This window comes from Chitinophagales bacterium (assembly GCA_017303835.1).
Lineage (GTDB): Bacteria > Bacteroidota > Bacteroidia > Chitinophagales > Chitinophagaceae > JAFLBI01.
Window position 1 is genome coordinate 517,804 of sequence record JAFLBI010000001.1, and the last position, 115,343, is coordinate 633,146.

The following is a 115,343-nucleotide window of genomic DNA, read 5'->3' on the forward strand; positions in this document are numbered from 1 at the left end:
CGCATGCATACAAATATTCTATCATCTATTCTATCATTCTATCATCCACTCATTCAATCATTGAACCATGCCTCATTATTATAGTTTGGGCAATCTGCCTCACAAACGTCATACGCAATTCAGAAAACCAGACGGACAATTATACAGTGAACAATTGTTCTCTACCGAAGGATTCAGCAATGATTATTCTATTCTCTATCATTGCCATCCGCCAACACAAATCATTCATACAGATGAACCATATAGTGTAGCGCCTCAGGTAGCTGAAGAAAAAATGCTCAAGCACAGAAGCTTTGAAGGGTTTAATATCAAACCCGCAAAAGATTTTTTAACTAGTCGTATTCCTGTTCTTGTGAATAATGATTGTCATATTGTATTGGCAGCCCCTCAGCAAAGCATGCAGCATTATTTCTACAAGAATGCTGATGCAGATGAAATGATTTTTGTGCATGAGGGTAGTGGTGTGCTGCATACACAGTATGGGGAATTAGCTTTTGGTTACGGCGATTATCTGGTGATTCCTCGTGGTACTATTTATCAGATCAGTTTTGCCGATGAGCATAACCGTTTGTTTATTGTAGAAAGCTTCAGCCCGATTCGTTATCCTAAGCGCTACATGAGTAAGTACGGTCAGTTGCTGGAACATTCACCTTTCTGTGAAAGGGATATTCGGGCTCCAAAGGATTTGAAAACATTTGATGAAAACGGTGATTTTGTCATCAAAACAAAGAAGAAAGGTGTAATGTATGGCCTGCATTATGCGCATCATCCATTCGATGTAGTGGGCTGGGATGGGTGCTGTTATCCTTTTGCTTTCAGTATTCATGATTTTGAACCCATTACCGGTCGCGTTCACCAACCACCTCCCGTGCATCAGACATTTGAAGCACACAACTTCGTTGTCTGCAGCTTTGTGCCCAGATTGTATGATTATCATCCTCAGGCCATTCCTGCACCATATAACCATAGCAATATCGACAGCGATGAAGTGCTTTACTATGTGGATGGTGATTTTATGAGCCGTAAGAATGTAACAAGAGGAATGATTACCCTGCATCCGGCTGGCATCCCACATGGTCCACATCCTGGAGCAGTAGAAAAAAGTATAGGAAAAAAGGAAACTCAGGAATTGGCAGTGATGGTGGATACTTTCCATCCATTGATGCTGACCAAGCAGGCTTTGGAAATTGAAAATCCGGGATATACCATGAGCTGGGCAGAATAAAGCCTTGGTCTTTCCATAGTTTTTCCTAAATTATACCATCAAAACCCAAAGCCATATGATCAAATTCAACAACATTCAAGTGGGCGATTACCTGATGGGTGAGTACGAAGGAAAAATGTGGAGGGGAGAGGTGGTTCGTCTAAACGGAGATGAAAAGCAGGTTTGCCTGCAAACCGATGTACAGGAATTCTGGTTCGAAACAGATTACTTACATCCTATTCCTATCAACGATGCAGAACTCACTGCCATGCATTTCGACAAAGAAGTGTTTGATGATGGGGCTGTGAAATACAAAAAAGGAGCATTTCGTATTGTGATCAATAAGGCGGATGATTTCAGCGGCATGGATATCTGGTACCGGGAAGACAGGAGACATCATCCTGCAATTCAGTATATCCACGAATTGCAGAATCATTACCATGATATGACCAAGGTGCACCTTACTGCAGAACCAGTTCATTAGATTGATAAGTAATGCTTTAAAAAAATATCAGGCCATGCCTGATATTTTTTTTGGCCATATCGGAATCGTTTTGCAAACTTTGTTAACCAAATGGTTAAATCAAGTGGTTAAAATAGAAAAAGATTCCAGTACAGAGCAAAGGATATTAGATGCAGCGAAAAGGGTGTTCTTTCAGAAGGGCATGGCCGGTGCGCGCATGCAGGATATTGCGGATGAAGCAGGTATCAACAAAGCTTTGTTACATTATTATTTCCGAAGCAAAGAGAACTTGCATGAAGTGATCTTTCAGCAGGCATTCGGGCAGATGATGCCCAGGGTTGCTGGTATTTTTGGCGCTGATACTGTTTTCGAAGAAAAATTGCGTGCTTTTATTGATGTCTATATCAGTATGGCTTTAGCCAATCCCTTCCTGCCCATGTTTGTGTTAGGTGAGATGCATAGTGGGGCAGATTCTATTGTGAAAAAGCACTTTTTAGCCAATATGCAACAGCTCCCTTTCGATAAAGTGCGTCAGGATATTAAGGATGCGGCTAAACGTGGGGAGATTATACCTATTGAGCCCTTGCAATTGATGTTAAATGTGATGGCATTGTGCTTGTTTCCTTTTATTGCGCGGCCGCTGTTTCAAACCATTAACCAGATTCCCGATGTGCAATATGAAAAGCTGCTGAAGGCTAGGAAAAAAGAAGTTGCAGATTTTATACTCAGATCAATTCGTCCCTGATATGTATCAAAAACAATTTACTTGGATATTGTTTGGCGTGCTGATAGCTTGTAGTATAGAAGCGCAGTCCATATTAAAACTGGAAGAAGCGCAAGCTAGAGCTGCAGCCAATTATCCCTTACTCAGACAAAAAGCATTGGCGCAGCAACAGGCACAGTTAAATGTGTCTAACCTGCAAAAAAATTTATTGCCGCAAGTATCGCTTGGCGCGCAGGCAACCTATCAGTCAGAAGTAACACAGTTGCCGATTAAACTGCCCAATATTACTGTGGATCCTTTGAGTAAGGATCAGTACCGTGCTTTGCTGGATGTAAATCAGTTGATTTATGATGGTGGTGTTATCAGACAGCAGCAATCCTTGCAGCATTTGGGTGAAAAAATCGCTAGCCAGCAAGTAGCAATAGAATTGCAAAAACTGCGCGAACGGATTAATCAGATTTACCTGGGGGCTTTGTTGCTGGAATATCAGTTGGGACAAACGGCAATTGTGGAGAAAGATCTACAGGCGGGGCTTAGTCGAATCAAAGCGCAAGTAAGTAATGGTACAGCAGTAAAAGCGGCTCAGGCAAGTATTGAAGCAGAGTTAATTCGCAATCAGCAAAGAGCAATTGAAATCAGTTTTAGTAAGCAGGGTTTGCTGGATGTGTTGGCTGTATGGATGGGAGATACTACAAGTGTGCAGTATCAATTGCTAAAGCCAGAAGAACAGATTGCTGCAGCTGACATCAGCAGACCTGAATTAACTTATTTCATGCTGCAGGATAGTGTGTACCAATTACAAAACAAGTTGGTGGATCAAAAAGCGGCGCCAAAACTGAGTGCTTTTGCACAAGGTGGTTATGGCAGACCGGGTTTAAACATGCTCAAAAATGAGTTTGCTTTTTTCTATACCACTGGTTTGCGCTTGCAGTGGTCTATCTCCAGCTTGTACACCAATAAACAGGAGAAGGAGTTGACCCGCATCAGCAGCAGAATGAATGAAGTGCAGAAAGATCAGTTCATGTTACAAACCAATGCTGCTTTACGTCAGCAGTTGGCAGAAATAAATAAATACAAGCAGTTATTGTCAACCGATCAACAGCTGATTGGGTTGCGCGTCAAAGTAAAAGAAACAGCTGCTGCACAATTAGAGAATGGTTTGATCACGCCGGCTGACTATGTGCGTGAAGTGCAGGCAGAAGATCAGGCCAGGCAGAACGCCTTGATTCATGAAATGCAATTATTGCAAGCAATTATTCAATACAATACTATTTCAGGAAAATAATGATATCAACTATGAAGCGTTATCTATCAGCTATTGTTGTACTACTCATCTTTGGCCTCGCAGCCTGTAAATCTGGTAAAGATCAGTTTGATGCTACAGGTGTGTTTGAGGCAGATGAAGTGATTGTTGCGGCAGAAAATGCCGGTCGCATTGTTCAGTTTGACGCCAACGAGGGGGATAGTTTGGTCAAAGACCAGGTGACGGTCTTTATTGACCCTGTTGGATTAGCGTTACAGAAAGCACAGGTAGAGGCGAGTATGCAAGCTTTGCAGGAAAAGACGATGGATGTTAGGCCGCAGATTAAATTGTTGGAAGAACAATTGGCGGTACAACAGGCGCAACTGAATACTTTGGAAAAAGAAAAGCAGCGCTTTAGTAAACTGGTACAAGCCGATGCCGCACCAAAAAAACAGCTGGATGATTTGTTGGCGCAAATAGATGTATTGAAGCAGCAACAGGCCGTAACCAAACAACAAATTGCAGTACAGCAGCAGATTACCGGTACGCAGAACCGTTCTATTTTAAGCGAGCAAAAGCCCTTAGAAAAAAGAGCAGCCCAATTGCAAGATCAGTTAGCAAGAACTCAAGTAAAAAATCCTTTAGCAGGTGTATTACTTACGAAGTATGCTTTAGCAGGTGAAATGACTGCTCCGGGTAAAGCATTATATAAAGTTGCTAATCTTAGTACGTTAACCTTACGCGCTTATGTTAGTGGTGCGCAATTGCCAACAATTCGCTTGAAACAAGCTGTGCAAGTGATGACTGATAATGGCAAAGGTGGTTATGATACCCACCAAGGTGTGATTACTTGGATTAGTGATAAAGCAGAGTTTACGCCTAAGACGATTCAAACAAAAGATGAGCGTGCCAATCTGGTGTATGCCATTAAAGTACAGGTTAAAAATAATGGGTTTTTAAAAATTGGTATGTACGGTGAATGTAAGTTCTAATGCAAGCAATTAACGCAATACAAATTCATAAGACGTATCGAAACGGGAAGAAACACGTAACTGCTTTGCAGGGGGTTGACCTACAAGTAAAGCGTGGCGAATTATTCGGTTTGATTGGTCCGGATGGTGCAGGCAAAACCTCGCTCATCAGAATTATTGCTACCCTCTTACTGGCAGATAAAGGTGAAGCCAAGTTAGATGGATTGGATGTAGTAAAAGAGTACAAGTCTATCAGAAAGCGCATTGGCTATATGCCGGGTAAATTTTCTTTGTATCCTGATTTAACGGTGGAAGAAAACCTATCTTTTTTTGCTACGATTTTTGGAACCACGATTGAAGCCAATTATGCATTGATTAAAGATATCTACCAGCAGATTGCGCCTTTTAAAACAAGAAGGGCTGGGAATCTTTCCGGTGGTATGAAGCAAAAACTGGCACTGAGTTGCGCCTTGATACACCGTCCCTCCGTTTTGTTATTGGATGAGCCCACTACTGGAGTGGATGCAGTATCCAGAAAAGAGTTTTGGCAAATGCTGAAGCAATTGCAACAAGAAGGAATTACGATTCTGGTCTCAACACCTTATATGGATGAAGCAGCCATGTGTGATCGTGTGGCTTTGATCCAAAACGGTAAAATCATGCGTACAGATACACCTGAAAACATTGTTGCAGGTTTTGGTGAATCCTTGTGGGCAATTGGTGGTGCGCCCATGCATCAACTCCTGCAGGTGTTGCGGAGTTATCCTGAAACTAAAACAGTATTTCCTTTCGGTGAAGTTTGTCACTGGACAAGTAAAGAAGCAGATATAGATCTAGATAATTTGCGCATATACTTATCAAAGCAGGAATTAGGTGAGATAGAAATAGCGTCTGTGTCACCGGGTATAGAAGATGTATTCATGAAATTAATGCTGGAACATGGGGTATAAGTATGCAATAACGGCTGATCAACTAACCAAACAGTTTGGTGATTTCATTGCGGTGGATCATATCAGCTTTGCTGTGCAACAAGGTGAAATATTTGGTTTTCTTGGTGCCAACGGTGCAGGTAAAACTACCGCCATGCGCATGCTCTGCGGATTAAGTTTACCCAGTTCTGGTAAAGCTACTGTGGCTGGCTATGATGTATTCACAGAAACAGAGCAGATTAAACAAAGTATTGGCTATATGAGTCAGAAGTTTTCGTTGTATGAAGACCTGACTGTTGTAGAGAATATGCGGTTTTATGGGGGTATTTATGGTATGCGTGTAGCTGCTATAAAAGACAGAGCAAAGGAAATCTTGGCACAACTGCATTTGGAAGGAGAGAAAGATACACTGGTTAAATCATTGCCACTTGGTTGGAAGCAGAAGTTGGCATTTTCTGTAGCCATGTTTCACCGTCCGGGTATTGTTTTTCTGGATGAGCCTACCGGTGGAGTAGACCCAATCACCCGGAGGGAATTCTGGAAAATGATCTATGCGGCTGCTGATGCAGGCACCACCATTTTTGTGACAACACATTATATGGATGAAGCTGAGTATTGTAATCGGGTGTCTATCATGGTAGACGGACAAATTGCAGCGATGGATACTCCCGCAGGGTTAAAAAAACAGTTCACTACAGATAGCATGGAAACCGTATTTCTTCAATTAGCCAGAAAAGCCGTGAGGACAGAATAGTATGCAACAGTTTCTATCATTTGTACGAAAAGAATTTTACCATATCCTGCGCGACAGGCGAACACTGTTCATTTTATTTGGTATGCCCATCGCACAAATCATGTTGTTTGGTTTTGCCCTAACCAATGAGGTAAAGAATTCAAAGATTGCCATACTCGATCCATCGCGTGATAACTTATCAATGCGCATTACGGAACGCTTAGAAGCTAGCCGTTACTTTGATCTGGCTACTTCGCCGCGAACCATGCAGGAAGTTGATGCTGCTTTTAAAAAAGGACAAATTAGATTGGCTGTCATATTTCCGCAGAACTTTCAACAACAGGTGTTGCATGGCAATACAGCAACTATACAGCTGATTGCAGATGCGTCGGATCCTAACACGGCAACTACCTTGGTGAATTATGCCAACGCCATTATACAAGATGAGCAATTTGCATTGAATGGGTTGCAAAAAGTTCCATACCGAATTGAGCCCCAGATGCGCATGCTGTATAATCCTCAATTGAAAGGAGCGTACAATTTTGTACCCGGTGTTATGGCAATGATTTTATTGCTGGTGTGTACGATGATGACTTCGATTGCCATCGTTAAAGAGAAAGAAACAGGTACAATGGAGATTCTGTTGGCTTCACCTTTGAAACCCATACTGGTAATTATTGCTAAAGCAGTACCTTATCTGGCAGTTAGCGCAGTTAATGTAGCGAGTATCTTACTGTTGAGTGTATTTGTACTCGACTTGCCTGTGCAGGGTAGTCTGGCTTTGTTGATAGGCGAGAGTCTTTTATTCACAGTTACATCACTAACACTTGGTTTGCTGATTTCATCTGTGACCAATTCTCAGCAAGTGGCTATGCTGATTTCGCTCATGGGCATGTTCTTGCCAACACTTATGTTCAGCGGATTTATGTTTCCGATTGAGAACATGCCTTTACCCATGCAGATTATCTCCAATATTGTTCCTGCTAAATGGTTTTTCTATATCGTGAAAGCGGTCATGATTAAAGGATTGGGCTTGCATGCAATCTGGAAAGAGACTTTGATATTGGCAGGTATGACTACTTTCTTACTATTGATTAGTATTCGTAAATACAAAATTCGTCTTGCCTGATGCGCACTATCCGATTCATACTTGAAAAAGAATTCAGGCAGGTGTTTCGTGATCCGGCTATCCTGCGGATGATGTTTATTATGCCGGTGATTCAGTTGGTGATTTTGCCTTTGACGGCAAATTATGAAGTGAAGAATGTGCAACTGGCAATCGTGGACCATGATAAATCAACCTATACCAGACAGCTGATTCAAAAAGCTTCAGCATCTGGCTATTTCATTATCCCAGGAAGCTTTGATAATTATGCAGATGCCATGGAATTGGTTGAACATGATAAGGCAGATATCATTTTGGAAATTCCAGCTGGCTTTGAACGTAGTCTGGTGAAAGAAGACCAGGCGCAGATCTTTATGGCCGTTAATGCCATCAATGGCGCTAAAGCCAATATTGGTGCAGCTTATTTGAATCAGTTGATTCGTGAGTTTAATCAGGATATTCGCTTACGCTGGATACAAATTCCCCGTTCAGGGATGTTGCCAACGATACAAACAGAACAACGCTTTTGGTTCAATATTCATATGAATTATCAACAGTTCATGGTGCCGGGGATTCTGGTGATATTACTGACCATGGTTGGGGCATTCTTGTCTGCTTTGAATATCGTAAAAGAAAAAGAAGTGGGTACAATCGAGCAGATCAATGTTACGCCGATTAAAAAACATCACTTCATTCTGGGTAAACTGATTCCTTTCTGGATCATGGGTTTGATCGTTTTAACATTAGGTCTAACTATCGCACGTGTTGTTTATGGCATAGTGCCTGTAGGTAATCTTGCACTCATTTATCTTTTTTCTGCTGTGTATTTATTGGCGGTTTTAGGTCTTGGCTTATTGGTATCCACTTTCGCACAAACCCAGCAGCAGGCTATGCTAATCTCCTTTTTCCTGATGATGGTCTTTATTCTTTTAGGTGGTTTATATACTTCCATTGATAGTATGCCCGATTGGGCGCAATGGTTAACCAAGTTTAATCCGGTTACCTACTTTATTGAAGTGATGCGGATGGTGGTACTTAAAGGAAGCACTATCGGTGATATTTTACCGCAGTTGGGTAAAGTGGCTGTTTTCGCGGTTGTGCTGAATGTTTGGGCTATATTGAGTTACCGGAAAAGGGCATAATCTTTTTGCCTTAACGCATTGATGATTTCAAGATCAGCCTGTTTATATTCGCAAAAACATGGCTGCATGAAAAAGTTGGTAATGTTTTTGCTGCTGTTTGTTGCCTGCAAAGTTTTTGCACAAGAGTTTGGTGGCAATCCTGCTTCTGTTAAGTGGAAACAAATTAATACAGATTCATTCCGAATCATATTCCCAGCTGCAATTCAAGGTCAGGCGCAACGCATTGCTAGTTTGTTAGACCAGATGCGGGTAGCACACACGCAAGGCATCGGAAAAAAGCTGGACAAAGTCAGTATTGTTTTACAGCCCTATACAACGGTGTCTAATGCCTATGTTGGCTTGGCGCCTTACAGAAGTGAGTTCTTCATGACGCCTCCGCAAAATGTATTTGAATTAGGCTCCAATAACTGGGCCAATATGCTCGCCTTACATGAGTTTAGACATGTGCAGCAATATTCCAATTTCAATAGAGGTGGTTCTGCTTTTATAGGTGCTTTGTTTGGTCAGGCAGGCAGGGCAGTAGCGAATGCCTTGGCAGTACCTGATTGGTTTTTTGAAGGTGACGCCGTAGTGAATGAAACCATCTTGTCTGCACAGGGTCGTGGACGAACACCGCTGTTCATGAACAGTTTTCGCGTACTACATGATGCCGGCCGAAAAGATGGTTATCAGCAATGGCGCAATGGTTCTTTTAGAAAATATTACCCCAATCATTATGAGTTGGGTTATTTATTGGTGCAGTCAGGAAGAAAAAAATATGGCCCTGATATCTGGGCGAAAATTACTAGTGATGCGGCAGCTTATCGTTCACTGATTTATCCATTTCAATCAGCATTTAAAAAACATACAGGTTCAGCTTATCGAGATTTTGTTCAAAACACGATGGGCTTGCTGCAAACCGAATGGGCAAATCAACCCAAGACTGCGATGAACTGGTTGAGCCAGCCTTTGAAAGGTGATGTGGTAGATCAGCAGTATGTGTACCCAGCTGAAGAAGGGGTAGTGTATCTACAAAAAAGCAGGAGTCGTGTTCCCGCATTTTATCTGAACGATCTGAAAGGTAATATACAGCGTATCGCTACCAGATCTATTGCGGTGGATGATTATTTCTCTTACAGAAATGGTAGATTGGTATTCGCTGCATTTCATGCGGATGCCCGTTGGGGTAATAGAGACTTTACAGATATCCGCATCCTGAGTTTGTTAGACAGACAGGAAAAAGTGATTCGTTCAAAAGTGAAACTGTTTTCACCTGATATCAGTGTTGATGGAGAAAAGATTGTAGCAGTACACAGCAGTGATGCAGATAGTGCTGCTTTGGTGTTAATGGATAAGACGGGTAAAGTAATCTATGAAATGGGTTTTCCAGGACATATTATTACGCATCCTAAGTTTGATAAGAGTGACCATACAGTATTTGCTGCAGCACGAAATCTTTCAGGGGCTATGGGCTTATTGCAATGGCAGCCTGCAGCGCAAAAGCTGGATACTTTGTTATCCTTTGCCAACAGACCTTTAGGTTTCTTGCAAGTACAGGGAGATACGTTGTTCTTCACTGCAACACAGGACGGGCGTGATGCACAGTATGCCATGTCTTTGTCGAGCAGACAGGTATGGTTGATGGCTACACATCCTACCGGCTGGTACCAATCTGCAATGGTGCATGGTCAAATAATCGGCTCTGTGTTTACGGCAGATGGCTTTAGGCTGGCAGCCATGCAACCTCTTTGGCAAAAGGTGAATCTTGATCAGCCTGTGCAGGCTTTGTATACGGGCTATAATGGGCAGGATACACCCAATAGTACATTTCGTACACAAAATAGCTACGCAATTACCCCTTATCGAAAGACAAGAGGCTTTGTCAATATTCATAGCTGGATACCCAATTATACTGATCCCGAATGGAGCTTTACTGCTTATGGTGAAAATGTGTTGAGTACGCTTCAAACAGAGTTTGGTTATACCTATAATGAAAACGAGGGTAGCAGCAAGTTGGCCTTTGGTGGGGTTTATGGCGGTAGTTATGTACAGCCCGTAGCTGGAGTGGCCAAAACATGGAACAGAAGTTTTCGATACAGACCCGATACTACTTTACACTGGAATGAAACAGAATGGTATGCCGGCTTGCAATTGCCTTTGAATTTTACCGCAGGCAGATTGTATAAAAGGCTGCTCTTGCGTTCAACCTATCATCAGGAGGGGGTGGCTTGGACAGGTATTGCACAGCGACTTGCGCGAAACAGAACGGTTGGCTACGCACAGGCAGAGCTGCAATACACCATGCAGATGCAAAAAGCCATGCAGCAGATATTCCCGCATTTTGCACTGAGTGTCTTAACAAGGTATCGTTCAGCAACGGGAAACACCACTGCCAATCAACTGCTGTTTAGTGGGTCTTTGTACTTACCCGGATTGCATCGCAATCATAGTGTGGTGCTTAGTCTTGCAGCGCATGCGCGTGATACCATGAATCAATATGTATTTAGTAATAGTTTTCCTTTTTCAAGAGGGTACACTTCAGTTGACTATCCGCGGATGTGGAAATATGGAGTAAACTATCATTTGTCTCTACTTTATCCGGATGCTGGTGTGGCCAATTTTGTTTACCTGCTTCGGGTAAGGGCCAATGCATTTTTTGATCATACTATTGCCAAGAGCTTGCGTACGGGCAGAACTTTCTGGTTTAGATCGGCAGGAGCAGAGCTCACTTTTGATACGCGTTGGTTTAACCAGCAGCCATTATCAATAGGGATACGTTATAGCAGGTTGTTGGATCAACCTTTTGTGGCAAGTGATCCGCTCAATGCCTGGGAAATCATCCTGCCCATGAATCTCTGGCGTTAACGCTTATCCTTGGGTATGTACTGATTGGCCCGAATATTTTTTCGGCCAGGCTGGCGGTTTCTATCAATCTCTTGGTGCGTGTTGCTGGTGTTTTTGCATTGCCAATCCATTCCAGAATCCCTCTTTTGGTGGAAGGGGGAAATGCGTCAAAGTTTTTAGCCGCTCCGGGGTATGCTTTAAAAGTATCTTTCAGGTCTTTGGGAATGATGAGTTGATCCACTTCATTCAAGGCATCCCATTTGCCATTCTTTTTGGCAATATCGATCATGGCCTGACCAGCAGGCATCATCAACCCGGCTTTCTGCAATTTGGCAACCCGGGTTTTATTGAGGGCACTCCAATTACTTGAGGGCTTTCTTTTAGCAAAGAATAGATAATAGCTTTCTTCATCCCGCTTATTGGGCTTGCTGTCAACCCAGCCAAAGCAAAGGGCTTCTTCCACCGCTGCATCGTAACCAATAGCGTGTGTGCCGCTTTCTTTTTTATACAGAATCAGCCAGATACTGTCTTTTTTCTGGTGATACTTGTCCAGCCAGTTCCGCCAGGCAGCCCGGTCTTTGGGGTAGAAAGCATCCTTTTCTTCGTTCATTTTCAATGTGTTTGCGCTAGTTTTGCCCGGCAAAAAGGCAAATCGGGCTGTGGATATGTGGGTTTTCCCACAAATTCGGGAATTTTTTCCACTAAATTTTCATATTTCAGCCGATGTCTACTATCTTTGCAGCCCCAAATTTTGTATGTCGAAACAACCGTTGATTAAACAAGATGGCGTTATTCTGGAAGCTTTGAGTAATGCTATGTTCAGGGTGAAGCTGGAAAATGGCCATGAAATATTGGCTACGATCTCAGGAAAAATGAGGATGCACTATATCCGCATTTTGCCAGGCGACAAAGTAGGGGTGGAGATGAGTCCGTATGATTTGAGCAGAGGTAGAATCATCTTCCGATATAAATAAGTAGAATCAGCTTTAAGCCCGTGCTTAAGCTTAATAAACAGGTAAAACTGAATAACAATGAAAGTAAGAGCTTCTGTAAAAAAGCGTAGCGCCGACTGCAAGATTGTACGCAGAAAGGGCAAGCTGTACATCATTAACAAAAAGAATCCTCGCTTTAAGCAGCGTCAGGGATAATCCGTTATTAAACCAAGAAAATAAGCAATCATTATGGCCCGTATTGCCGGTGTTGATTTACCCAAGAATAAAAGAGGAGAAATAGGTCTTACCTATATCTTCGGTATCGGTCGTTCTACTGCCCGTCAGATTCTGGACAGTGCGAACATCAGTTACGATAAGAAAGTAAACGAGTGGAATGACGACGAACTGTCTGCCATCCGTAATTTCATTACCAACGAACTGAAAGTAGAAGGTGCGTTGCGTTCTGAAGTGCAGATGAACATCAAGCGTTTGCTGGATATCGCCTGCTACCGTGGTCTCCGTCATCGTAAAGGTCTGCCTGTTCGTGGTCAGCGTACCAAGACAAACAGCCGTACGAGAAAAGGTAAGCGTAAGACAGTTGCCGGTAAGAAGAAGGCACCTAAGAAATAAGCTTAATCGCCTGAAAGCGCTCCCAGAAAATGGTTGCGCTTTCGGTCTTTTATACAACTGCTGGATCACTCTGTCAAAAACAGGGTAGGAGGCAGAAATTTTAGAAGAATACCTCAAACAAAAAGTAAATGGCAAAACCAGCAAAAGCACAAAACAGTGCAAAAGCAGCCGCCAAAAAGCGGAACGTAAAAGTGGATGCTGCAGGTGATGTACACATCAACGCAACATTCAACAACATCATTATCAGCTTTACCAACAAGCAGGGTCAGGTAATTTCTTGGTCTTCTGCAGGTAAAATGGGTTTCAAAGGTTCTAAGAAGAACACACCGTATGCAGCACAGATGGCTGCCGCAGATGCTGCGAAAGTAGCTTCTGAAGCAGGTCTGAAGCGTGTAGACGTTTTCGTGAAAGGTCCTGGTGCCGGTCGTGAAAGCTCTATCCGCATGATTGCAAACTCTGGTATTGAAGTTACTTCTATCAAGGATATCACACCGCTACCACACAACGGTTGTCGTCCTCCGAAGCAGAGAAGAGTTTAACAGCGCGTCCCGTGAAAGCGGGACAGCTTAACATACTGAGTCCAGTAGCGATTCATTTTAAAAAAGGTTGCCCGATTAATTTTTTACGATTTTTTACCGATCGGCGCAACGAAATCTAAAAAAATCGAAATGAATAAACACTATGGCACGTTACACAGGTCCAAAGACCAAAATTTCCCGCATTTTCGGAGAGCCCATCCTCGGCAACTCCAAGTCACTGTCTAAGAACAGCAACCCTCCAGGTCAGCATGGTGCTGCACGTAAGCGTAAGAGCTTAGGTGAATATGCCCTGCAGCTGCGCGAAAAGCAGAAGGCCAAGTACACTTACGGTGTATTGGAGCGTCAGTTCCGCAAAACATTTGAAGAAGCAGCCCGTCTGAAGGGTGTAACCGGTGAAAACCTGATCAAGCTGTTAGAAGCTCGTTTGGATAACACGGTTTACCGTATGGGTCTTACTGCCAGCCGTCCTGAAGCTCGTCAGCTGGTTAGCCACAAGCACATCACTGTAAATGGTGAAGTGGTAAACGTACCTTCTTTCCAACTGAAGCCAGGCGATATCGTTGCTTATGCTCCTAAGAGCGTAAACAGCTCATCTGTACTGAGCAAAGTACGTGGTAAGAATCCTAAGTTCAACTGGGTTGACTGGAACGAAACCGAAAAGAAAGGTACTTTCATCAGCTACCCTGAGAGAGAGAGCGTTCCTGAGAACATCAAAGAACAACTGATCGTTGAATTGTACTCTAAGTAATAGGTACAATTGATTGATTCTGTTCGTTTTCGAAACTGACATCTAATTCAAACAAGCCTGGCAACAGGCAATAAAACCGGAGTGTAAAATGGCTATTTTAAACTTCCAGAAGCCCGACAAAATCGTTCTGCAGAAAGCTACAGATTTTGAAGGTCAATTCGAGTTCCGTCCGCTTGAACCCGGCTACGGTCTCACTATCGGTAATGCCCTCAGAAGAGTATTGCTGAATTCTTTAGAAGGTTATGCAATCAACGGTATCAAGATTGACGGTGTAGACCATGAGTTTGCCACCATCAAGGGTGTTACTGAAGACGTAACTGAAATTATCCTGAACCTGAAGCAGGTACGTTTCAAGAAAACTGTTGACCACGATGTGGCACAGGAGAAAGTAACCCTGTCTATCAAAGGTCGTACTGAATTTACTGCAGCTATGATTGGTGAAGTATCTCAGCAGTTTCAGGTAATGAACCCTGAACTGGTGATTTGCACCATGGATACTACTGCAAAAATTGATATCGAACTGACTATCGCACGTGGTCGTGGTTATATCCCAGCTGAAGAGAATCGTCTGAAAGATGGTCCTTTCGGGTATATCGCTATCGACTCTATCCACACACCGATCAAAAATGTGAAATACAGCATTGAGAACTATCGTGTGGAGCAGCGTACAGACTATGAGAAACTGATCCTTGAAGTTTCTACAGATGGTACTATCCATCCTGAAGAAGCTGTGAAGCAGGCTTCTCGTATCCTGATCCAGCACCTGATGATCATCACTGATGAAAACATCACTTTCGATTCGAAAGAAGATAAGAAAGAAGATGTGGTAGATGAGCAGGTACTGCAATTGCGTAAAGTATTGAAAACACCACTGGAAGATCTGGATCTGAGCGTACGTGCTTTCAACTGTTTGAAAGCTGCTAAGATCAACAGCCTGAGCGAACTGGTTCAGTACGAGCAGGAAGACCTGATGAAGTTCCGCAACTTCGGTCAGAAGTCACTGAGCGAGATCGAACAGGTACTGACTGAAAGAGGTCTGAGCTTCGGCATGGATCTGGGTAAGTTGGGTGTAGACGATCTGTCCTAATCACAATCGCCGAAAGGCAATTTATCATCAGTAGTCTGCATGCCTTGACACGGTGCAGATGAAATAAAACTAAACGTCATGCGTCACGGAGACAAAATCAACAACCTCGGCCGTAAGAAGGCCCACAGAGAAGCATTGCTGAGCAACTTAGCAAGCCAGCTGATCACACACAAGCGTATTGTTACTACTTTGGCTAAAGCCAAGGCACTGCGTGCTTATATCGAGCCACTGATTACCAAGACTAAGAAGACTGGTTCTCAGGAGCAAGTAATGCACCAACACCGCGTAGTGTTCAGCCATTTGCAGGATAAAGCTGCTGTGAAAGAACTGTTCACTGTAGTTGGTCCAAAAGTAGCTGCTCGCCCAGGTGGTTATACCCGCATTCTGAAGCTCGGTATCCGCGTAGGTGATAACGCTGAGCAAGCAATGATTGAACTGGTTGACTTCAACGAAATCTACGGTAAAGGTGTTGCTAAGCAGGAAACTGCCAAGAAAACCCGTCGTAGCCGTGCTACTACTAAGAAAGCGAAAACTGAAGAAGCTGCACCAGCAGCTGAAGCAGCCGCTCCTGCAGCAGAAGCACCAGCATCAACAGAAGAAAAAGCAGCTGAATAATGTTTCAGCGCTTTCCATATCAAAGGCAAAACCATTTCGGTTTTGCCTTTTTTCATGTTAGCAACTTTTCACGCATAATCTGCGTAGTTTATCATTTTTTTGCAACCGAAAAACCCTTCTCATGCCTCACCAACAAGCTCCCGCAATTCTGCTATTAGCCGATGGTCATGTGTTTTATGGCAAAGCATTCGGCATGCCTGGCACCACCACGGGAGAGATTTGTTTCAATACCGGTATGACCGGCTATCAGGAAGTATTTACCGATCCAAGCTATACCGGACAGGTATTGATCATGAACAGTGTACACATCGGTAACTATGGAGTGAAAGATTCTGATGTAGAAAGCAGCTCAGTAAAAATTCGCGGATTGATATGCCGTAACCTCGAAGATCAATACAGCCGTATGATGGCCAAGGGGTCATTAGGTGAATACCTTGTTGCCAATAAGATTGTAGCGATCGAAGGTGTGGATACCAGAGCACTGGTAGCCCATATTCGCACCAAGGGTGCCATGAACTGTATCATCTCTACTGAGATTACTGATCTTGACGCCCTGAAGCGTGAATTGGATGCCTGCCCCAATATGGATGGTCTGGAATTAGCCAGTACAGTAAGTACTACAGAAGAGTATGAGTTGGGTAATCCAAACAGCGATGTAAAAGTGGCTGTACTGGATTTTGGTGTGAAGCAGCATATTCTGCAGTGTTTGGTAGATCGTGGCGCCCATGTGCGTGTGCATCCTGCCAAGACGCCATTTAGTCGTTTACAAGAATTCCAGCCTAAAGGATATTTCATTTCTAACGGTCCCGGTGATCCTGCCGCCATGCCTTATGCTATTGAAACAGTGAAAGCCATTTTGGATGAAGCTAAACCAACATTTGGCATTTGTCTGGGGCATCAGCTACTAGCTTTGGCAAATGATATTCCTACTTTCAAAATGCACCATGGTCACCGCGGATTGAACCATCCGGTGAAAAATATCATTACCGGACAATGTGAGATTACCACACAGAACCACGGATTTGGTGTTGATCCGGAAGCGGTACGAAAGCATCCCAATGTGGAGATTACCCACGTGAACCTGAATGATGACAGCATTGAAGGTATCCGCCTCAAGCATAAGCCCGCATTCAGCGTACAATACCATCCGGAAAGCACACCTGGTCCACATGATAGCCGCTATCTGTTTGATCAGTTTGTACAGATGATGCAGTAATTGTAAGCAGAAATTAAAAAATAATGAAAAAGCACCTATAGGGTGCTTTTTTACTTTTGTATGCAAATGATTTGTAAATTGTTAGCATCACTTTATTAATCATAGCTCATGAGAAAAATGCTGATGCCGCTCCTGTTGATTGCGGCTTTCCAGGCCTGTACATCTGACAAAAAAGATCCCAAAGCTGTTCCATCTTTTGATGTGAATGTGGTGCCTGTTGGTACTAAGACAGTTCCTGTTTTTAAAGAGTATGTAGGTCAGACTTATGGTAAGTCAGATGTGTCTATTCAATCCCGTGTTGACGGCTGGATCACAGGTATCCATTTCAAGGAGGGTGATTATGTGAAGCAAGGTCAATTGTTGTACACCATCGATGATCAGCCCATTCAAAATAAAATTGAAGCAGCTTCTGCTAGATTGGCGCAAGCAAATACACAGTTGGTGCGCACGAAAGCTGATTTAGATAGGGTACAACCACTTGCAGATATGAATGCGTTGAGTAAGCGTGATCTGGATGCTGCAAAAGCCGCATACAATGCTGCAAAAGAAGAAGTAAATATTGCACAAGCTGGTTTGCAGAATAGCAAGCTGGAACTGAGTTATACAAGAATAACCGCACCCATCAGCGGTATCATTGGATTGAGCAAAATGCAGGTTGGTGATTATGTGGGTAAGCTGGGTTCTGCTCCATTGAATACTGTTTCATCTACAGATCGTGTGCGTGTTCGTTTTTCCGTTTCTGAAACAGAATTTCTGACCTATCTCAAAGCAGTATCTGAAAAGAAAAGTGGAGAGTTGTCGCCCAATATGCCGGTGTCTTTATTGTTGAGTGATGGTACAGTGTATGATGAACCCGGTAGTATTGATTTGGCCAACAGAGAGATTGATCCACAAACTGGTTCTATTATTGTGCAAGCTTTATTCTCGAATACCAAAGCTATTCTTCGCCCAGGGCAATATGTAAAGTTGAAAGTGAAGACGGGAGAATATGCTGATGCATTGTTGGTTCCTCAACAAGCAGTCAATCAATTACAAAATATTTATCAGGTATTTGTGTTGAACGACAGCAGTAAGTTAACACCTACCATTATACAAGTTGGTGAAAGAGTAGGTAGCAACTGGATTATTAAGTCGGGCATTACAGCACAAACAAAAGTGGCTGTTATCGGCAGCGCTGTTATCAAACCGAATACGCCGGTTAAACCTGTGATGATGCGCTGGAGTTATGATTCCACTTCCAATTAATCAATCCTGTATTCCGCTAAAGCCAAATCTAATTTATGAGTGAATTTTTTATACGCAGGCCCATATTCGCGATGGTGATTTCTATCCTCATTGTGATTCTGGGTTTATTGACCCTGCAAAGTATTCCGGTATCCAAGTATCCGGAGATTACACCACCCATGGTACAGGTAACTGCAGCTTATACAGGTGCCAATGCTGTGGACATGGAGAAAACTGTAGCAACGCCTATTGAACAGCAAGTGAATGGTGTGGAGAACATGCTCTACATGAAATCGGTGAACTACAATGGTACCATGGTATTGCAGGTATCTTTTGATGTAGGCACCAACCTGGATAATGCGAATATGCTGACGCAGAATAAAGTGTCCAGCGCCAATCCATTTCTGCCTCCGGAAGTAATCAGTCTTGGTGTAAACGTAAAGAAATCATTGACCTTTCCACTCTTGCTCTTTTCAGTGTATTCACCTGATAAAACCTTTGATGGAAATTTCATCAACAACTATGCATTCATCAACTGTATTGATGAATTGAAAAGAATCAAAGGGGTAGGTGATGTAAGTGTGATGGGTGGCTCTGAATATGCGATGCGTGTTTGGGTTAAGCCTGATAGGCTGGCTAACTTAAATCTTACACCACAGGATGTGATCAATGCCATCAAAGCGCAGAATAATATTGTACCGGGTGGAGCTTTTGGTGCAGAGCCTGCAAAATCAGGGGTACAGAATACCTACACCGCAATTTTGCAACAGCGTCTTACATCTGAAGATGAGTTTGGTAATATTATCCTCAAGGCTAATAATAATGGCGCTATTGTAAGACTCAAAGATGTGGCAAGAGTTGAGTTAGGTTTACAGTCGTACAACCTGAGTAGTAATCTGGATGGCAGCCCTTGTGCAGCAATTGCTGTGTATCAGGTGCCTGGAGCCAATGGTTTGGATGTGGCCAATCAAGTGAAGAAAGCCATGGATCAACTGGCAGAACGTTTTCCTGCCGGAATGCGCTACGCAGTGAGTATGGATACCACAGCCGCAATTACGGTTGGTATTGAAGAAGTAATCCATACTTTATTTGAAGCTGTTGTGTTGGTAATTCTTGTGGTATTTCTTTTCCTGCAAGACTGGCGCGCTACTTTGATTCCCTTATTGACTGTACCCGTTTCACTCATTGGTACATTCATTGTTTTCCCAATGCTTGGCTTTTCGGTAAACCAGTTGTCTTTGTTGGGTATGGTGTTAGCCATTGGTCTGGTAGTAGATGATGCGATTGTTGTAGTGGAAGCAGTGATACATGAAATGGAGCATGGGCTTTCACCTAAAGAAGCCACACGAAAAGCGATGAAGGATGTGAGTGGTCCGGTAGTAGCCATTGCGGTTATTCTTTGTGCTGTATTCATTCCTGTGGCTTTATCGGGTGGTATTACCGGCAGGTTGTATCAGCAGTTCGCCATTACAATTGCCATCTCTGTTGCTTTCTCGGCATTCAATGCCCTTACATTGAGTCCGGCCCTTTCAGCTATTTTGTTGAAACCCAAAAAAGTGGGTGGTAAGAAAAGCTTACTCACCAAATTCTTTGATGGCTTCAACCATTATTTTGATCGCTTTACCGGTCAGTATACAAGAGTTGCAGGTTTTGCTGCAAGAAAACTCGTGTTAACCATCATGATACTGATTGGTATTGTGATAGCAACAGTTTTCCTGGGTAAAGCAGTGCCCGGTGGTTTTGTACCTGAAGAAGATGAAGGCTATTGCATGGTGGGTATTCAATTACCCGATGCTGCATCTCAATCACGTACTGAAACGGTCGTAAAGAAAATAGAACTCATCTGTAGTAAGATTGAGGAGATAGAACATTATACTTCCATCACCGGATTTAACTTGATGTCTGGTACTTCCAGTTCCAATGCAGGTATGCTCTTTGTTACACTCAAACCATGGGATGAGCGAAAAGCAACTGCTGCAGAAGTGATTGATAAACTCAATAAAGCTTTGGCATTAAAAATAACCGAAGCAACAGCTATTGCTTTTGGTCCGCCACCTATTCAGGGTTTGGGTTCTGGTGCCGGCTTTACCATGATGATTCAGGATAAATCTGGTAATACACCACAGTATCTGGCACAAGAAACACAGAAGTTTATTGCTGCTGCATCACAAAGACCAGAGATTGCAAAGATCTATACCATGTATCGTGCCAATGTGCCTCAGAAAATGGTGATGGTGGATAAAGAGAAAGTGCAAAAGATGGGTATTCCTCTCACGGAGGTAAACAATGTGATTGCTGCTTATATGGGCGGTGTGTTTGTCAATAATTTCAATGCGTATGGCAGGCAGTATCGAACCTATGTACAAGCAGATGCAGAATATAGAATGAAGCCGGATGATATCAACCAGTTTCAGGTAAGGCATCCATCAGGTAGCATGGTGCCGCTTGGTACCATTGTGCGTGTAGTGGATACAACAGGTGCTTCGTATACGAACCATTTCAATATTTATCGCGCAGCAGAAGTTACTGGTGTACCTGCGCCGGGATATAGTTCCGCTCAGGCATTGGATGCTTTGGAGGAAGTGGCTGCTCAGGTATTACCCAAAGATCTCGGTTATCAGTGGAGCAATACTTCTTATCAGGAGAAAGCAGCAGCAGGTAAGGGTGGTGTAGTATTTGTGATGGCATTAGTATTTGTGTTCCTGATTCTTGCAGCACAATATGAAAGTTGGAAACTACCCTTCAGTGTGTTATTGGGTACGCCTTGGGCCGTGATGGGTGCGCTGCTTGGATTGTTTATTGGTGGCATGTTTGCAGCTACTTATGTCAACAACGTGTTTGCACAAATTGGTTTGGTGATGCTGATTGGCTTGAATGCCAAAAACGCGATTCTGATTGTTGAGTTTGCCAAAATGAAAATGGAGCAAGAGGGGATGCCAGCTTTACAGGCAGCCATTGAAGCAGCTCGCTTGCGTTTCAGACCAATCCTGATGACATCTTTTGCATTCATCCTTGGTGTTGTACCCTTGATGCGTGCAAGTGGTGCGGGTGCAGAAGCAAGAAAAGTCATGGGTACTGCTGTATTCAGCGGAATGGTGGTTGCTACCATTATAGGTGTGATATTGATTCCCGCATTCTTTGTTTTGATAGAAGGCGGTAAGAAGCCTAAGCAGCAACCAGTAACAGATCATAATCCTTCAACTTCAGCTCATTGATTATGCGTATTAGCATTCAACCATATCAGTATGTGTTTATTGGCCTGATGGCTTTACAATCTTGTATCATCAGCGCCAAAGACCAGCGTACACCACAAGCAGTGCCGCAGTCTTTTAAAACAGCAAATCTTCAGGGTAATCAGGTAACAGATACAGCACAACTAGTGAAGTGGTGGGATTTGTATCAGGATCCTGTATTGCAACAATTGATCAGAACAGCACTTGATAGCAATAGAAATCTCTTGATTGCGGCAACAAGGGTAGAGCAGGCAAGACTGGCTGCTGCTAATGCACAAGTGGCTTTGTATCCACAATTCGGATATAATACGCAAGCAGGTGCGGCCAGCGTTGGCAGAGATGCACAAAGAACAGGCACGGCTTTGGATGGCGGTGTGTTTCGTGCATTGGGTGCCATAAACTGGGAGATAGATATCTGGGGCAGACTAAAACAATTGTCCACTGCTGCAGCACAGGAGCTGCTTGCTTCAGAAGCTAATAGAAAAGCTTTACAGGTAAGCCTGATCGCAGAAGTGGCTACCAATTATTTTCTCTTGCGTGATTTGGATAACCGTTTGGCTATTGCACAAAGCACTTTGGCCGGACGAAAAGAAAGTACCCGCATCATCGCAGAAAGATTCAGTAAAGGATATGTAGCTGAACTGGATAAGCTACAAGCCGAGCAGCAAGAGGCATTGGCCGCTGCAACTATTCCTGCTTTTCAAAGAGCGATTATACAAACTGAAAATGCTTTGGGATTACTACTGGGTAATTTCAATGATACAGTGGTGAGAGGTCGTGCCAATGCTGAGCAAACTTTGGTGCCATCTATTCCTTCGGGCTTATCTTCAACCTTATTGCTCAGGAGACCGGATATTCAACGTGCAGAAGCCGCTTTTCAAGCACAACTTGCTAGAGTAGGTGTGGCCAAAACCAGTTTGTATCCAAGCTTGAGTTTAACAGGTTTGTTGGGTTTTGCCAGTCCGCAGTTGAGTTCTCTACTTGGTAGCAATGGGTTTGTAGCTTCCGGATTGGCAGGGTTAACAGGGCCTATTTTTCAATTTGGTCAGAATAAGCGCAGAATCGCGATTCAGGAGCAAGCTTTGAAGGAAGCAGGTTTTGCTTATGAACAAACAGTAATAACTGCTTTCAGGGATGTTAATATTGCTTTAACTGCATACAGAACATTTGATGAGGAATACCAAATTCGCTTTAAGCAGGCAGCTGCTGCGCGAAAAGCATTGGTATTGTCCAAAGCTCGTTACGATTTTGGTTATACTTCTTACTTAGAAGTGCTGATACAGGAAACCAATTTGTTTGAGGCAGAACTACAGGCGTCTCAGGCATTACAGCAGAAGCTTAGTTCTGTAGCCGGGCTCTATCGTGCATTGGGTGGAGGTTGGTAGCATTATCGCCTTACCTTTACGCCTTTAAGTTATTTGCATGAAGATCGCCATTATTAACGGACCCAACCTGAACCTACTCGGCACACGTGAGCCGGAAGTGTATGGTGCTGAAAGTTTTGAGCAATATTTTGCCCAATTGCATAAAGCTTATCCTAATCTGAGCTTTAGTTATTTTCAGAGCAATGTGGAGGGAGAGTTGATTAACGAATTACAGCGCGTGGGTTTTGATTATAATGGTATCATCTTTAATCCAGGTGGATATACCCATACTTCCGTAGCCATTGGCGATGCCATTGCAGCAATTACAGCACCAGTTGTTGAAGTGCATATCAGTAATATCGCTGCGCGTGAAGATTTTCGAAAAATTTCACATGTGTCTGCTAAGTGTAAAGGCACAATAAGCGGTTTGGGTTTAAAGGGATATGAACTGGCTCTGCAATACCTGATTCAGGGTAAATAGAAAATACATGCGTGTTTATCAGCGGCGATTAATTTGGCTGATTGGTTTTGTCAGCATAATTAAACTTCTTGTTGCAGGTTCTATGGAACTGGGCAATGATGAAGTGTATTACTGGACTTATGCATTACAGCCAGATTGGAATCATTTCGATCATCCACCAATGGTGGGCTTGCTGATACGACTCAGTACGTTTAACCTGCTCTTGGTGAATGATCTTACGATGCGTTTAGGTGCAATAGCTTGCAGCGGCCTTGCTGCTTGGTTATTGTATCGTACAGGTGATAGCATTGCGCATGAAAGAACAGGATGGTATGCAGCACTCATTTATTTGGCAGCCGTTTACAGCAGTATCATTGCAGGTTTATTCATTATGCCAGATTCACCGCAGGTATTGTTCTGGGTATGGGCTTTATACCTGATGGCGCGATTGTTAGAGCAGGATGGAAGGGGTAGCCATTATTGGCTATTACTGGGTCTGGCAATTGGGTTGGCTACCTTAAGTAAAGTACATGGTTTATATCTCTGGGCTGGTTTTGGATTGTTCATACTGATAAGCAGAAGAAATTGGTTGAAGCATTGGGCTTTGTACGTCGGTGTTGTAATTACCTTGATGTGCATTGTACCCATTGTGTACTGGAATTATGCGAATGATTTTATCACCTACAAATTTCATTCGGAGCGGGTAACCAATACTTCTTTGCAATGGGATATGCTGTTGCGCGAAATCTTGGGCGAATTAGCTTATCAAAACCCTTTTGTGTTTGTTGCCATTGTCTTGGCTTTATTGCGTATCAAACAGTTGAAATATCGGTTTCTTTTCAATGATGTTTGGGTTTGGATACTTTGTATGAGCGTGCCAATGATTGTCTTGTTCTGGGGTGTATCCTTATTTAATCCTACTTTACCGCATTGGGCAGGTCCGGGATATATACCACTATACCTTCTTGCCGCATTGTATCTGGATAGTATCAGTACCTATGTGTATCCTTTGTTGATCCGATTGGCAGGGGGCTTAATCGTATTTCTGCTGGCAGTAGCTTTATTGCTGGTGAATTTTGCGCCCATGAATTTTGGTAGTCAGGATTCTGAGAAATATGGAGAGTATTGTCCCACGCTGGATGTATCGGGTTGGAAGGATTTGGGTAAGCAAGTAAAGCAATTAATGAAGCAGGATATTGATGATGGAAGAATGCCTCCCGATGCTGCTTTCTTATCGCATAAATGGTTCCCTGCTGGGCATTTAGAATTTTATGTGTCTAAGCAAATAGGCAAGCCACTAATTGGTGCCGGTTCATTACAAGACATACACAAGTTTGCCTGGCTGAATCAAACACGGCCGCAACTGAAAATAGGGCAGGATGCTTATTGTATTATACCTTCTAATATGAATCTCAAGATCATGGATCTATATGGGAAGTATTTCCGGTCTATTGAAATACCTGCAGTGATCAAGCAAATGCGTGGTGGTAAAGCAGTAAGGTATTTTTATGTGTACCGAATGCATGAATGCATTGCACTTCCGCCGATGGGCTTCTAATTATTTCTTTGATGCTGCTGTGTCTGTTTTTGCAGGTGTGCCTGCATCTTCGTCTTCTTCTTTTCTACCAAAAATTTTCTCAAAATCTTTTCTATAAGAGATACTGATACCTTGTCTGTTGGTACGTCCGAAATTGTTGCCATTAACACCCATGCTGTTTTTACTGAAGACAATCGCACGGAGTTTTTTATCGCGTGAAAGCACAAATTCTACATTGAAATCCGGCAACCATTGTACTTGTCCGTTAGCGATAGCTGAGCTATTGCCAAGGCTGAAATCGAAGTCGTTGCCAAAAGTTACAATCACATTATCATTAAGCAAACTCTTACCCACTTTGAAATTCACTCGGGTTCTGTCTAAGGATGAAGTAGCTTGTACATTATTGATCAATGAACCGCTGCTATATACTGAAGTATTCAAATCGAAACGCCAAGATTTGTCGCCGGTGATTTTGTACAGTAGGTTGGATACGGCTTTGTTCACTTCTTTAGTCAACAACGAAGAGATTGAATTGATTCCTGTTGAAGCTATTAGTGTTTGTCCACCGGGTATATTGCTACCGCCTTGTGGTGCAAAACCACCAAATACAATCAGATAGGAGACCTGTTTTAATATTTCGGCTTCGTCTCGCTCAATTCTGTTGATGAATTGCTGGAAGGAAGGGTCTGTTCTTGCTACACTTCCCTGTGGAAAATCCAGTCGGAACTGGATACTTGGCTGCATGAGTTTATCTCTTAGCTCAGCTACTACAATAACATCTGTTCTGGCTCCGCGCATTTTATCGCTGAAGCTGTAGTTCTGGTTGCCTATCAATTCGCCGAGATTAATGTTCTCTGCAATATATCGTGCATCAATGTGGAGGTCAGCCAAAAAGGGATCACCATTCCATTCAATATAGTTATTACCATCTCCTGAAAGCAGGAATGGTTTTGTAAAAATGGATTGGAAATTGAAATTGTAACTACCTTTTTCAATTGTATACCGGCCCTTCATACTCAGTGGCTCTGTGCTGCCCGCTTTGATTCTCAAGCGACCATTGCCAGTTGCTTTGATGACATCACCGGTTAGATCGTCGATGATTACATCAATCTGTACCTTATTGTTAGCAATAATATCTAAGTCAACAGAGAGATTGAATCCGCTACTGCTGTCGCCTGCGGTCATTTCTGTTCCATATTCTTTGAATACGATAAAATCAGCGTCACCGCTTTCTCTGCTGTATGAGTTCGGGATATAGATATGTGAACTATCGTTGGCTTCAGCTACCAAAGTCATTTTGGCCGCAGATTCTGGTCCCTTTAGGTTCATGGTGGCTTTACCAATTGCCCTTCCATAGAAATTTTCATTGTCTTTCAACTTGGTGTCAATCAAGAGCAGTTTTTCTGTTGACATATCAAAGTCGAAAGTCATGTTGCTAAAGCCTTTCTCATAAAGCTTGCCTTTTACCAGGCCTTTGTTGAGGTACTTATCTTTTATTTCAATTTCACCAATGTTGATGCCATCTTCTTCAAACTTTATTTCGGCTGAGTCAATGGTATAATACACTTGTGTATAATTCACCAATAGCCCGGCATTGCGCAAACTGATTTTACCGAGAAGATCAGGCTTTTCCGGATTACCTTTTATTTGTAACTGTCCGCTGGCACATCCCTTGATGTCTGTAAACAAATCTGAAAGGAACAGGTCAACCAGATCAATTTTGGAATTGTAAAGGTCAATGGTGGTATTCAGTGGGGTAATAGAGTCTTTTGTGTTATAACTGCCTTTGCTGTTAAAAGAATAGCCTTCGTTTGGCGATTGAATATTCCACTTGATTTCTCCACTTTTACTGCTGTAGAAGGCCTGTACATTTACTAATCCCAATGAGTCATCATTGAATCGGAACTGTTCTGCCTTCAGTTGTGCATCCGCTGTGAAATCTCCAAAGAAATCGCCCAGTCTGATATCGCCGCTTGTTTCACCTTCCAGTCTTGGATCTTTTAGGAAAAGCTGAGTGATATCGCCCAATACCACTTTATTGAGCTTCATGACGAGGTTGTTGGTATTGCCGCCATCTTCTTCCTCTGTCTCAACACTGATCTCTTGAAATCCTTGCGTGAATTTTACATTCTTGGCATCCACAAAATTCTTCCGTACTACCAACTCGCCATCTTTTTCAATTTTCCATTTCTTCTCGTTCAATACAAAACTGGATGGGTTGAAGTGTAGCCTGAAACCGTCTTCTAATGTGTAAACATCACCAAATAAATCGGCTTCATTTAATGCGTTGATGCCGCTTGTTTTGATATGAATATTGGATTTGTCATTTGCTGAATTGAGTAGAATAGAGGCTTGTGGAATGGTTAAACTATCGCCTATCTGAGCTTCCTTGATATCGATTTTCAGGTTGAGCGATTTGTAATTGCCGCTTCCATTAATGCTGGCATTATACAAAGCGTATTGGTCATATTTCACCACTGGTATATCTCCGAGAAGATAAAAGCTGCCTGTGTCTGATGTATTAACTGCACCTACAATATTCAAGTAATTCAGGCCAGATAGTTTTTTATCAATGATAGGTGCATACTTTTCGAAAACACCAGTTTTAATGGCAACAATAAAATTCTGAGAAGCTGGTTTCTTTGCAGGGCGTGGAATTAAAGAAGGAAAGTAGTTATGGAAGAATGCCTGTAAACTATTTGGCAGATCAAGTATTTTATACTGCTCGCCGGTTACAATAACGGAGAATTCATTGCTTCTTAATACAAGAAAGCGTTTGCCTTGCTCATAAATTGATTGAAGTGAAGCAGAGTCGAAAGCCAGTTTTTCACCCTCATACGTAAGATTGGCGTTTAAGATTTTGGCCGTACCAAGGAACTGATCAATATCATTACCAGTAAAGTTGACGTCCAAAAGCCCCGACAAACCAAATTTATCATTGGTGAATTTCAATTGTTGAAAGTCTGCATTGGCAATATCACCAAGAATGTTGAAGCGTGGGTCTGGCTTTGATAAATCAACTTCTACAATACTGGTAAAGTCGAAATTTGGATCATCAATCTTTAATTCGCCATTAAAATATTTCTTTTGAAAAGTACCATTGGTAGTGATATTGGAATAGGTGTATCCATTAAATTCTAAAGAGTTGAAATTGCCATCAATGCTGGTGCGAAGCTTGTCCAGCATAAAACTGCTGCCGTTGATCTTTCCATTGAAGTCGATAATGCCTAATTGCGGAACGGCAACAAATTTTCCTAGGTTGAATTTTTTGGTATTCAAGCTGCCCGTATAAACAGGTTCTCCTTTCGCAGGAAGTTTGAGACTAAGATTGGCGCTTAAGCTACCGAGTTGCGTACTGAGCAATCCATTTGTAGTAAAGTCGGAAATCGTTCCCTTGAAATTGCCACGAAATATCACATTGCCCAAAGCTGCCAAATCTGGGTTGCTTAGTTTTTTTAAATCAGGTACAATAACAGTGAGGTCTCTTTGGTTAGTTTGTACTGTACCATTATTAAAAGTGATTAGTGTTTTATTGATATCGGGAAGGCCTTTCATCAACAGTTGTCCGTTGATGGTGCTACTGCCTGCGCGTAAAGCCAGCTGATCAACTGAAAAATCTTCCACAGTGCCCAGGAACTTGCCGCTGACATTTGCGCGCTTATTCCAGTTTTTGACTTCAGGCGCAAAAAAAGCAATATCATCGCTATGTACATCGGCATTGATGAAGCGAGCTTCCATAGTAACTTTTGCGATGTAATCATTGAAGTCTTTATTGAAGTCCTGATACTTCATCGCATAATAGTTACCCAGTCTGCTTTTATTCGTTTGCAGGTCAAGATTGGCAAACTCCATAATTTGAGGAGTAAGCCTGAACTTGGTTTTCAGCTTCCTTAATTCAAAGCCACTTTTTTCTTTAGCACTGAGCGTGATGTCTGCGCGTATGGTATCCTGCTGGAAACTGAAATTTTTGAAAGTAGCGTTCAACATGGAAATACGCAAGTGTTCACCATCAAAGCCCTTGTCAGCAGCTTCCAGATTAGCATCTTCAATAAAGTAGCCATTCTTGAGGCTGATTTTTTTTGCCTGCACATAAATTCCGGCATCATTAAAATATAATCCTTCGTTCTTTTTCTTCTTTCTTCTTAGCGAGTCTGGGCGTAGACCGTCAAAATCTGCCAGACTAAATCCTGGTCTGTCAAGCATCACTTCATCCAGTACAAAAATGCCTTTGTTGAAATCAACAGATTCCATGTCGGCCAAAAGACCCATGACTTTTAGTTGCATGCGCTGGCCAACCCAGAGATCATTTTGTAAGAAGCGTACATTTTTCAGGTCAATTTTCTTCAGGTCTAGTTGCAGGCCTTTTTGTTTGGATGGAGTGGGCTTTGGCTTGCTGGTATCGCTGCTGCTAAAATGATCTTCAATAAATGCGTAGTTCCAGACGGAGTCTTTACGTTGTAATTTGATAACTGCATCTTCTAATCCAACAAACTTGATGGTTGCTTCATCTTTTAGAAAGAACCAGTCGGTAATGCGCAGCCTAAAATGCCCGGCATAAAGCAGGGTGTCTTTTTGTAGGTCACGAATCATGATGCCTTGCAAATCGGCACGGTTAAAGAGCGAAAAAGCCACTTTTTTAATACTGACTTCTGTTTTAAGCTCTTTGGCTAGTTTATTGGTAGCGATACCAACGAGCCAATTCTGAACAGGTGTTGTTTGTAGCGCCAGAAATATCAGCAGTATCAGGCTGATAAGAATAAAAATGATGCGTCTGCTTATTTTCAGAAAACGGTTCAGGATCCCGGCTTTAGGGGTTAAAAATACTCAATCGGTTTGCTTAAGGCAAATTCAATACCAAAGATGCTTTTCCCACAGTAAAATCAGCCGGCTTACACGTTAAACAGCGAAATTTTAACAGCCCGGGTCAGGGTTTTTGTTGAAACTGTGCCTGCATTTGCTGGAGATAGGCATCGCTGCCTCCTTTAGGTATACTCAGGCTTTTCCAATCCTTGTCCCGAATGATTTTGCCGATATACAGTATCTGGCCAATATGATAGGGGTAATGTGCCAGCTGACGCAGTATTACGTCATATACCAGATGCGGTTCTGCACGAATGGTGACTGTTTTCATCAAATCCGCCTCTTGCAGGCTTTCCAGTGTATTGAAAACAACCTGCCAGCCTGTATTCCAGAAACTCAGCAGATCAGCTTTGGTGCAGTCCATGGCCTCAAATTCAGCATCGCGCTTGCGCCAGGATTTCTCGCCATCCTCCGTTAGGAAATTGGTCCAGCGACTCATCATATTGCCATACATGTGCTGTATGATAATCGCAATACTATTGCTTTCAGGTGAGGGACGGAAAAAGAAGTCTGCATCTGCTAACTGATCAAATGTTTTGTCGCCAAGCTCTTTATACGCTTTAAATCGTTTAATGCTATCCTTGAGAAAACCTTGTGCAAGTGTCATAGTCAAATTTTTAATAGCCGGCAACACTGTCATCGCCACGTTTGTCGGCTGCTGTTTCTTTTTTTCCATTAACAACTTTAATTACTTCTGTTCTGCCAATAGCACTTCGCTCTACAAGCTTGTAACCCATTGCTGTTAATGCAGCCCTTGTTGCTTCAGGAAAATCTCTTTCAACATAGACTTCATCTGGTAACCATTGGTGGTGGAACTTGGGTTTGTTCACCGCATCCAATGCACTCATGTTGAAATCAATGATGTTTAATATGGTTTGGTAAACCGATGTTGGGATAGTGGTGCCACCAGGAGTACCTACAACGATTAGTGGCTTGCCGTCTTTTACCACAAGACTTGGCGTCATGGAGCTAAGCATTCTTTTACCTGGAGCGATGGCATTTGCTTCTCCACCAACAGCACCATACATGTTGGGAACGCCCGGTTTTATGCTAAAATCATCCATTTCATTATTGAGGATAAAGCCAGCGCCACCTACCACAGTTCTGGAACCATAGCCGCCATTGAGCGTAGTGGTTACTGCAACCATATTACCATCCTTATCCATCACGCTGAGGTGTGTGGTTTCTTCACTTTGTGGAGCGAAGCCTGCTTTTACCTGGCTGCTCACACCAGCTTTATCAGGTGTGTAGTCTTTCATGCGTTCAGCTACATAGGCATCACTAATCAGGGTTTTTACAGGTACTTTCCAGAAATCAGGATCGCCCATGTGTTCTGCTCTGTCGGCATAAGCTCTTCGTTCAGCTTCAATCATGAGCTGTACAGTTTTTGGATGATGGAAGCCCCAATCGCTCAGCGGATAATTTTGCACCATTTTCATCATTTGTGCCAACAGAATTCCACCGCTGCTGGGTGGTGCAAAACTGATTATTTGATGTCCCTTGTAGTCGAAGCTGATTGGGGTGCGCAATTTGGCTTTGTAATTCTTCAAGTCGTCTAAGCTAATCAGGCCTTTACCTCGTTCCATTTCTGCAACAATGAGTTCTGCTGTCTGACCTTCATAAAAGCCCTTGGCGCCCAATAACTGAATACGACGCAGTGTTGCAGCCAATTCTTTTTGTACCAAGGTATCGCCAGCTCTCCAACGCATATTTGGCTTAACAAAAGCGGTGGGCTTGGTGCTGTTTTTTAAGAATGCATCTCTGGTTGTATTTAGGCTATTCGCTTCCCGATCTGAAAGTACAAATCCAAATTCTGCAAGATCAATCGCAGGTTGAATGAGGTTTTCCCATTTCAATTTGGCATGTGCCATGGTGGCTTCTAATCCGGCAACTGTGCCCGGTATACCGGAAGCTAAATGACCGTTTTGAGAGAGATTGATTTGTGCATTGCCGTTAGCATCTAAATACATATCTCTATGGGCTTTGCCGGGCGCAGCTTCGCGATAATCAATACCAACCAGTTCTCCATTGGCTTTTCGCGCAAGCAGAAAACCACCACCGCCAATATTACCAGCACCGGGATACACAACTGCCAGTGCCCATTGTGTAGCAATTGCCGCATCAAAAGCATTGCCACCCATGCGCATGATCTCTGCACCCACTTTACTTGCAATAGGATGCGCGCTACTGACAGCCGCTTTGCTGTACACGGCTGATTTGACAATCTCGTATTTGTAGGGGTCAACCGGACCACCGGGATAAGCAAAACGGAATTTATCCTGTGCGTTGCTGCTGATGATAGCCAGGAGCAGTAAAAGCTGAAGCGAAAATCTTTTCATGGAAAGCGATTGATCTTGCCAAGATAGCAATTCAATAGAAGAAAATGTGGTTTCGCAAACCATTGGCAGAGAAAATACGTATCTCCATTGTCAACCTTTATTGGTTAACAGCAGCTTGGGGTAGTGCCTGGATGATATCCGGGCACTTTTATTGTAACTGGAATTTTACACGTAATCTGCTCGTGATCTGTATGCGCTGCAAATCAATGATGTTTTCTGTATTGCTTTCAGATTTTCTAAGGCGCATATTCATTTGCGCATCTTTAGCAAACAATGTATCGGATTGAACAGGTTCTTCTATAATGCTTAAAACACTACCTAATTGCTGGCCACCAATGGTTGCAAGTTTGGCGGCTTTTTGCCGGGCGTTTTCCAAAGCGCGCATACTCAAAATACTGCGTACAATGGGTGCCTCATAATGTTCTAATCTATCCATGCGTACATTTTGTATGCCCAGGTTGTCCAATAAGTTGAGTGTAGAAACAAGGGTTTTACTATCGTATAGTTTCAGCATGTATTCTCTTGGAGAGCCATCATTCTTTTTTAATGCGTACTGGCGGATATTATTGAGCTGGTCCTGAATGGATAATTGTATCTCTGGATCAACGCCAATACTTCTTAGTCCGCTAATGACCTTGAGCTCTATTTCTTCTAATTGGACTTTTGTTCTGCTTTCTTTTTCGGTTATACCAAAGCGCAGATAAATCTGGTTGGGTAGCACAAGTGAATCAGCGCTTCCGGTTACTTCAATGAAAGCATTGCTTTGTGAAAAAGCAGTAATCGTTAGCAAAAAGCCATAGACCAGCAGCAGAATTGGTTTCATGGATTGGTAATTGCATTCCGAAGATACAGGAATTGATCACTAAGCGCGTATAAAAAAGGACGAATACTATGCAGCTTGCTGTGTGATGTATCTTACCAGACTTCTTTTTGCAATCGGCAAAAGGGTTTCTTCTATTGGGAAACTGAAACTGGTTTCAATAGCATATACAGCTGGATTGGGGATAGCCGTTCTGTTACGAATCAATTCAGCTTTGATGTTTTCAAACGTGTTCACAAAGTTGCGTTGCCAAACATCCACAAACTCTGTACGCATGCTTCTGTATTGTGCATCGTGTTTTTCGAAAATACTTAAGCGGTATTGGTAAACCCAGGTATTGTGGGCTTTACCCTCACAAAGCATAAAATACCCTTCCTGATGGTCTAATGGTATGATGCCTACCGGTGCTATTTGCAATTTGTCTTCCACAAACTCGTAAATCTCCGTGCCGTCATGAATGCTTTGCTTCATTCTGTCTGTTGCAAAATGAATAATTGATTCGAGTTCTTGCATCAGCTCATCATCCTCAATCATGGATTCATACAAGAGTTGCAATTTCTCCAGTTGCATGCCCGTAAATTTTTTCGGGAATTGCTCCTGCAGATATTGTTTATTCTCTTTGAATGCAATAAGGTTATTGTAATGGAAGATTAAATCGGCCAGTTGTGGGTATAATTTCTGTTCGTTAAAATGACGATTGATTTCTTGCAAATAGGCGAGAAGCGTATACTTCTTCAGTTCAAAATCAATGTATCCATCGGCAAACCAGGTTTGAGACAGTGTTTTCATAGCGGCTGATTTTCACACATAATTTACTGCAGCAGTTCGAGCTAATGCAGTTTTGTTTATCAACAGTATGTGAAAATGCATAACTGGCTTAGGCGTTAGTCAACAGCCCCGGCTGCTTTTTTGCTGCCCTTGGTTCTTTCCAGATCAAATTGTAAACCTATCAAAAAGAAGTTTCTTCCTGTCTCATCATTGATTCGATAATCAAACTGTGAGAGATAGCCGGTCTGGATACTCACATTGGAACTAATACTCTTACTGATACCAATAAACACACGATTGCGCTCGAAATAAGGCGCGCGATCTGTAAAGAAGAGTTCATTGTATGCACTGATTGTTGGCGCTTGCTTATTCGTAGTAGATAAAGGCAAGGATACATTCAGGCGATACCTGAATCTGTTACGATAACCATCACTGGTAAATCTTTGTTCAGCTCTATAGCGATGCTCGAATCGAAGCCGTTTCAATTGTTGTTGCATCACCAATTGCTGCCATAGACGGGTTTCATCATTGTTCATAGGTGTTTTGAAATTGCCGCCTTCTGCATAGGTGTTGTAATCGCCGCCCCCCAATGTAAATGCAAATTGATCGCTGAGTCGATAGGTGATGCCCAGTTTCCACTCATAATAGTGGTAGTTATTGTAAAAACGCAGGGAGCGCAATTGTGCTTCGCCAAAACCACTCCATTTGTTGTTGTGTGTGTATTTCAGGTTGATGACATTCCAACTACCTAAGGCATCGGTTTGGGCATGCAGTTGAAATGCAACGCAAACAAAAATTAGTATAGTGAGTAGCAGTTTTCGCATAAAAAAGGTGCTCTCTGCGGAGCACCTTGCAAGTAAATATAAAATCAGGTTTTAAATAACAGCGATTCTGTTAATTGATTCCACAACGATCTCACGGTTCACATCCCAGGCTTCAAATTCCTTAGCCACGTCTGTGAGGAATTGTGCGCCAATGCTACCATCTACGATTCGATGATCATAGCTCATGCTGAGGTACATCATATGACGGATACCAATGAAATCACCCTTGTCGGTTTCAATGACCACAGGACGCTTCTTAATGGCACCTACAGCCAGAATAGCCACTTGGGGCTGGTTGATAATAGGTGTGCCCATCAAGCTGCCGAATGTACCCACATTGGTGAGCGTGAATGTGCCACCTTGCGTATCATCAGGCTTCAGTTTGTTATTGCGGGCTGAGTCGGCCAGATGGTTTACCCAGCGGCTCAAACCAAGTAGGTTCAGCTGATCTGCACTCTTGATAACAGGAACGATGAGGTTACCTGTTGGCAGGGCAGTAGCCATACCGATATTGATGTCTTTCTTTAGAATAATCTTATCGCCCTCTACAGATGCATTGATCATGGGGTAACGCTTCATCACTTTCACAATAGCTTCAATGAACATCGGTGTGAAAGTAAGTTTGCCGCCTTCCAGTGTTTCAAACTTCTCTTTGATTCGGTTGCGCCAGTTCACCATATTGGTCACGTCTGCTTCAACGAAAGAAGTCACGTGCGGACTAGTCTGCTTGCTCATCACCATGTGATTGGCGATTAGCTTACGCATACGATCCATCTCAATGATTTCTGTTGCACCAGAAGAGAATACAGGCGGTGGCGTACCGGCTGCAGTGGTTGTAATCACCTGTGGTGCAGTTTGTGCAGGGGCCGGACTAATCACTTGCTGAACAGGAGCGGGCTGAGGTGCTGGCGCTACTGGCTGTGGAGCAGGTGCAAATCTTGGCGTTGGCTGAATGGGTGCGGCAACTGGTTCTGGCGTAGGCTGCGGTTCAGTTGTGTAAACTGGTGCTGCAGGAGCTGTGTATACAGGCTCTGGCTCAGGCATGGCTACAGGCGCTGGAGCAGGAGCAGCAACAGGCTGTGCCACAGGCGTAGGTTCTGGAGCAGGTGTATATGCAGGTGCTGCAGTTGGTGCAGGCTGTGGTGCCACAAACGCAGGTACTTTGCCAGCGCGTTTGTCAGCAACATACTGCAGCACATCTTTCTTGGTAACACGACCTTCAGCACCGGTACCGGGAATTCTTTCCAGTTCGCTCAAGCTGATGCCTTCGCTGTTGGCGATGTTTAATACCAATGGTGAGTAGAAACGGTTATTGCCAGGAACAACAGGTGTGTTGGTAGGCACATAAGGAACAGTTTCAGGTTCTACAGGCGCTGGCGGCGGGGTGGGTGCGGAATAAACGGGCTGTGGTTGTGGCTGAGGAGCCGGCGCAGGTGCAGGTTGTGGAGCTGCTGCGGCTACAGGTGCTGCTGGTGTTGCAACGGCACCACCTGTCTCAATACGTGCGATAACAGCACCAATAGGTACCACATCGTTTACGTTGTAGAGAATTTCGGTAATGACACCTGCGGCAGTAGAGGGAACCTCACTGTCTACCTTATCTGTTGCAATATCCAATACAGTCTCTTCGAGTTGAACGGAGTCGCCCACTTTCTTGTGCCATTTCAGAATGGTCGCCTCCATAATGCTTTCGCCCAGTTTGGGCATTACCAGTTCAGCAATTGCCATAGCTAACGTGCTGTTTTTATGGGTGATGTACCCGCTAATCCATCCAATACTACCGGCTGTATCACAAGCAATCTCAGTATGTTTTTATGCAGCAGGCTATTTGAAAATCTTCATTTTCAATAGTTCAGCAGACATAATTTATCTCACTGACAATCAACTAAAATGCACACAGCCACTTACTAATGAACAAATGTAGAAGAATGCTGTGGAAAATTGTTCAGGTCTTATCCACAATCAACTCTCTCAAGTATAACAAAGCTTGGGTAGCTGTTAATTCAATATTCCTTTTTCTATCGAATCGAAAATGCATTTTTTTGGCCATTACTTTTTCCTTGCTGGCAACTGCCATCCAAACAGTGCCCACTGGTTTATCGGGTAAGCCGCCACCGGGCCCCATAATACCGCTTACTGCTACTGCATAATCTGTTTTCATGTTTGCCAAAGCCCCCTTTACCATCTGGGTAACTACCTTCTCACTTACAGCACCATGCTGGGCCATTTCTTCGTGATCTACTCCTAGGAGTTGTTCTTTCAAATCGTATGCATAACTCACCACGCTACCCATGTAGTAATCAGATGAGCCGGCAACACTGGTCAACAGGTGGGCAATATAACCGCCGGTGCAGCTTTCGGCAGTAGACACTGTCTGGCCTTTAGCCTTTAATAGTTTTCCGATAACCACCTCCACCGGTTCGTCATGATCAGTGATTAGCACATCATGTACTGCATCCTTAAGTTGTTGAAAATGATGGTCAATAAGCCTATCTAATTCAACTTTATTTACAGACCAGCCGCTTAGTCTTAAACGTACCATCCCGTAGTTAGGCAGGTAAGCTAGTTTGAGTTCAGCAGGCAGGATAGCTTCCACATCCTTGATTCTTTCTGCTAGAAATGATTCGCCTACGCCGGCTGTCAGCAGGGTTCTGTGCGCAACATATCCGGCTTGGTATTTTTCCTGAATCAGCGGTAGCACATGGTTATGCATAATCCATTTCATCTCATGTGGAACGCCTGGCATAGAGATAAAGATCTTGCCATTCTTTTCGAACAACATGCCTGGGGCTGTACCTCGCTCATTTATTAAGACGGTGCAGGTGTCCGGCACTTCGGCTTGTTTGCGGTTACGCTCAATCATCGGGCGCTTCAGGATGTTCTCAAAAATATTGGTTACATGGTCCAAAGTAGGTTGGTGCATCACCATCTTGCCGCCAAAGTATTCACACAATAAAGGCTTGGTGATATCGTCAGCTGTTGGGCCTAAACCACCTGTAATCAGGATAATATCGGCCTCATCTTGTTCTGCATCCAGCGCATCCCAGATATCCTGCCACACATCACCTACAGCCACACGATGCCTTACAAGAACGCCCTGCTTGTTCAATTCCTGAGCAATCCAGGCGCTGTTGGTATCAATCACCTGTCCAATCAGCAGTTCATCCCCAATCGTGATCACCGATGCAAAAACTTTTTCCATGCTTTTGGCTAATTTGAGCGAAAGTAAAACAGTTATGATGAAGGCCTGTTCGCGCTTGCTTATTTTATTTCTGCCCTTTTTCGCGCTTGCGCAAAAAGAAACGGAGCTGGAACAGGCCATGCGGCGCTTTATGGCAGATGAACAAATGCGGTATGGACAAGCGGGATTGGTAGTAAAGGAGTTGCAAACCAGCAAAGTGCTGATTGATTGGAATGGGTCTATCGGACTGGCACCGGCCAGCACGCAGAAAATCTTTACAGCAGCAGCGGCCTTGGATCAGTTGGGGGTGGGCTTTCAATACAATACCTCGCTTTTGTATGATGGGCAAGTGAATAAAGGTGTTTTGTATGGCGATTTAATTATCCAAGGCTCCGGCGATCCCAGCTTTGGCAGTTGGCGATATGCGCAAACAAAAGCACAGCAGGATTTGTCTGCCTGGACAAATGCTTTGAAAAATGCCGGTATCAGGGAAGTGCGTGGACAAATTAAAGTCAATCAAAACGGGTTTAGTCAGCAACCATTACCTGGTGGATGGATATGGGATGATATGGGTAATTATTATGGTGCGGGGTCTTGGGGAATCAATTGGCGTGAAAATCAATTTGATCTCATCATGGTGCCTGGTGACAAAGCAGGAGATAGTCTCAAGGCATGGCGCATGGAGCCAATGATTCCTTATTTGCAATTCCAAAATCGTATTACTACGGGTAAGCCGGGTAGTGGCGACAATGGCTATATCTATTCGCCACCTTATGCAACGCATGGTTTTGCAGAAGGCACCATCCCCGCTGGTGTCAACAGTTTCACGATAGCTGGGGCGATGCCCAATCCTTTTTCTGTATTAGCACAAACACTGGAGCGTAATCTACAAGCTGCAGGCATAGCATTTAATAACAATACGACCACGAGTGCAAAGCAAGATGGGGTGTTGTTGCACGCTTATGCATCGCCAAACATGGATAGTCTTGTGTATTGGTTTATGCAGAAAAGTATCAATCTCTATGGAGAAGCTTTGCTGAAAACATTGGCTCAACAAAAAAATGGTATCGGTAGTACAGATGCAGGTGTGCAATGGATGCGCAAATACTGGCAGGAGCGGGGTATTGATCCCAATGCGTTACGCATGGTGGATGGGAGCGGACTCTCGCCATTGAACAGAAATACAGCTTATGCACAAATTGCCGCATTAGAATTTGCAAGCAGGCAAACCTGGTTTTCGGCTTATTTGCAGTCCTTTCCCATCAATAATCAAATGCAATTGAAAAGTGGTACGATACAAGGTGCTAAAGCCTATTGTGGGTATTATACCAATGTTTCAGGAACCACTTACCTGATTTCATTTCTAGTCAATAATTACAACGGCAGCGCATCAGCCATTACGCGCAAGATGTTTGCAGTGCTGGATGTATTAAAGTAATTATCTTCATCGCAAACACTGCATATGAAAAAAGCACAGAATTTTCAGAACCACACCCGTCTGGTTCGCGGATGGCATTTTTACACATTCGCTTTACTACTTGCAACCTTAATTGGTTCATTTGTGAACTTATATCATGCTGCGCCTGAAGTACATTATAGCGCTGCTTTAATTTGCTGCATATTACTCGTGATGGGCGCTTTCTTCTGGTACATTCGTGCATTTGCTTTGAAAGCGCAGGATAGAGCCATTCGTGCTGAAGAAAATTTTAGACATTTTATTTTAACAGGCAAGCCGCTTCCAAGTGGTCTGCGCTTGAGTCAGATTATTGCGCTGCGTTTTGCATCGGATGCAGAATTACCTGCATTGGCTGAGCGTGCTATTCAGGAAAAATTATCCAATAAACAAATTAAGCAGGCTGTTCAGGAATGGCGTGCCGACTATAATCGTGTTTAAGCAATGAAATAGGGCAGGAGCTTTGCCTTCAAAACATCCGGCATGCCGGTTTTCTGTTTGGTCGCAGCATCAATGAAATAAAGTACTACTCTGCCAACTGTTAAGAGTTTTTCCGATTCATTATATACTTCCTGATGAAATTCTATCCGTTGATCATCAGGAAGTTCTTTTAAGATGGTTCTGATGGTGAGCAGTTCATCATAATGAGCAGGGCGAAGGTATTTGGCATGCCACTCCACAATCGGCATCACCACACCCATCGCTTCCATGTCTTTATAAGTGAATCCCAGTTGGCGAATGCTTTCTGCTCTGCCTACTTCAAAGTATTGGGCATAATTGCCGTGATATACTACATCCATCTGATCAGTCTCTGCATATCGAACGCGAATCTTCGTCTCGTGTTGGAACATCTTGCTTGCTTTGTTGACAAAGTTAGCGGGGTGGGATGTTTTTCCACAAATGCACGCCTGCTCAATATTCACGGAGTGCTAACAGTAACTTTAACTGGTTTTGCTTTTCCTTAAGAAAGAAAGCCAAATATTTGCCCAAATACCTACCCTCAACTCATGAAGCAATTCCTGACGATTGGTCTCCTGTTACTATGCACTGGTAGTGTCACTGCACAGTCCACTCTGCAGTACAACGATCCTGATGCCAGATTCAAACAGGCAAGAGAACTCTTTCAAAAAGAACAATACAGCCTCGCTTGGCCTGTCTTTCGCAGCATGTACAATAATGGCATACCGCAGAGTACAATGCCTATTACCACTGCAGAAGAGGTGAAGTATTATTATATCATCAGCGGATTGAAACTGCAAGACGCAGCAGCTGAGCCTTTGGCCAAAGATTTTTTGGTGCAGGAGAAAAATCTACCCAGAAAAGAAATGATGGCCTATGAACTGGGTGAATATTATTACCGCAATAAGCAGTATGCAGAAGCATTGGAAGCCTATGAGAAAGCAGGTATTGGTAACCTCACCAATCGGCAGATTGCTGATATGAAGTTTCACCAGGGCTATGCTTATTTCGCGCAATTGCAGTTTGATAAGGCCAAGCCATTGTTGAATACAGTTCGACAATTACCGAAGGATCCCAATTATCCGGAAGCCAATTATTATTATGCATTTATTGCATTCAGTGATAAGGATTATGATGCAGCCTTACAGGGTTTTAGAATAGCAGAGAAATCTGCACCATATACGACCATCGTTCCATTCTATATTGCTGAGATTTATTACTTCACCGGCAGGCGGGATGAAGCCATTGCTTATGTGGATCAGTCGCTGCGTGCAGGCGGACAATACTACGATCTTCAACTTCGCCAGTTGATGGGGCACATGTATTTTGAAAAACGCATGTATCCACAAGCCCTGCCTTTTTTAGAACAGTATGTACAGAAGCAGGATAAAGTGCGCCGTGAAGATTTGTATGAACTGGCTTATTGCTATTACGAAGCCAAGAGTTGGGCTAAAGCCATTGAAGGCCTGAAGCAAATTGGTGGTAAGGAAGATTCGCTCGGACAAAATTCTATGTATTTACTGGCGGATGCCTATTTGAAGACAGGGGATAAAGCCAATGCCAGGAACGCTTTTCTGTTTTGTGCTTCTAATAACAGCAATCCATCGCAGAAAGAAATTTCTACATTCTCCTATGCCAAGCTATCTTATGAGTTGGGCTATATGGATGTGGCTTTGAAAAGCTTTCAGGAGTTTTTGAAACTGTATCCTGCATCCAGCTTTATCAACGAAGCCAGAGAATTGGAGATCGCCGCTTTAGCCAAAACAAGCAATTACAAAGATGCATTGGTGCGATTTGAGCAGCTGACTAATCCCGGTGAAGATGTGCGTAAACTGCATCCGGGTATCTTGTATGGCAGGGCAGTAGAGTTGATCAACGATCAGCGTTTAACAGATGCAGCACCATTACTGGATAAGGTATTGGAGCTGCCTTATAATAATCAGCAATTGCCATTTACTTTATTCTGGAAAGGTGAGTTAGCCTATCGCAACGGCAAAACAGAAGAAGCTTTGGAATACTTTATGCGCTATCTGGCTAATCCGCAAATAAGTGGTGAGGTAAATCCTGTAAATGCAAAATATGCTGTGGGTTATTGTTTGCTGAAAAAGGAAAGTTACAAGGCTGCAGCCGGTTTCTTTGATCAAGTAGCAGCTAATCTTACTTACAATGCAACAGCATTAGAGCAGGATGCGTATCTGCGTCTGGCGGATTGTTATTTCATGAACAAGGATTACAAGCGCTCGGCAAAAATGTATGATGAGATATTGGCTTTGAACCAGAAAGGTGCTGATTACGCTTTGTTTCAAAAAGCCATTATTGCAGGCGCTTTGAATAAACCGCTAGAAAAACTGAGTTTGCTGCAATCTGTGGAATCTCGTTTTCCTACTTCTGATCTGGTGCCTGATGCGCAATTGGAAATAGCCAATACACATTTGGCTGATGAGCGCTTTAACGAAGCCATCAATCCTTTGCAGCGAGTGATCAAGAATGGTAAAGCTGCTGCTTTGAAACCGCAGGCTTATTTGAAATTGGGGGTGGCTTATTTCAATCTCGATAAAAATGATGAATCACTTACGCAGTTTCAGCAATTGGTGAAGGAATACCCCAATGCACAAGAGAGTGATGAAGCTGTGGAATATATCCGCAATATTTTTGTGGAGAAACAACAGCCCGGTGACTTCGTCAGCTTCATGCGCCAGAATGGTAAAGCTGTTTCCTTTAGCGAGGAAGATTCACTCACCTATAAATCAGCGATGCTGCGCTATGAGGCCAAAGATTTTGCAAGTGCAGAAGGCGGTTTTACAGATTACCTCAAGCGCTTTCCTGAAGGTAAATACCAGATTGAAGCAGCTTATTTTGCAGCGGAGATTGCAGTGTTCAATAAACAACCACAATCTGCATTTCCATTGTACCAGCAGGTATCTGCCAAAGCACCCAATCGATATGCGGAGCGCAGTGCTTTACAGGCTGCCCGTATTGCCTATTTTGATTTGAAGGATTTCGCTGCTGCAGAAAAATATTTTGCGCAGTTGAAAACCATTGCCACACAGCAGGAGAATAAATTAGAAGCCATGCGTGGTTTACTGCGTTGTCAGTATAAAGCGCAACAATGGAACAATGCTGCTACCAATGCTGCAGAGTTGTTGTTAGAGAAAGGTGCTGCTACAGATGATCGTATGATGGCCAATATGGTTTTGGCTAAGAATTATCAGTTGAATAGTCAGCCTAATGAAGCAGCCAATGCCTACAAAGCTGTGGTTGCTTTAGGCCGTTCAGAATATGCAGCAGAAGCTTCTTATCGTTTGGCAGAGTTATTATACCAGCGGGGTAGCTATGCTGAAGCGGAAAAAGCAGCATTCGAAGTGATCAAGAAAAATGGTTCTTATGCTTTCTGGGTTACCAGAAGCTATATTCTGTTAGGCGATGTGTATTTCAAACAAAAAGACCTGTTCAATGCTGAAGCTACTTATAAGAGTGTAGCTGAAAATGCCTCGATAGATGAATTGAAACAAGAAGCCACCCAGAAGCTGGGAATGGTAGTAGAAGAAAAGAACAGAGTTAACAAAGTAACCCAATAAGCCATGCAACGCATTCCATATATATGCTTTTTACTCGCAGCGCTACTATTGATGCTGTCGCCTGTTGAAGCGCAAAAGCGCAGCAAGAAGCAAAAAGCAAAGACTAGTCAGAGTAGCAAAAAGAAAACCACTGCCAAGACGCAAAAGGGTAGTAAGAAGACTTCGTCTAAGAAAAAAGCAAGTACTGATAAGCCTAAAGCGGTTGATCCTGTCACAACAGCGCTTGAGTTAAGTAAGGATACTGCAGCTTCCAGAGTGGTAACGATTACTTCTGCATTTAAGCCATCGCTTCGTTCTGCAGCTAAGATCAATTTTACAGCTGCCAGTGCGGTACAGGATACAACCAGAATTCCATTAGCTTATAAAGTACCTGCACAGAACTTGTTTTTCTCCTATCAGCCTGTGCCCATCAAGCCTTTGGCCATGGATCCGGATTCAGCAATGAAATGGGAGAATCATCAGTACATCAAAGCGGGGTATGGTAATTACAGTACGCCTTTTGTGGATGCTGCTTTTGCATTTGGTGACGGACAAAAAGAAACATGGAATATCAACGCCGGTCATGTAGGCTCTAAAGGTCAGTTGCCTTTTCAGCGTTTCAGCAAGACAAATTTATCCTTCACCGGTATATTCCGTTCTGCGGATAAGCATGAGTGGACTACCCGTGCTTTCTGGAATAACCAGATTCAGTACAAATATGGTTTTCTGCCAAACAGCCTGAATTTTGTAGATACGGATTTGAAGCAGTCGTTCAATACAACCGGTATAGAACTGGGTTTGCAAAATAAAGAAGCAGGGGAGAATGGCTTTCTGTATAAACCCCAATTCAGTTTTAGCTATTTCAGTGATAATCGCGCTGCAAGAGAATTTGATGTGGTGCTGAAAGCACCTTTTCAAAAAAAGCTGAGCAAATTCATCAGTTTCGATTTCAATGCTGTGGCAGATATTACCCGCCTCACCAATAATGCGTTGAAAAATCTGGGCAATAACCTTTATTACATTGATCCTGCATTATTGTTGGCTACCAATACCCTGAAACTACATCTGGGTTTTGTACCCAGCTGGGATAATGGACAATTTTATTTACTACCGGATATTACAGCTGAAGCTAGCATTAAGGGCGATCAACTGGTGGCGATGGCCGGATGGAAAGGTTATTATCAAAAGAATACCTACCGTTCATTGGCCAATTTCAATCCTTTTATCTGGTCTGAAGTGGTCAATGAGCTGCGCAATACGCGTATCATGGAGCAGTATGCCGGTTTCAAAGGTTCTACTGGCAAGCACTTGACCTATAATGCGCAATTGGCTTTTCTGCGTTTGTACAATCAGCCGTTGTTTGTGAACGATGGCTTGGGCCGCAAAGATTTCCGCGTTTTGTACGATGGTAGTATGGATGTACTACGTCTGAAGGCAGAACTGAACTACCGTGTACAGGAGAAATTCAATATCGGCGCAGCCATGCAATACCAGCAGTTTACAAGAATAACAGCTCCTAAAGCTTTTGGTCTGTTACCTTTTGAGGTGAATGGTAATCTGCGCTGGCAGGTGTTGAAAGACCTGCATGTAAAAGCAGATGCTTTCTTTTTCGATGGGGCATTTTACCAGACAGCAACAGGGGAGAATAGAAAGCAGTCTTTTGCCACAGATGTGAATCTGGGGCTGGAATTCAAGGTAAAGCCCAAGCTGTCTGTATGGCTGCAAATGAACAATATGCTCAATAGCCGCTACCAGCGCTGGAATCAATATGAAGTATTGGGCTTCAATGTTCTCGGAGGTGTTGTATATTCGTTCCGGTAAAACTCCCGGCACCAATGCAAGATATTCTGTATAAATACCTCATTCTCAATAAGCGGCTGCAGCTACCAAGCATAGGCAGTTTTTCTATTGATACACTGCCGGCAGAGATCGACAAAGCCAATGGCCTATTACATGCCCCTACGCAGGTGATTCGATATCGCCAGGGCGAGGCAACTGCAGACAGGCACTTTATCAGTTTTGTTGCCAAAGAAACAGGATTGGACGAAGAAGATGCGGTTCGGGAATTCAATCAGTATATTGATAAGCTGCAGCATGAGTCTGCTACGAATCATGGAATAGAAATACCCGGTATGGGTACATTGAAAAAGGAAACAAACGGGCACTATCTTTTCCTTTCTGATCGCTCTGTAAATGAAATGTATCCGCAGTTGAAGCTGAGCGGCACTTTTGAAGTACAGCATGGCTACTATCGTTTGGATAAGCCACTCGCACACCGTAAGATTGAAGATGAAGATGAAGCAATTAAAGAATTGGAGGTTAATGAGGAAGAACAGATTGAGGCGAAAGAAGAAGCCGACTATTGGTGGGTATATGTGATGATTATTCTTTTATTAGGACTTGGCGCTTTGCTCTTTTATTACGTTTAATACAGGCTATGCAGCGTATTCTTTACAATCAATGCCCGGCCTGTGGAAGCAATGATATTCGTCATCAATTGAATGCAGCAGATCATACGGTAAGCAAAGAAGCTTATCAGATATGGCAGTGCAATACATGTACACTCCGTTTTACACAGGATGTTCCGGCATTACATGAAATAGGTAAGTATTACCAATCGCAGGAGTATATTTCGCATTCAGATACCCAGAAAGGTTTGGTAAATAAACTTTACCATCTGGTTCGCAATTATACATTAGGCACTAAACTTCGATTAATTAAGCGAGTTACGAAGAAGCAGGCCGGGCAGATTCTTGATATTGGTGCAGGCACAGGTGCTTTTCTGCATACCATGCAAACAGCGGGTTGGCAGGTGAGCGGACTGGAGCCGGATGAAACTGCCCGTCAGGTGGCCAAAGCAAGGTATCAGGCATCTTTGCTCACACCAGATCATTTGTACACATTGCCCAACAATAAATACGATGCCATCACATTGTGGCATGTGTTGGAACATGTGCATGATTTGCAAGGCTATTTTCAACGCTTTGCTGATTTGTTGAAGGAGGATGGGAGACTGATCATCGCTGTGCCAAACTATACCAGTTACGATGCAGCCTATTATAAATCAGAGTGGGCAGCTTACGATGTTCCCCGGCACTTGTATCATTTCTCACCGAAGAGCATGCAAGGCTTAGCTGCCAAGCATGGTTTTGCTGTGCAGTGTATCAAACCTATGTGGTTTGATAGTTTCTATGTGAGTATGTTAAGTGAAAAATACAGAAATGGCTCTGTGTTATATGTGGCCGCAGTATTGATGGGGTTAATGTCCAATATCGTCGCTTTATTCAAAAAGCATCGATGCAGCTCACAGATTTATGTATTGAAGAAAGCTTAGTTCAACTTCAAAGCAAATAAAGCCGGCCATTTTTTCCCAGTCACATACATGAGCTGTTTGCTGCTGTCATAGGCAATTCCATTCAGGTAATCTCTGTTCGGATAAATGGGTTGATTGTTCTTCTCCAGAATATTACTGAAATCAAGCTGGGCGGTAACAGCGCCACTCGCTGTATCAATTCTTACAATTCGGTCCGTCTGATACACATTCGCATACAATGCACCATTCACCAATTCAGTTTCGTTGAGATTGGCCAAAGGACCATTGTTGTCGTACACACTCAGCGTTTTTTCGATTGATAAGTTTTCAGGATTTACAAAGTATATATTGTTAGAACCTGTTGTTATGATTAACTGCTTACCATTATTGCTTAAGCCCCAACCTTCGTAAGCCCAGTCTAATTCCTGCACTTGCTTAAATGTATTTAGATCATACACAAATACTTTGTGGTTCTGCCAGGTGAGCTGATAAATTTTATTGTTGAGTATCGTGATCCCTTCTCCAAAGTATTCTTTGGCTAAATCAACGCGCTGCAATGTTTTGCTCGAGCTCAACTCAGCTTTCCGTAAAAAGCTTTCGCCATTCAGACCAGTACCCTCGTATAAAAAGCCATTATGAAATTCTAATCCCTGTGTATATGCTGCAGTGTCATGCGGATATACGTTTACAATCGTGTAAGGTAGATTGGCCGGTATATTGATAGCAGTCGTGTTTTCTGCACTACTATCCGTGATATTTGTCTCGTTGTTTTTGCAAGCATTCATTACCACTATGGTAAATATGCTCCATAAAATGCGCTTCATGAAGCAAATGTAAAGGCTTGTTACGGCTATCCCGTTAAGAATTTTGTAAGACTACAGTGGCTACTGTTTCTGCCATCATGGGTGCTAAAGCTACCCCCATACCGTTGCAGGCTATGGCGCTACGTACACGAGCGCTATGTTGGGTAAATTGTGGGCGCTTGTCCTTGGTAAAACCCATGATGCCGCTCCAGCGTTGTTCAATACTGTAGCTGTATTGCGCGCCGATATGTTTATGTAGAAAAGCTTCTAAAGCGGATTGTATTTCAGGTGTGGTATAAAGCGCTGTTGTTTGCTCAGCAGCTTTATTGACGTTGCGTGCACCGCCCAATAAGATTCTATTACCCAGATTGCGCCAGTAATAAAAACCTTCATCAAAATGGAAAGTGCCACGTAAGGTTAGTCCTTCAATAGGTGTTGTGAGTAAGACTTGCCCCCGTGCTGGTACTGTATTGCTATCAGGTACGAGTTCTTGTAGAAAACCATTGGTGCACAGCAATAATTGTTTTGTCTTGATATAACCAAGACTGGTTTCCGCTACAACCTGATCATTGCTTTCCTGCCAATGCAGCAATGCTGCGCCATGCACTACTTGAATACCAGCTACAATAGCACGTTTGTGTAGGGCTTGTAAATATTTACCACTATGGATACCGCCTTCCCATGCGCTGGAGACGAGTGATTGGAAATTGCTTAGACCAAGTGCTTTCAACTGATCAATTACCAAACGGAAAGTGATGGTATTGCCTGTTACCTGTTGGAGGGTTTTGTTGAGCGCAGCTATACGATCTGGAAGGGTAGTGTCTGCTTCAGTAAAACATTCATATCCACCGCAAGCGTCAAAATCAATTTCCTGATCTGTGAAGTGTTTCCGTATTTTTTCAATGCCTTTGATTCGCTGCTCAACAATATGCAGCATAGCATCTTCGCCCATAGTAGCAGCATCTGACCAAAGTTCTGTGGGGCTTCCAAAGCATGCGAATCCAGCATTGCGATAAGAAGCACCTGTAGGTATTGCGCCACGATCCAGTACAAGAATCCGCAGATTGGGTTGTAATTGTTTCAGCTCAAGCGCTGTCCACAAACCCATCACACCCGCACCAATGATCAACACATCCTGCGGAGCCAATACGGTTTCTTTTTCCCAGATAGAAATACTCATAGTTAAGTAAGAAGTGAAAAGTCAAAAGCAAAAAATTGATCAGGAGAAAGCAAAAGCAGTCTTAATATCTTTTGACTTTTAGCTCATCCTTTTTTGCCTTTTTTACACGTTGAATCTGAAATGCATCACATCACCATCCTTCACAATATATTCCTTGCCTTCAATGCGCAGTTTACCTGCTTCACGGCAGGCCGCTTCACTACCATACTGCACATAATCATCGTAAGCAATTACTTCTGCTTTGATAAAACCTTTTTCAAAATCTGTATGGATCACACTTGCAGCTTGTGGTGCTTTCCAACCTTTGTGGATGGTCCAGGCACGTACTTCCTGTACACCTGCAGTGAAATAGGTTTCTAAATTGAGCAACTGGTAGGTGCTTTGAATCAAACGATTCAGTGCCGGTTCTTTCATGCCATATTCTTCCATGAACATCTGCTGATCTTCCGGATTCTCCATTTCAGCAATCTGCGCTTCAATATTGTTGCACATTACAATCACTTCTGCTTTTTCTGCAGCAACACCTGCTTTCAATTGCTCAGAATATTTGTTGCCGGTATGCATATCGGCTTCGCCCACATTGGCAACATAGAGCACTGGCTTATCGGTTAATAGAAATAAATCAGCGATAGCCACTTTATCTTCTTTGGTAAGGTCTAATGAGCGTATGCTCTTCCCTTGCTCCAAATGCGCTTTACAACGAATCAGCACTTCCAGTTCAGCCTTGGCTTTGGCATCGGTACCTACACGTGCCTGCTTTTCGGTACGCTGCATTTTCTTTTCAACACTGTCCAGATCCTTTAACTGCAGTTCGGTGTCAATGATTTCCTTATCGCCAATAGGGTTGATGGCACCTTCTTCGCGCAGCACATTCTCGTCCTCAAAACAACGGATCACGTGGATGATGGCATCCACTTCGCGGATATTGGCCAGAAACTTGTTACCCAAGCCTTCGCCCTTACTGGCACCTTTTACCAGACCGGCAATGTCCACAATCTCCAATTGGGTGGGTACAATGCGGTTGGGCTTCACCAATTCGGCCAATTTGTTCAGTCGTGCATCTGGTACATCCACCAAGCCCACATTGGGTTCAATGGTACAGAAACGATAATTGCTGGCTTGCGCCTTGGCGCTATTGCTGACTGCGTTGAACAAAGTTGACTTTCCCACATTGGGCAAACCCACAATACCTGCTTGCAAACCCATAATTGCTTTGTTTTTTTATGACGGAAGATGTTAATTTGAAGGGCGCAAAGATACGTCTTGGCGCCTTACGCACCCAACCCAACGCTTATGGCCCTCAATATTGTCTGGATAGCCTTTTTTGTGATCGCTTTTGTGATTGCATTGGCCAAGTTCATCTTCCTGAATGATACGGATATCTTTAAAACACTGGTAGACGGTATGTTCGACTCTGCCAAGGGTGCTGTGATAGACGTGGGTTTTCCCCTGGCAGGCACCATGATCTTCTTCCTTGGGCTCATGAATATTGCCGAAAAAGCCGGTGCTATCGGTCGTTTGGCCAGATTGCTTAACCCGTTTATGAAGCGCCTCTTCCCGGAAGTACCGGATAATCACCCCGCCATGGGCCAGATGGTGATGAATTTTAGCGCCAATATGCTGGGACTGGATAACGCGGCAACACCATTTGGTTTGAAAGCTATGGATAGTTTGCAGAGCATAAATCCCGAGAAAGAGAAAGCTACCCATGCACAGATCATGTTTCTGGTGCTGCATACCAGTGGATTAACCATTATTCCATTGTCAATTATTACTTACCGAATTGCTGCCGGCTCAACAGAACCAGCCAGCGTCTTTATTCCTTGTGTATTGGCAACTATCTGTACCACATTAGCGTCTATTCTGGTGGTGAGTTTCTGGCAAAAGCTGAAATGGGATGGGGTGCTCTTTGCTTGGATTGGCGCATTAGCGTTATTGGTAGGTGGTTTGTTGTTTTGGGTGAGTGGGATGGATGCTGCGCAGAAAAATGTGTTCAGTAAGGTAACCGGTAATATGCTTTTGTTGATGATTGTGGTAGGGATCATCATTGGCGGCGTATGGAAGAAGGTGCAAGTCTTTGATGCATTTATTGAAGGAGCCAAAGGAGGATTTGATGTAGTGTTGAAAATCATTCCATACTTAGTGGGGATGCTGGTGGCTATTCGCGTGTTTCGCGATAGTGGTGCTTTAACCTATGTGGTGGATGTATTGGCGGGATTGATTCAAGCGGCGGGTATTAATGCAGACTTTACTGCAGCATTGCCTGTAGCCATCATGAAACCATTTAGTGGTAGCGGTGCACGTGGATTGATGTTGGATGTGTTGAAAGTGCATGGCCCGGATTCTTTTGTGGGTCAGTTGGCATCAACTTTTCAAGGCTCAGCCGATACAACTTTTTACATTATTGCGCTATACTTTGGTAGTGTAGGAATTAAGAAAGTACGTTATGCAATTTGGGCAGGTCTATTAGCCGACTTCATCGGCGTTATTGCAGCCATTATTATCGGGTATGTGTTTTTTGTGCATGGATAGTTTCTAGTTACTGGTTTTGCTAGTTAATATTCGTTCTACTGGCATATACAAGTACAAGCAAATTCTTTATACCCAACAATTATTAATTATTAATTATTAATTGCTAATTCTTTATCCGATGCTTTCTTCCGAACAGCACATATAGAATAGCGCCGGGTACAAACAATACAATACTCACCATTAGCCAGGTCATTTTTTCTTGTTCGTCGAATTTGTTGCGCAGTACATCAATGATGCACCAAATCCAAAATAGGATGCATGCAATGATAATAAGTTCAATGACGGATAAACTTAACGGACTCAAGAGTTCCATAGATGTGCAATATTATAGGACGCCAAAAGTACAGTAAGGGTAGTTGATTAGCCAAGCTTCTCGAGTGTTTTCCTGCGTAAAACCTTGCGTCTCATAAGCAAAAGAAACTGATTAGTCAATGGGAAATTTCCCGTATTTCGGCGGGATTTTTCCCGGTTTTTATCCGTTGATTAACGGGGTATTTTATGTGAGATTAACGGTCGCGTTTCAATCTGCTTCATCTAAGTTGTTTAATCTATAGCCTGCGGTTATTCGCAGTTGGCGGGACAATAATTAGATGCTATTTTGAAAAAAAATCAAGATGCATAATAACAGGTATTATTTGTTAGTTGTGCTTTATCTGCTGAGTGCACTAATAACGATTAGCGGTGCTGTAATGAAGATTTTGCATTACGCGCCAGGTGATGTGCTTTTGATGTTGAGTTTCTTTGTGACAATTGGGTTTATGCTGACAGCTATTCCCGAGATAGTGCGCTCAAAGCATATCCAACGTGTAGAGCAAGTGATGTGGATTGTTAGTTTCATTTTCATGTTATCTATTTCAGGTATGCTCTACCTTGTGTTGCGGAGAAAAGTAGTGATTGGTGAAACAGCAGATACACAGATTCGTAAATAGTAGTCAGATGGCTGTACATTATTTTAGTTTGACTGATGGCAGTATGGAAGTGCACGAGGACAGGATCGTGATTGAGGATGATTTTAAAAAAAGGCAGTTTGCGTTGTTAGCACCTTTGTCTTTTTTTTTGGTTATGTCATTTGTTAATATCCTAAGAGGATTTAGCAAGAATAGTAGCGATGATAAGATTATGGGGCTTCTTTATGCCGCACTTGTTTTTATCGTCTTACTTTTTAGATACAAAGATTTATATCCTATTAGAAATGATTTTAGTGTAAAAGAGGTTGAGTCGATAAAGTTTATTTGGAATAGAATTGGTAGAGATTGTGAAATGATACTGTATCTAAATAACGGCAGAACTAGACGAGTGGCTTTATGGAAAGATCAATATGAGATTAGTAAACTCAAGAATTTATTGGCTGCAAAAGGGATATTGATTAGTGGCGGATAGTGGTTTGACCTTTTTTGAAAATCTTGTCAATCATTTCAGTATTGTTTAAATTGTCTTTGTTAAGCATTATTTACCCTAAAACGACCAATATGTATTGCTTACGACTTTCCTCAATTAAAGCTGTCGGCTTTTTTGGTCTGCTCTTAGCTGCAATGCCTTTAATGGCGCAAAAAACAGATTGTTTAGAGGGTAATTGTAAAAATGGATATGGGGTTAGACGTGTAGAGAGTCCCAAAAATCCTTTGCCGGGCGGAATTGCCAATACTGGATATCAAATGTATGTTTACTATGAACTAGGTGATTTTGTAAAAGGCAAACTGAATGGTAAAGGATATCGTTTTTCAAAATATTCATACACTTTTAGCGATAAACAACTCATTGATGCTTTCAGGAATGGGACTTCGTTTGTGCCTGATCCTCAAAAATATCAATGGTTTGAAAAAGGAGAATATGTAGATGGTCTACTGAATGGAAAGGGCTTTTTGATTGAGTATGATACGAGAAATAATATTCCCAATCGTATTCGTGAGGGTAATTTTCAAGCTGGATTATTGCATGGTACAGGTACAAAATTTGTTCCGAGAGGATACGGACAACCTTTGAGATTAGGTAAGGATAGTATTACTGGGGCATACACATTAATAGAGGGTAAACAGTTGACTGGAAATTATCAAAAAGATATTTGCTACGATTGCACTTTAGTAGAAAAGCAGGAGTATCTCAATAAGCAAGGAACTATGACAGGATGGAGGCTGGATGAAAATTTTTTAACTGGCTGGGTTTTGACAGATTATGAGATTCCTCAATTTACTATTACAATCAATAATTTACCCATGTCTAAGGCTTTATATATCGGTGGGTATAAGGTTACTACGCTAAAATCATTTGATATTTCCGCAAGAATTGATACAGTTAATTTAGGGGGACTTAAAAAGTATATTGGCGAAGTGGATCATGAAGGTAAGCCATACGGTTTTGGAACTATCATGTATGGAGGAGTTAATGACTCAAGGTATGAAGGTTTTGTAGATGATGCAATTCCGAACGGTTACGGCTATTTTATTGGAAACGGTATTATGGGAGGTGAATTTGTAAATGGTAAATTCATAAAAGGAGCAATTTTTGATAGAAGTGACTTGTCACCAAGGTTAAGATTATTGTATAGCACCAATGATATAGCTGTTCCTGACTTTAATACTTATACTCGGGAAATAGTCAGCGGCGGCTATGAAGATAATCATTACGCTTACGAGGATAGCTATAAAGGGTATAAACTTAGTCGTCAAACTACTGGAAAGAGAATTGATGGCTTTGAAAAGGATGCAAAAGTAAACTTTGGGTTTACTCCCGAAGAGCGGCGAAAGAATCGGAAAGTCATAGATGGTCAAATAAGTTTCTCTGACTTATTAATAGGTGATGTTGTGTTAGAGAATGGAATAGCCAGTCCGGTTGAGAAGGTGATAGGTGGATTGTATTATTTAAAGAATGGTAAATATGTTTCCGGATATTCTACAGATAAAGTCCGATTGTCAAAGCACTCACTATCCGAATTTGCGGTCTTGTGTACAGTCTGTAAGGGAAGTGCGCGTGAAACATATATGTATCAACGTAGTCCGGAATTGGTGCGCATGCCAAGATTGGTGACTGAAACAGTTGTGATGGATTATACCATCTGGAAAAAGACTTCTACAGTTTATGATGAATATACCAAGACCTATGCACCTGAAAAAAGAACAAGGCAATGCGCTGCCTGTAATGGTATGGGTAAAACAAAGGATGTAAAAGAGATGGTTGAGTAGGTGTTATGCTATGTTTGTCTTAGTTAAAAATTTTTTGCAGTAGATTTTTCAATTCTTTCACACCCTCACTTGCTGTTGCTTCTATTGAAGTAATGTTACTAATGCCTGGTGTGGGTGGTATTTTCTTATCGATAATATATTTTGGGATACTACGGTGGATGTATTGTATCAGCGAAGCAGCAGGGTAAACCTGCAAGGAGGTGCCAATGACCACAAATATGTCTGCTTCTTCTGCAATCATAACGGCTTCTTCCATCATGGTTACAGGTTCTTCAAACCAAACGATAAAGGGGCGCAATTGCTGCCCATCAGGAGCGAGATCACCTAATTGAATATCGCCATGAATTGCATAGGTCTTGCTTTTATCGCGCACACTGCACATCTTAAATATCTCCCCGTGCAGGTGTAATACTTTGGTGCTGCCGGCTCTTTCGTGTAGGTCGTCAATATTTTGCGTGATGATGTGTACATCAAAATCCTTTTCCAGTGCTGCTAAAGCAAGGTGCGCCGCATTGGGCTCAGCGGCTGCAACATCCCGCCTGCGCATATTATAGAAATCCAACACCAATTGTGGGTTGGCGGCAAAACCTCTAGGCGTGGCTACTTCGTACACATTATAACCTTCCCATAGGCCATCGCTATCGCGAAAAGTTTTGAGTCCGCTTTCTGCACTAATGCCAGCACCGGTTAATACCACAAGTTTTTGTTTCATCGTATACGCTAGTTCACATAAAATTAAACATCTAAGCTCAATTGAGTTCAAGAGTGATTATAAGGAAAAAGCCCCCTTAGGGGCTTGACTTATTGTTTATTTTTCCAGAAGAAGATCGTACTATCTTTTACGTATAACCATTCCATGGTACTGTCTGTACGAGAATGAATTCGGAATAAAGATGTATCTGCAGGATCAATCAGCCGGAGTGAAGAGTCAAAGAGTTGGTATTGCAACTGACTACACTCTTTTTTTTTGCTCAACCATTGCAAAGTGGTATCGCTGGTGAAGCGGATGGAATGTTCTCCACCTAGCATGGCGGTAATCAATAAAGACAAGGAGTCTTCATGGTGCTGTTGCAGTGCGATACTGTCGAGCTGCCATTCACCTTGTAATCCCTTTTGGGCAATGACTGGCTCAATTTGCTTGCGTGATTGGAAAAACCAAAGTAATGCTGCAATAGCAGCAATGACCAGAATGGTCAGGATGTTCTTTTTCATACATGAGGTTTAAATGATGAATCATGCAGGCCTGCATATATGAATACCTGTAAATGGAAATATGTAACCGTGTTAGGTTGTTAAGTAAACGATAAAGGAATAGCACAGGTGAGTAGTCAGTGGCTTGACCTGAACATTCGGGGTCAATCGTGATTCAACAATCTACAATCGACAATTTACAATAGACAATTGTAGATTGACAATAACCAATCCTTACTTCATTCCCGCTAAGTCCATAACAATCGCGAATTCTTCTGTTGTAACAGGTTGTACAGATAAGCGTCCAAGTCTCACCAATGCCATATTCTGTAAACGCTTATCCGCCTTAATGGTAGCAAGTGATACTGGTTGCTTTAAAGTCTTGTGTGGTGCAAAGTCAACAGCACTCCATGTTGGATCATCAATAGTAGGGTCGGGGTAGGCTTCTTTCACCACTTTGGCAATACCCACAATTTCCAAACCTTCATTACTGTGGTACCACAAAGCCAGATCACCTTTTTTCATCGCGCGGAGATTGTTGCGCGCAGCATAATTGCGTACACCATCCCAGAAAGTTTGTTTGTCTTTCAAGAATTGTTCCCAACTGTATTTAAAAGGTTCTGATTTGATGAGCCAATAATTCATTTGATATAATTAATAATGAATAATTAAAAATTAAGAATTTGACTTTGGTGTCATTTAGAACAGCAAACAGATTGATTTGTTGCGTCAGCAGTTTTCAGAGGCTAATGAAATTATTAATTATTAATTTTTAATTCTTAATTAAAGCTCAGCTTCTCTCGCCAAAACATCTGCCAAATGCAACACTTTCAAAGCCTTGCCTTCTTTATTGATATAGCCTTCTAAATGCATCAAACAACTCATGTCTGTGCTTACCAGATATTCTGCTTCGGTTGCTAATGCATTGTTTACTTTCTGATCAGCCATGGCAATGCTTATAGGTTCAAATTTTACGGCAAAGCTGCCGCCGAAACCACAACAGGTTTCTACATCATTCATCTCAACCAATTCCAAGCCCTTTACATGACTTAACAGCACGCGTGGTTCTTTCTTCACACCACATTCGCGCAACGCAGCACAACTGTCGTGATAAGTCACTTTTGCATCAAGGCTGGCGCCCAGATCAGTTACCTTCAGCACATTTACCAGAAAATCGGATAGTTCAAAAATCCGCTTGCCCAACTGTTCAGCTGTTTTGTGGTGTATGGATGAATCATCAAACAATTTGCCATAATAATTACGCACGAAACCAACACAGCTAGCGCTAGGTGCTACCACATAATCTTCTCCACGAAAATCATTGATGAATTTGCTGCACACATCCTTGGCTTCTCCACGAAAACCTGCATTAAATGCGGGCTGACCACAACAGGTCTGATTGGTATTGTAATTGACTTTACAGCCTGCTTTCTCTAGCACTTTTACCATATTGAAGCCTACGTTTGGGTAGAGCTGATCAATAAAACAGGGAATGAACAACTGTACTTGCATGTGCTAAAGGTATTGGCTTATTTGATGAGTTTTCTGTTCAGCGCAATCATCTTCAATGCTGTAATGGCAGCTTCTTCGCCTTTATGGCCATGCTTGCCGCCAATACGTTCAATGGCCTGTTCTTCTGTATTCACCGTGAGTACACCAAAGATGACTGGACAATCCAAGCTTAAGTTTAAGTGTGTGACACCCTCTGTTACAGATTGACACACATAATCGAAATGCGGTGTATCGCCTTTGATTACTGTGCCCAGAACGATATAGGCATCAGGCATGCGTTTGCTGTGCGTGTAATGCTGTTTTACTGCAAAGGGTATTTCTACTGCACCGGGAACGGTGAGGGTAGTAGTAGCTACGCCTGCTGCTTTCAGTATTTTCTTTGCACCAGCATCCAGCTTCTTAATGATATGGCTGTTCCATTCTGTTACAACCAGAACAACAAAGGCATCCTTTGTTGCGGGGATGCCTTTGTGCAATTGTGTATTACCTTTTGTGGCCATTATTTTACACTGAATTCGTTTGGTTCTACGTTCAGGCGATAGATGTACTTATCTACCTGGAAGCCTTTGTCTGTCTTAGGGAATTTAGTCTTCAGTTCTTTATATAGTTCCAAAGCTTCTTTGTTTTTACCTTGAGTTTCCAGTAACAGACCTGCACGGAAGAGGTATTCTGCAGAGCTAGCTTCATCTTGAGGGAAAGTAGCAGCAGCTTTCTTATAAGCGGCAACTGCATCATCCTTCTTGTTCAGTTCGCTGTAAGCATCACCAAGGCGTGCGTAAGCCAGCAACTGTACAGGCTTAGAGTCTGTAGAGAAATCTTTCAGGTATTTTACAGCGTTTTCAAATTCGCCGAGTTTCAGGTAAGAAACACCTGCATAGTATTTTGCGAGATTAGCACTCTTTGTGCCATCAAAATTCTTGATCACATAAAGAAAGCCTTTGGCACTGCCATCACCATCCAATGCTTTGCGAGTTGAATCTTGTGCAAATAATTGTTGCGCTTTTGCAATAGCCTCAGCAGCTTTGGTTTCTTTTGGCTTTACGACGTATTCGCCATAGGCAAACCAGCCACCTACTGCAATGACTACTACGGCAGCGGCTATCAGGATATTCTTTTGATTCTTTTTCCAAAAGCTCTGTGCGCTCAGCAGCGGGTCTTTGTCTACAACAGGAGCTGTGTGTTGATCACTCATGGTTCAGGTTTATAAAGTATTACTGTTTAATTAGTCAACGATAAAAGGATAGTTCTGATCGATATACACATCTTTCAGTACTTCGCTATCATCCGGCCAAGGGCTTTCTTCTGCAAAACGTACACTTTCTTCTACTACAGCATTAATCTTGGCATCAATTGCATTTAAATCTGCTTCAGTTGCGAAATTGTTTTCCAGAATGGTATGGCGCACTTTGTTAATCGGATCCTGCTCTTTGTATTCTTCCACTTCTTCCTTAGTACGATATTTCTGTGGATCAGAGATAGAGTGGCCCTTATAACGGTAGGTCTTGATCTCTAACAGGGTAGGACCATCACCTTCGCGTGCACGCTTTACCGCACGAGCTACACCTTCGTGTACTGCTTCGGGCGACATGCCATCGATCTTATCAGCAGGCATTTCGTAGGCATCGGCCAATTTATAAATATCAATCACATTGCTGGTACGTTCAATAGAAGTACCCATTGCATAGTTATTGTTCTCGCAAATGAAAATCACTGGCAGTTTCCACAACATAGCCAGGTTGAAAGTTTCATGGAGCATACCCTGACGTGCAGCACCATCGCCAAAGAAAGCGAGGGTTACATTCTGCGTGCCACGATATTTCTCTGCGAAAGCCAAACCGGCACCGGTTCCAATCTGGGCACCTACGATACCATGACCACCGAAGAATTTGTTTTCGATATCGAAGAAGTGCATACTACCGCCCTTGCCTTTTGCACAACCGGTTGCTTTACCATAGAGTTCAGCCATACAAGCATTGGCAGAAGTACCTTTTGCCAGTGCTAAACCGTGGTCGCGGTAAGCAGTAATAAACGGATCATCTGCACCAGTTGCCGTCATACAACCCGCAGCAATGGCTTCCTGACCCACATAAGCATGGAAAAATCCGCGGATCTTACCAGCCATTTTATACATTTCCTCAGCCTTGAGTTCAAACTGGCGAATGAGCTGCATCAGCTCGTACCAGTAGAGATAGGTTTCTTTGGTGAATTTAGTAGGCACTTGCGTTGATTTTTAATCGGTTGCCGGCGGAAAATCAGGCTTTCCGCAAGCGGGGGCAAATATAGGGCATAGAATGCAAAGATGTACCACAGGAATTCCACAGGTTAAAACCCTTGAAATCCACTGTCTTACAATTGATTAGCCGGTATCTGATCAGAGCTTTTTCAGCAGATCGGCCTTGCTGATAAAGCCCGTCTGCCGCCATAGCTGTGCTTGTTTTTGGTAGAGGATCAGGGTAGGTAGCGCATCCACACCCAGTTCTTGTAGCAATTGCTGGTTATCATCGGCGTTAATGCGAATGATTTGCAGGTCGGCAGCGCGCTCGGTTTTTAGTTCCTCCAGGTAGGGAGCCATTTCCTTGCAAGGGCCACACCAATCTGCATAGAAATCTATCAGTACTTTCTTATCAGAAACCAATAATTGTTCATAAGCGGCTTTGTCCATACTGCTTGTGCTGGCCGCAGCATCCATGGTTTGTGGTAAACCTGCAGCACGCCATTTTACAATACCGCCTTCCATATTGTACACTTCGGTGAAGCCTGCACTGCGTAATTTATCTGCGGCTGCAGCACTGCGCGCACCACTTAAACAATACACATACACTGGTCTGGATTTCAAGTAGCCGGAAACTTGTTGCATAAAATCCTCGCTATACCAATCAATATTTCTTGCTTTAGGCAAATGACCTTTGGCGTATTCCTCAGCTGTGCGCACGTCTAATACCAAGGCATCAGGTGTTTTGGTTAGACCAGCCTGAAATGCTTCAGGACTCAGTTCTGTTTGTAATCGGTTTTCGTTTGTTGGCTGATTGTTGCCACACGCGGTCAATGAAAAAGCCATTAGGCCTGCTACACAAAAACGTATCACACTGTTCATCTTTTTTTGCAAAGATAGTGCGGATTCTTGTCTATATGGGTTTATGAAAGCACGACCAGTTATACACTTCAATGTTAGCTGCTGTATCTTCTTTACACTTAAACATATTCTATATTTTCATCCATTCTTTTTGGCTTGACCCAAAAAGAACCAAAAAGGTCAAGGCTGCAGAAAAATTTCGATACATCCTACGCCTCGCTTCGGGCAGAAAGGAAACTCGTGCTTACGCACTCAAACAACCTTTCTGCATTTCCTTCACTCGGCTTGATGTTTTGCGAAATTTTTCTGAGGCCGTTGAGTGTATTAGTGGCATAAAAAATCCCGTTGCTATAACGGGATTATAAATGTGATTAGCTAAAGCCTATTCAACAACCAATTAACAATAATCAATTGTCAATTTTACGCTTCATTCAAGAATGGGTAGCGATAATTGGTTGGCGGATTGAAGGTTTCTTTAATCGTTCTTGCACTCAACCAACGATAGAGGTTCAGCATAGAGCCTGCTTTGTCGTTAGTGCCGGAAGCACGTGCACCACCAAATGGTTGCTGCCCAACAACAGCACCTGTAGGCTTATCGTTGATGTAGAAATTACCGGCAGCATTGCGCAGTTTATTCGTAGCCAGTTCCACGGCAGCTCTGTCTTGTGCAAGAATAGCACCGGTTAACGCATAAGGAGATGTGCTGTCAACCAGCTCTAAGGTCTGCTCAAACTTATCTGCATCGTACGTGTAGATAGTCAACACTGGGCCAAAGATTTCTTCGCACATAGTGGTGTACTTAGGATCCTTTGCTTCAATCACGGTGGGCTCAATGAAATAACCTGCTTTCTTACTGTAATTACCACCAACCAAGATGCTGGCTTTCTTATCTTTTTTCGCATTATCGATGTAACGGGTAATGCTGTTGAAAGCTTTCTCATCAATCACCGCGTTCACGAAGTTGGAGAAGTCTTCCACAGTACCCATCTTCATGGTCTTGAGTTCTGCTACCAGTTTGATCTTAATGGCTTCAGCCAAATTGCTTGGTAAATAAGCACGTGAGGCAGCAGAACATTTTTGTCCCTGGAACTCAAATGCACCACGAGCCAACGCAGCTACAGCTGTGTCCACATCAGCACTCTTGTGAATTACCACGAAATCCTTACCACCGGTTTCACCTACAATACGTGGGTATGATTTGTACTTAGGAATATTTTCACCAATGGTCTTCCACATATTATTGAAGACGCCTGTTGAACCAGTAAAGTGTACACCAGCAAAATCGCGGTGGTTGAAACATACTTTACCAATGGTTGGACCATCTACATAAATCAGGTTAATAACACCATCAGGCAGACCAGCTTCTTTCAAAATACGCATAAACATCTGCGCAGAATAAATCTGTGTGTTGGCAGGCTTCCAAACGACTACGTTACCGCACATGGCAGCAGAAGTAGGCAGGTTGCCGCCAATGGCTGTAAAGTTGAAAGGCGTTACAGCGAGTACAAAACCTTCCAGCGGGCGCCATTCCATGCGGTTATGCATGCCGGGAGCTGAAATAGGTTGTTGCTTATAGATCTCACTTAAGAAATGCACGTTAAAGCGCAAGAAATCAATGATCTCGCAGGCACTGTCGATCTCTGCCTGAAATGCATTCTTGCTTTGGCCCAGCATCGTTGTACCATTCATGTGGTAACGATACTTGGTGGCAATTAAGTCAGCAGCTTTTAAAAAGATATGTGCGCGACTTTCCCAACTCATAGCTGCCCATGCTTCTTTGGCTTTCAAAGCTGCATCAATGGCCTGGTGTACATGCTTTTCTTCACCAGCGTGGAAATAACCCAGTGTGTGGGCAATCTCATGGGGTGGATGCATGGCTACTTTCTTTCCGGTCTTTACCTGCTTGCCACCAATATACATCGGTACTTCAATGGCTTTTTTCTTTAACTCAGCAAGGGTCTTTTTCAAAGCAGCTCTTTCAGGGCTGCCGGGTGCGTATGATAATACCGGCTCATTGGCAGGCATGGGGTAGGAGAAAGTTCCCAGACTCATATGAACAGTTTTAATGTTGAGTGCGCAAGGTAGCAATTGCCCCTGAATTGGCAGTGCCCAAAGTTACCGTAGCGCTACGCGGGTTTCTTTATTATCTTTCCCGCATGTATTTTATTCGCTTTCTATTTGCCCTCCTGTATTTTGGCATCAGGGTGGTGTTGGTGCGATGGCGTGGCGGTAAGCAGGCAGTTGGCTTGCTGCGTGCATTAGAGCAGCAGTTTGATGGTCAGTTTGATGCAGCAACTTTTCGAAAAGTGGTGAAAAGTCATAGTGTTTACCTCAGTATTGTGAATGATGCGTTTACCGGATTGCATGGCCGAAATACCAACCGCAAAGAACAGGAAAGAAGTATTTTGTACTTTATTTGTAGCTCCCTATTCGATAACTTCTTCGATGACCAATCGCGCTCGCATGATGCGATCATGGCCATGACTTTTGCACCAGATACCTATACCCCCACAGATTTTAATGATCGCGTGGGTGTCTATGCCCATCAGCAATTGCTGGCTTATGTGAAAGACAAGCATGCTTATTTAGCCGTGCTAAAAAAAGAATATGCAGCCCAAGCTGCATCACAGGAACAATTTGATGCCCAAATAAGCAATGAACGCATCCAAGCAATTACTTTCGAAAAAGGTGGCAATGCAGTTTTACTGTGCAAGTTTTATTTAGATGTGGAAGCGGGTAATGCGGAGTCAGCTGCATGGTATCGATTAGGCACATTGATACAACTTAGTAACGACTTGTTCGATATTTATAAAGACACCCAAGCCGGTATCCATACTTTGGCAACCCGTTGTACCGATGCTTATGCGATGGAAACACACTATTTGAATTTGGTATCAGATATGCACCAGTGTATTCAGCAAATACCAACTACCGCATGGCGCAAGCAAAGATTCTCTATTGCCATGGCAGGCACGTATGCGCTGGGTTTGGTGGCTATTCAGCAATTGAAAAAGCTACAAGGTGCTTCTGCACAGTTGCCACAATTTGCTAACTTACCAAGGAAAGCATTGATCGTAGATATGGAGCAGTTTGGTAATATGTGGCGCTGGTTGCGTTTTGTGTATCAATATGGAAAGCTATAGTTATGGCCATTGTATTATTCGATAACAGAGAAAGAGCAGGTTTATATCCTTTAACCACCAATAAAGCAGTAGCTGATCTACGTATCGGTATCCTGCGTATTAAAGAATGGTGGTTGCGTAAAACCAATCTGCGGCCCTATGTGGCTACCACGCCGGCTTTGCAAATTCTGTATAGTCCCATTCCTGAAGGAGAACATATTTGGATTGATGCCAGCATCGTACCCGATGATGCATTGGTGCAGCGTATCCTCAAATTGCAATCAGGGCATTGCCTCGTGGATGCATTTGGGTTAGTGGCAGGAAAGACCGCGCAGCGCAATTGGGATTATGCATCCAATGATATTGGCAATTTCCCCAATCAACAGAAAGTAGATACGGTAAAGCGATTGCAATATCCATGGGAGATTTTTCAGTGGAACGATAAAGCTATTCGCGAAGATTTTCAATTGCTCACGCATCGGAGAAAGTCTCAACCATTATCAGATACCAACCGCATTCAGCAATACAGTGCCATCTTCGTGGAAGAAGGTGCGCGTGTGGAATATGCCATGTTAAATGCCACGCAAGGCCCAATCTATATTGGCAAGAATGCGGTCATACAGGAAGGCGCCATGATTTTTGGCCCCGTTGCCATCGGTACCCATGCTATGGTGAAAATGGGCGCCACAGTCTATGGTGCCACCACCATTGGCCCTTGGTGTGTTGCCGGTGGTGAAATCAAGAATGTGGTGATGATGGGCTATAGCAATAAAGGCCATCATGGTTATCTGGGCGATAGTGTTGTAGGCGAGTGGTGCAATTTCGGTGCAGGAACGAGTAATAGCAATGTGAAGAATACGGCCGAAACTGTAACGCTCTGGCATGAAGCGACACAGAGTTGGAAACCTGTTGGACAAAAATGCGGACTCATTATGGGCGATTACTCGCGCACCGCGATCAACTCTTCCATTAATACAGGTAGTGTGATTGGTATCAGCAGCAATTTGTTTGGTGCCGGTCTCTTGCCTCGCGTGATTCCTGATTTCACCTGGGGTGATGGACAAGAACGCTACCGACTCGATAAAGCCATCGAAGCCATTGGTAATTGGAAAAAAATGAAGGGACAAAGCATTTCACCCGCTGAAATAGCCGTACTCCAGCATATCTTTGAACAACAAGCATAAAACCGAAAGATGAGAAAAAGTATTGCAGCTGCTAACTGGAAAATGAACCTCACCTGGCAGCAGGGTGAACAATTGATTGATCAACTGCTCGCAGGCATGGAGCCATTGGCAGAGCACAAGAAAGTGATTCTTGCCGTGCCCTTTCCTTACTTACATATGGCGCATGAGAAAGTAAAGAATCAGCCTGCTGTATTCATTGCTGCGCAAAACTGCTACAGCAAAATGAATGGTGCTTATACAGGTGAAGTGAGCGTGGAAATGCTGCAATCCATCGGTATTCATTTTGTAGTACTGGGGCACTCTGAGCGTAGAGAGTATTTCAACGAAAGCAATCAGTTTTTAGCAGATAAAGTGAATATCTGCCTCGCCAATAATATCCATCCCATTTTCTGTTGCGGTGAGCCATTGGCCATACGTGAAGCCAATACACAAGATACTTATGTACGTAAGCAATTGGAAGAATCACTCTTTCATTTATCGGCTGAAGAAATTCAAAAAATTGTCATCGCTTACGAACCCATTTGGGCCATTGGTACCGGTAAGACAGCCAGCAGCGAACAAGCACAAGAGATGCATGCATCTATACGCGCCCTGCTTTCAGAAAAATATGGTACTCAGGTTGCCAGCGAAATCAGCATCCTCTACGGCGGTAGTGTAAAAGGCAATAATGCCTTGGAACTCTTCCTGCAGTCTGATGTGGATGGTGGTTTGGTAGGTGGCGCTTCACTGAACGCTGCAGAATTCCTCACCATTATCAAAGCATTGTAGCATTGCCCATTCAACGCAGCACGGCATTACAACCTTTGAGCCGACAACATCATGGCGGCCTCTTGTTTTGTCTGCTCTTGAAAAAAGGTGTGCGTAAGAATGCACCCGTTGGGGTGATGCGTGATTTTGTATTGGATTTCTGGCAGAAAGAATTACAACAGCATTTTCATCTCGAAGAAGCCATTCTCGAACCATTCGTGACGGATCTGGAATTGAAAGCGCCCATGCAACGCATGCTGCGCGATCATGCCCAAATACGTGAAGCGATTCATCTGGTGGAGTTACAACCATCGCTCTTGCGTATACAACAAGTACAAGAATTGGTGGAAGAACATATTCGCTTTGAAGAAAGGCATTTGTTTCAAATCATGGAAACAAGTTTGTCGCCTGAAGTGATGCAACAGATTGGTGGGCAATTAGCCGATGCAGGTGAGTACAATTGCAATCTCTATCCGGTACGTTTCTGGGAATAATTATTTCATGCTGGCTTGTGCACGATCTAATCGGTCATTAATCGCCAATCCAATGCCTTGAGCAGGAAAATATTCTGCAATGATGCAATCGTATTGATGCATATCAATCTCACGCAGTGTTGCAAACAAATGCTTGGCTGCTTCATGTAAATCGCCCGCAGGGCTGAGTACATGGTAGTCCACATTCTCTAATCTTCTTGATGGTTCTGTAAAGCAGATGGCTGCAATGTTTTGTCCAGCATGTGCCGGTGCGATTTCCTGCACAGCGCCACGATAGAGTGGTGTGGCCGGTGCATAATGACTTTTCAATTGTCCCGGCGTTTGTGGCTGCTGATGCGATAAAGCAATGATGGCTTTCATGCCGGTTACTGCTTCAATTTTGTCAATGGGCATGCCACCCAAACGGTGTATGATGAGTTCCGTATTGGTGATCTCTGCAATCGTACTCTCCAAACCAATCTGAGCGGCACCACCATCTAATACATAAGAAAGTTTGGTGCCTAATCCTGTAGCAACGTGTTCGGCAGTGGTAGGACTCACATAACCAAACGGATTGGCACTGGGTGCACACAAAGGAAAATCCAAAGCTTGCAATAATTGCAAAGTGAGTGGATGATCAGGTATGCGTATCGCTACTTTATTGCTGCCTGCGGTTGCTAAATCAGGTACTGTATTTTTCTTTGGTAATAATAAAGTGATTGGCCCGGGCATTAATTGCGTTGCCACCAGTTTTGCTTTTGGTGGTAAATACAATACATATTTATCCAGTTCTTGCACACTTGCAACATGTACAATCAATGGATTGAATTTTGGTCTTTGCTTGGCTTCGAAAATTTTCAGCAGGGCATCTTCATTCAAAGCATTAGCAGCTAAACCATAGACAGTTTCTGTGGGTATGCCCACCAGTTTCCCATCGCGCAGTTTCTGCGCAGCCAGTAAAAGATCAGTACCAATCTGCGGATTATTCATCGGGTAGGGTGGCTGGTTCGTAATCGCTCAGTTTATTCAAATGCAAAACCGTTTTACTGCCATCATTGCTGGGGTTGTACATGGGTGTAAACTTCGCACCAAAAACAAATTCATTCCAGGTATAAGATGAACGTGTAACAACCGTACTTGAAAAACTCTCATCAAAGCCTTGTACAAAAACCAGTAATTCCGCTTTAGCAGCAGCCAAATCATCAGCGCTGAGTTTATAGAGTGGACTGGTTTCATTGATTACATGAACCAATGTCCAGTTCATAGCAAGGGTATTGGCCTTAGCAATATCCAGCGGCAGGGTAAAGAATTGATTCTTGCGAACACCATCTACTTCCACCTGAATGGCCAGCGTTACTTTGGCTTCTACCTCGGTTAAATGATTCTTGGTATAGGGTACCATGCGCAGCATGAGTGCACGGCCTTCTTTAAAAGGTGCAATCAGGGCGTTTTTACTGAAATGGATAAATGCTCTAGGGCGGGCAAAACGGCCATACAACAAACCAGTAGCCAAAGCGAAACAAAGCAAACCCATTAGGGCTTCAATAGCAGCAACCGTGCTGGCTAAAAAACCAATAGGGTTGATTCGGCCATAACCTACTGTGGTAAATGTCTGGGCACTAAAAAAGAAAGCTTCCCCGAATTTTTCGCCAAGGGTATTTGCCACCATACCCCCTAAGTGATCTATGCCTATTGCCATGTAAATCAAGGCAAAGAGTAGGTTAATGCCAATAAAAAATGAAAGAATCACGAAGAGAAACTTCAGGTAATGCATGTGTAGCAGCTCATGGTATAAATTGAGTCTGCGCCAGAATTCCATCCCATCCACATGAATATTGGGCCGGCCATTTTTTTGAAAAAAACGTCCGCCATTCATGGATGCATTGGTACTCAGGCCCGTTTCGCGGTCGACCTGACCCAATTTGCTGAATTTAGAGAGCAATGCCATTTGAATCAAAAGTAAACCCTTTCCCATTCACAAGTGTTGGAAATTGGCCCTGAACAGTTTGGGGTGCATACACTTATCTTTGCGCACTTATGAAGCATATCCGGAATTTTTGCATCATCGCCCATATTGACCACGGAAAGAGTACCCTGGCCGACAGATTGTTGGAGCATACCAAGACCATTGGTGAGCGCGACATGATGAATCAGGTACTGGACGACATGGATTTGGAGCGGGAAAAGGGCATTACCATTAAGAGCCACGCCATTCAGATTAATTACCCTTACAAAGGGCAGGAATATGTACTGAACCTGATTGATACACCCGGCCACGTTGACTTCAGTTATGAAGTGAGCCGTGCACTGGCCGCCTGCGAAGGCGCCCTGCTGCTGGTAGATGCTTCTCAGGGTATTCAGGCACAGACCATCAGTAACCTCTATCTGGCCATCGATAACGATCTGGAGATCATTCCCGTGATCAACAAGATTGATATGGAAGGTGCCATGATTCCTGAAGTAACCGACCAGATTATTGACCTGATTGGCTGCAAGCATGAAGATATCCTCCTGGCCAGCGGAAAATCCGGCATTGGTATAGAGGAAATTCTGGAAGCCATTGTAGAACGCATTCCCGCGCCGGAAGGCAGTGAGGAAGCGCCATTGCAGGCTTTGATCTTCGACTCTGTATTCAATAGTTTCCGTGGTATCATCGTTTACTACCGTATTCTGAACGGTGTACTGCGCAAGGGCGATATGATTCGCTTCATTTCTACCGGACAGGATTATGGTGCCGATGAAGTAGGTATCCTGAAACTGGGTATGGAAGCCAAGAAAGAAGTGCGCTGCGGCGATGTGGGCTATATCATTACCGGTATCAAGAATGCCAAAGAAGTAAAAGTGGGTGATACCATTACCCTCGCCAATAACCCCGGTGAAATGATCCATGGTTTTGAAGAAGTAAAGCCCATGGTATTTGCCGGTATCTTCCCGGTGAATACAGATGAGTTTGAAGAATTGCGCGATTGCATGGAGAAACTGCAATTGAACGATGCTTCACTCACGTTTGAACTGGAAACTTCTCAGGCCCTGGGCTTTGGTTTCCGTTGCGGCTTCCTGGGATTGCTACACATGGAAATTATTCAGGAGCGACTGGAACGCGAGTTTAACCAGACCGTGATTACCACAGTGCCTAACGTAAGTTTTATTGCCTACACCACAAGAGGCGAGAAGATTACGGTGAACAACCCAACGGAAATGCCCGATCCGGTAAAGATCGACCGCATTGAAGAGCCTTTTATTAAAGCACAGATCATTACCCTGCCGGATTATATCGGCAATATCATGACCCTTTGTTTGGGTAAGCGTGGTATCCTCATTAACCAGAGCTACCTTACACCCACACGTGTGGAATTGATTTTTGAAATGCCTTTGACAGAGATCGTATTTGATTTCTATGATAAGCTGAAGAGCCAGACACGTGGTTATGCTTCATTCGATTATTCACCTATTGGCTACCGAGAAGCAGATATCGTGAAAATGGATATCCTGCTGAACGCCGAGAAAGTGGATGCATTGAGTGCTTTGATTCACCGCAGTCGCGCGCAGGACTTTGGCCGCAAATTGTGTGAGAAGTTGAAAGAGTTATTGCCACGCCAGCAATTCCAGATTGCCATACAAGCTGCAGTGGGAGCGAAGGTGATTGCCCGTGAAAATATCAGCGCCATGCGTAAGGATGTAACGGCCAAGTGTTATGGTGGTGACGTAAGTCGTAAGCGTAAACTCTTGGAACGCCAGAAAGAAGGTAAGAAGCGCATGCGCCAGATTGGAAGTGTAGAAGTACCGCAAGAAGCTTTCTTAGCCGTATTGAAGTTGGATTAATTTATTAAGAAGGTAGAAGTTAGAAGCTGGAATCTAGAAATAGGTTTCAGCTTTTTTGTTGGCAATATGGACACTGCATCTCAGCTTATGCTGAAGAAGCTGTGGGTACAGGAAGCACTGATGTTTATTAAAGTATTTCTTCAATTAGGAAGTAAACCTTTCCATTTAAAACTGTACAGTTTCTGTAAAGCCTAACTTTTAATTTTATGGTATCACCCGATTTAAAATCGCTAGAAGGTTTTGCTTTCTTGCTGATGGGCAGATAATAAGTTGTAGTAGAATCAGAAAATAGTTTAAAATTTAAAGCAGATAATAAACCTGCGTATGCTGTTTGATTTAGTGTGTTTGGGCAGATGTTTTTATAGCTATCCCATCCAAATTTTCCCCAACTACCAAATTGTCCCCATACGATAATGTTTGCTGATTCAGACTTTAGATTGGTTTGAAATTTTATTAAATCATCGTATGAGTTTACATGTTGCACCTGCGAAAGTGCATGTAAACTCAAGGCCATACAAGCGATTAAGACTGGAATTTTCATGTGATGGGTTCTTGTATAAGCTTCTATTTTATTGTAGACGATGCTAATGAGCAAGACTCTGCGGGGACAGAAAAACTCTGTTGAGACAGAAATATTATTTTTTCGTATAAAACTCAATTTTACTCACTTCTGATTTGGGGATTATGTTAGTATAGCCTTTTGTGTCATAAAGAAAAATGAATTTATCTGTTTGTCCAATATAGTAGCTGGATGGATTGGAAGTGTAAAGACTATCTTTTGTAAATATTTTAGTGCCATAGTATTTGCCCGAGATAGTTTCTTTTATTTCAGTTGATGATTTGATTGTGAGGCTGAATAGGAAGGTTAAAAAGAACAATAAGACTAAGGAAAGATCATTGTTTGAAGTTAGAAATTCCTTTATTGATTCAGGATTTATTACGGTTGCATATGCAAGTATTGCAAAAAGATATATACAGGCAGAAAGACGTATCTGTATATAATACTGTTTTTCAAGTAAACTCCATGTTATAAGTATTGCAGAAGTTATTACAATGAAAAATCCCCATAAAACTGATCCCGCTTTCGATGTCTTAGGATTCGAGGATGTTACTATTTTGCTTGCTACAGTCTGAGTGTAAACGCTTGCAACATAAGTTAGAATAATGAACAGTATGTCATCCCAAATTGAAATAGCAATTTCAGAAATACTCAAGTAATATTTAATAGGTAGACTCCAATTTTGATAGTATAAGTTTATTTTAATAAAGCCGAGTATAAGGGTCAAACCTGTTATAATTGGGATATTTTCAATTATTTTTTTAATCATAAATTAAATAATAAAAGTATGTTGGATGTAAGCACTTTGACTTATTTGAAGAAGTATGTATAACTATTAATTTATCTTTTTTTTGAGAAGCACCTATTTATAAAATAGATACATTTTTAATTATTTCGCAGTTAATCCCATATCTGTATAAAGGTTCGCACACCATAAACTGACAGGATGCATGCATTGGTCATCATCCGTAAAGACAATAAAGTATTGGGGGTATGCTTCTAAATTAGGAAGCATTGGGGAGAATAGCAAAAAATCGGCAGGCTTTTTCTATTTACCACAGAGAACACGGAGCTTGGTCACCAAGGACACAAAGTCTTGGTGTGCTTTGTGTAAGCGCTTTGTGTGCTTTGTGGTTAAAACCTAAGAACAGATGAACAATAGAACAGAAGAACAGGGAACAGAAGAAAGAGGAAGGAAAATCGAGGAACGAGTGTGGAGAGCCGAAAGCTGAAGGCGTAAAGCAAATGAACAGAAGAACAATAGAACAGAGGAACAAGGAACAGAAGAAAGAGGAAGGAAAATCGAGGGTAGAGAGTAGAGAAACTAAAAGTGCCAAAGACCTATGGTATGTTTTGTGGGTTAATCTTGTAATACAATACCCTACAGTCTCCCCTTAGCAGGGGAGCAAATATGTTTTGATGATTCTTCGCGAAACTTTGCGTCTTTGTGCTTGCCCAACGAAGCTTTAGCGTAGGTGGGGCTTTGCGGTTAAAAGAATAATTCAATACCCCTCAGTCTCCCCTTGACAGGATTGCAAATTAAATTGTAGAAATTCTTAGCGACCCTTTGCGTCTTCGCGCCTTTGCGGTTAAAAATCATTTACATTTTTAATCCTGTTTTTTCACCAAGCCCGCCAAGCTTTTTTTCGCCACCTTGGCCTTGATAATACCCGCAGCTGTGCTGGCAATTTGTCCTTGTGCAAAATTGAAAGCAATACTGTCTTGCTCAATATTGAAATCGATATAATCAAGTGTTTCAACTGTATACTCGCTGGAAGGCATGCCCTTATTAATCAAGTTCATCAAGGCTAGCTTGTCTTGCGCTTTTGGTAGTTGAAAATAGTCGGCAAATGAAACGAGCTTTTTGTTGCCAGTATGATAGTTCAATGAATAGTATTCCGCATTCGGGTGAGCTTCATCTGTTTTTTGGCTATGGATGATGAGGCAATAGCTGATCATGGTTTCATCCTTATACACATAAGCAGGCTCTACAGTGAAACTATGCGGTAAAGACTGATTATTCCTGTCTTCAGGTTCAATTGGGTTTAGTCGGTTCGTGAACTGTTGCAATTTTTTGTCGAGCGCATCCTTCACCAAGGCATTCAATTGGGGATCGCCGGAATAACTTGGGAAACTGATGCTGATGGTTGTGTTATGAATGCTGTCGTATTGATTCAGGCTATCCAAGCTAAATGCTGCCGGCAGTAAAAAACTTTTGCCGGTATATTCCGTGGTGATGTTGATGCCACTGTCTTGTACCACTGCAGGTATAGAATCAATCTTGGTGGGTGCTTCGTTTTGCGTGGTAGAAGAGGCGCAAGCACTTGCCAATAAGAGCACACTGCTCATGATGAAGCCGCTAAAAAGATGCTTGCTGTTAAAGGTAGTAATGCTATGTTGCATGGAATTGCTTGTTTAGTTGGCTTCAGTTACGGGTGATATGCTTTGTCCAATAATCTTTTGCGTATTGCAAGAATGCATTATTGCCAGAAAGCCATTGCTTATCCATGGTGTATGTGCCGCCGGTGTATCCACTGGGCGAACTCTTGACGCTGTCAACTCCTCTGAAAGCATATTTGGTTTTGCCTTCGTACATAATCAGTTTGGTGGTAGCCGGTGAAAGATCACTGGTGCATTGATTTCTGTACATGATCCAAATCTCCGGTTCGCCATTTTTGTCAAGATCAGTGAGATGTATCTGTTTGCCGATGAATTGCTGAATAATATCAAACCCGCAGTCTTCGATGAAATCATAGATTCTCCAGATAAGCTTGCTGCTATCACCAGCAACCACTACATGATAGGCAAAGAGGGCAGCGTTATGGGTAGGATAGCCATCCATATCATTCTTGCCCGATGGGTATTTTGTTTTTTGCGATAATACGAGGTAATGCTGCTCACCGGCTGCTTCCCATTTCACTGCCTGCACCAGTGAGCCCTCGTATTTAATTTGATTGGGCAGAGCAGTAGCAGCTACAGGTGTTGTGTTTACTTGTGCACTGAGCAATTGGCTGCCCAGTAAGCAAAGGAGTAAGAAAATATTTTGTTTCATGATGATGGTGCGTGTTGTGTTGATTTGTGTGAATTGGCTATATGTTATCTCGCCAAACGTGCGACAATCTGGCCATCGTTCACTACAACCGCATCGGCCTTGCCATCACCGTTTACATCTACAAAGAAAGTACCCTTGCTCCCATAATAAGCACTGCTGGTAAATGTTTCATTGGGACCAAAATTCCTGCCGTTAGAGCGTCTTACGGTAATACCATCATCATTCACCACAATGGCATCGGCTTTACCATCGCCGGTAACATCGGCAAAAAAAGTACCGCGACTTCCAAAAAAAGGATTGTCTGTCCAGTTCTCATTGATGGAAAACGTAGTACCGGTTGATTTTCTTACCACAATTTTGTCATTGTTCACCACAATGGCATCTGCTTTACCATCGCCATTAACGTCTGCGAAAAAAGTGCCTTTGCTGCCAAAGAAAGCGCCGTTGCTCCAATCCTGATTATTGCCAAAAGACATACCATTAGAACGTTTCACCACAATGCCGCTTCTGTTCACTACCACCGCGTCAGCTTTGTCATCTCCAGTAACATCCACAAAGTAGGTGCCCAGATTACCATAATACGGACCATCTGTCCAATCGCTGGAGAGGTCAAAGCCCGTGCCGTTGGAGAGGCGCGCACTGACTCTGTCTTCATTCACCACAATTGCATCTGCTTTTTTGTCGCCATTCAAATCTGCGAAATAGGTTGCTCTGGAGCCGAAATAGGCGTTATACGTCCAGCTCTGCGCAACAGACATGCCGAAGCTACCAGCAGTGCGAACAGTAATTTTATCATTGTTCACTACGATGGCGTCTGCTTTTTTGTCGCCATTCACATCAGCGAAATAGGTACCCTTGGAGCCATAAAAAGCCTGGTTGACAAGCGTGGTATTGAATCCATTAAACTGTGCGTTCACCAATTGTTGCGTAAGTAGAAAGCATAGTAAAGCGAGGATTGTTTTGGGGGTGGGTGATTGTTTCATGTGTGTAGGTTATTGTTCAGGCGATGGGGCGGGTTATATTTTCTAATGTACAAAATGTGTTTTAAAAAGCAGTACAATCAGCCAAGGAGGATAGAAATTAAGCAGCATGATGGCATCAAGCTGCTGTATCTTTTTTTGATGGTGCCGACAATAAAAAACGGCTGAGAAAAGATTCTCAGCCGTAGTATTCAGTTGAAACAAAGGCTTAGAAACCTATCACCATGCGTGGGGCTGCCTGCAGTACAATACCTTCCACACTCATGGAACTGAGTAATTGTACACCCAGACTAATGTTCTTACTCACGGGGTATTGGTAGCGGGCATGAAAGCCGGCACCTGCCCAGAAAGTTTGTTCATTTTCAATACCCAAAGTGGTTACTTCTACGATGGAATTGAAGGCTTCGCCTGTGGTTAATGACCTGAGGGCAATGGTTTGCTGTTGTGTTTTGGAAAGGATGACATCTCTGTTATAAAATGTACCTGTAAGGGTAACACCCGCTTCGATGATGCCTTTTCCGGCTTGCCAACGCATACCACTATGGAACATGATATTGAGACGGCTGGCTTGGAGCGACTGTGTTGGTGTAGGCAGCTGATTGGGTTGCGTTTTAAACACATTGGCATTGGTGATAACGCTGGCCGTAGACAGCAGTGCTGAGGGCACTGTAAAATAGCCCAAATCATTCATGGCGCCGGGCATTCTCAATGAATAGGTATTGTTGTCGCCGCGCAATTGCAAAGGCATGAGTCTGCTGCTGTTCAATTGGTTGCGGTGGTATTGTACTTCTGTACCAAAATACCAGTTGTTTTTGGTGGTGTATTGATAACCCAGCCCTTGAAAATTGCGTTTCATTTCTTCTTCATAGCCGAGGTCGGATGCATACGCAAACCCCGTTTGTACTTGAAAACTGTGACGGGTCTTTAATTGCTGGGCTTGAGTGGTTTGAAAAAGCACACAAGCAATAAGTAGTGTAGCAAATGATTTCATACGCAGCAGGTTTACTTGTTTGTGATTATTTCAAGCAAAGAACCGGCTCTATTTGCTTTTGTTGCCTGAATTGGTTGACTTGTTTACAACCTGAAGCTATTAGCGCTGCTTTAGGCGCAGCTGAAGGCCGAACAGGGAACAAAAGAACAATAGAACAGAGGAACAGAGGAAGGCGGAATGCTTTAAGCCTTTTGCCTTAGGCTTTATCCAATACCCCTCAGTCTCCTTCGGAGACAGCTCCCCTTGGCAGGGGAGCAAATTTTATAGAAAGTATGCTCTGCGTAAACTCTGCTTACTCTCGTTCTCTGCGGTGAAACACATAGAATAGAAGAACAAGGAACAGAGGAACAATAGAACAGGGAACAGAAGAATGAGAAAGTAATCTTTGCGACCCTTTGCGTCTTAGCGCCTTTGCGGTAAAATTTGTGTAATGTGAAGCGGCAATCGCAAAATGGAATAGGATTGAAATAAGCGAAACAAAAGCAAATCTCAAATCTCAAATCATAAATCAGTAATTATTTCCCCCACCTTTCTTCATATTCTTATCAGAAATGGCTTTCAATTTCTGTTCGCTTTTCTTGCCTTTTTCATCTAAGAGGGGCGCTGGCATGGAAGATTGTTTCTCGTCGAAGATGACGTTGGCGTAGGGGTTGCGGACAAAATTCCAGCGGCCATTTTTCCATTGAAAACCTTCAAAGCCGCCGTAAGGTACCAATGTGCCTTTATTGCTGAACTCGCCGCTTTCGCTCACCAGAATATCCATCACTACTGCGTCAGCGCGGGGATCAAAATTTAGACGGGCGTTACCATCTTTCTTGTACTCAATACCAAAGCGATAAGCAGGTTGTGCCGGCTTGGAACTGTCTGCAGGATAATTAAAGAATCGTCCGCCAAATTGTGGTTGTCCCTGCTCATCAAATGTGAGCACCTCCATCCATTTCTTGGTGCTGCGTGCATCATTGTTATCAAAGCCGAATAGGGTATAGAATTGTTTGTTGTTGTGTGCTTTCTGTACAATGTTGTAATATACAGCACCAATCCAATTCATATTGCTGCGTACTGAATCGAATGGATTGTCGGTGAACTCTGAGTAATCGAATAAAGGAAACAATTTCAGCGAACCATCATCTGTACGCATCTGGATACAGCCTTTCTGGCGATAATAGGTGAAGTCCTTCATCAGCTGCCAGGTAAAAATGCGGAAGCTTTTATCCGGTGCGGTTACTTTCGCGATAGTGGTGAGTGAATCAAAAGGGTAGTCAAAAGAAAAAGGTGTGCGCAGTGCTTGTACCAAGCCGCGTGTAAATGCACTATCGGCACGGAGGCGATCTACTACATCTTCCGATTCCAGAATATTATTTGCATAGGGCTTGATGCGTTCTTCCAGCTGCTTGAGTTGTGCAAATGATTGCGGATTCAACTGGGCTCTTGCGACAGTGAAACAACACAAAAAGCTGATGAGTAGTACGGGGGCGATTCTCATGAGCACGAATTTACCACAATGCATTGGGGTGCATCAGTTGTTTTCGGGATTTATGATTTTATTAAAGGCTGCAGCGAAAGCAGGCAGGTTGTCAAAGCGCAGATCAATGTCAGGATGCGGAAATGCTGTATCTGGGTTGGTAGTGGCCACAAATACAGTGTACATGCCTGCATTGCGACCGAAACGCATATCACTGAGTTTATTACCTACAATCAGGCTTTTACTTAAGTCAATCTCCGGAAACTCGCCCTTGGCACTAAAAGCCATGCCGGGATTTGGTTTTCGATAGAATGAATCATCATTCAGATCTGTACAGAAAAAGATGCGGTCAATATGTCCGCCGGCTTGTACAATCGCCAACTGCATATTGTCATGAATATGGTGCAGGTCATCCAGGCTCATCACGCCTTTGCCCACACCTTTCTGATTGGTGACCATAATGGTCTTGCCAAAGTTTCGGTTTAGCGTAGCAACTGCTTTGGGTACGCCATCGTAGAATTGAAATTCATTCCAGTTCAGGATATAGTCTTCTTTTTTCTCGTGGTTGATCACACCATCGCGGTCGAGAAACAGAGTCCAGCTTTTATCAATTTGTTGCAGATCAAGCATAGGGAATTAATTCAGTTTGTGCGCGTTGAAAATCTTCGGGTATGCCAATATCAATAAAGTAAGCATCTTGTGCCAGTCCATAAATGGCAGATTGCCCACAATAGGTTTCTAAATAATCTTTCTCAAAAGAAAACTTTTCAGGAAAGGGTAGTTGGATCCAATCCTTTCTTTGCAACAGATACATGCCTGCGTTAATTTGTCCCACAGCATAGTATTGCTTCTCTTTAAAAGCAGTTACTTTTCCTGTTGCATCTGTTTCAACCACACCGTAGCGATCAAAATCTTGCATGGGCTTAAGGCTGAGTGTACAGCTTGCATTGTTGGCTTGGTGTTGCTTATATAGTTGTGATAGCTCTCCTCTGAATAAAGTATCACCATTCGTCACCAATACTGTATCTGTCTTTGCTTTATTGCATGCTAAGCGAATACCACCGCCCGTCCCGAGTGGTGTTTCTTCAATGGTGTATGTGTAATTGCCATCGGGTAGGGCTTCTTGCAGAAAATCGAAGAAAGCTTCGTGCTTATAGCCCAAAGCAAAAATGAATTGTTGAATGCCTTGTGCTTGCAGGTAACGAATCACATAATGCACAAAGGGTAAGCCATTTACCGGCGCCATGCATTTGGGTAAATCAGGAACGGCGCTGCGTAAACGCGTACCGAGTCCCCCAGCCAGAATAATGGCTTCTTGTACAGGCATTACATGAATAATTTGGCTTCTACTAATTCGCAGATGATATGACCGATCAGGATATGGCTTTCCTGAATACGCGGGGTATCATTGGAAGGTACATTGATGAGAAAATGACTCAGCTCGCGCATTTTACCACCACTTGCGCCAGTAAAACCGATGGTGATCAATTCTTTTTCTCTTGCTACTTCAAATGCTTTCAGCACATTGGCAGAATTGCCGGAAGTACTAAAGCCGATGAGTACATCGCCTGCATCGGTAATGCCATCCACCAAACGCGCATAGATATCATCATAGCTGTAATCATTGGCTACGGCGGTGAGATAGGAGGTATTGCAGTGCAATGCTTCAGCAGGTAGTGCTTTTCTGTTTTTATAAAAGCGGCCTGAAAACTCTGCTGCCAGATGTTGTGCATCAGCAGCACTGCCGCCATTGCCACAAAACCAAACGCGTTTACCAGCTGCAAAAGTTTGTGTGATGATATTGACACATTCCTCAATGGACTTAAGCATAACAGGATCATGCAATACCTGTTGCTTGGTGTCTATTGAAGCTTGTATGATGGATTGAATGGTTGATTGCATAGCTATTGGGTTGTCCAGGTAGTGAGCCCGTGTTGTGTAAATTGATAAGGCCTGATTTCGCCGCCAAATTTCTGTAAAGTTTCGGCAACTGCATAACGTGTATTGCCGGGGCAATAGAAGGTCATGAAACCGCCACCGCCCGCACCGCTGATCTTGCCGCCGGTTGCACCTGCTTTCTTGGCTGCGCTATAAATATCTTCAATCAGGTTGTTGGAAATATTATTAGCCATTTTACGCTTCTGCTGAAAACCATAATCAAGAATCTCACCCACTTCATGAATACGGCCTTTGAGCAAAGCTTCCTTCATCATTTTAGATTGCTCTTTCAAATGGTGCATAGCATCAACAGAACTTTCATTCTTATTGAGCACATTTTTCTGCTGCTCTTTGATAATAGTGGCAGATTCTCTGCTGGTAGCAGTGAAATAGAGGAGGAGATTATTTTCTAACTCATTCAAATATTCCTGACGAATGCGCAGTGGGTTTACAATCACTTTATCATCGCCATAAAACTCCATGAAATTCACACCGCCGAAAGTTGCTGCATACTGGTCTTGTTTGCCACCGGCCAATGCCAGATCCTTTCTTTCTATTTCGTAAGCGTAATGTGCAATATCATAATCGCCCAAGGGCAGTTTCAGCATTTCGGTGAAAGCACCGAGTATCGCTACAACCAATGTGCTCGATGTACCCAATCCACTTCCTGCAGGTACATCCACATAGGTAGAGAGTTTGAAATTGGTCATGGGCAAGCCATAATCCTGCTGAATACGGTTGTACACGCCTTTGAGTAAATCCAGATGACCGTTAATCGGTAATTGGTTCATCCATTCATGGCGTTCTTCTTCTTTTCTGTCTAAAGCTTGTAGGATAATGCCATTCTCTGCAATGGGTTCAATATGGGCATAGGCATAGAGCGAAATGGTTGCGTTCAAGATGGCGCCACCAAATGTATCGCTGTAGGGACTCACATCTGTGCCGCCGCCAGCCAATCCAATTCTAAGAGGTGCTTTGCTTCTGTAAATCATGATGCCGAAACACCGGCCAAACGGGTGATGGTTTGCACCAGTTTCTGCCAGCTGTATTGTTTTTTTGCTTCACGAAGATGCGGCAAAAAATGGGCTTCTCCTAATTGATAGAGCCCTAGAATCTTCTGGGCAATACTGTCAGGGTTGGGCTCGGCAACCAGACCAACTTCACCATCCGGCACTAAGGCGGGTAGGCCACCAACATTGGTGACCAGCATGGGTTTTTCAAAATGGTATGCCAAAGGCGTTACGCCGCTTTGTGTGGCGTTGCGATAGGGCTGTATCACGAAATCAGCTGCGCTCAAATAGTATTTCACTTCACTGTCGGCAATGAAATCGGTGCGCAAAATGAGTTGATCTTGTAACTGGTGTTTTTCAATGATGGCATCATAGGAACTACGGTCTTCATAAAACTCACCGGCGACCATTAGTTTAATGCCACTGTTTTTCATCAGGCTAGTACCCATGGCTTCGAGCAAAATGTCCAAACCCTTATAGTTGCGGATAAAGCCAAAGAATAAAATAATTTTGTCGTTGACTGGTAATTGTAAATGCCTGCGCGCATTTGTTTTATCCAATGCTTCACCAAAATTATCGTAGAGTGGATGCACCACTTGTTCGGCAGGTTTCTGCGTGAATTTGCGCAAGTCGCCCATCACTTTTTCACTCATGGTCACAAATGCATGCACGGCACCAAAACAGTATTTGGTGAAAAGGGTATCGCCCGGTCTTTTTTCGTGTGGTTGCACATTATCAGCTATCGCGATAATTCGAGTATGCTTGTTCAAACGAACCAGTCGAAGAATAGTACCCAAGCAAGGACCCATAAAAGGTAGCCAGTAACGAATGACGATGATGGCTGGTTTGAGTTGACGCAATTCATTACCCACGCTGATCCAATTGAATGGATTGATGGAATTGATGCGCACTCGAATCTTGATATCTGTTGGTGCTGGTTCGGATGAATACTGTGTGGTACCCGGAAATAAGAAGTTGGGATACTGTAAGGAGAAGGTATAGATGATTGTATCAAACCCTTCCGCAGTGAACTGTCGGGCTAAACGTTCATCAAAGGAAGCTAGTCCGCCTCTGAGCGGGTGTGCAGGACCAATGATGATGGCTTTTGGTGAAGACATGGTGCAAATATCTGCACTAATCCCATCCAATGTTGGATTCGATCAGGTAGTGATTTCTTTCCGGTGCATTTCTGGTGAGTAGTTCTGCAATAAAGCCTGCCAGAAAGAGTTGCATACCAAGTATCATCGACACAAGCGCCAAATAGAATGCCGGGCGGTTGGTGAGCGAAAAATCCGTAGCAGTGAATTTGGCTACAATCAGGTAAATACTCATCAGTAAACCTACGCCGAACGCAAGTGTGCCATACAATCCAAAGAAGTGCATGGGGCGTTTGCCGAATTTGCTGATGAAGGTAATGGTGAGTAGATCTAAGAACCCATTAATGAATCTTTCCCAGCCAAATTTAGTAGTGCCGTATTTGCGGGCACGGTGTTCAACTACTTTCTCACCAATCTTGCGGAAGCCGGCCCATTTAGCGAGGACGGGAATATAACGGTGCATTTCACCAAAGACTTCAATGCTTTTCACGACTTTCTTTTTATAGGCTTTGAGGCCGCAATTGAAATCGTGCAAATAGATGCCACTGACCTGACGGGCAGTGGCATTGAATATCTTCGAAGGAATGTTTTTGGTGAGCGTATTGTCGTACCGCTTTTTCTTCCAGCCGCTGACCAGGTCATAACCATCGTTGATGATCATGTTACGCAGTGCGGGAATTTCATCTGGTGAGTCTTGCATATCTGCATCCATGGTGATGATCACATCGCCCTTGGCTGCTTTAAAACCTTCGTTCAGTGCAGCAGACTTGCCATAGTTGCGCTGAAAGCGGATACCATGCACAGCAGGCTGTGTTTTGGATAAGTGCACAACGGTGTCCCAAGTATCGTCTGTACTACCATCATCAATGATGATGATTTCTGTACGTAAACTGTGTTCTTTTACTACTCGGTCAATCCATGCACAGAGTTCGGGTAATGACTCAGCTTCGTTGAATGCGGGTATGACAATCGAAAGATCCATTCCAATTATTGTTGTTCAAAAGGAGTAGGGGCTGGGTTTTTCTTGGCTGCACCTGCGCCAATCAGTGAACCTACAGTACCAATGATCAGTGTGCCTACCAGTGAGCCGGCCAGCACGGTTACAGTCATGATTTTGCGACCAATAGCAGCGCCTTGTTCCATTTGTTCTGCAGTTACTTTACCACCTTTCAATGCTTCTTCTACGCCTTTCTCCCACATCTTATCCAATTGATCTGGGAAGATCACGTATACAGACAGAACTGTATAAACGAATACAACAACGGCTGTTACTGCAGTGGTTTTAAAGCCATGTGTAAAGAGTTCGCCGAAAGTAACATCGTTATTTTTCTGCTTACCGTAATAGATCACAGATCCAATGAATGCACCTACCATGATGGCCCAGTTAATATAGCCCCACCATTTTTCAAATTGTAGGTTGGCAAACTGACCGACTAAACTTAAAACGATTAACACCAATGCAATCAATAATCCTTTGAATGCGTGTGTAGTTACTTGATTTTCCATAATGCGTTAGGGGTTGAAGTGATGAAATGTATTTCTGATGGTGCCAATCACTTTTCCTTTCAATGTTCTGTTGAGTACAGCACTATTGGCCGATCTGCTTAGGTTGTTGGCAGTGGTTAGGGTAGTACTGTTATTCATTGTGAACAAAGTAAGGTTGGCTTGTGCACCAACGGCAATATTGGTTGCAGGTAAACGGAAAATATTACGCGCATTGCTCGAAAAGATTCGACTGATTAGTTCAGCGTTCAAATCAGGAATGGCTTCCATGACCATGGCAAAAGCAGTTTGTAAAGTAATCATCCCGTTTTTGGCATATTCAAATTCACAGGTTTTGTGATCCCAATCTTGCGGTAAATGATGAGACGCAATGGAATCAATATGGCCTGCTTTCAATGCTTCGCGCAGGTATAGCATATCTGCTTTGGTGCGTAAAGGCGGGTTTACTTTCAAGCTTGTGTTATAGCCCTGTACATCCTCATCGCAGAAAAGCAGGTGATAAGGTGTTACAGCGCAAGTTACTTGTAGGCCTTCTGCTTTAGCAGCTTTCACCAGTTCAACTGCTGCATGTGAGCTGATGCCGGTGATATGTAAACGGGATTGTGTATACCTTAATAATGCAAGATCTCTTGCAACGATGATTTCTTCGGCAAGCATGGGTTTGCCGGGCAGACCGAGTTGGGTAGAGATGATGCCTTCATGCATTAAGCCATGTGTGCCGATACTACTATCGTCTGGTACTTGTACAACAACGCCATCAAATGCTTTTACATATTGCATGGCTTTGAGCAGGAGACCGGCTGTTTGTACTGGTTTGTGACCGTCTGTAAAAGCAGCGGCACCACTCATGCGCATATCATACATTTCTGCGAGCTCTTTGCCTTCAATGTTTTTGGTGATAGCACCCATTGGCAGGGCTTCGCAGGGTAGGTGTTTGGATTGATGAATGATGTATTCAACCTGGGTTTTATTTTGAACAGCAGGTTGTGTGTTTGGTACCAATAAAGCAGTTGTATAACCACCTGCTGCTGCGGCAGCAGTACCCGTTGCAATGGTTTCACGAAATTCCTGACCGGGGTCTGCAAAATCAGCGAATGAATCGATCCAACCTGGAGAAACACAAAGGGTATCGTGGTTGATTACATGTGCATCTGCATCGGACAATGACTGACCGATTTGAGTAATGATACCGTTTTCAATGAGAATATCCTGTGCTTGTTGGTGAAAGGGAGAATCAGTGTCAGCGATGAGCGCCTGTCTGATAAGGATTTTCATGAATGGGGCAGTAATTTTCGTGCAATATAGCCTTAAAATTTCTTATGACCCCTATATTTGCAGCCCCAAAGCGAAGACATCATTGATGTATTCGGGTTTCGGGTGGTGGCGCAGCCCGGTAGCGCACTTGTATGGGGTGCAAGGGGTCGCTGGTTCGAATCCAGTCCACCCGACACAACAAAAACCTCGGCAGTTATGCTGAGGTTTTTGCATTTCAAGCGAGCACAGCTTAGGAAAGTCAAAAGTCAAAAGTCAAAAGCAAAAAGTGGAAAAGGGTTCAGCATTAAGTGTTTAGCTTTCAGCCTTAAGCCCTCAGCCGCATTGCAGCGCAGCTAATCCATCAAGCGAGCACAGCTTAAGGGAAAGTCAAAAGTCAAAAGCCTGCCTGCCGAAGCCTCGGCGTAGGCAGGGCAAAAGCAAAAAGTGGAAAAGGGTTCAGCATTAAGTGTTTAGCTTTCAGCCTTAAGCCCTCAGCCGCATTGCAGCGCAGCTAATCCATCAAGCGAGCACAGCTTGGTGGGAAAGTCAAAAGCCTGCCTGCCGAAGCCTCGGCGTAGGCAGGGCAAAAGCAAAAAGAGGAAAAGCAATCAGCATTAAACGTTTCGCTTTCAGCATTAGGCCCTTAGCGTCATTGCAGCGCAGCTAATCTATCAAGCGAGCGCAGCTTGGAGGGAAAGTCAATATTCATAGCCAAAAGGCTTTTAGCATTAAGCGTTCAGCGTAACGCATGTATTTCGACTAATTTGTTATACCCATTCATGAGTATTATGTTATAAAAGCAACCGTAAGTGATGCTTTTTCATATAAATAGCTATTTTTACGCTACACGATGAAATTGAAGCGACTGATATTGGTTTTAGCGGTATGTGTATCCTTTGCAGCCGGTGCACAACGTGTACGCGTATCCGGTGGATTGGGCTTTAGTGCCTATTACGGTGACCTGATTCAGGGTACACCCATTATGCAGGATATTGTGCCGGCACTGAATCTGAGTGCTACGTATGACCTCAAAATGAAACTGCGTGCCCGACTTGGCTTAGCCATTTTAGGTGCCAAGGGCGATGATCGCTTTAATAAAAGGCAGGATCTTAAAGACCGCAACCTGAGTTTTAAATCAAACATCTGGGAAACCTCTCTGCTGGCTGAGTATGATTTTGTTTCTAGAGAAGAATATTTTTTGGTGCCATATGTGGTAGCTGGTGGTGGGGTATTTGGTTTTAGTCCTACTACAATTGATGCCAATGGTCAGAAAGTAAAGCTTTGGCAATGGAACACTGAAGGACAGGGCTTGGCAGGTAATCCGGCACCATACAAAAGGGTAGGATTGAATCTGAGTTTGGGTGCGGGTGTGCGTTATGAGCTTACAGATGAAATCAGTGTTGGTGCTGAATTTATTTTCCGAAAGTTATTTACCGATTATCTGGATGATGTTAGTGGTAAGTATCCTGATTTCTTGCAAACTGGCATCAATCCTGATCCAAATAAGTATCGTTTAGACCTTTCCTATAGAGGAACTGAATTGGGAAAACCTTTTCCAGGCGTAAGCAGACCAAGAGGTAATCCTAAAGGCGATGATGCTTTTTATTCATTCCAGTTCACCTTTTCTTATCGCTTAACAAACTGGAGCATTGGCGGCGATCTGGATTTCTACGGATCAAGTGGATATGGCAGACGCAGGGTGCGCAATCCCAGATATGTACTTTAATTATTCAAATGCATCATAATAGAAAAAGGTCTTCAAACGAAGACCTTTTTCTTAAACCTAAACCCTTAAGCACTCATGATACATTAATTAACGCATGAGGGCATTGGCGGTTGAGGCACTGTATGAATTTGACGCTAATATGACAAATTAGAAGCGCTCCAGCTTAGAGAAGAAGAAATCGCCCTCAATGATGGCGTTCTCATCACTATCACTACCATGTACGGCATTCTCACCAACAGAAGCAGCATACTTCTTGCGGATAGTACCCTCTGCAGCATTTGCTGGGTTGGTAGCACCAATCAGTGTTCTGAAATCAGCAACTGCGTTCTCTTTTTCCAGGATGGCAGCTACAATTGGACCACTGCTCATGAAGTCAACCAGCTCACCAAAGAAAGGGCGCTCCTTGTGGATAGCATAGAATTCGCCGGCCTGCTCTTTTGTAAGGCGGGTCCATTTCATGGCTTTGATGCTGAATCCTGCAGCCAGGATATCATTTAAAATCGCACCTGTGTGTCCTTTCCCGGTTGCATCGGGCTTAATCATCGTAAATGTTCTGTTACTCATAACGGCTTTTATTTCGGAGTGCAAAGGTAACTGAAATCATTCCGCTGTCAAAAGTTCCCTGCGTTTTCCTGATGAAATTCATAACTAAATTTCACCGATTGGCCTGAAAAACACATTTTTGCGACGCTTTATGCAATCAATACAATCGTTTTTTCCGCATCTGAAGGGCGCTCCCAAAAAAGTAGTCATCACTACACACCAAAAGCCAGATGGCGATGCAATGGGTTCTTCCCTGGGTTTGTATCATTTCCTGGTGCAACTCGGGCATTATGTAACCGTTATTTCTCCAACCAACTGGGCCGATTTTCTGGATTGGCTTCCTGGCACAGATCATGTACTCGATTTTGAAGCTGGTAGGGAAAAGGCAATTAAAGTAGTAAATGCGGCAGACTGGATATTTTGCTTGGATTTCAATACGTTACATAGAACCAAGCATATGGAAAAAGTGCTGGAATTGGCTACTGGTTCCCGTATCCTCATCGACCATCACCAACAGCCACAAGTTGAAGCTTTTGCCTACGGCATCAGCGATACCGGTAAAAGCTCCACCTGCGAAATGGTCTACGACTTTATCGTGGATTCTGGCCATGAGGCTATCCTAAATCAGGACATTGCCACATGTTTGTACACGGGTGTTATGACGGATACAGGTTCCTTTCGTTTTCCCTCTACCAAGGCTTCAGTGCACCATATGGTGGCCCGCCTGAAGGAAACCGGTATTAATCACACACAAATTCACGAGGCTATCTATGATAATTTTCTGGAAAACAGGCTCCGCTTTATTGGCCATGCTTTGTTGAACAGAATGGAAGTAATCTATGAGCTCAACACCGCTTTGATGTATATTCCCAAGGGTGATTTAAAGCGTTTCGATATCAAAACCGGCGACACTGAGGGTTTGGTCAACTACTTACTGACGATTCAAGGTATTAAGCTGGGTGCAATTTGTATCGACAGGGATGAGGAAAGAAAGTGGAGTTTTCGCAGTAAAGGCGACTTCGATGTGAATACATTTGCCAGAGAACATTTTGAAGGTGGTGGCCATTTCAATGCGGCTGGAGGCAGAAGCAGCGATAGTCTGGATCAAACCGTTCAGAAGTTTAAAGAAGTTATACAACAGTATCAATCACAATTACAATCATAACAATGAGAAACATCCTGGGTTTTCTTGCAGCAGCTTTGCTTCTGGCATCCTGCTCTCAGTACGAAAAAGCACCATCCGGTATGGTGTATAAGATCACGCATGGCAGCAGTAAAGAAAAGCTGAAGCATGGTCAGTTTGTAAAATTCAATATCAGCTTTGCCATTCCTGAAAAAGATACTGTGTTGAACAGTTCATTCGGTAAAGTACCCGCTTACTTTATGATTGATTCTGGACGTCTTACCAAACATAATTTCACTGAAATTCTGATGCTCTGTGCAGTGGGTGATGTAGTTGATTTCAAACTGAGCAATGATACCCTGAAGAACATGGGTGCTATTGAATACAATGCAACTTTCCCTAAAGGTGGCATGATTACCGGAAAAGCTGAGTTTATCAAAGTTTTCGCAACAGAAGCTGAAATGATGGCCGACTATCAAAAAGAGGTACTTGCACAGCGTGATCGCGAAATGGATGCTTTGGTTAAAGTAGCTGAGAAAAAGGGCGAAAAATATATCAAGGATACAGCAGGTGTTGTAGTTGTGCTGAAAACTGCAGGGGATACAACTAAAGCAGTTGCCGGTAAAACAGCTAGTGTTTTCTACAAAGGATACCTTGCTGATGGTAAAGATGCCGGTAAGGAATTCGATTCTAACATGAGCAAGGAAAAGAATCCTAACCAACAACCTTATGATGTAAACGTTGGTACAGGTTCTGTTATCCGTGGTTGGGAACTGGCCTTAAAATATTTTGGAAAGGGTGGTAAGGGTACGATCTATGTACCTTCTATGAATGCCTATGGTCCACAGGGTTCACCCCCAGTAATCCCTGCTTACAGCAATCTGGCTTTTGATATTGAAGTAACAGATGTGAAGCAAGGTCCTCCGCCTGCTCCTCAGGCAATTCCGGTTCTTCCAAGAAACTAATTTGCTAAGCATAAGAAATTTATCCCCTCACAGTTTTTGTGGGGGGATTTTTTATGCCTGCTGCATAGCAGTATAGAGTTGTATTGCTTCAACTGCTTCCCGCACATCGTGTACACGCAATATTCGTGCGCCATGCATAAGACCAATGGTGTTTAATACAGTAGTGCCATTCAAAGCTGCTGCAGCTGTTGTATTTAAAGTCTTGTAAATTGTAGATTTCCTCGATACGCCAAGCAAAAGCGGACAACCCAACATTTGAAATGCCTGTAATTGTTTCAATAATTGAAAATTGTGCTGTATGGTTTTACCAAAGCCAAAACCTGGGTCGATGATCACATCCTTAATGCCAGCTTGCCTGCAGTGTGCAACCTGTTGAATGAAAAAGTCAAGTACTTCTGTTACAACATTGCTGTATTGTGGATTTTGCTGCATGTTTGCTGGATTGCCTTGCATATGCATGCAGACATAAGGTGCCTGCAAATCTGCAACAGTACCCAACATTTCCTGATCTAGCAGACCACCGCTGATATCATTCACGATACTGGCACCCGCCGCCATAGCTGCTTTTGCAACTGCTGCATGGTAAGTGTCCACAGAAATGAAGGCTTCCGGAAAAACTTTGTGCACCGCTTCAATAGCCGGTACTACACGATCGATTTCCGCATTTACGCCAATCTGTTCGCTGCCAGGCCTGGTGCTTTGTCCGCCAAGATCCAAAATTGTTGCACCATCCGCCAGCATCTGCTGGGCTGTTGTTACCACTTCCGCCAAAGCGGTATGCCTGCTTCCTGCATAAAAGGAATCAGGTGTGGTATTGATGATGCCCATCACAACTGGTTTATCCAGTGTCAATAAACGGCCTTTACAGTTGAGTGTTAACATTGCAGGTATTCAAGTATATTGCGAGGGTTCAAAGATAGCAAGGTAAAGATGAGCAATACCAATAATCAATACGATAAGGCAGTCGCTTCCTGTAAAGATATATTTATCAAAAAAACCACGGATTACGGTACATCCTGGCGCGTACTGCGCACCATCTCAGTGGTAGACCAGATTTTCATCAAAGCATTACGCATCAGAACCATACAGGATAAGGGAGTACAACTAGTAGGAGATGATATTGCTTCTGAATTCAAAGGCATCATCAATTATGGTGTAATCGGACTCATTCAACTTGCGCTCAATAAACCTGCAGTGGAAGATGTGGCAGTTGCCCAAGTGAATGCCTGGTATGAGCAATACATTGGTCAGGCTAAATCAACGATGCTGGACAAAAACCATGATTATGGTGAAGCATGGCGCGATATGAGCCAGCAAAGTTTTGCGGATTTGATTTTAGTGAAATTGCTCCGCATCAAACAGATTCTGAGTAATAATGGTAAAACCCTGATCAGCGAGGGTATTGATGCCAATTACATAGATATTATCAATTATGCTGTGTTTGCATTGATCCTGATGGAGGAGGGCAAACATTGATATGCTGCAGGTACTGAACATAGCACTCCGTTGGCTGGTTGGGCTCTTGTTCATTGTATCAGGCTTGGTGAAAGTGAACGATCCCGCAGGTTTGAGTTACAAGATGCAGGAATTTTTTGAGGTCTGGGGCTGGCATGGCTTACACGATTATACACTTTGGCTGGCCATTGTTATGAATATTTTTGAAGTGGTGGCCGGTGTTGCGGTGATCACAGGATGGCAGCAGAAATTATTCAACTGGCTGCTGTTGTTGCTCATTGTAGTATTTACATTTCTTACAGGTTATGCGTTATTCTCGGGTAAGATCAAGACCTGTGGCTGCTTCGGCGATTGTTTGCCATTAACGCCTGCCATGTCTTTTGGAAAAGATTTAGTCTTGCTTTGCTTGATTCTTTTGTTCTTCAAAATGCCTTATGCTTCCCGGTTTCAAACGCGCACATCTGTCATGCTGATTGCATTGGCTTTTGTGTTCAGTGCTTGGGCACAGGTATTTGTGCTGAAGCATTTGCCTTTCGTGGATTGTCTACCGTATAAAAAAGGAAACAATATTCTGCAGCAAATGCAGCGTCCAGATGGTTCGATGCCGGATAGTATAAGTATCATGTATCGTTACGCTAAAAATGGCAAAGAACTTAGTTTTGATGCCGAACATTTTCCGGATGATTTCGATAGTACTTATGTCTTTCTCGACAGAATGGATGTCATCATCCGTAAAGGTGATGCAGTGCCGCCAATTACCGATTTTAGTTTATATACGCTAAGTAATACAGATACAACACAAAAACTGTTTCAGTTCATACAGCCGTATTATCTGCTTTTCATGAAAGATGCGTCAGTAAATGACACGCAAGCTTTGCGTGATTTGATACAATCACTCACAGGTACAGATCAACAATGGTGGTTGGTGTCTGCAGATGTAGATGCAGCCTTACAGTATGCAGGTCCTGCACATATTTTGAAAGCGGATGCAACCGTCATCAAAACAGCGGCGAGGGTAAATCCTACCTTATTCAAAATGCGCGGCGCTTTAATTGAAGGCAAGCGTGCTTTGGCAGATGCTGCGAATCTGATTCAACCCAATCCATAACCATGCTGCGCTACCTTGCTAGAAAATTGTTCTACGGTTGCCTTGTTTTGTTGGGCGTGGTCTTACTCATTTTCTTTTTATTTCAAGGTTTTGGTGATCCGGCGAGATTGGTGATCGGCCAAACAGGGGATAGTGCTACACTGAAGAATATCCGCAAAGAGTTGGTATTAGATCAACCCAAATCTGTTCAACTGCTGCAATACCTCAATGATGTGTCGCCTATTGCTGTGCATAGTAAAGCTGAAATTGAACAAAAGCAATTAAGAGGCTGGTTCTTTGGTGCTGGCGAGCAGCAATTCGGGATCAAGTTTCCTTATCTGCGTCAATCATACCAGTCCAAAAAACCGGTTGCAGATGTTTTGTTGGAAGCATTACCCGGCACTTTATTATTGGCAGCTGCAGCTATGCTGTTTGCAACCGTGCTCGGTATTATCCTTGGCGTTATTGCTGCAACCAACAAAGACAGTTGGTTGGATACTGGCGCCGTGTTTTCCAGTGTGTTGGGTATTTCTGCCCCATCTTTTTTTATGGGCATACTCATCGCGTATTTGTTCGGTTTTGTCTGGCATCAATACACGGGCTTACCCATGACAGGCAGCTTGTATGAAACCGATCCTTTCGAAGGAAGACAACTTTCTTTGCAAAACCTCATCCTGCCAGCCTTAACCCTGGGTATTCGTCCACTAGCTATCATAACACAGCTAACTCGTTCAGCGATGCTGGATGTGTTGAAACAGGATTATATCCGTACTGCTTATGCCAAGGGTTTATCGCGCAGCAAAGTAATCTGGAAACATGCGTTGCGGAACGCGTTAAATCCTGTGGTTACGGCTGTAACTGGTTGGTTTGCAGAACTTTTAGCAGGAGCTTTTTTTGTAGAGTATATTTTCGGCTGGAAGGGAATAGGTAAAGTAACCGTTGATGCTTTAGAAAAATTGGATTTCCCAGTTGTTATGGGTAGTGTGTTGCTTACGGCTTCAGGTTTTATCCTAGTCAATATACTGGCCGACTGGCTCTATGGTTGGTTAGACCCTAGAATCAGGTTGAAATAGGGTTGTGACTTTTGTCATGGTTTTTTGCAGAAACTTTCCTCAACTTGAGGGTAATCACACACCCTTAAATCTTCCAGTATGAAATCCTTAGGCTACCTGATTCAGGACAAAGGTGCGCACATCAACTATGTGCAATCCGGCTCACGTGTTATAGATGCTTTGGCATTGATGGCTGTAGAAAACGCTGCGTTTGTCGTTATTATGCAGAATGGCAAATATCTCGGTATTATGACTGAGCGCGATTATGCACAGAAGCTAGTGTTAAAAGGAAAGAAATCCAGTGAAACAACCGTGAATGAAATCATGACAACTGATTTGCCAACTGTAACAACAGATGATTCAGCTGAGCATGCGCTATTGATGATGCGTTCTTTCAGAACGAATATTCTGCCTGTGTTCGAGAATTATGAATTTGCCGGTATTGTAACAGTGAATATGCTGATGGGAGAAGCAATGCGGGAAATGAGTCATTTAGCAGGAAAGTCTGATCAGCATAAAGAATCGTTTTATTACTGGATCTAACGTATCACCACTTCATTGATTACGCGTTCTCCGAAAGCCTCGTTCACGCGGTCGATGATTTGTTGCTTCTGGTATAACAATTCTTGCTTTAAGGGTGCCACCTGTGTGTAGATAAAAAGGGTCTGATTAATAATCTGAATCTTATCAGTATAGCGTGCAATGGTATTGCCCATGAGCTCTGCCCAGATATCTTCTATCTGCAAAGCACGAATACCGTTTTTTAAACGGCTCTTCTCTAAGAAGTATTTCATGGCATCGCCCAAACTATACTCACCCATGAAGTAAAAGTAAGGCTTAAAGTTGGATGATCTCGTATTCGCTGCCGATCTCATTCAGATGTGCTTCCAGTCTTTCTTTGTGGGTGTCTGTAATCAGTACCTGACTATCACTTTCTGTGCAAACCCATTCCAATAATTGGTGCATACGGCGGGCATCTAATTTTTCAAATACATCATCCAATAGTAGGATGGGGGCAAAACCCTTGGCTTGTTTCAACCATTGCCATTCAGCCAGCTTCAACGCAAATAAGAGGCTTTTTCTTTGACCCTGTGAAGCTTCTGTTTTAAACGCTTGCTCATCCATTTTAAATTCCAGATCATCCCGATGAATGCCTGTTGTGGTTCTTTGTAAGATCAAATCCTTTTGCAAGCTTTGTTGCATAAGCTCACGCATGGGGCTATTGTGTAACTGACTTTGGTAATTCACTTGTAATCCATCATCAGCCTGGGCAATCTGCTGATAAAAGCGCAGGACGTTTTCTTTCAGTGTTGCAATAAAGTTGAAACGCTTTTCATAAATCAGTTGTCCTTGTACACTTAACTGATCTGATAAAATGTCCAACACATCCATGCTGCCTTTCTGCTCTTGTAATTGTTTGAGCAAACTGTTTCGTTGCTGCAATAATTTTTGATACAACATCAGGCTTTGCAGGTAAGCAGGATCTGTCTGAGATAAAATCGTATCCATGTATTTCCTGCGTGCCTCGCCGCCTTCATTGATCAGGCCAATATCATCAGGCGCAATCATGACGCAGGGAAACTGGCCGATATGCTGTGAAAACTGTTTGTATGCCTCGCCGTTGAGTAATAATTCCTTTTTGCCTGTTTCGCGAATGATGGCACAAACAGTATCATTTTTCTCTGCGTTACTAAACCTGCCCTCTATACGCATGCCCTGCGCACCATGTAACACATTCGTTTGTTCCGGTCGGGTGAAATAGCTTCGGCTGAAGCAACAATAATAGGCTGCATCCAAGAGATTGGTCTTGCCTGATCCATTGCTGCCACAAATAGCCGTAATGCGCTTTGGAAAAAGAAAGCGTTTCTGGGTATAATTCCTGAATTGGAGCAATTCCAGTTGTTGGAGGTGCAACATGGGCGGCAAAATAGGTTAAGTGCAGAAACCTTCCGAGTCTTTTAGTATAAACTGCCTATTTTTATTCCAAATTCATGGTGCTTGAAGCCGATTCTCACAGAACAACAGATGTCCCTGACGGTAAAGCGACTGGCGCAGCAGGTGTTGGAAAACCATCCGGGACTGGATAATACCGTTTTAATTGGATTACAACCACGTGGCGTACAGCTGAGTAACCGCATTGTACAATTGCTACAGGAGCAGTTATCGCCTAAAAAAGTGGTTTATGGTAAGCTGGATATCACTTTCTACCGTGATGATATCCGGAAAGAACTGCATATCGCCAATAAAACAGAGATTCCATTCAGCATAGAGAACAAAAATGTGGTCCTGATTGATGATGTGCTCTTCACCGGCCGTACCATCCGCTCAGCACTGGATGCTTTGCTTGATTTCGGCAGACCAGCTAAAGTGCAGCTCTGTGTATTAATTGACCGGCGCTTTAGCAGAGAACTGCCCATTCAGCCGGATTATGTGGGTAGAACCATCGACACTTTTGTGTCTCAAAAAGTAAAAGTATACTGGCAGGAGAAGGATGAACGTGATGCTGTAGAACTGCTTGATCATTGAATATTGCGCAAACCATTATCTTCGCACTTTAATGAAACTCTCCACCAAACACCTGCTCGGAATCAGGAGCCTTCAACCAGAAGATATACAGCTTATTCTCTCTACCGCAGCCCAGTTTAAAGAAGTATTACAACGACCGGTTAAAAAAGTGCCATCGCTTCGTGATGTAACCATTGTAAACCTGTTTTACGAGAATTCCACACGCACCCGCATGTCATTTGAACTGGCAGAACGCCGTTTGAGTGCAGACGTCTTAAACTTCGCGGCAAGCACCTCATCTGCAGCCAAGGGGGAAACTTTGTTGGATACAGTGAACAATATCCTGAGCATGAAAGTGGATATGGTGGTGATGCGGCACAGTGCCAGTGGTGCACCGCATTTTCTGTCGCAGCATATTCCCGCAGCCATTGTGAATGCCGGAGATGGTATCAACGAACATCCCACACAAGCTTTGTTGGATGCATTTTCCATGCAGGAGAAATTCGGTAAACTGCAAGGTTTGAAAGTGGCCATCATTGGCGATATCATGCACAGCAGGGTAGCGCTCAGTAATATCTACTTATTAAAGAAAATGGGTGCTGATATTACCGTTGCCGGTCCACCAACACTCATTCCGAAATACATAACTGACGCATTAGGTGTAAACGTTACATACAATGTAGAAGAAGTGCTGCGCTGGTGCGATGTGGCCAACGTGTTGCGTATTCAGTTAGAGCGACAAAACCAACCATTGTTTTCCTCATTAAGAGAATATAACCTGGCTTACGGTATTAATCGCCGTATGCTGGAACGATTGCCCAAAGAAATCACCATCATGCACCCGGGCCCCATCAACAGAGGGGTGGAGCTCGACAGCGATGTGGCTGATGGTCCTCATTCAATTATCCTGAACCAGGTAGAAAACGGTGTGGCCACTAGAATGGCTGTGCTTTATCTCCTTGCGAACAGGGAAAACTAAATGCCATTATGGAACGCATCTGCTTATTTCCCGGAACATTTGATCCCATTACGATTGGACACCTGGATATCATTGATCGTTCCATGGGTTTGTTCGACAAACTCTATGTGGGTATTGGTAAGAATATCAATAAAGCACCCATGTACAGTGATGAACAAAGACTGGAATGGATTCAGGATATCTATAAAGACAATCCTAAAGTAGAAGCACTGATTTATGAGGGCCTTACGATTGAATGTTGTCGTCACGTTGGTGCGAAGTTTATTCTGCGCGGTATCCGTTATGTGAGCGATTTCGAATATGAAAAAGTGATTGCAGATATGAACCGCAGTTTGGATGCGGAAATCGAAACTATTTTCCTTACCTGTTCACCTCAATACACTTCAGTAGCATCTACACTCGTACGCGATGTGATCCGTAACGGTGGTGATGCATCCGCTTTTTTGCCTGCGCCTGTGCGAAAAGATATTTATCCCAACGCGAAGTAGTATTGGTGATTGATTATTATCAATTGAATATTATCAATCGAAAATTGTTAATTGTTAATTGAATTTTGGTAATTGTTGATTGGTGATTGTGTCTTGGCGCAAACAATCATCACGCTTGAATTGTATTACTAACCATTCAACATTCTATCATTCTATCATTCACTCATCCAATCATTAACCCATGTCAATCTGGTTTCACAAAGGGCTTACGGTAGAACAGTTTCAATACCTTGGTAAAAACACATTAGGTGAGCATTTGGGCATGCAGTTCACGGAAATTGGTGATGATTTCATCCGTGGTACCATGCCGGTTGATCATCGTACCCACCAGCCTTATGGCTTATTACATGGTGGTGCTTCTGTTGCATTGGCAGAAACACTGGGCAGTGTAGGTGCTGCTTTAACCGTGGATCATGAAAAGTTTATGTGCGTGGGTTTGGAGATTAATGCCAATCATGTGCGTAGTGTAAGAAGCGGTGTAGTAACAGGTACAGCTAAGCCCATTCATATTGGTGCAACCACACAGGTCTGGGATATTCGCATCACAGATGAGCGCGATAAACTGGTTTGTGTAAGCCGCTTAACTGTGGCTGTGTTGAAGCGTAAATAATTTCTATTCCAGTACCCATAGATCATTGCTGTAGATAAACTCGGTATGATCTGGAGTGCCGCCATACTTGCCGCCGGTCATGTAGATTTTTCCTTTAAATACTGTGGCTGCTAAACCGCCACGGGGCGACCATGGTGCACGTGCAGCCTGCCATTTTTTGCCATCCTTGCTGTACAAGACTTCACTAGAAAATCGACCATTTCTGTTGCAGCCTAAAAGCCAGATATGTTCTTTCCATACAACAGCGGTGTAACCAAAAATTTCTTGTCCGGGTACAATAGCATCGGTTAGTTTTTCCCAATGTATGGCATCGGTGCTGGTCCAAACATCATTATTCAGCATGTATAATTTGTTGTTGTTTGTTACTACTTGACTATTGCTGCGTTTTCCAAATGGCGCTTCTTTTACTACCTGTTGCCATTGTACACCATTGCTGCTTTTCCAGATATCTGCAAAGCTGGTTTGGTTATCTTCTCCACCAATGATCCAAAGCTGGTTTTGAAATACAAATGGGTGATAGAAAAATCTTTGTGGCAATCTGCTTGCTTTAGAAATCGTATCCCAGCTACGCATATTGGTAGAGCTGAAAATGATGGGTCTGAAATCAAATTGCTCAATATTGCCTTTGAAATAACCCAATCCCATCAACTCATTGTTGAACAAGATATAATCCAGAAATGCATGATTGTAGATTGGATTACCTAATGCTGATGCTTTCCATTTTTGTCCGTCTGTACTATACCAGACGCCTTTTGGGTGTAATACCCAAAGGGTATCCCTGAAACTGAATAGCTGATAATTATAACTCTTTGGCCAAGGTGCAGCATTGCTGATTTTGCGCCACTTCGGGCCTTGTTGTGCCATGCTCTGCAGGCTCAGTAAAAGGAGTAGGGTGGTGATGGTTCGCATATCAGTTAGATAAAATTGAGACCAGATTCCATAGCGGTAAAACCGCTTTGTGATTGCCTTAACAGCATCAGATCAAGCCTGCTTCACGAAATACCTGCTGTATTGTTGAATAGCTTTGTTCCAATAATCCCGGCCATTCTTTGGATGATACCCAACGTATTTCCAGAATATCTTCTTCTGTTTGTGGTATCAATGGGGCGTAGATACTTGCACGCATATGGTACCAATGCGATTCCTTGATAACATCTTGTTGCAGCCATTGATCGTAGTATTCATGGCTGGTGGTGCAAATAAATCGGCCCATAATAAGTTCTGTGAGCCCCGTTTCTTCCTTCACTTCCCGCAAAGCGCATTCATCAATGCTTTCTTGTGGGTCTAATTTGCCCTTAGGTAAATCCCATTTCCCCCTGCGGAAAATCATCAGGATCTGTCCCAACTCGTTTTCTACGAGTCCACCGGCTGCTATCAGGGTTCTGTTGGCCATGTTTCGATGTTGAAAATAAGTCGAATAAGCCAAACCACACACAAAGCCGAAGAATTACCTTCGCAGCATGAAGACCAACGAAAAAGCCATTGCAGAGAAACTCTTACAATCTGGTGCGGTAAAACTGAGTCCGGCCCAACCATTTACCTGGGCAAGCGGCTGGAAGAGCCCGATTTATTGTGATAATAGAAAATTATTATCCTTCCCCTATGTGCGTGATTTTGTGAAGAGTGAAATGTGCAATGTGATTTTTGAAGAGTTTGGCGATGCTGCTATGCTGGCAGGCGTTGCAACTGCGGGTATTGCTTGGGGTGCTTTGGCGGCTGATCAGTTGAAACTGCCATATATCTATGTACGACCAAAACCAAAAGAACATGGTTTGGGTAATCAGATTGAAGGTTTTTATGAAGCCGGACAGCAAGTAGTGGTGATAGAGGATCTGATTTCTACCGGTAAAAGTAGTTTACAAGTGGTAGATGTGTTGCGCAAAGCAGGTTTGGAAGTAGTGGGTATGATTTCCATTTTCAATTATGGATTTGATGCTGCCGTTGATGCATTTGCGCAGGCTGGTGTACCATTTATTTCATTGACCAATTATGCGCAATTGGTGCAGATTGGATTAGAGAAAGGTATCATCAGTGCGGAACAGGAATCCCTGTTGTTGGATTGGCGTAAGAATCCTGCGGAATGGGGGAGATAGTTAAGGCAAAAGTTAAAAGCAAAAAGTCAAAAGTAAAAAGTCAAAAGCAAAAAGCCTGCCTGCCGAAGCCTCGGAGTAGGCAAGTGAAAAGCAAAAAGTAAAGGTTAATGAAAAAGATACTTGTAATATTCGCAATGGTGTTGATTGGGTATGCAGCAGATGCACAAGTGATGTCGGCCAAAGCAACTTGGGTTACTGTTAAGTCGAATAACTTAAAATGCTGGCCATGTCAGCAAGCATTGGAGCGTTATTTAACAGTAGAAAATAAATCCAATTTTGAAAGTGGCATTCTCCAATGGAAGATCAATTTGTTACAAGGAGAAATACGCTTACAGTTTTTACCGGATCGTGTAACAGCTGATCAAATTAAGGAAGCCATCACTGGAGCTGGTTTTGATGCAGATGGATTGAAAGCAGATTCGGTAGCCTATAAATCGATTCCACCCATTTGTAAGCGCGCAGAAGATGGCGGAGGGCCGCAAAAAGGCAAGCCCTGCCATTTTCCAAGTAATTAATAAAAAAAGCGAGATGTTCATCATCTCGCTTTTTAGTTAGTTGTCAAATCCACCTCTGCGTTTGGCTTTTACAGGTGCCGGCCAGTTTCTACCGGTTTGAGGATTCACTGGTAAATTGGCTTTTTCTGTAGAGCTGCGTTCCGGATCTTCACATGCCATGTAAACGAGAATTGCGGTAACTATGGCGTTATTGCGTAAATCATCAAATACAATCTTATCGTAAGTATCTCTGTTGGTATGCCAGGTATAGTTGAAGTATGACCAGTTCAAAGCGCCTAATGAAAATGCGGGTGCGCCTACAGCAACAAAAGATGCATGGTCTGAACCGCCGCCGCCCGGTTGACCAGGGAAGGATGTTTTGATAGAGTCTCTGTACTCATTCGGTATTGCGGCAATCCATTTGCCCAGATAGTCTTTTGCTTTCGCGAAACCTGATCCGCCAATATTCACGATTCGACCAGTGCCGTTGTCTTGGTTGAATAATGCTTGCAGATTGCTTACAATCTCCGGATGATCTTCTACAAATGCACGTGAACCATTTAAGCCTTGTTCTTCACTTCCCCAATGACCTACAAGAATAGTGCGCTTGGGATTGGGATATACCTTTTTCAAAATGCGCATGGCTTCCATCATCACCATGGTACCGGTGCCATTATCTGTAGCGCCTGTGCCGCCATCCCATGAATCGAAGTGTGCAGATAGCATCACATATTCATTGGGCTTTTCTGTTCCTTTGATTTCGGCCAATGTGTTGAAAGTGGGCACTTCACCCAATTCCGTTGATTGCGCAAATACGCTGATAATAGGTGCTTTGCCGGATTCTGTTAAGCGATAGAGCAAACCATAATCTTCCAGCATCACATCAATGGTGGGAATTTTCTTGGTAGCTGCATCAAAAATTTTATTTACACCAAAACCTTGGCTCCAGTTACTGCCGATGATACCTGCAGCACCGGCTTTTTCTAATGCCAAAGCAAGCTGGCGATTGTTATAACCAGTTTTGCTAATGCGTTTGCGCCATGCTTCTGTTGCTGCTGTACGCTCTTTTTGCATCGTTTCCATAGATGCTTTGGTGGCAAATTCTTTCCAGTTATAATCGGGGCGACCGGTTGGCTGAGGCATAGAGATCAATACAAATTTGCCTTTTACATTCGGTAACCATGCTTGAAATGCCAACGAGTCAGCTACATCTGCCAAAATAATGGTTTCCGCTTTTACAGGTTTCTTCGTAGCAGGGGAGAAAGCCAATTGGGTGGCTTCTAAAGATTTCACCCAGGGGCTGAGCATGTCTACATGCGTAACGCCACGATCCCAGCCACGCCAGGTACCATAGTTTTCTCTGCGTGCAGGAATGCCATATTGCTGGTATTGCGCAATGGCCCAATCGCTGGCTTGCACCATTTTAGAAGAACCGACTAAACGTGGACCAACGCCATCCATTAATTCATGGCTCATTCTTTTTAGTTGCGAGTTGCTGGTGGCTTCTTGAATAATGGCATTGATTACTGGATCTTGCTGTGCTTGTACCGTATTGCTCAGCAAGGGTGCAGCAAAGATGGCTGCAGTAAAAGCGATTTGACGTATACGCATGTGCATCTGTTTATAACGTAATGATAGCGAAAAGATATTATGGGTTGGGAAGAATGTGATGAATTCAGTGAATAATTAAGAATTAAAAATTATTAATTAATAATTAGGCAAGCCAATCAACTATTGTCAATAATCAATCCCCAATCATTATCTATAGCTGTGCGGGAGATACTATAGGGCCTAATAGATTCATTGGTCTTAATGAAAATGGGGAACGCATTGGGAGGACACAAGAGGATGTTCTAATTCGTAATTACATTTAATGGACGGCTTAAAATTTGTGTAATAAATTTTTATTTGGCTGTTTGCTAATTAATTCTACATTTGTAGAAATAAATATCATTTTGTAGAATGAATCTCACTAAAGCAGAATTACAAGTAATGGAACTCATCTGGCAACAGGAAAAGCTGTTTATGAAAGATTTGTTAGAAGCTTTTCCTGAGCCAAAACCAGCACCTTCCACACTGGCTACTTTGTTAAAGCGTATGCAAGACAAAGGTTTTGTTGGCTATACCTTGTTCGGTAATTCTAGAGAGTACTATGCACTGGTGAAAAAGGAGCAGTATTTTTCAAAAGAAGTGAAAAGCATGATCAAGGGTGCATTTGATAATTCAGCACTCAGCTTCGCTTCTTTTTTCACCACCGCTACCAAACTTTCCGTGGATGAGCTTGAGCAACTGAAAGCTATCATTGATCAAGAATTAAAAAAGAAAAGAAAATGACAACTTTAATGTTGAAAATGTTGATGCTTTCTTTCCTGATGGCTTTACTGTATCAGGTTTTGCTAGCCAAGCAAAAGACATTCCTTTTCAATCGATTGTACTTGCTTGCCGCTTGCCTTTTACCACTGGTCTTGCCATTTGTTAGCATACCTGTGCACATACAAAATAAGGAAGTCTCAGTTGCAAGTGAGTACTTGATTACGGTTGCTAGCACTCAAGAATACATTACCGAACAAGCGGTTAACCCGGCTCTGTCAGCATTGTCAACAAATGCTACACAAGATTTCACTTTATGGTTTTGGGTTGGATATGGTATCATTAGCATATACCTCTTGATTCGGTTCATGTATCGTTTATATGTGCTGTTTGCATTGCGCAGTGGTGATATTATGACTAGCTACGCCGGTATCCCAATGGTACTTGTTCAGGCCCCCATCCAAACATTTAGTTTTTGGCAGACCATTTTTGTGCCCCAGAAAGAGTTTCTTGACAAAGCTATCGCAGAAGAAGTACTTCAACATGAAGCTGCCCATTGTAGGCAAATGCATAGTATAGATGTACTTCTGGCAGAATTACTTCTAGTTTTTACTTGGTGGAATCCGGTAAACTGGATATTGAAATCTGCTATTCGTCTCAATCATGAGTTTTTGGCCGATCAAGCTGTGGTAGGAGACAAAGCGGATACTAAACTGAATTACCTGCAATTGTTATTGCAGACAGTTGTTACTCAGAATAGATTTCAATTTGGCTCTGATTTTAATAAAGCTTGCTTAAAAAAAAGATTTATCATGATACAAAAAACATCATCCAGCAAACCTGTGATTTACTGTAAAAACGGTTTACTTATCCTTGCCGTTGCATTCATTAGTCTTTGTTCATTTTCTTATGATACTGACATGCCTACAATGCTCCAATCCTTAACTGGGGATACTGTACCCAAAATCACAATACCGTTACAACGATATCAGCCTAATGGTTTTGATTCTGCCTTTATCTCGAAAAGCTTTTCCTCAACTAAAGAAGGGGTAAGTCATGAGGAAATGGATACTTATTATCGCATTACAGATAAATACAATGAAGCACGACTGCAGAAAAAACAGAAGCGATTGGAAGTGAGTGATGTTGATAAAAAGACGCTTAAGGATATTTACGGCAGGATGAGTCCTGAGCAGCAGATGAAAGTGCCGGTTAAGTTTATCAAGAGATGGCCTCCTTTTGGCAAACAAGTACCTTCCGAAGCCTTGTTTGCTAAATTCAAGAATTCAGCTGTCTATGGCGTTTGGATTGACGATAAGAAAGTGTCTAATGAAGTTTTGACAAAGTATAAGGCTGCAGACTTTGCACATTATAGTGTTAGCAAGTTATATGGCGGCGCTAAGAAAGGTAGAAATTATACGCATCAGTTAAATTTGATGACAAATGAAGGTTACGCTAAGTATTTGGAAGAATATAAAGCGCTTGCTAACGAACCGGTGATGCTATTTAGTTGGCGAGCTGCTGTAGTTAAAGTGAATTAAGCTATCTAAGCTCCCCAAAAGAACTTTGAAGAAAGAACAGTCAATCAATCAATCAATAATCAATATTCAATAACCAATCATTTCCGCATAATCTTTTCCAGCGACTTACCCTTGGCTAGTTCATCTACCAGTTTGTCGAGATAACGAACCTGTTGGGTGAGCGGGTTTTCAATATTCTCTACGCGAATGCCGCAGATGAGCCCGGTAATCAGGGATGCATTTGGGTGGAGTGTGGCTTCTTGAAAGAAATCAGCAAAATTAGTTTTGGCGCTAAGGTGTTGTTGCAAGGCTTTGTCTGAGTAGCCAGTGAGCCATTGAATCACTGCATGTAATTCAGCAACCGTTCTGCCTTTCTTCTCCACCTTGGCTACATAGTGCGGATATACCGATGCAAAAGACATCTTGGCAATGCGTTCGTCTTGATTTGTGTTCATGCAGTTATGCCGAATTTATGGAAATCTATAGATTTTATAGGATCAGCCAATCCTTTTTTGCAATTCTTATCCATTTGCCATCAATCATTTGAAAAACCAATGCGATTGACCCAAAATAGGTTTCGTCAAGCGTTTGTTGGATGTTTTCTTTATAAAAAACAGTCATGTCAATAAACGCAAATTTTTTATCATCAGAAATCAATGGTTCACTCGTAACGAAATAAAAGCCGGTTAATGTAGATGATGATGATATGGTCTTGAAATTGCGACCGTTTAAAGATATTTTTTTGCGCTTGAAAGTTTGTGACTTGTTCCGTAATTGTTGTTTTGTAGAGTCTGGGATAAGCACATCTAATGTCTGGTTTGCAAATAGATAGCTATGAAAATAGGGGTGATGTTCATCGTGTTGAATTTGTTGTATAACAGCATTCTTTTGCTTGTTTTCAAAATCTTTCAGCCAAAACCTATTGCCATCCCATGTTTGTGTGGTGCTGATAATGAAAAAGAAGTTGGGCATTTTACGATCCATTAGCGTGGTCAGCCTGAAATTGCTAGTATCGCTAAATGTTAGTTGATAGATCACTTGCTTTTGTGCGTGGCTAAGTATTGTGGTTAAACAAGCCAGAAAAATAAGCATCTGTTTCATGTGGATTGAAGCTAGTGAATATAACGGCCAGGGCTTTGTGCAGTGGCCGATCGGAGTTACGAAAAGCCGGGTGCGAAATACCCACCGGAGATTAAAAGTACTTTTTTAAAGATCATATTTTAAAAGGCCGTGACAGCCCGATATGCTGCCGACCTATATTCTGTCGATGATATTTTGTTCTGACGGCCATTGCACAAAACCCAATGTTGTCAGCAGCCTTTTCTCTTCATCAAGTCCTGCTTCTTATTTTTCTAAGTGAATTTGAATCCCTATGTTTAATTGTATGCTATTTTTTGAAGTTCTATTATATCCCTTTGCATTCAATATTGTGTTGTTATAACCCAAAAGAAACTCCAAACCGACGGATGAATTAAAATATATGACTGGTCCTAGTCCTGCCGAAAATATACTTTGTCTCTCACTAAACGGTTTTGGAGAACCAATTCCATATTGGTAAGCTGCTTCAATAAGAATATTAAATGACTTTTCCGTGTCAAGGAAATAATAGCGGCTGAACGGACCTATCACAAATCTGAATTGTGTAAGCTTCCCACCGCTTCCTAATACCGAGCCATCAGGAGCAAAGGCATCTCCTGCTTTTCCTTTTTCCCAAGTTAAGGCAGGTCGTAGTCCAACTGCAAACTTGTCTTTGATAAAGTAGCCGATATTGGGTGAAACACTAATGTTAAATGCCTTTACGTTCTGTTCCCGTGCAGGCGAAACACTTGTATTCGTGCTGCTATATGCCGACAATTGTCCGGAGCCGCCGGCTAACCAATTTCCTTTTGATATTTGACCGAAACTTGATTGAAATAAAAGGATTGCAAGAAGAAAAAGAAATGTTTTTCTCATGAGGTTTGATTGTTATCTAAAATTCGAAAACAAAAGTGTTTGTGAAAATCCTTTTATATAATATATTGTTAAGCTAATGGGTAGAGTGCCATCGGGTTGCTGACAACTCATAAATATACGCAATAGAACTCCCTGAATTAATGGATATGGAGAAAAATCATCATTGAAAATCATTCATTTGCTATTATACTTTTTGTATTGTAATTGCGTCAATACAATGCTAATAGTATTCTTTCTTAACTACATTACTTAGCGCTGCATATGGTATTGTGATATCAATCATACCTACTGCATAAGATGCAATTTCATAAGGGTTATAGATTAGTCTAAGTCCTTTCTCGGTTAAGGCAAATGAATAAGCCAGCGGTATGGTATTATTCTGTATAAACAAGCCCATTTCTGCTACCGGTGTAGTGGTGGGTATTTCCAGGTGTTGTGCAATGGCTTTTTGTAGTAGGGGTTGAATTGCTTTTTCAGCATCAGGCAAGAGTATGTCATTCCAACTCAGTCGATTACCGGCTTGTGTAAACTGATACAACTGTGTGCCATAATTGCCATGCGCGCCACCGCTGTATTCATAGGCATACATGCTAAGTGTGTACAGGTCTTTGTAAACGGGTAGTAAAATATTTTTTGCCTGATAGCTCCAACCATTAGCCGGGCCAATACCCTTCATCTCTTTTGCAAAATTTTCATAGTGTGCGAAAAAACTATCGATACCGCTTTTTGCATCTGCCGCACCATTAAAACTTTGTTTGAGATACTGGTTTAGGGTATCAGCCAAAGCAGATTGGTTTCCAATCACCGGATATACCATACTGGCTTCCGCAGTATCACCGGAGGCATAACCTTTTCTAATGCCTATTGAATCCATGGTATAGGTCAAACTGTCTTTGGCAACTGTAGTAGCTGTTTCTTCAGCCGTCTGATTACCGCATGCTGCAAACACGGGTATGGCTATCATGCAGGTGATAAATTGTTGGATCTTCATGTTTTATGTTTCTACTTCAATTTAAGTAAAGTATGTAAGCTTTAAGCAAGTTGAACAAAGAACAATAGAACAGGGGAACAAGGAACAGAAGAAGGAAGAATCGAGGGACTAGGAAAGAAAAACGACTAGCGTAAGGAATATTGAACAGATGAACAATAGAACAAGGAACAGATGAAGGCAGAAAGCTTAGGGCAGATAGTTTAATGCATAAAACAGAACGTAATATTTGTTGCCTTAAGGATTTTTTTTAATCTATATCCCCTCCTTGGCGAGGAGGGCCTGTCATCTGTAGCTTTAGCGAAAGATGAGTGGCATGTGTGCAACACATGACGGGGTGGTGCAGATACCCCTCAGTCTCCTTCGGAGACAGCTCCCCTTGGCAGGGGAGCACATTAAATTGTAGGGATTCTTCGCGATCCTTTGCGTCTTCGCGCTTGTCCAACGAAGCTTTAACGGTTTACCATCCATAGCCTTAGCGAAGGATGGAGTTGGGACTTTGCGGTTACTCCTACATTAATCTTAAATCTCAAATCAAAAATCACAAATCTTCAATAGTCAATAACCAATAACTCGGGCAACAAAACCCGCTTTGCAAGGCTCTTTTAAGCCTAAACCCTTTATTTAAGGGGTAGGCAGAAAGGGGCTGCCTCAAGGCAAACCGCTATTTTTGTGTTTACCATATACCCGAACTATCGCTTCTTCAAGCAATTGAAGGGGAGGAAAGTCCGGACAGCACAGGGCAACCCATCCCGCTAACGGCGGGACCATCGGGCAACCGGTGAGAGACAGTGCCACAGAAAATAACTACCTCAGCAGGTGCAAGCCTGTTGCGGAAAAGGTGAAAACGTGGGGTAAGAGCCCACGGTTCGTTGTGGAAACGCAACGTTCGGGTAAACCTTGGGTGCTGTAATGCCACGTATAGTAACCGTAAAAGCGGCTCGCTTGTATTCCGAAAGGAATGGGTTACGGGGTAGGCAGCTTGATTCGCAGAGCAATCTGCAGAACAGATAAATGATAGTGTAGAAACAGAATCCGGCTTACGAGGTATATGGTTTTATCCAAATCTGCTGAAGAACTGAAACCAATGAACAAGCGAAACAGGTTAATCGGACTCTTATGCGCCATGCTGATACTCAGCATGCATTTGTCTGCGCAGCAAATCTGTCCGTCTGTTACCATTACAGGGCCTGTTTGTTCTGCAGATGGCATACTCACCGCTAATATCAATCCGGCTGCAGCTTCACTTACCTGGAGACGTGATGGCAATATTATCGCCGTGTACAATGCTAGTTGGTCAACAGTAGCAACTACTGTTGCCGGCGGTAAGGGTAAGGGAACTTTGTTAAATCAATTAGACTTTCCTGCTGGCGTATTCGTAGATGCATCAGGCAATGTGTATGTGGCTGATGCGAATAATTATCGTGTAATGCGTTGGTCGCCCGGAGATAGTGTGGGTGTTGTGGTTGGTGGTGCCGGTGGCGATGGAAATGCACCTAATCAATTGCGTGCACCCAATAGTGTTTGGGTAGATGGTTTAGGTAATTTATATGTTGCTGATCGCTTGAACCATCGTATTCAGCAAATTGCACCTGGTTCAACAAATGGTGTAACGATAGCTGGTGGTAATGGCCGTGGAAGTCAAGCAAACCAGTTAAGTGAACCGATGGATGTATTCCTCGATCCAGCAGGTAATATGTATGTGGCTGATGCAGGAAATCATCGTGTGATTAGGTATCCTGCAGGATCATCTGCGGGAACAATTGTTGCAGGTGCAGGCGGTTTAGGTAATCAAAATAATCAGTTAAATAGTCCCCAGGGTGTTTGTGTTGATGCAGCTGGTAATGTGTATGTAGCCGATGCATTGAATCATCGGGTATTGCGTTTTGCACCGGGTAATCAATTTGGTATAGTCGTGGCAGGTGGCAATACAGCTGGTGCTGGACTGAATCAATTAAATGCGCCTTCAGATGTTTGGGTAGATGGTAGTGGTAATTTGTTTATTGCAGATAAGGGCAATCATCGTATTGTACGTTGGATACAGGGTGCTGCTACAGGAACGGTGATAGCTGGTAATTCGCTTGGTACGGCAGGTGCTACATCAACTGAATTACAGTTTCCATCCGGTATCCACTTTGATGCCAGAGGTAATTTGTATGTAGCTGATCAAAATAATTTACGTGTTCAAAGGTTTGCGGCAGGTGCTTTGAATAATCAACTGTTTATAGCTACCGGTGGAACTTATACAGCTACAGTCACTTCTTTCACCGGCTGTTCAGTTACTTCATTGCCTTTTGCAGTGAACACATCGCCTACATTAACCATCACTGGTAATGCAGCAGTATGTGAAGGCGGTAGCACAACTTTAACTGCTGCTGGCTCTGCAAACTATGTTTGGTCGCCAACAACAGGCTTAAACACCAATACTGGCCCAACGGTTACAGTGCGTCCAACAGCAACCACAACCTATACGGTAACGAGTACGGCACCGAATGGATGTACCGGTAGGGCAGCCATTACTGTTTCAGTCAATCCAAAAGTAACGGTAAGCTTGAAAGGACCTGTATGTACAGGCAATGGACCATTAGAAGCGGTATTGAATAATATTCCAGCCAGTCTTGTTTGGCGATTAGAAAACAATATTGTGGCAACACATCTGCCTCGTTGGGATTCGCTTTCAACAGCAGTTGCAGGTGCCAATGGTTTGGGCATTGGTTCTAAGCAACTGGTATTACCTGCCGGCATTTTTGTAGATGCGCTTGGTAGTGTATATATCGCAGACGCAGAAAATCATCGTATTCAAAAATGGGCAAAAGGTGCAACAGAGGGTATCACAGTTGCAGGTGGTAATGGGCCTGGTATTAATCCCAATCAGTTGAACGGACCACAATCAGTATTTGTGGATGCTACTGGCGCCATATTGATAGCAGATGCGGGTAATCATCGTATCCAAAAATGGTTTGAAGGCATTAGTTCAGGTGTTACCATCGCTGGTTTTGGTGGGGAAGGTGCTGGTCTGAATCAACTGAATACACCGGTAGGTGTTTGGGCTGATGCTGCAGGTTGGCTGTATATCTCTGATCAAAATAACCATCGTGTTATTCGCTACGCACCCAATGCGCTTAGTGGCGAAGTTATTGCAGGTGATATTAGTGGTAAAGCAGGTAGTAATAATAATCAACTGAATACACCACAGGGTATTTATTTGGATGCCAGTGGTAATTTATATATCGCAGATGGATTTAATCACCGCGTGCAGCTATGGAATAGAGGTGCAACAACGGGTATTACGATTGCCGGCGGTAATGGTTTGGGTAATGCTGCTAATCAGCTGAATAACCCGCAGGGTGTGTTTGTAGATGGTGCGGGACAAATCTATATTGCCGATAAAACCAACCACCGTATTCAGCGTTGGGTTTTTGGTGCAAGTAGTGGTACAACAATTGCCGGAGACAGTACAGGTGTTCTGGGTAGCAGCTTAAGCAGAATGCAGTTCCCATCAGGTATTGCAATGGATCCAACGGGTAACCTCTTTGTATCGGATCAGAATAACTTGCGTGTATTGCGTTTCAATATTAGCAATATCAATCGTAATTACACGGCTGTAACCGGTGGTAAATATTATGTGCAGGCAACTGCTTTCAATGGTTGTAATGTGAGTTCAGATTCTATCATTGTGAATGAATCACCGAAATTGCTGGTAAGCGGAAACACATTAATCTGTGCTGGCGATACCACTGATATCACAGCCACTGGTGCAGATGTATATAGCTGGACGCCGGTAACAGGTGTGAGCAATTCAGCTTCAGGTACAGTGAAGATGAGTCCTGCTGCAACAACTTCTTACACTTTGTCTGCAGCGAATAACAATGGATGCCGGGCCACGGAAACTGTAGTGATTACCGTGAATGCAAAACCAAGTGTGGTGATTGAAGGCGATAATTGTATCACTACCAGTGGTGAATTGATAGCCAGAACCGCCACTTCAACCGCTAATCTGCGTTGGTTTAGAAAAGATACATTGGTGCGTAATGTGGCACCAGTATGGGCTACTAGTGCCATCATAGTTGCAGGTGGTAATGGTGAGGGTGCAGATTCTGCTAAAATGAACAGAAATCAGGGACTTGCTTTGTCTGCCGAAGGGTTGATTTTTGTTGCAGATGCATTTAACCATCGCATACAACGTTGGGGTGCGAATGGTATTTTGGGTGTAACCGTTGCTGGTGGTAATGGTGCTGCTCAGGGTTTACAAGACTTAAACAATCCAGCAGCAGTCTTTTTAGATCCTGCTGGTAATGTATATGTAGCTGATCAAAACAATCATCGTGTCATTCGTTTCCCTGCAAACAGCAGATTGGGTTCAGTTGTTGCCGGAGGTAATGGTGCTGGTAATTCAGCCACTCAATTAAATGCGCCAACGGGTGTGTTTGTAGATAGAGCGGGAAACTTATACGTGGCTGATCAAAACAATCACCGTGTTCAGTTATTCCGTCCGAATAGTAATGTTGGTGTAACCATTGCCGGTACTGGTGTAGCGGGAAGTTCTGCACAACAGTTGAATAGTCCGCAAGCAGTATTTGTAAACAGAAATGGATTGATTTATGTGGTAGATGGTTTGAATCATCGTGTTCAACGGTATACAGCAGGTAATCTAACCGGTATTACAGTAGCAGGCTTAACAGGTTTAGGTAGTGCGGCCAATCAGTTTAACACCCCAAGGGCTATTTGGATAGATGGGGCCAATAATATGTATATCGCCGATGCGGGTAATCATAGAATTCAATTTTGGCCCGATGGAAGCAATAGTGCAATTACCATTGCCGGTGGTAATGGCGCAGGTGCAGGAACCAATCAATTGAATACACCATCAGGGGTTGTATTGGATAATAGTGGTAATCTATTTGTTTCAGAAGCGGGCAACCATCGGGTTACTCGATTCAATCTTACCGCTCAAACTGCATTTCCTTATACTGTTGCAGTGTCTGATACGTTTAAAGTAATTGCTACTTCATTTGCAGGGTGTAGTGCAGTTTCAGATCCGTTCATTGTGAATATCGGTGGAAGACCTGCAAAGCCTGTTACCACAAGTGATCCAGACTACTGCGTAAATGCTGCGGCTGTTCCTTTAACTGCATTGGGCAGCAATTTAAAATGGTATGATACGGTAAGAGGCGGTGTAGCTTCAAACAGAGCGCCTGTACCGCCAACGACCAGACCTGATACACTTAAATATTATGTATCACAAACAGCGCAGAATGGATGTGAGAGCGAGCGTTCTTTGATCACTGTGCGCATTTTTGAGAATCCAAAAGTTGGTGTCATCAGAACCAAAGCAGAACTGGTGCCAGGCGATACATCCTTCCTTTTTGCACGATCATCTACCAATATCAAAACTGTACGCTGGGAGTGGAATGGCAGTACACTGTCCAGAACAAGTAATCCATTGTTTGTATATTTTGGCGGACTAGGTAATTATCGTGCTGTTGTTACAGATTCTAATAATTGTGTAGGTGCATCTGATACAACCGCGAATATTATTGCCAGTAATAAAGCTGAGAAAGTCGTATTTGTGTATCCCAACCCTACATCGGGACCTACGACTATTTTGTTTCAGGTTCCTGATAATACACCAAGTGTGTGGATCAGAATTGTAGGTGCAGATGGAAATACGGTTGTCAACAATCGATATACATCTTTAAGTACAGGCTATAATCGCTTAGACCTTGATCTCACAAACCTGAACAGAGGTATGTATGCTATTCGGATACTTACCGGATTAGGGGAGGAATTAGGCTCGAGGTTATTTTATCGAAAATAGATTAAGGGTTACATTGGTCGCAAGTGCCTGGATCTGCACATGGCTTAGCTACACGTTTCTGTTCTGTGTGACCGCATACCGTACAACCATAGATTTCAAGCAGTGTATTAGCTGTAGGTGAATTACACCAGCAGCAGGGTAGTCCTGCAAATGTTTTTTGTATTTGGTAGCCGGGACTATGGCAAGCAAGACATTCGCTTTGCATCAAGGCCACAAGCTTTTCAGTTGTAAGCCTGATTTGTTCCTGACGCGTTGGGTTATGCATGGCCCTCAGATCCGTTTCTGCTATTACGGTTTCGCCTCTTGTCTTCGTAATGTGTAGATAGGATTTGATCAGTTGATCGAAATCCTGTATGTCTTTATATACAAGTCTGTCACGTATCAATTCCTCGTTGCTCATGAGAATTACTTTGTGTTCGGGGAATCCGATTGTGTGTACGAACTCTAGTAATTCTTCTAGATTCTTTGCGGTGATTTTTGCAGCATTGGTATTGTAGGAGCTATTGCGTGAGATAATCTCCTGCTGTGTTTTTCTATCGTATAATACAATGATTTCTGTATTGATGGTAATGAAAGGCGAATCAGGATGTGGATGAAATGCACCTTCGCTTGCCACTAATAAAGATGCGTTACTGATGGATTCTGCCTGTTTGATTTTTAATCTTGCAGTTCCCAACTGATCTGTAGGTCGCTCAATTTCTCCACTGAAAGTGCCCAGCATATCTGTATCATATCGGGCCAGCTCTAAACTGATATTAAACGCATGCCATAGGATTGGACCGATAATGCGCTCTTTGCCATGTTTGGTGATAATGGCTGCAGTTCTGTTGTAGAATCTATCTGCCATTCAACCAAGTTCACTTATTCATGTGAACTTTTTGTTACGAAGGTATAGCCTCTGTCTATACTGGCACTTTTTTCTGTCATGGTACCGATAATATAGGTCATTAACCCACCTCCAATAAGTGCACCGCCAATGGCATAACCATTACCAGTGAAACTGCTTTGTTGTGGGCTGGAAGCATCAGCAATTAATAAAGCTCCTGGTATCAATGAAGCCACCATAATACCGGCTGTAATTGCCCGACCTGTTCTGCGGATTCTTTTTACTTTAACAATATTTCTAAGATGAATATCTACATGTCTTTTGTCAGTGCTCGAAAATCGGCCAAGCACCACGGTACTATCTGTAACAGCTAGTATGGGCCCACGGTAATAAATACCTTTATCGTTTTCTTCCCACTCAAGTTTAACTGATTCGCCTATTTCAAAACGTTTTTCATGATTACCTTTTTTGGCAATGAGTGCGTCCTTGGTCTGTGCAGCAAGTGTAGTAGCGACAAATAAAAAAGATATCAGCAGGATGAAATAACGCATAAACAATATTCTGGCGGTAATTTACAGTTTATTTGTGCATATACATGTAGTTCTACCCCCGAGTTTTTATACATTTGCGCCCATGACAACAGAGCATTTAAAAGATATGAGGGACCGTGTGAGTGTCCTGAGGAGGTTTCTTTGACGTCGAGAACCGACAAATCAAAATAGAAAACGATCGTCAATTGTCCTTGTCGCCCGGATTCTGGGACGACAATAGCCGTGCCACGGCCATCATGAAGGAAATCAAAGTAAATGAGTACTGGCTCAAGCTCTTCAAGGATGTAGAAGGAGCTGTAGAAGATTTTGCTGTCTTGTTCGATTTCATGAAAGCCGGCGATGCAACTGAGGAAGAAACACGTGCTGCTTATGAGCAGGCTTTACAGGCAATAGAAGATGCTGAATTTAAGAGTACATTGAATCAGCCGGAGGATGAATTGCCAGCCGTGCTGCAAATCAATTCTGGTGCCGGTGGTACTGAAAGCCAGGATTGGGCAGAAATATTGGCGCGTATGTACCGCATGTACGGTGAGAAGCAGGGTTGGAAAGTTACAGAACTGGATTGGCAATGGGGCGATGGTGCGGGTATTAAAACTGCTACGCTTCAATTTGAAGGCGCTTTTTCTTATGGATTCCTGAAAGCAGAATCAGGAGTGCATCGCCTGGTACGTATTTCACCATTTGACAGTAATGCACGCAGACATACATCTTTCGCTTCCGTATTTGTTTATCCATTAGTGGATGATACTATTGAGATTGAGGTTAAGGATAGTGAAGTGAAGATGGAAACAGCGCGTAGTGGCGGTGCGGGTGGTCAGAACGTGAACAAGGTAGAAACCAAAGTAATGTTAACCCACTTGCCCACAGGCATTGTGGTTATTTGCCAAACCGAACGTACGCAGCTGGGTAACCGTGAGAAAGCCATGCAAATGTTGAAGAGTCGTTTGTATGAGGAGGAATTGCGTAGAAGAGAAGAAGCAAAGAATGCTACCAATGCGAGTAAGAAAAAGATTGAGTGGGGTAGTCAGATCAGAAGTTATGTATTTCATCCGTATAAACTCATCAAAGATCACCGAACAGAATACGAAGTTGGTAATGTTGGACCGGTGATGGATGGAGAGCTTGATGGATTTATCAAAGCCTATTTGATGATGCAAAAAGAAGAAGCTTAAACAGCTTCTTTTTTTGTTTTCGCGGGTTTACTCATCTTCAGCCAGAAATAACCTAAGAGCATAGCAATAAATGAAGCCAGCAATACGGATATCTTGGCTATATCTTGTCTTACTGCATCAGTAAATGCAAGTGTAGAAATGAAGATTGACATCGTAAAACCAATACCGGCAAGAATACCTGCGCCAATTAATTGATACCAGGATGTGCCTGCAGGAAGACTGGCCCATTTTCTGTTGATTAAAAAGTAAGCAGCAAGGCAGATACCAATCGGCTTACCTAAAACCAAGCCAATCATAATGCCCCAGCTTAAATGACCTGTTAAAGCCTGCAAACTGTTTTCTGGTAGTAATATAGCCGTATTTGCTAAAGCAAAAATTGGTACGATAATAAAGTAAACAGGCGTATGCAGTTTTAATTCAAGTCTGACGAGTCGGTTTACCGGCATCAAGAAAGCAACAATTACACCCGCAACAGTTGCATGCACTCCTGAGTTAAACATGCAATACCAAACACCTGCTGCTAATATATAACGTAAGAATACAGGTGCTTTACTGAACTTATTGTGAAAGTATAAACCTGCTCCAAAAGCAATAGCACCTAAAATGTACATGAGTTGAACACTACCACCATAAAATAGTGCAATCACAACAATGGCACCCAGATCATCAATTATGGCCAATGCGGTTAAGAAAACTTTGAGTCCGATTGGAACCCTCTTGCCAAGTAAGGAAGCAACACCTAAAGAAAATGCAATATCAGTTGCAGTTGGAATAGCCCAACCTTGCATTTCAGCGCTCCCCTTATTGAAAAACGAGTAGAACAATGCAGGCGCCAACATGCCACCAATTGCCGCTACTATTGGTAGTATGGCTTTTTGCATGGAGGATAGTTCGCCCTGTACCAATTCTCTCTTGATTTCCATTCCGGCTAATAAGAAGAAAATGGCCATCAGAAAATCATTAATAATGAGCAGCAGGGAACCTGGTAAGTGTAAAGGGCCTACAGCAAAGTGGTGAGCACCTTCTTCAGCCCAATGAATATTCCAGAAGCTTCTATAAGCTTCGCCGGTAAGATCAAGATTTGCCAGTATCAAGGACAGGGCAGTACAAACAAGCAGCGTGATGCCGATAGAACGGCTATCGTGAATGAACTCTTTTAAAGGATCGAGAAATTTTATTTTCAAAAATTCCAGCATGGTGGCAAGATACAAATCAATCGAATGATAACCACCCCGTCATATGTTTCACATATGCCACCCCTCCTTGAAAAGGAGGGGATACTGTATATTAAGCTATAGTATGCTCCCCTGCCAAGGGGAGCTGGCGCTCCGTAGGAGCGACTGAGGGGTATGTGTATTATGGTTTAAATAATAACCACCCCGTCATATGTTAAAACACATGCCACCCCTTCTTGAAAAGGAGGGGATATTGTATTGGTTCAGTAATTTCCCTTTTATTGTTTGTTAACAGCAGTCACTGATGCTTTGATAATGTTGATCACATAATCTGGGTCATCGAAAATCCATTTATTCTCAAATCTGAGTATAGTGATTCCTAAATTTTGAAGAAAGCGCTCTTTTTCTGAATCAGTTATTGCTGCTCTGCCCCAATTATGTACTTCACCATCAAGTTCTATTGCTATTTTTTTGCATGGAGCATAAAAATCAATAATTTAGTTACCAATACTATGCTGCCTTCTGAATTTAATGCCTGCAATCTTTTTCCCTTTTAAATAAGTCCACAATACTGCTTCAGCGCTTGTGCCGTTGCTTCTTAATTTCCTACGAAAGACTTTAAGGTATTTTCGATTGTTTAGCGGTGTCATAAATGAGATGCACCAAAATTAATCTTACATAACTAAAATAAAACCAGCTAAGTAAGTACTCTAAGGACTCTCATCAATCAGTCAAAATCTCCAGTTTGGA

The 115,343-nt window shown here is 43.0% G+C and carries 112 protein-coding genes, 1 tRNA gene and 1 other RNA gene (1 of these 114 running past the window's edge); 57 read left to right on the forward strand and 57 right to left on the reverse strand.

What is annotated here, in order from left to right; genetic code table 11:
- The first annotated feature begins 67 nt into the window (after window positions 1–67).
- The 10 genes from J0L83_02290 to J0L83_02335 all read left to right on the forward strand — a co-directional run bounded on the left by J0L83_02290 (window position 68) and on the right by J0L83_02335 (window position 11,358).
- Entirely contained in the window at window positions 68–1,225 is a 1,158-nt protein-coding gene (locus J0L83_02290; GenBank protein ID MBN8663372.1) for a homogentisate 1,2-dioxygenase, read from the forward strand.
- A 55-nt stretch (window positions 1,226–1,280) separates the two neighbouring features.
- On the forward strand, window positions 1,281–1,688 hold the full coding sequence (locus tag J0L83_02295; GenBank protein ID MBN8663373.1) for a hypothetical protein: 408 nt from the start codon (window positions 1,281–1,283) through the stop codon (window positions 1,686–1,688).
- A 34-nt stretch (window positions 1,689–1,722) separates the two neighbouring features.
- Window positions 1,723–2,412 carry a TetR/AcrR family transcriptional regulator gene (locus J0L83_02300; GenBank protein MBN8663374.1) on the forward strand — a complete coding sequence of 230 codons (690 nt, stop codon included), beginning with the start codon at window positions 1,723–1,725 and terminating at the stop codon, window positions 2,410–2,412.
- A gap of 1 nt (window position 2,413) precedes the next feature.
- Entirely contained in the window at window positions 2,414–3,676 is a 1,263-nt protein-coding gene (locus J0L83_02305; protein MBN8663375.1) for a TolC family protein, read from the forward strand.
- An 11-nt stretch (window positions 3,677–3,687) separates the two neighbouring features.
- Window positions 3,688–4,626, forward strand: a complete 939-nt coding sequence (locus tag J0L83_02310; GenBank protein MBN8663376.1) for an HlyD family efflux transporter periplasmic adaptor subunit — start codon at window positions 3,688–3,690, stop codon at window positions 4,624–4,626.
- On the forward strand, window positions 4,626–5,555 hold the full coding sequence (locus J0L83_02315) for an ABC transporter ATP-binding protein (protein MBN8663377.1): 930 nt from the start codon (window positions 4,626–4,628) through the stop codon (window positions 5,553–5,555). Before J0L83_02310 ends, J0L83_02315 begins: the two co-directional genes overlap by 1 nt.
- Window positions 5,545–6,288 (forward strand): ABC transporter ATP-binding protein, encoded by a 744-nt coding sequence (locus J0L83_02320; GenBank protein MBN8663378.1) that lies wholly within the window; start codon window positions 5,545–5,547, stop codon window positions 6,286–6,288. The genes J0L83_02315 and J0L83_02320 overlap by 11 nt, the downstream gene beginning before the upstream one ends.
- A 1-nt stretch (window position 6,289) precedes the next feature.
- A complete protein-coding gene (locus J0L83_02325) occupies window positions 6,290–7,396 on the forward strand; it encodes an ABC transporter permease (GenBank protein ID MBN8663379.1) in 1,107 nt (368 codons plus the stop codon).
- Window positions 7,396–8,514, forward strand: a complete 1,119-nt coding sequence (locus J0L83_02330; GenBank protein ID MBN8663380.1) for an ABC transporter permease — start codon at window positions 7,396–7,398, stop codon at window positions 8,512–8,514. Before J0L83_02325 ends, J0L83_02330 begins: the two co-directional genes overlap by 1 nt.
- A 66-nt stretch (window positions 8,515–8,580) precedes the next feature.
- Window positions 8,581–11,358, forward strand: a complete 2,778-nt coding sequence (locus tag J0L83_02335) for a hypothetical protein (protein ID MBN8663381.1) — start codon at window positions 8,581–8,583, stop codon at window positions 11,356–11,358.
- On the opposite strand, the gene J0L83_02340 is transcribed toward J0L83_02335, so the two are convergent.
- Window positions 11,330–11,947 carry a YdeI/OmpD-associated family protein gene (locus J0L83_02340; GenBank protein ID MBN8663382.1) on the reverse strand — a complete coding sequence of 206 codons (618 nt, stop codon included), beginning with the start codon at window positions 11,945–11,947 and terminating at the stop codon, window positions 11,330–11,332. The two genes, J0L83_02335 and J0L83_02340, sit on opposite strands and share 29 nt — an antisense overlap.
- Window positions 11,948–12,092: 145 nt before the next feature.
- Between J0L83_02340 and infA the strand changes: the two genes are divergently transcribed.
- From infA to J0L83_02405, 13 genes are all read left to right on the forward strand, one after another.
- Window positions 12,093–12,311, forward strand: coding sequence for a translation initiation factor IF-1 (gene infA / locus J0L83_02345; protein MBN8663383.1), 219 nt, complete (start codon window positions 12,093–12,095; stop codon window positions 12,309–12,311).
- Between the two features lie 57 nt (window positions 12,312–12,368).
- The gene (gene ykgO / locus J0L83_02350; GenBank protein ID MBN8663384.1) at window positions 12,369–12,485 is read left to right on the forward strand and encodes a type B 50S ribosomal protein L36; all 117 of its coding nucleotides are present in this window, start codon (window positions 12,369–12,371) and stop codon (window positions 12,483–12,485) included.
- A gap of 33 nt (window positions 12,486–12,518) precedes the next feature.
- Window positions 12,519–12,899: a 30S ribosomal protein S13 gene (rpsM, locus tag J0L83_02355; GenBank protein ID MBN8663385.1), complete on the forward strand. Its 381-nt coding sequence runs from the start codon at window positions 12,519–12,521 to the stop codon at window positions 12,897–12,899.
- 128 nt (window positions 12,900–13,027) lie between these two features.
- The gene (gene rpsK, locus J0L83_02360) at window positions 13,028–13,438 is read left to right on the forward strand and encodes a 30S ribosomal protein S11 (GenBank protein MBN8663386.1); all 411 of its coding nucleotides are present in this window, start codon (window positions 13,028–13,030) and stop codon (window positions 13,436–13,438) included.
- A gap of 142 nt (window positions 13,439–13,580) precedes the next feature.
- Entirely contained in the window at window positions 13,581–14,186 is a 606-nt protein-coding gene (gene rpsD / locus J0L83_02365) for a 30S ribosomal protein S4 (GenBank protein ID MBN8663387.1), read from the forward strand.
- Between the two features lie 88 nt (window positions 14,187–14,274).
- Window positions 14,275–15,273 (forward strand): DNA-directed RNA polymerase subunit alpha, encoded by a 999-nt coding sequence (locus J0L83_02370; protein MBN8663388.1) that lies wholly within the window; start codon window positions 14,275–14,277, stop codon window positions 15,271–15,273.
- Window positions 15,274–15,351: 78 nt separating this feature from the next.
- Window positions 15,352–15,888, forward strand: a complete 537-nt coding sequence (gene rplQ, locus J0L83_02375) for a 50S ribosomal protein L17 (protein MBN8663389.1) — start codon at window positions 15,352–15,354, stop codon at window positions 15,886–15,888.
- Between the two features lie 121 nt (window positions 15,889–16,009).
- Window positions 16,010–17,104, forward strand: a complete 1,095-nt coding sequence (carA, locus tag J0L83_02380) for a glutamine-hydrolyzing carbamoyl-phosphate synthase small subunit (GenBank protein MBN8663390.1) — start codon at window positions 16,010–16,012, stop codon at window positions 17,102–17,104.
- Window positions 17,105–17,212: 108 nt separating this feature from the next.
- Window positions 17,213–18,349: an efflux RND transporter periplasmic adaptor subunit gene (locus J0L83_02385; protein ID MBN8663391.1), complete on the forward strand. Its 1,137-nt coding sequence runs from the start codon at window positions 17,213–17,215 to the stop codon at window positions 18,347–18,349.
- Between the two features lie 35 nt (window positions 18,350–18,384).
- Complete coding sequence (locus J0L83_02390) at window positions 18,385–21,543, forward strand: multidrug efflux RND transporter permease subunit (GenBank protein ID MBN8663392.1); 3,159 nt, start codon at window positions 18,385–18,387, stop codon at window positions 21,541–21,543.
- Between the two features lie 2 nt (window positions 21,544–21,545).
- A complete protein-coding gene (locus J0L83_02395) occupies window positions 21,546–22,946 on the forward strand; it encodes a TolC family protein (protein ID MBN8663393.1) in 1,401 nt (466 codons plus the stop codon).
- Between the two features lie 37 nt (window positions 22,947–22,983).
- Complete coding sequence (gene aroQ, locus J0L83_02400) at window positions 22,984–23,406, forward strand: type II 3-dehydroquinate dehydratase (protein ID MBN8663394.1); 423 nt, start codon at window positions 22,984–22,986, stop codon at window positions 23,404–23,406.
- Window positions 23,407–23,413: 7 nt separating this feature from the next.
- Entirely contained in the window at window positions 23,414–24,943 is a 1,530-nt protein-coding gene (locus tag J0L83_02405) for a glycosyltransferase family 39 protein (protein MBN8663395.1), read from the forward strand.
- Here the strand turns inward: J0L83_02405 and J0L83_02410 are convergent, their stop codons facing one another.
- The 8 genes from J0L83_02410 to J0L83_02445 all read right to left on the reverse strand — a co-directional run bounded on the left by J0L83_02410 (window position 24,944) and on the right by J0L83_02445 (window position 37,735).
- Complete coding sequence (locus J0L83_02410) at window positions 24,944–29,554, reverse strand: translocation/assembly module TamB domain-containing protein (GenBank protein ID MBN8663396.1); 4,611 nt, start codon at window positions 29,552–29,554, stop codon at window positions 24,944–24,946.
- Between the two features lie 292 nt (window positions 29,555–29,846).
- Window positions 29,847–30,389 carry a DUF1572 family protein gene (locus J0L83_02415; protein MBN8663397.1) on the reverse strand — a complete coding sequence of 181 codons (543 nt, stop codon included), beginning with the start codon at window positions 30,387–30,389 and terminating at the stop codon, window positions 29,847–29,849.
- Window positions 30,390–30,399: 10 nt separating this feature from the next.
- Window positions 30,400–32,121: a gamma-glutamyltransferase gene (gene ggt / locus J0L83_02420; GenBank protein MBN8663398.1), complete on the reverse strand. Its 1,722-nt coding sequence runs from the start codon at window positions 32,119–32,121 to the stop codon at window positions 30,400–30,402.
- Between the two features lie 148 nt (window positions 32,122–32,269).
- Window positions 32,270–32,944, reverse strand: coding sequence for an SIMPL domain-containing protein (locus tag J0L83_02425; protein ID MBN8663399.1), 675 nt, complete (start codon window positions 32,942–32,944; stop codon window positions 32,270–32,272).
- 66 nt (window positions 32,945–33,010) lie between these two features.
- Window positions 33,011–33,730: a hypothetical protein gene (locus tag J0L83_02430; protein MBN8663400.1), complete on the reverse strand. Its 720-nt coding sequence runs from the start codon at window positions 33,728–33,730 to the stop codon at window positions 33,011–33,013.
- Between the two features lie 95 nt (window positions 33,731–33,825).
- On the reverse strand, window positions 33,826–34,533 hold the full coding sequence (locus J0L83_02435; protein MBN8663401.1) for a DUF2490 domain-containing protein: 708 nt from the start codon (window positions 34,531–34,533) through the stop codon (window positions 33,826–33,828).
- A gap of 51 nt (window positions 34,534–34,584) precedes the next feature.
- Entirely contained in the window at window positions 34,585–36,150 is a 1,566-nt protein-coding gene (locus tag J0L83_02440; protein ID MBN8663402.1) for a 2-oxo acid dehydrogenase subunit E2, read from the reverse strand.
- A gap of 328 nt (window positions 36,151–36,478) precedes the next feature.
- Window positions 36,479–37,735, reverse strand: coding sequence for a competence/damage-inducible protein A (locus J0L83_02445; protein ID MBN8663403.1), 1,257 nt, complete (start codon window positions 37,733–37,735; stop codon window positions 36,479–36,481).
- A 34-nt stretch (window positions 37,736–37,769) separates the two neighbouring features.
- On the opposite strand from J0L83_02445, the gene dacB reads away from it, so the two are divergent.
- Together dacB and J0L83_02455 are read left to right on the forward strand one after the other, a co-directional pair.
- On the forward strand, window positions 37,770–39,152 hold the full coding sequence (gene dacB, locus J0L83_02450) for a D-alanyl-D-alanine carboxypeptidase/D-alanyl-D-alanine-endopeptidase (GenBank protein ID MBN8663404.1): 1,383 nt from the start codon (window positions 37,770–37,772) through the stop codon (window positions 39,150–39,152).
- 24 nt (window positions 39,153–39,176) lie between these two features.
- Complete coding sequence (locus J0L83_02455; protein MBN8663405.1) at window positions 39,177–39,608, forward strand: hypothetical protein; 432 nt, start codon at window positions 39,177–39,179, stop codon at window positions 39,606–39,608.
- On the opposite strand, the gene J0L83_02460 is transcribed toward J0L83_02455, so the two are convergent.
- The gene (locus J0L83_02460; protein MBN8663406.1) at window positions 39,605–40,018 is read right to left on the reverse strand and encodes an acyl-CoA thioesterase; all 414 of its coding nucleotides are present in this window, start codon (window positions 40,016–40,018) and stop codon (window positions 39,605–39,607) included. The genes J0L83_02455 and J0L83_02460 overlap by 4 nt on opposite strands.
- Window positions 40,019–40,174: 156 nt before the next feature.
- Between J0L83_02460 and J0L83_02465 the strand changes: the two genes are divergently transcribed.
- The 4 genes from J0L83_02465 to J0L83_02480 are packed head-to-tail and all read left to right on the forward strand — an operon-like array spanning window position 40,175 to window position 46,517.
- Window positions 40,175–43,204: a tetratricopeptide repeat protein gene (locus J0L83_02465; GenBank protein MBN8663407.1), complete on the forward strand. Its 3,030-nt coding sequence runs from the start codon at window positions 40,175–40,177 to the stop codon at window positions 43,202–43,204.
- 3 nt (window positions 43,205–43,207) lie between these two features.
- On the forward strand, window positions 43,208–45,004 hold the full coding sequence (locus J0L83_02470) for a hypothetical protein (GenBank protein MBN8663408.1): 1,797 nt from the start codon (window positions 43,208–43,210) through the stop codon (window positions 45,002–45,004).
- Between the two features lie 14 nt (window positions 45,005–45,018).
- On the forward strand, window positions 45,019–45,612 hold the full coding sequence (locus tag J0L83_02475; protein MBN8663409.1) for a hypothetical protein: 594 nt from the start codon (window positions 45,019–45,021) through the stop codon (window positions 45,610–45,612).
- 8 nt (window positions 45,613–45,620) lie between these two features.
- A complete protein-coding gene (locus J0L83_02480) occupies window positions 45,621–46,517 on the forward strand; it encodes a class I SAM-dependent methyltransferase (GenBank protein MBN8663410.1) in 897 nt (298 codons plus the stop codon).
- On the opposite strand, the gene J0L83_02485 is transcribed toward J0L83_02480, so the two are convergent.
- From J0L83_02485 to ychF, 3 genes are all read right to left on the reverse strand, one after another.
- A complete protein-coding gene (locus tag J0L83_02485) occupies window positions 46,514–47,320 on the reverse strand; it encodes a glutaminyl-peptide cyclotransferase (GenBank protein ID MBN8663411.1) in 807 nt (268 codons plus the stop codon). The two genes, J0L83_02480 and J0L83_02485, sit on opposite strands and share 4 nt — an antisense overlap.
- Window positions 47,321–47,354: 34 nt before the next feature.
- Complete coding sequence (locus J0L83_02490; GenBank protein MBN8663412.1) at window positions 47,355–48,479, reverse strand: FAD-binding oxidoreductase; 1,125 nt, start codon at window positions 48,477–48,479, stop codon at window positions 47,355–47,357.
- Between the two features lie 102 nt (window positions 48,480–48,581).
- Window positions 48,582–49,685 (reverse strand): redox-regulated ATPase YchF, encoded by a 1,104-nt coding sequence (gene ychF / locus J0L83_02495; GenBank protein ID MBN8663413.1) that lies wholly within the window; start codon window positions 49,683–49,685, stop codon window positions 48,582–48,584.
- A gap of 87 nt (window positions 49,686–49,772) precedes the next feature.
- Between ychF and J0L83_02500 the strand changes: the two genes are divergently transcribed.
- Window positions 49,773–51,011: a hypothetical protein gene (locus J0L83_02500; GenBank protein MBN8663414.1), complete on the forward strand. Its 1,239-nt coding sequence runs from the start codon at window positions 49,773–49,775 to the stop codon at window positions 51,009–51,011.
- Between the two features lie 103 nt (window positions 51,012–51,114).
- On the opposite strand, the gene J0L83_02505 is transcribed toward J0L83_02500, so the two are convergent.
- Complete coding sequence (locus J0L83_02505; protein MBN8663415.1) at window positions 51,115–51,324, reverse strand: PLDc_N domain-containing protein; 210 nt, start codon at window positions 51,322–51,324, stop codon at window positions 51,115–51,117.
- Between the two features lie 301 nt (window positions 51,325–51,625).
- Here J0L83_02505 and J0L83_02510 point away from each other — a divergent pair, with 301 nt between their 5' ends.
- From J0L83_02510 to J0L83_02520, 3 genes are all read left to right on the forward strand, one after another.
- A complete protein-coding gene (locus J0L83_02510) occupies window positions 51,626–51,940 on the forward strand; it encodes a hypothetical protein (GenBank protein ID MBN8663416.1) in 315 nt (104 codons plus the stop codon).
- Between the two features lie 7 nt (window positions 51,941–51,947).
- Window positions 51,948–52,391, forward strand: coding sequence for a hypothetical protein (locus tag J0L83_02515; protein MBN8663417.1), 444 nt, complete (start codon window positions 51,948–51,950; stop codon window positions 52,389–52,391).
- Between the two features lie 89 nt (window positions 52,392–52,480).
- Entirely contained in the window at window positions 52,481–54,190 is a 1,710-nt protein-coding gene (locus tag J0L83_02520; protein MBN8663418.1) for a hypothetical protein, read from the forward strand.
- Window positions 54,191–54,209: 19 nt separating this feature from the next.
- On the opposite strand, the gene J0L83_02525 is transcribed toward J0L83_02520, so the two are convergent.
- The 9 genes from J0L83_02525 to pruA all read right to left on the reverse strand — a co-directional run bounded on the left by J0L83_02525 (window position 54,210) and on the right by pruA (window position 62,018).
- Window positions 54,210–54,902 (reverse strand): NAD-dependent deacylase, encoded by a 693-nt coding sequence (locus tag J0L83_02525; GenBank protein ID MBN8663419.1) that lies wholly within the window; start codon window positions 54,900–54,902, stop codon window positions 54,210–54,212.
- An 89-nt stretch (window positions 54,903–54,991) separates the two neighbouring features.
- Complete coding sequence (locus J0L83_02530) at window positions 54,992–55,402, reverse strand: hypothetical protein (GenBank protein ID MBN8663420.1); 411 nt, start codon at window positions 55,400–55,402, stop codon at window positions 54,992–54,994.
- A gap of 213 nt (window positions 55,403–55,615) precedes the next feature.
- Window positions 55,616–56,026: an EVE domain-containing protein gene (locus tag J0L83_02535; protein MBN8663421.1), complete on the reverse strand. Its 411-nt coding sequence runs from the start codon at window positions 56,024–56,026 to the stop codon at window positions 55,616–55,618.
- Window positions 56,027–56,164: 138 nt separating this feature from the next.
- The gene (locus tag J0L83_02540) at window positions 56,165–56,893 is read right to left on the reverse strand and encodes a (Fe-S)-binding protein (protein ID MBN8663422.1); all 729 of its coding nucleotides are present in this window, start codon (window positions 56,891–56,893) and stop codon (window positions 56,165–56,167) included.
- Between the two features lie 17 nt (window positions 56,894–56,910).
- A complete protein-coding gene (locus J0L83_02545; protein MBN8663423.1) occupies window positions 56,911–57,393 on the reverse strand; it encodes a 6,7-dimethyl-8-ribityllumazine synthase in 483 nt (160 codons plus the stop codon).
- Window positions 57,393–58,085: a tetratricopeptide repeat protein gene (locus J0L83_02550; GenBank protein ID MBN8663424.1), complete on the reverse strand. Its 693-nt coding sequence runs from the start codon at window positions 58,083–58,085 to the stop codon at window positions 57,393–57,395. The genes J0L83_02545 and J0L83_02550 overlap by 1 nt, the downstream gene beginning before the upstream one ends.
- A gap of 30 nt (window positions 58,086–58,115) precedes the next feature.
- Complete coding sequence (pdhA, locus tag J0L83_02555; protein ID MBN8663425.1) at window positions 58,116–59,111, reverse strand: pyruvate dehydrogenase (acetyl-transferring) E1 component subunit alpha; 996 nt, start codon at window positions 59,109–59,111, stop codon at window positions 58,116–58,118.
- A 153-nt stretch (window positions 59,112–59,264) separates the two neighbouring features.
- The gene (locus J0L83_02560) at window positions 59,265–59,987 is read right to left on the reverse strand and encodes a thioredoxin fold domain-containing protein (GenBank protein MBN8663426.1); all 723 of its coding nucleotides are present in this window, start codon (window positions 59,985–59,987) and stop codon (window positions 59,265–59,267) included.
- A gap of 399 nt (window positions 59,988–60,386) precedes the next feature.
- Entirely contained in the window at window positions 60,387–62,018 is a 1,632-nt protein-coding gene (gene pruA, locus J0L83_02565) for an L-glutamate gamma-semialdehyde dehydrogenase (protein MBN8663427.1), read from the reverse strand.
- 104 nt (window positions 62,019–62,122) lie between these two features.
- On the opposite strand from pruA, the gene J0L83_02570 reads away from it, so the two are divergent.
- Genes J0L83_02570 through J0L83_02585 form a run of 4 tightly spaced genes read left to right on the forward strand, consistent with a single transcriptional unit; the run spans window position 62,123 to window position 65,513 of the window.
- Complete coding sequence (locus J0L83_02570; protein ID MBN8663428.1) at window positions 62,123–63,109, forward strand: hypothetical protein; 987 nt, start codon at window positions 62,123–62,125, stop codon at window positions 63,107–63,109.
- A 2-nt stretch (window positions 63,110–63,111) separates the two neighbouring features.
- Window positions 63,112–64,272, forward strand: coding sequence for a glucose-1-phosphate thymidylyltransferase (locus J0L83_02575; protein ID MBN8663429.1), 1,161 nt, complete (start codon window positions 63,112–63,114; stop codon window positions 64,270–64,272).
- Between the two features lie 9 nt (window positions 64,273–64,281).
- Window positions 64,282–65,040 carry a triose-phosphate isomerase gene (locus J0L83_02580; GenBank protein ID MBN8663430.1) on the forward strand — a complete coding sequence of 253 codons (759 nt, stop codon included), beginning with the start codon at window positions 64,282–64,284 and terminating at the stop codon, window positions 65,038–65,040.
- A 2-nt stretch (window positions 65,041–65,042) separates the two neighbouring features.
- On the forward strand, window positions 65,043–65,513 hold the full coding sequence (locus J0L83_02585) for a hemerythrin domain-containing protein (GenBank protein MBN8663431.1): 471 nt from the start codon (window positions 65,043–65,045) through the stop codon (window positions 65,511–65,513).
- On the opposite strand, the gene J0L83_02590 is transcribed toward J0L83_02585, so the two are convergent.
- Together J0L83_02590 and J0L83_02595 are read right to left on the reverse strand one after the other, a co-directional pair.
- Entirely contained in the window at window positions 65,514–66,482 is a 969-nt protein-coding gene (locus J0L83_02590; GenBank protein MBN8663432.1) for a threonylcarbamoyl-AMP synthase, read from the reverse strand. It lies immediately after the preceding gene.
- Window positions 66,475–67,467, reverse strand: a complete 993-nt coding sequence (locus tag J0L83_02595) for a hypothetical protein (GenBank protein ID MBN8663433.1) — start codon at window positions 67,465–67,467, stop codon at window positions 66,475–66,477. Before J0L83_02595 ends, J0L83_02590 begins: the two co-directional genes overlap by 8 nt.
- Before the next feature lie 62 nt (window positions 67,468–67,529).
- Between J0L83_02595 and lepA the strand changes: the two genes are divergently transcribed.
- Window positions 67,530–69,314, forward strand: a complete 1,785-nt coding sequence (gene lepA / locus J0L83_02600; protein ID MBN8663434.1) for an elongation factor 4 — start codon at window positions 67,530–67,532, stop codon at window positions 69,312–69,314.
- Window positions 69,315–69,441: 127 nt separating this feature from the next.
- Here the strand turns inward: lepA and J0L83_02605 are convergent, their stop codons facing one another.
- From J0L83_02605 to J0L83_02675, 15 genes are all read right to left on the reverse strand, one after another.
- Window positions 69,442–69,855, reverse strand: coding sequence for a hypothetical protein (locus tag J0L83_02605; protein ID MBN8663435.1), 414 nt, complete (start codon window positions 69,853–69,855; stop codon window positions 69,442–69,444).
- Window positions 69,856–69,949: 94 nt separating this feature from the next.
- Entirely contained in the window at window positions 69,950–70,642 is a 693-nt protein-coding gene (locus J0L83_02610; protein ID MBN8663436.1) for a hypothetical protein, read from the reverse strand.
- 839 nt (window positions 70,643–71,481) lie between these two features.
- A complete protein-coding gene (locus J0L83_02615; protein MBN8663437.1) occupies window positions 71,482–72,276 on the reverse strand; it encodes a hypothetical protein in 795 nt (264 codons plus the stop codon).
- A 22-nt stretch (window positions 72,277–72,298) separates the two neighbouring features.
- Window positions 72,299–72,925, reverse strand: a complete 627-nt coding sequence (locus J0L83_02620; GenBank protein ID MBN8663438.1) for a hypothetical protein — start codon at window positions 72,923–72,925, stop codon at window positions 72,299–72,301.
- Between the two features lie 44 nt (window positions 72,926–72,969).
- Window positions 72,970–73,908: a VCBS repeat-containing protein gene (locus J0L83_02625; GenBank protein ID MBN8663439.1), complete on the reverse strand. Its 939-nt coding sequence runs from the start codon at window positions 73,906–73,908 to the stop codon at window positions 72,970–72,972.
- A gap of 205 nt (window positions 73,909–74,113) precedes the next feature.
- Entirely contained in the window at window positions 74,114–74,896 is a 783-nt protein-coding gene (locus J0L83_02630) for a hypothetical protein (GenBank protein MBN8663440.1), read from the reverse strand.
- Between the two features lie 508 nt (window positions 74,897–75,404).
- Complete coding sequence (locus J0L83_02635) at window positions 75,405–76,379, reverse strand: hypothetical protein (GenBank protein MBN8663441.1); 975 nt, start codon at window positions 76,377–76,379, stop codon at window positions 75,405–75,407.
- A gap of 33 nt (window positions 76,380–76,412) precedes the next feature.
- Window positions 76,413–76,988: an HAD-IIIA family hydrolase gene (locus J0L83_02640; GenBank protein ID MBN8663442.1), complete on the reverse strand. Its 576-nt coding sequence runs from the start codon at window positions 76,986–76,988 to the stop codon at window positions 76,413–76,415.
- A complete protein-coding gene (locus J0L83_02645) occupies window positions 76,981–77,685 on the reverse strand; it encodes a nucleotidyltransferase family protein (protein MBN8663443.1) in 705 nt (234 codons plus the stop codon). The genes J0L83_02640 and J0L83_02645 overlap by 8 nt, the downstream gene beginning before the upstream one ends.
- On the reverse strand, window positions 77,685–78,260 hold the full coding sequence (locus J0L83_02650) for a D-sedoheptulose 7-phosphate isomerase (GenBank protein ID MBN8663444.1): 576 nt from the start codon (window positions 78,258–78,260) through the stop codon (window positions 77,685–77,687). Before J0L83_02650 ends, J0L83_02645 begins: the two co-directional genes overlap by 1 nt.
- 2 nt (window positions 78,261–78,262) lie before the next feature.
- Window positions 78,263–79,288 (reverse strand): dehydrogenase, encoded by a 1,026-nt coding sequence (locus tag J0L83_02655; GenBank protein ID MBN8663445.1) that lies wholly within the window; start codon window positions 79,286–79,288, stop codon window positions 78,263–78,265.
- Window positions 79,285–80,424, reverse strand: coding sequence for a glycosyltransferase (locus tag J0L83_02660; protein MBN8663446.1), 1,140 nt, complete (start codon window positions 80,422–80,424; stop codon window positions 79,285–79,287). Before J0L83_02660 ends, J0L83_02655 begins: the two co-directional genes overlap by 4 nt.
- 16 nt (window positions 80,425–80,440) lie before the next feature.
- Entirely contained in the window at window positions 80,441–81,385 is a 945-nt protein-coding gene (locus J0L83_02665; GenBank protein ID MBN8663447.1) for a glycosyltransferase family 2 protein, read from the reverse strand.
- Window positions 81,386–81,390: 5 nt separating this feature from the next.
- Window positions 81,391–81,909: a DUF4199 family protein gene (locus J0L83_02670; protein MBN8663448.1), complete on the reverse strand. Its 519-nt coding sequence runs from the start codon at window positions 81,907–81,909 to the stop codon at window positions 81,391–81,393.
- Between the two features lie 6 nt (window positions 81,910–81,915).
- Window positions 81,916–83,181, reverse strand: coding sequence for a dihydroorotase (locus J0L83_02675; protein MBN8663449.1), 1,266 nt, complete (start codon window positions 83,179–83,181; stop codon window positions 81,916–81,918).
- A gap of 99 nt (window positions 83,182–83,280) precedes the next feature.
- On the opposite strand from J0L83_02675, the gene J0L83_02680 reads away from it, so the two are divergent.
- Window positions 83,281–83,354: transfer RNA gene (locus tag J0L83_02680), tRNA-Pro, on the forward strand.
- Between the two features lie 656 nt (window positions 83,355–84,010).
- Window positions 84,011–84,886 carry an outer membrane beta-barrel protein gene (locus J0L83_02685; protein MBN8663450.1) on the forward strand — a complete coding sequence of 292 codons (876 nt, stop codon included), beginning with the start codon at window positions 84,011–84,013 and terminating at the stop codon, window positions 84,884–84,886.
- A 147-nt stretch (window positions 84,887–85,033) separates the two neighbouring features.
- On the opposite strand, the gene J0L83_02690 is transcribed toward J0L83_02685, so the two are convergent.
- Window positions 85,034–85,450 (reverse strand): nucleoside-diphosphate kinase, encoded by a 417-nt coding sequence (locus tag J0L83_02690; protein ID MBN8663451.1) that lies wholly within the window; start codon window positions 85,448–85,450, stop codon window positions 85,034–85,036.
- Window positions 85,451–85,580: 130 nt separating this feature from the next.
- Here J0L83_02690 and J0L83_02695 point away from each other — a divergent pair, with 130 nt between their 5' ends.
- Window positions 85,581–86,594 (forward strand): DHH family phosphoesterase, encoded by a 1,014-nt coding sequence (locus J0L83_02695; GenBank protein ID MBN8663452.1) that lies wholly within the window; start codon window positions 85,581–85,583, stop codon window positions 86,592–86,594.
- Window positions 86,595–86,596: 2 nt separating this feature from the next.
- Window positions 86,597–87,517, forward strand: coding sequence for an FKBP-type peptidyl-prolyl cis-trans isomerase (locus J0L83_02700; protein ID MBN8663453.1), 921 nt, complete (start codon window positions 86,597–86,599; stop codon window positions 87,515–87,517).
- 51 nt (window positions 87,518–87,568) lie between these two features.
- Here J0L83_02700 and folP read toward each other — a convergent pair whose 3' ends face one another.
- Entirely contained in the window at window positions 87,569–88,399 is an 831-nt protein-coding gene (gene folP, locus J0L83_02705; protein MBN8663454.1) for a dihydropteroate synthase, read from the reverse strand.
- A gap of 48 nt (window positions 88,400–88,447) precedes the next feature.
- On the opposite strand from folP, the gene J0L83_02710 reads away from it, so the two are divergent.
- The 4 genes from J0L83_02710 to J0L83_02725 all read left to right on the forward strand — a co-directional run bounded on the left by J0L83_02710 (window position 88,448) and on the right by J0L83_02725 (window position 91,654).
- Window positions 88,448–88,993 (forward strand): DUF1599 domain-containing protein, encoded by a 546-nt coding sequence (locus J0L83_02710; GenBank protein MBN8663455.1) that lies wholly within the window; start codon window positions 88,448–88,450, stop codon window positions 88,991–88,993.
- 1 nt (window position 88,994) lies between these two features.
- Window positions 88,995–90,080: a DoxX family protein gene (locus J0L83_02715; protein MBN8663456.1), complete on the forward strand. Its 1,086-nt coding sequence runs from the start codon at window positions 88,995–88,997 to the stop codon at window positions 90,078–90,080.
- A 2-nt stretch (window positions 90,081–90,082) separates the two neighbouring features.
- The gene (locus J0L83_02720) at window positions 90,083–91,132 is read left to right on the forward strand and encodes an ABC transporter permease (protein MBN8663457.1); all 1,050 of its coding nucleotides are present in this window, start codon (window positions 90,083–90,085) and stop codon (window positions 91,130–91,132) included.
- 78 nt (window positions 91,133–91,210) lie between these two features.
- On the forward strand, window positions 91,211–91,654 hold the full coding sequence (locus tag J0L83_02725; GenBank protein MBN8663458.1) for a CBS domain-containing protein: 444 nt from the start codon (window positions 91,211–91,213) through the stop codon (window positions 91,652–91,654).
- Here J0L83_02725 and J0L83_02730 read toward each other — a convergent pair.
- Complete coding sequence (locus J0L83_02730; GenBank protein ID MBN8663459.1) at window positions 91,651–91,932, reverse strand: DUF721 domain-containing protein; 282 nt, start codon at window positions 91,930–91,932, stop codon at window positions 91,651–91,653. The two genes, J0L83_02725 and J0L83_02730, sit on opposite strands and share 4 nt — an antisense overlap.
- Before the next feature lie 16 nt (window positions 91,933–91,948).
- The gene (recF, locus tag J0L83_02735) at window positions 91,949–93,028 is read right to left on the reverse strand and encodes a DNA replication and repair protein RecF (protein MBN8663460.1); all 1,080 of its coding nucleotides are present in this window, start codon (window positions 93,026–93,028) and stop codon (window positions 91,949–91,951) included.
- An 81-nt stretch (window positions 93,029–93,109) separates the two neighbouring features.
- Here recF and pyrR point away from each other — a divergent pair, with 81 nt between their 5' ends.
- From pyrR to J0L83_02755, 4 genes are all read left to right on the forward strand, one after another.
- Complete coding sequence (gene pyrR / locus J0L83_02740) at window positions 93,110–93,637, forward strand: bifunctional pyr operon transcriptional regulator/uracil phosphoribosyltransferase PyrR (protein MBN8663461.1); 528 nt, start codon at window positions 93,110–93,112, stop codon at window positions 93,635–93,637.
- 31 nt (window positions 93,638–93,668) lie between these two features.
- The gene (locus J0L83_02745) at window positions 93,669–94,595 is read left to right on the forward strand and encodes an aspartate carbamoyltransferase catalytic subunit (protein MBN8663462.1); all 927 of its coding nucleotides are present in this window, start codon (window positions 93,669–93,671) and stop codon (window positions 94,593–94,595) included.
- A gap of 8 nt (window positions 94,596–94,603) precedes the next feature.
- Window positions 94,604–95,083 (forward strand): pantetheine-phosphate adenylyltransferase, encoded by a 480-nt coding sequence (gene coaD / locus J0L83_02750; GenBank protein MBN8663463.1) that lies wholly within the window; start codon window positions 94,604–94,606, stop codon window positions 95,081–95,083.
- Window positions 95,084–95,264: 181 nt separating this feature from the next.
- A complete protein-coding gene (locus J0L83_02755; GenBank protein MBN8663464.1) occupies window positions 95,265–95,693 on the forward strand; it encodes a hotdog fold thioesterase in 429 nt (142 codons plus the stop codon).
- 3 nt (window positions 95,694–95,696) lie between these two features.
- Here J0L83_02755 and J0L83_02760 read toward each other — a convergent pair whose 3' ends face one another.
- Together J0L83_02760 and J0L83_02765 are read right to left on the reverse strand one after the other, a co-directional pair.
- Complete coding sequence (locus J0L83_02760) at window positions 95,697–96,602, reverse strand: hypothetical protein (GenBank protein ID MBN8663465.1); 906 nt, start codon at window positions 96,600–96,602, stop codon at window positions 95,697–95,699.
- A 67-nt stretch (window positions 96,603–96,669) separates the two neighbouring features.
- Entirely contained in the window at window positions 96,670–97,086 is a 417-nt protein-coding gene (locus J0L83_02765; protein ID MBN8663466.1) for an NUDIX domain-containing protein, read from the reverse strand.
- Window positions 97,087–97,153: 67 nt separating this feature from the next.
- Here J0L83_02765 and J0L83_02770 point away from each other — a divergent pair, with 67 nt between their 5' ends.
- Together J0L83_02770 and J0L83_02775 are read left to right on the forward strand one after the other, a co-directional pair.
- Window positions 97,154–97,786: an orotate phosphoribosyltransferase gene (locus J0L83_02770; GenBank protein ID MBN8663467.1), complete on the forward strand. Its 633-nt coding sequence runs from the start codon at window positions 97,154–97,156 to the stop codon at window positions 97,784–97,786.
- 107 nt (window positions 97,787–97,893) lie between these two features.
- Window positions 97,894–98,301 (forward strand): hypothetical protein, encoded by a 408-nt coding sequence (locus J0L83_02775; GenBank protein ID MBN8663468.1) that lies wholly within the window; start codon window positions 97,894–97,896, stop codon window positions 98,299–98,301.
- 36 nt (window positions 98,302–98,337) lie between these two features.
- Here J0L83_02775 and J0L83_02780 read toward each other — a convergent pair whose 3' ends face one another.
- Window positions 98,338–99,891, reverse strand: coding sequence for a M20/M25/M40 family metallo-hydrolase (locus J0L83_02780; protein MBN8663469.1), 1,554 nt, complete (start codon window positions 99,889–99,891; stop codon window positions 98,338–98,340).
- 351 nt (window positions 99,892–100,242) lie between these two features.
- On the opposite strand from J0L83_02780, the gene J0L83_02785 reads away from it, so the two are divergent.
- Window positions 100,243–100,614, forward strand: a complete 372-nt coding sequence (locus J0L83_02785) for a BlaI/MecI/CopY family transcriptional regulator (protein ID MBN8663470.1) — start codon at window positions 100,243–100,245, stop codon at window positions 100,612–100,614.
- Window positions 100,611–102,131 carry a hypothetical protein gene (locus tag J0L83_02790; protein ID MBN8663471.1) on the forward strand — a complete coding sequence of 507 codons (1,521 nt, stop codon included), beginning with the start codon at window positions 100,611–100,613 and terminating at the stop codon, window positions 102,129–102,131. The genes J0L83_02785 and J0L83_02790 overlap by 4 nt, the downstream gene beginning before the upstream one ends.
- A 77-nt stretch (window positions 102,132–102,208) precedes the next feature.
- On the opposite strand, the gene J0L83_02795 is transcribed toward J0L83_02790, so the two are convergent.
- From J0L83_02795 to J0L83_02810, 4 genes are all read right to left on the reverse strand, one after another.
- A complete protein-coding gene (locus J0L83_02795; protein ID MBN8663472.1) occupies window positions 102,209–102,565 on the reverse strand; it encodes a DUF2200 domain-containing protein in 357 nt (118 codons plus the stop codon).
- A 34-nt stretch (window positions 102,566–102,599) separates the two neighbouring features.
- Window positions 102,600–103,211: a hypothetical protein gene (locus J0L83_02800; GenBank protein MBN8663473.1), complete on the reverse strand. Its 612-nt coding sequence runs from the start codon at window positions 103,209–103,211 to the stop codon at window positions 102,600–102,602.
- A 243-nt stretch (window positions 103,212–103,454) separates the two neighbouring features.
- On the reverse strand, window positions 103,455–104,063 hold the full coding sequence (locus J0L83_02805; protein MBN8663474.1) for a hypothetical protein: 609 nt from the start codon (window positions 104,061–104,063) through the stop codon (window positions 103,455–103,457).
- A 220-nt stretch (window positions 104,064–104,283) separates the two neighbouring features.
- Entirely contained in the window at window positions 104,284–105,054 is a 771-nt protein-coding gene (locus J0L83_02810) for a DUF3298 domain-containing protein (protein MBN8663475.1), read from the reverse strand.
- Between the two features lie 676 nt (window positions 105,055–105,730).
- Here J0L83_02810 and rnpB point away from each other — a divergent pair.
- Together rnpB and J0L83_02820 are read left to right on the forward strand one after the other, a co-directional pair.
- An RNA gene (gene rnpB, locus J0L83_02815) (RNase P RNA component class A) lies at window positions 105,731–106,110 on the forward strand.
- A 28-nt stretch (window positions 106,111–106,138) separates the two neighbouring features.
- Complete coding sequence (locus tag J0L83_02820; GenBank protein MBN8663476.1) at window positions 106,139–110,869, forward strand: T9SS type A sorting domain-containing protein; 4,731 nt, start codon at window positions 106,139–106,141, stop codon at window positions 110,867–110,869.
- Between the two features lies 1 nt (window position 110,870).
- On the opposite strand, the gene J0L83_02825 is transcribed toward J0L83_02820, so the two are convergent.
- Window positions 110,871–111,716, reverse strand: a complete 846-nt coding sequence (locus J0L83_02825) for a hypothetical protein (protein MBN8663477.1) — start codon at window positions 111,714–111,716, stop codon at window positions 110,871–110,873.
- A gap of 14 nt (window positions 111,717–111,730) precedes the next feature.
- Complete coding sequence (locus tag J0L83_02830) at window positions 111,731–112,246, reverse strand: hypothetical protein (GenBank protein ID MBN8663478.1); 516 nt, start codon at window positions 112,244–112,246, stop codon at window positions 111,731–111,733.
- Between the two features lie 82 nt (window positions 112,247–112,328).
- Here J0L83_02830 and prfB point away from each other — a divergent pair.
- A protein-coding gene (prfB, locus tag J0L83_02835) for a peptide chain release factor 2 (protein ID MBN8663479.1) occupies window positions 112,329–113,418 on the forward strand; the annotation gives its coding sequence in 2 pieces (ribosomal slippage) (window positions 112,329–112,388 and window positions 112,390–113,418; 1,089 coding nt in all).
- Here prfB and nhaA read toward each other — a convergent pair.
- The 4 genes from nhaA to J0L83_02855 form a co-directional block, all read right to left on the reverse strand.
- On the reverse strand, window positions 113,415–114,602 hold the full coding sequence (gene nhaA, locus J0L83_02840; protein ID MBN8663480.1) for a Na+/H+ antiporter NhaA: 1,188 nt from the start codon (window positions 114,600–114,602) through the stop codon (window positions 113,415–113,417). The two genes, prfB and nhaA, sit on opposite strands and share 4 nt — an antisense overlap.
- Before the next feature lie 269 nt (window positions 114,603–114,871).
- Entirely contained in the window at window positions 114,872–115,090 is a 219-nt protein-coding gene (locus J0L83_02845) for a DUF559 domain-containing protein (GenBank protein ID MBN8663481.1), read from the reverse strand.
- Window positions 115,091–115,243 carry a DUF559 domain-containing protein gene (locus tag J0L83_02850; GenBank protein MBN8663482.1) on the reverse strand — a complete coding sequence of 51 codons (153 nt, stop codon included), beginning with the start codon at window positions 115,241–115,243 and terminating at the stop codon, window positions 115,091–115,093.
- Between the two features lie 73 nt (window positions 115,244–115,316).
- Window positions 115,317–115,343 carry the 3' portion of a hypothetical protein gene (locus J0L83_02855; GenBank protein ID MBN8663483.1) on the reverse strand. 1,623 nt of this gene lie beyond the right edge of the window, so the window shows 27 of its 1,650 coding nt (coding positions 1,624–1,650); the start codon falls outside the window, past its right edge; it ends in the stop codon at window positions 115,317–115,319.

What these genes read in the sequence shown, in the direction of transcription:
- J0L83_02290 (MBN8663372.1), top strand. Translation starts at nt 68, where the DNA reads ATGCCTCATTATTATAGTTTGGGCAATCTGCCTCACAAACGTCATACG.
- J0L83_02295 (MBN8663373.1), top strand. Translation starts at nt 1,281, where the DNA reads ATGATCAAATTCAACAACATTCAAGTGGGCGATTACCTGATGGGTGAG.
- J0L83_02300 (MBN8663374.1), top strand. Translation starts at nt 1,723, where the DNA reads ATGCCTGATATTTTTTTTGGCCATATCGGAATCGTTTTGCAAACTTTG.
- J0L83_02305 (MBN8663375.1), top strand. Translation starts at nt 2,414, where the DNA reads ATGTATCAAAAACAATTTACTTGGATATTGTTTGGCGTGCTGATAGCT.
- J0L83_02310 (MBN8663376.1), top strand. Translation starts at nt 3,688, where the DNA reads ATGAAGCGTTATCTATCAGCTATTGTTGTACTACTCATCTTTGGCCTC.
- J0L83_02315 (MBN8663377.1), top strand. Translation starts at nt 4,626, where the DNA reads ATGCAAGCAATTAACGCAATACAAATTCATAAGACGTATCGAAACGGG.
- J0L83_02320 (MBN8663378.1), top strand. Translation starts at nt 5,545, where the DNA reads ATGGGGTATAAGTATGCAATAACGGCTGATCAACTAACCAAACAGTTT.
- J0L83_02325 (MBN8663379.1), top strand. Translation starts at nt 6,290, where the DNA reads ATGCAACAGTTTCTATCATTTGTACGAAAAGAATTTTACCATATCCTG.
- J0L83_02330 (MBN8663380.1), top strand. Translation starts at nt 7,396, where the DNA reads ATGCGCACTATCCGATTCATACTTGAAAAAGAATTCAGGCAGGTGTTT.
- J0L83_02335 (MBN8663381.1), top strand. Translation starts at nt 8,581, where the DNA reads ATGAAAAAGTTGGTAATGTTTTTGCTGCTGTTTGTTGCCTGCAAAGTT.
- J0L83_02340 (MBN8663382.1), bottom strand. Translation starts at nt 11,947, where the DNA reads ATGAACGAAGAAAAGGATGCTTTCTACCCCAAAGACCGGGCTGCCTGG.
- infA (MBN8663383.1), top strand. Translation starts at nt 12,093, where the DNA reads ATGTCGAAACAACCGTTGATTAAACAAGATGGCGTTATTCTGGAAGCT.
- ykgO (MBN8663384.1), top strand. Translation starts at nt 12,369, where the DNA reads ATGAAAGTAAGAGCTTCTGTAAAAAAGCGTAGCGCCGACTGCAAGATT.
- rpsM (MBN8663385.1), top strand. Translation starts at nt 12,519, where the DNA reads ATGGCCCGTATTGCCGGTGTTGATTTACCCAAGAATAAAAGAGGAGAA.
- rpsK (MBN8663386.1), top strand. Translation starts at nt 13,028, where the DNA reads ATGGCAAAACCAGCAAAAGCACAAAACAGTGCAAAAGCAGCCGCCAAA.
- rpsD (MBN8663387.1), top strand. Translation starts at nt 13,581, where the DNA reads ATGGCACGTTACACAGGTCCAAAGACCAAAATTTCCCGCATTTTCGGA.
- J0L83_02370 (MBN8663388.1), top strand. Translation starts at nt 14,275, where the DNA reads ATGGCTATTTTAAACTTCCAGAAGCCCGACAAAATCGTTCTGCAGAAA.
- rplQ (MBN8663389.1), top strand. Translation starts at nt 15,352, where the DNA reads ATGCGTCACGGAGACAAAATCAACAACCTCGGCCGTAAGAAGGCCCAC.
- carA (MBN8663390.1), top strand. Translation starts at nt 16,010, where the DNA reads ATGCCTCACCAACAAGCTCCCGCAATTCTGCTATTAGCCGATGGTCAT.
- J0L83_02385 (MBN8663391.1), top strand. Translation starts at nt 17,213, where the DNA reads ATGAGAAAAATGCTGATGCCGCTCCTGTTGATTGCGGCTTTCCAGGCC.
- J0L83_02390 (MBN8663392.1), top strand. Translation starts at nt 18,385, where the DNA reads ATGAGTGAATTTTTTATACGCAGGCCCATATTCGCGATGGTGATTTCT.
- J0L83_02395 (MBN8663393.1), top strand. Translation starts at nt 21,546, where the DNA reads ATGCGTATTAGCATTCAACCATATCAGTATGTGTTTATTGGCCTGATG.
- aroQ (MBN8663394.1), top strand. Translation starts at nt 22,984, where the DNA reads ATGAAGATCGCCATTATTAACGGACCCAACCTGAACCTACTCGGCACA.
- J0L83_02405 (MBN8663395.1), top strand. Translation starts at nt 23,414, where the DNA reads ATGCGTGTTTATCAGCGGCGATTAATTTGGCTGATTGGTTTTGTCAGC.
- J0L83_02415 (MBN8663397.1), bottom strand. Translation starts at nt 30,389, where the DNA reads ATGACACTTGCACAAGGTTTTCTCAAGGATAGCATTAAACGATTTAAA.
- ggt (MBN8663398.1), bottom strand. Translation starts at nt 32,121, where the DNA reads ATGAAAAGATTTTCGCTTCAGCTTTTACTGCTCCTGGCTATCATCAGC.
- J0L83_02425 (MBN8663399.1), bottom strand. Translation starts at nt 32,944, where the DNA reads ATGAAACCAATTCTGCTGCTGGTCTATGGCTTTTTGCTAACGATTACT.
- J0L83_02430 (MBN8663400.1), bottom strand. Translation starts at nt 33,730, where the DNA reads ATGAAAACACTGTCTCAAACCTGGTTTGCCGATGGATACATTGATTTT.
- J0L83_02435 (MBN8663401.1), bottom strand. Translation starts at nt 34,533, where the DNA reads ATGCGAAAACTGCTACTCACTATACTAATTTTTGTTTGCGTTGCATTT.
- J0L83_02445 (MBN8663403.1), bottom strand. Translation starts at nt 37,735, where the DNA reads ATGGAAAAAGTTTTTGCATCGGTGATCACGATTGGGGATGAACTGCTG.
- dacB (MBN8663404.1), top strand. Translation starts at nt 37,770, where the DNA reads ATGATGAAGGCCTGTTCGCGCTTGCTTATTTTATTTCTGCCCTTTTTC.
- J0L83_02455 (MBN8663405.1), top strand. Translation starts at nt 39,177, where the DNA reads ATGAAAAAAGCACAGAATTTTCAGAACCACACCCGTCTGGTTCGCGGA.
- J0L83_02460 (MBN8663406.1), bottom strand. Translation starts at nt 40,018, where the DNA reads ATGTTCCAACACGAGACGAAGATTCGCGTTCGATATGCAGAGACTGAT.
- J0L83_02465 (MBN8663407.1), top strand. Translation starts at nt 40,175, where the DNA reads ATGAAGCAATTCCTGACGATTGGTCTCCTGTTACTATGCACTGGTAGT.
- J0L83_02470 (MBN8663408.1), top strand. Translation starts at nt 43,208, where the DNA reads ATGCAACGCATTCCATATATATGCTTTTTACTCGCAGCGCTACTATTG.
- J0L83_02475 (MBN8663409.1), top strand. Translation starts at nt 45,019, where the DNA reads ATGCAAGATATTCTGTATAAATACCTCATTCTCAATAAGCGGCTGCAG.
- J0L83_02480 (MBN8663410.1), top strand. Translation starts at nt 45,621, where the DNA reads ATGCAGCGTATTCTTTACAATCAATGCCCGGCCTGTGGAAGCAATGAT.
- J0L83_02485 (MBN8663411.1), bottom strand. Translation starts at nt 47,320, where the DNA reads ATGAAGCGCATTTTATGGAGCATATTTACCATAGTGGTAATGAATGCT.
- J0L83_02490 (MBN8663412.1), bottom strand. Translation starts at nt 48,479, where the DNA reads ATGAGTATTTCTATCTGGGAAAAAGAAACCGTATTGGCTCCGCAGGAT.
- ychF (MBN8663413.1), bottom strand. Translation starts at nt 49,685, where the DNA reads ATGGGTTTGCAAGCAGGTATTGTGGGTTTGCCCAATGTGGGAAAGTCA.
- J0L83_02500 (MBN8663414.1), top strand. Translation starts at nt 49,773, where the DNA reads ATGGCCCTCAATATTGTCTGGATAGCCTTTTTTGTGATCGCTTTTGTG.
- J0L83_02505 (MBN8663415.1), bottom strand. Translation starts at nt 51,324, where the DNA reads ATGGAACTCTTGAGTCCGTTAAGTTTATCCGTCATTGAACTTATTATC.
- J0L83_02510 (MBN8663416.1), top strand. Translation starts at nt 51,626, where the DNA reads ATGCATAATAACAGGTATTATTTGTTAGTTGTGCTTTATCTGCTGAGT.
- J0L83_02515 (MBN8663417.1), top strand. Translation starts at nt 51,948, where the DNA reads ATGGCTGTACATTATTTTAGTTTGACTGATGGCAGTATGGAAGTGCAC.
- J0L83_02520 (MBN8663418.1), top strand. Translation starts at nt 52,481, where the DNA reads ATGTATTGCTTACGACTTTCCTCAATTAAAGCTGTCGGCTTTTTTGGT.
- J0L83_02525 (MBN8663419.1), bottom strand. Translation starts at nt 54,902, where the DNA reads ATGAAACAAAAACTTGTGGTATTAACCGGTGCTGGCATTAGTGCAGAA.
- J0L83_02530 (MBN8663420.1), bottom strand. Translation starts at nt 55,402, where the DNA reads ATGAAAAAGAACATCCTGACCATTCTGGTCATTGCTGCTATTGCAGCA.
- J0L83_02535 (MBN8663421.1), bottom strand. Translation starts at nt 56,026, where the DNA reads ATGAATTATTGGCTCATCAAATCAGAACCTTTTAAATACAGTTGGGAA.
- J0L83_02540 (MBN8663422.1), bottom strand. Translation starts at nt 56,893, where the DNA reads ATGCAAGTACAGTTGTTCATTCCCTGTTTTATTGATCAGCTCTACCCA.
- J0L83_02545 (MBN8663423.1), bottom strand. Translation starts at nt 57,393, where the DNA reads ATGGCCACAAAAGGTAATACACAATTGCACAAAGGCATCCCCGCAACA.
- J0L83_02550 (MBN8663424.1), bottom strand. Translation starts at nt 58,085, where the DNA reads ATGAGTGATCAACACACAGCTCCTGTTGTAGACAAAGACCCGCTGCTG.
- J0L83_02560 (MBN8663426.1), bottom strand. Translation starts at nt 59,987, where the DNA reads ATGAACAGTGTGATACGTTTTTGTGTAGCAGGCCTAATGGCTTTTTCA.
- pruA (MBN8663427.1), bottom strand. Translation starts at nt 62,018, where the DNA reads ATGAGTCTGGGAACTTTCTCCTACCCCATGCCTGCCAATGAGCCGGTA.
- J0L83_02570 (MBN8663428.1), top strand. Translation starts at nt 62,123, where the DNA reads ATGTATTTTATTCGCTTTCTATTTGCCCTCCTGTATTTTGGCATCAGG.
- J0L83_02575 (MBN8663429.1), top strand. Translation starts at nt 63,112, where the DNA reads ATGGCCATTGTATTATTCGATAACAGAGAAAGAGCAGGTTTATATCCT.
- J0L83_02580 (MBN8663430.1), top strand. Translation starts at nt 64,282, where the DNA reads ATGAGAAAAAGTATTGCAGCTGCTAACTGGAAAATGAACCTCACCTGG.
- J0L83_02590 (MBN8663432.1), bottom strand. Translation starts at nt 66,482, where the DNA reads ATGAATAATCCGCAGATTGGTACTGATCTTTTACTGGCTGCGCAGAAA.
- J0L83_02595 (MBN8663433.1), bottom strand. Translation starts at nt 67,467, where the DNA reads ATGGGAAAGGGTTTACTTTTGATTCAAATGGCATTGCTCTCTAAATTC.
- lepA (MBN8663434.1), top strand. Translation starts at nt 67,530, where the DNA reads ATGAAGCATATCCGGAATTTTTGCATCATCGCCCATATTGACCACGGA.
- J0L83_02605 (MBN8663435.1), bottom strand. Translation starts at nt 69,855, where the DNA reads ATGAAAATTCCAGTCTTAATCGCTTGTATGGCCTTGAGTTTACATGCA.
- J0L83_02610 (MBN8663436.1), bottom strand. Translation starts at nt 70,642, where the DNA reads ATGATTAAAAAAATAATTGAAAATATCCCAATTATAACAGGTTTGACC.
- J0L83_02615 (MBN8663437.1), bottom strand. Translation starts at nt 72,276, where the DNA reads ATGCAACATAGCATTACTACCTTTAACAGCAAGCATCTTTTTAGCGGC.
- J0L83_02620 (MBN8663438.1), bottom strand. Translation starts at nt 72,925, where the DNA reads ATGAAACAAAATATTTTCTTACTCCTTTGCTTACTGGGCAGCCAATTG.
- J0L83_02625 (MBN8663439.1), bottom strand. Translation starts at nt 73,908, where the DNA reads ATGAAACAATCACCCACCCCCAAAACAATCCTCGCTTTACTATGCTTT.
- J0L83_02630 (MBN8663440.1), bottom strand. Translation starts at nt 74,896, where the DNA reads ATGAAATCATTTGCTACACTACTTATTGCTTGTGTGCTTTTTCAAACC.
- J0L83_02635 (MBN8663441.1), bottom strand. Translation starts at nt 76,379, where the DNA reads ATGAGAATCGCCCCCGTACTACTCATCAGCTTTTTGTGTTGTTTCACT.
- J0L83_02640 (MBN8663442.1), bottom strand. Translation starts at nt 76,988, where the DNA reads ATGCTTGATCTGCAACAAATTGATAAAAGCTGGACTCTGTTTCTCGAC.
- J0L83_02645 (MBN8663443.1), bottom strand. Translation starts at nt 77,685, where the DNA reads ATGCCTGTACAAGAAGCCATTATTCTGGCTGGGGGACTCGGTACGCGT.
- J0L83_02650 (MBN8663444.1), bottom strand. Translation starts at nt 78,260, where the DNA reads ATGCAATCAACCATTCAATCCATCATACAAGCTTCAATAGACACCAAG.
- J0L83_02655 (MBN8663445.1), bottom strand. Translation starts at nt 79,288, where the DNA reads ATGATTTACAGAAGCAAAGCACCTCTTAGAATTGGATTGGCTGGCGGC.
- J0L83_02660 (MBN8663446.1), bottom strand. Translation starts at nt 80,424, where the DNA reads ATGTCTTCACCAAAAGCCATCATCATTGGTCCTGCACACCCGCTCAGA.
- J0L83_02665 (MBN8663447.1), bottom strand. Translation starts at nt 81,385, where the DNA reads ATGGATCTTTCGATTGTCATACCCGCATTCAACGAAGCTGAGTCATTA.
- J0L83_02670 (MBN8663448.1), bottom strand. Translation starts at nt 81,909, where the DNA reads ATGGAAAATCAAGTAACTACACACGCATTCAAAGGATTATTGATTGCA.
- J0L83_02675 (MBN8663449.1), bottom strand. Translation starts at nt 83,181, where the DNA reads ATGAAAATCCTTATCAGACAGGCGCTCATCGCTGACACTGATTCTCCC.
- J0L83_02685 (MBN8663450.1), top strand. Translation starts at nt 84,011, where the DNA reads ATGAAATTGAAGCGACTGATATTGGTTTTAGCGGTATGTGTATCCTTT.
- J0L83_02690 (MBN8663451.1), bottom strand. Translation starts at nt 85,450, where the DNA reads ATGAGTAACAGAACATTTACGATGATTAAGCCCGATGCAACCGGGAAA.
- J0L83_02695 (MBN8663452.1), top strand. Translation starts at nt 85,581, where the DNA reads ATGCAATCAATACAATCGTTTTTTCCGCATCTGAAGGGCGCTCCCAAA.
- J0L83_02700 (MBN8663453.1), top strand. Translation starts at nt 86,597, where the DNA reads ATGAGAAACATCCTGGGTTTTCTTGCAGCAGCTTTGCTTCTGGCATCC.
- folP (MBN8663454.1), bottom strand. Translation starts at nt 88,399, where the DNA reads ATGTTAACACTCAACTGTAAAGGCCGTTTATTGACACTGGATAAACCA.
- J0L83_02710 (MBN8663455.1), top strand. Translation starts at nt 88,448, where the DNA reads ATGAGCAATACCAATAATCAATACGATAAGGCAGTCGCTTCCTGTAAA.
- J0L83_02715 (MBN8663456.1), top strand. Translation starts at nt 88,995, where the DNA reads ATGCTGCAGGTACTGAACATAGCACTCCGTTGGCTGGTTGGGCTCTTG.
- J0L83_02720 (MBN8663457.1), top strand. Translation starts at nt 90,083, where the DNA reads ATGCTGCGCTACCTTGCTAGAAAATTGTTCTACGGTTGCCTTGTTTTG.
- J0L83_02725 (MBN8663458.1), top strand. Translation starts at nt 91,211, where the DNA reads ATGAAATCCTTAGGCTACCTGATTCAGGACAAAGGTGCGCACATCAAC.
- J0L83_02730 (MBN8663459.1), bottom strand. Translation starts at nt 91,932, where the DNA reads ATGGGTGAGTATAGTTTGGGCGATGCCATGAAATACTTCTTAGAGAAG.
- recF (MBN8663460.1), bottom strand. Translation starts at nt 93,028, where the DNA reads ATGTTGCACCTCCAACAACTGGAATTGCTCCAATTCAGGAATTATACC.
- J0L83_02745 (MBN8663462.1), top strand. Translation starts at nt 93,669, where the DNA reads ATGAAACTCTCCACCAAACACCTGCTCGGAATCAGGAGCCTTCAACCA.
- coaD (MBN8663463.1), top strand. Translation starts at nt 94,604, where the DNA reads ATGGAACGCATCTGCTTATTTCCCGGAACATTTGATCCCATTACGATT.
- J0L83_02755 (MBN8663464.1), top strand. Translation starts at nt 95,265, where the DNA reads ATGTCAATCTGGTTTCACAAAGGGCTTACGGTAGAACAGTTTCAATAC.
- J0L83_02760 (MBN8663465.1), bottom strand. Translation starts at nt 96,602, where the DNA reads ATGCGAACCATCACCACCCTACTCCTTTTACTGAGCCTGCAGAGCATG.
- J0L83_02765 (MBN8663466.1), bottom strand. Translation starts at nt 97,086, where the DNA reads ATGGCCAACAGAACCCTGATAGCAGCCGGTGGACTCGTAGAAAACGAG.
- J0L83_02770 (MBN8663467.1), top strand. Translation starts at nt 97,154, where the DNA reads ATGAAGACCAACGAAAAAGCCATTGCAGAGAAACTCTTACAATCTGGT.
- J0L83_02775 (MBN8663468.1), top strand. Translation starts at nt 97,894, where the DNA reads ATGAAAAAGATACTTGTAATATTCGCAATGGTGTTGATTGGGTATGCA.
- J0L83_02780 (MBN8663469.1), bottom strand. Translation starts at nt 99,891, where the DNA reads ATGCGTATACGTCAAATCGCTTTTACTGCAGCCATCTTTGCTGCACCC.
- J0L83_02785 (MBN8663470.1), top strand. Translation starts at nt 100,243, where the DNA reads ATGAATCTCACTAAAGCAGAATTACAAGTAATGGAACTCATCTGGCAA.
- J0L83_02790 (MBN8663471.1), top strand. Translation starts at nt 100,611, where the DNA reads ATGACAACTTTAATGTTGAAAATGTTGATGCTTTCTTTCCTGATGGCT.
- J0L83_02795 (MBN8663472.1), bottom strand. Translation starts at nt 102,565, where the DNA reads ATGAACACAAATCAAGACGAACGCATTGCCAAGATGTCTTTTGCATCG.
- J0L83_02800 (MBN8663473.1), bottom strand. Translation starts at nt 103,211, where the DNA reads ATGAAACAGATGCTTATTTTTCTGGCTTGTTTAACCACAATACTTAGC.
- J0L83_02805 (MBN8663474.1), bottom strand. Translation starts at nt 104,063, where the DNA reads ATGAGAAAAACATTTCTTTTTCTTCTTGCAATCCTTTTATTTCAATCA.
- J0L83_02810 (MBN8663475.1), bottom strand. Translation starts at nt 105,054, where the DNA reads ATGAAGATCCAACAATTTATCACCTGCATGATAGCCATACCCGTGTTT.
- J0L83_02820 (MBN8663476.1), top strand. Translation starts at nt 106,139, where the DNA reads ATGAACAAGCGAAACAGGTTAATCGGACTCTTATGCGCCATGCTGATA.
- J0L83_02825 (MBN8663477.1), bottom strand. Translation starts at nt 111,716, where the DNA reads ATGGCAGATAGATTCTACAACAGAACTGCAGCCATTATCACCAAACAT.
- J0L83_02830 (MBN8663478.1), bottom strand. Translation starts at nt 112,246, where the DNA reads ATGCGTTATTTCATCCTGCTGATATCTTTTTTATTTGTCGCTACTACA.
- J0L83_02850 (MBN8663482.1), bottom strand. Translation starts at nt 115,243, where the DNA reads ATGACACCGCTAAACAATCGAAAATACCTTAAAGTCTTTCGTAGGAAA.